The 115193-nt window shown below is 41.5% G+C and carries 86 protein-coding genes and 4 pseudogenes; 30 read left to right on the forward strand and 60 right to left on the reverse strand.

From position 1 onward, the window contains the following. Nucleotides 1-116 precede the first annotated feature (116 nt). The 9 genes from V7K56_RS12290 to V7K56_RS12330 form a co-directional block, all read right to left on the reverse strand. Nucleotides 117-335 carry a hypothetical protein gene (locus V7K56_RS12290; protein WP_334910766.1) on the reverse strand — a complete coding sequence of 73 codons (219 nt, stop codon included), beginning with the start codon at nucleotides 333-335 and terminating at the stop codon, nucleotides 117-119. 294 nt (nucleotides 336-629) lie between these two features. After that, nucleotides 630-1004 (reverse strand): aspartyl protease, encoded by a 375-nt coding sequence (locus V7K56_RS12295; RefSeq protein ID WP_442940019.1) that lies wholly within the window; start codon nucleotides 1002-1004, stop codon nucleotides 630-632. Continuing rightward, nucleotides 989-1306 (reverse strand): hypothetical protein, encoded by a 318-nt coding sequence (locus tag V7K56_RS12300; protein WP_334910768.1) that lies wholly within the window; start codon nucleotides 1304-1306, stop codon nucleotides 989-991. Before V7K56_RS12300 ends, V7K56_RS12295 begins: the two co-directional genes overlap by 16 nt. 26 nt (nucleotides 1307-1332) lie before the next feature. Continuing rightward, entirely contained in the window at nucleotides 1333-1773 is a 441-nt protein-coding gene (locus V7K56_RS12305) for a DUF29 domain-containing protein (RefSeq protein WP_334910770.1), read from the reverse strand. 34 nt (nucleotides 1774-1807) lie between these two features. Continuing rightward, a complete protein-coding gene (locus V7K56_RS12310) occupies nucleotides 1808-2065 on the reverse strand; it encodes a BrnA antitoxin family protein (protein WP_334910772.1) in 258 nt (85 codons plus the stop codon). 11 nt (nucleotides 2066-2076) lie between these two features. Beyond that, nucleotides 2077-2409 (reverse strand): DUF5615 family PIN-like protein, encoded by a 333-nt coding sequence (locus V7K56_RS12315; RefSeq protein ID WP_334910774.1) that lies wholly within the window; start codon nucleotides 2407-2409, stop codon nucleotides 2077-2079. Further along, nucleotides 2406-2630, reverse strand: coding sequence for a DUF433 domain-containing protein (locus V7K56_RS12320; protein ID WP_094347786.1), 225 nt, complete (start codon nucleotides 2628-2630; stop codon nucleotides 2406-2408). Before V7K56_RS12320 ends, V7K56_RS12315 begins: the two co-directional genes overlap by 4 nt. Before the next feature lie 13 nt (nucleotides 2631-2643). Further along, nucleotides 2644-2919: a LapA family protein gene (locus V7K56_RS12325; RefSeq protein WP_334910776.1), complete on the reverse strand. Its 276-nt coding sequence runs from the start codon at nucleotides 2917-2919 to the stop codon at nucleotides 2644-2646. A 124-nt stretch (nucleotides 2920-3043) separates the two neighbouring features. After that, nucleotides 3044-4468 (reverse strand): phosphoglucomutase/phosphomannomutase family protein, encoded by a 1425-nt coding sequence (locus tag V7K56_RS12330; protein WP_334910778.1) that lies wholly within the window; start codon nucleotides 4466-4468, stop codon nucleotides 3044-3046. Between the two features lie 145 nt (nucleotides 4469-4613). On the opposite strand from V7K56_RS12330, the gene V7K56_RS12335 reads away from it, so the two are divergent. Both V7K56_RS12335 and V7K56_RS12340 read left to right on the forward strand, forming a co-directional pair. Beyond that, the gene (locus V7K56_RS12335) at nucleotides 4614-5468 is read left to right on the forward strand and encodes a PD-(D/E)XK nuclease family protein (RefSeq protein WP_334910780.1); all 855 of its coding nucleotides are present in this window, start codon (nucleotides 4614-4616) and stop codon (nucleotides 5466-5468) included. A 175-nt stretch (nucleotides 5469-5643) separates the two neighbouring features. After that, nucleotides 5644-5879, forward strand: a pseudogene (locus V7K56_RS12340) (IS1634 family transposase); the annotation flags it as partial. Nucleotides 5880-5953: 74 nt separating this feature from the next. Here V7K56_RS12340 and V7K56_RS12345 read toward each other — a convergent pair. Then, complete coding sequence (locus V7K56_RS12345) at nucleotides 5954-6460, reverse strand: transposase family protein (RefSeq protein ID WP_334910784.1); 507 nt, start codon at nucleotides 6458-6460, stop codon at nucleotides 5954-5956. A gap of 489 nt (nucleotides 6461-6949) precedes the next feature. On the opposite strand from V7K56_RS12345, the gene V7K56_RS12350 reads away from it, so the two are divergent. Beyond that, nucleotides 6950-7270: a hypothetical protein gene (locus V7K56_RS12350; protein WP_334910786.1), complete on the forward strand. Its 321-nt coding sequence runs from the start codon at nucleotides 6950-6952 to the stop codon at nucleotides 7268-7270. On the opposite strand, the gene V7K56_RS12355 is transcribed toward V7K56_RS12350, so the two are convergent. Both V7K56_RS12355 and V7K56_RS12360 read right to left on the reverse strand, forming a co-directional pair. After that, nucleotides 7251-7595, reverse strand: coding sequence for a pentapeptide repeat-containing protein (locus V7K56_RS12355; RefSeq protein ID WP_334910788.1), 345 nt, complete (start codon nucleotides 7593-7595; stop codon nucleotides 7251-7253). The genes V7K56_RS12350 and V7K56_RS12355 overlap by 20 nt on opposite strands. 331 nt (nucleotides 7596-7926) lie before the next feature. After that, on the reverse strand, nucleotides 7927-9597 hold the full coding sequence (locus V7K56_RS12360) for a transglutaminase domain-containing protein (RefSeq protein ID WP_334910790.1): 1671 nt from the start codon (nucleotides 9595-9597) through the stop codon (nucleotides 7927-7929). Between the two features lie 440 nt (nucleotides 9598-10037). Here V7K56_RS12360 and V7K56_RS12365 point away from each other — a divergent pair, with 440 nt between their 5' ends. Both V7K56_RS12365 and recF read left to right on the forward strand, forming a co-directional pair. After that, nucleotides 10038-12896 carry a cation-translocating P-type ATPase gene (locus tag V7K56_RS12365; protein WP_334910792.1) on the forward strand — a complete coding sequence of 953 codons (2859 nt, stop codon included), beginning with the start codon at nucleotides 10038-10040 and terminating at the stop codon, nucleotides 12894-12896. 176 nt (nucleotides 12897-13072) lie between these two features. Further along, entirely contained in the window at nucleotides 13073-14197 is a 1125-nt protein-coding gene (gene recF, locus V7K56_RS12370) for a DNA replication/repair protein RecF (RefSeq protein ID WP_334910794.1), read from the forward strand. Between the two features lie 61 nt (nucleotides 14198-14258). Here the strand turns inward: recF and V7K56_RS12375 are convergent, their stop codons facing one another. Beyond that, nucleotides 14259-14717, reverse strand: a complete 459-nt coding sequence (locus tag V7K56_RS12375; RefSeq protein ID WP_334910796.1) for an MgtC/SapB family protein — start codon at nucleotides 14715-14717, stop codon at nucleotides 14259-14261. Between the two features lie 910 nt (nucleotides 14718-15627). Between V7K56_RS12375 and V7K56_RS12380 the strand changes: the two genes are divergently transcribed. The 5 genes from V7K56_RS12380 to V7K56_RS12400 all read left to right on the forward strand — a co-directional run bounded on the left by V7K56_RS12380 (nucleotide 15628) and on the right by V7K56_RS12400 (nucleotide 24360). Continuing rightward, nucleotides 15628-17976: a putative PEP-binding protein gene (locus tag V7K56_RS12380; protein ID WP_334910798.1), complete on the forward strand. Its 2349-nt coding sequence runs from the start codon at nucleotides 15628-15630 to the stop codon at nucleotides 17974-17976. 66 nt (nucleotides 17977-18042) lie between these two features. Then, nucleotides 18043-18213, forward strand: coding sequence for a hypothetical protein (locus V7K56_RS12385; protein WP_334910800.1), 171 nt, complete (start codon nucleotides 18043-18045; stop codon nucleotides 18211-18213). A gap of 520 nt (nucleotides 18214-18733) precedes the next feature. After that, nucleotides 18734-20065: an FG-GAP repeat domain-containing protein gene (locus V7K56_RS12390; RefSeq protein WP_334910802.1), complete on the forward strand. Its 1332-nt coding sequence runs from the start codon at nucleotides 18734-18736 to the stop codon at nucleotides 20063-20065. A gap of 81 nt (nucleotides 20066-20146) precedes the next feature. Then, the gene (locus V7K56_RS12395; protein WP_334910804.1) at nucleotides 20147-20851 is read left to right on the forward strand and encodes a hypothetical protein; all 705 of its coding nucleotides are present in this window, start codon (nucleotides 20147-20149) and stop codon (nucleotides 20849-20851) included. 161 nt (nucleotides 20852-21012) lie between these two features. Next, nucleotides 21013-24360 (forward strand): TIM-barrel domain-containing protein, encoded by a 3348-nt coding sequence (locus V7K56_RS12400; protein ID WP_334910806.1) that lies wholly within the window; start codon nucleotides 21013-21015, stop codon nucleotides 24358-24360. Between the two features lie 116 nt (nucleotides 24361-24476). Here the strand turns inward: V7K56_RS12400 and V7K56_RS12405 are convergent, their stop codons facing one another. Continuing rightward, complete coding sequence (locus tag V7K56_RS12405) at nucleotides 24477-25649, reverse strand: baeRF3 domain-containing protein (RefSeq protein WP_334910808.1); 1173 nt, start codon at nucleotides 25647-25649, stop codon at nucleotides 24477-24479. A 271-nt stretch (nucleotides 25650-25920) separates the two neighbouring features. On the opposite strand from V7K56_RS12405, the gene V7K56_RS12410 reads away from it, so the two are divergent. Beyond that, on the forward strand, nucleotides 25921-26397 hold the full coding sequence (locus V7K56_RS12410; protein WP_334910810.1) for a hypothetical protein: 477 nt from the start codon (nucleotides 25921-25923) through the stop codon (nucleotides 26395-26397). A gap of 221 nt (nucleotides 26398-26618) precedes the next feature. Here V7K56_RS12410 and V7K56_RS12415 read toward each other — a convergent pair whose 3' ends face one another. Beyond that, nucleotides 26619-27281: a DUF1361 domain-containing protein gene (locus tag V7K56_RS12415; protein ID WP_334910812.1), complete on the reverse strand. Its 663-nt coding sequence runs from the start codon at nucleotides 27279-27281 to the stop codon at nucleotides 26619-26621. Nucleotides 27282-27798: 517 nt separating this feature from the next. Between V7K56_RS12415 and V7K56_RS12420 the strand changes: the two genes are divergently transcribed. Next, a complete protein-coding gene (locus V7K56_RS12420) occupies nucleotides 27799-29418 on the forward strand; it encodes a TonB-dependent siderophore receptor (protein ID WP_334910814.1) in 1620 nt (539 codons plus the stop codon). 81 nt (nucleotides 29419-29499) lie between these two features. On the opposite strand, the gene V7K56_RS12425 is transcribed toward V7K56_RS12420, so the two are convergent. After that, complete coding sequence (locus V7K56_RS12425) at nucleotides 29500-29667, reverse strand: hypothetical protein (protein WP_334910816.1); 168 nt, start codon at nucleotides 29665-29667, stop codon at nucleotides 29500-29502. 63 nt (nucleotides 29668-29730) lie between these two features. Between V7K56_RS12425 and V7K56_RS12430 the strand changes: the two genes are divergently transcribed. After that, nucleotides 29731-30723, forward strand: coding sequence for a helix-turn-helix transcriptional regulator (locus V7K56_RS12430; RefSeq protein WP_334910818.1), 993 nt, complete (start codon nucleotides 29731-29733; stop codon nucleotides 30721-30723). A 129-nt stretch (nucleotides 30724-30852) separates the two neighbouring features. Beyond that, nucleotides 30853-33447 carry a TonB-dependent receptor gene (locus tag V7K56_RS12435; RefSeq protein WP_334910820.1) on the forward strand — a complete coding sequence of 865 codons (2595 nt, stop codon included), beginning with the start codon at nucleotides 30853-30855 and terminating at the stop codon, nucleotides 33445-33447. Nucleotides 33448-33522: 75 nt separating this feature from the next. On the opposite strand, the gene V7K56_RS12440 is transcribed toward V7K56_RS12435, so the two are convergent. Next, nucleotides 33523-33687 carry a hypothetical protein gene (locus V7K56_RS12440; RefSeq protein WP_334910822.1) on the reverse strand — a complete coding sequence of 55 codons (165 nt, stop codon included), beginning with the start codon at nucleotides 33685-33687 and terminating at the stop codon, nucleotides 33523-33525. A gap of 101 nt (nucleotides 33688-33788) precedes the next feature. Between V7K56_RS12440 and V7K56_RS12445 the strand changes: the two genes are divergently transcribed. Next, nucleotides 33789-36395 (forward strand): TonB-dependent siderophore receptor, encoded by a 2607-nt coding sequence (locus V7K56_RS12445; protein WP_334910824.1) that lies wholly within the window; start codon nucleotides 33789-33791, stop codon nucleotides 36393-36395. A 123-nt stretch (nucleotides 36396-36518) separates the two neighbouring features. Here V7K56_RS12445 and V7K56_RS12450 read toward each other — a convergent pair whose 3' ends face one another. The 4 genes from V7K56_RS12450 to V7K56_RS12465 all read right to left on the reverse strand — a co-directional run bounded on the left by V7K56_RS12450 (nucleotide 36519) and on the right by V7K56_RS12465 (nucleotide 39616). Then, nucleotides 36519-37145 carry a GDSL-type esterase/lipase family protein gene (locus tag V7K56_RS12450; RefSeq protein WP_334910826.1) on the reverse strand — a complete coding sequence of 209 codons (627 nt, stop codon included), beginning with the start codon at nucleotides 37143-37145 and terminating at the stop codon, nucleotides 36519-36521. Between the two features lie 165 nt (nucleotides 37146-37310). After that, a complete protein-coding gene (locus tag V7K56_RS12455; protein ID WP_334910828.1) occupies nucleotides 37311-37640 on the reverse strand; it encodes a ribulose bisphosphate carboxylase small subunit in 330 nt (109 codons plus the stop codon). A 46-nt stretch (nucleotides 37641-37686) separates the two neighbouring features. Further along, the gene (gene rcbX / locus V7K56_RS12460) at nucleotides 37687-38091 is read right to left on the reverse strand and encodes a RuBisCO chaperone RbcX (protein ID WP_334910830.1); all 405 of its coding nucleotides are present in this window, start codon (nucleotides 38089-38091) and stop codon (nucleotides 37687-37689) included. 94 nt (nucleotides 38092-38185) lie between these two features. Beyond that, nucleotides 38186-39616: a form I ribulose bisphosphate carboxylase large subunit gene (locus tag V7K56_RS12465; protein WP_334910832.1), complete on the reverse strand. Its 1431-nt coding sequence runs from the start codon at nucleotides 39614-39616 to the stop codon at nucleotides 38186-38188. A gap of 826 nt (nucleotides 39617-40442) precedes the next feature. Between V7K56_RS12465 and V7K56_RS12470 the strand changes: the two genes are divergently transcribed. From V7K56_RS12470 to V7K56_RS12485, 4 genes are all read left to right on the forward strand, one after another. Continuing rightward, nucleotides 40443-41549 (forward strand): ligand-binding sensor domain-containing protein, encoded by a 1107-nt coding sequence (locus tag V7K56_RS12470; RefSeq protein WP_334910834.1) that lies wholly within the window; start codon nucleotides 40443-40445, stop codon nucleotides 41547-41549. 137 nt (nucleotides 41550-41686) lie between these two features. Then, on the forward strand, nucleotides 41687-42457 hold the full coding sequence (gene panB / locus V7K56_RS12475) for a 3-methyl-2-oxobutanoate hydroxymethyltransferase (protein WP_334910836.1): 771 nt from the start codon (nucleotides 41687-41689) through the stop codon (nucleotides 42455-42457). Nucleotides 42458-43224: 767 nt separating this feature from the next. Further along, nucleotides 43225-44061, forward strand: coding sequence for a 4-hydroxy-tetrahydrodipicolinate reductase (gene dapB / locus V7K56_RS12480; RefSeq protein ID WP_334910837.1), 837 nt, complete (start codon nucleotides 43225-43227; stop codon nucleotides 44059-44061). A gap of 40 nt (nucleotides 44062-44101) precedes the next feature. After that, on the forward strand, nucleotides 44102-44788 hold the full coding sequence (locus tag V7K56_RS12485) for a phosphate ABC transporter permease (protein ID WP_334910839.1): 687 nt from the start codon (nucleotides 44102-44104) through the stop codon (nucleotides 44786-44788). A 176-nt stretch (nucleotides 44789-44964) separates the two neighbouring features. Here the strand turns inward: V7K56_RS12485 and V7K56_RS12490 are convergent, their stop codons facing one another. The 7 genes from V7K56_RS12490 to V7K56_RS12520 all read right to left on the reverse strand — a co-directional run bounded on the left by V7K56_RS12490 (nucleotide 44965) and on the right by V7K56_RS12520 (nucleotide 50031). Then, nucleotides 44965-46383: a right-handed parallel beta-helix repeat-containing protein gene (locus V7K56_RS12490; RefSeq protein ID WP_334910841.1), complete on the reverse strand. Its 1419-nt coding sequence runs from the start codon at nucleotides 46381-46383 to the stop codon at nucleotides 44965-44967. A 106-nt stretch (nucleotides 46384-46489) separates the two neighbouring features. Further along, nucleotides 46490-47119, reverse strand: coding sequence for a precorrin-8X methylmutase (locus V7K56_RS12495; RefSeq protein WP_334910843.1), 630 nt, complete (start codon nucleotides 47117-47119; stop codon nucleotides 46490-46492). 97 nt (nucleotides 47120-47216) lie between these two features. Next, the gene (locus tag V7K56_RS12500; RefSeq protein ID WP_334910845.1) at nucleotides 47217-48026 is read right to left on the reverse strand and encodes a TPM domain-containing protein; all 810 of its coding nucleotides are present in this window, start codon (nucleotides 48024-48026) and stop codon (nucleotides 47217-47219) included. A 101-nt stretch (nucleotides 48027-48127) separates the two neighbouring features. Then, a complete protein-coding gene (locus V7K56_RS12505) occupies nucleotides 48128-48397 on the reverse strand; it encodes a hypothetical protein (protein WP_334910846.1) in 270 nt (89 codons plus the stop codon). After that, nucleotides 48384-48923, reverse strand: coding sequence for a DUF948 domain-containing protein (locus tag V7K56_RS12510; protein ID WP_334910848.1), 540 nt, complete (start codon nucleotides 48921-48923; stop codon nucleotides 48384-48386). Before V7K56_RS12510 ends, V7K56_RS12505 begins: the two co-directional genes overlap by 14 nt. An 11-nt stretch (nucleotides 48924-48934) precedes the next feature. Next, on the reverse strand, nucleotides 48935-49285 hold the full coding sequence (locus tag V7K56_RS12515; protein ID WP_334910850.1) for a YtxH domain-containing protein: 351 nt from the start codon (nucleotides 49283-49285) through the stop codon (nucleotides 48935-48937). Between the two features lie 410 nt (nucleotides 49286-49695). Next, nucleotides 49696-50031, reverse strand: a complete 336-nt coding sequence (locus V7K56_RS12520; protein ID WP_334910851.1) for a hypothetical protein — start codon at nucleotides 50029-50031, stop codon at nucleotides 49696-49698. An 827-nt stretch (nucleotides 50032-50858) separates the two neighbouring features. Here V7K56_RS12520 and V7K56_RS12525 point away from each other — a divergent pair. Continuing rightward, nucleotides 50859-51851, forward strand: a complete 993-nt coding sequence (locus V7K56_RS12525) for a metal ABC transporter solute-binding protein, Zn/Mn family (RefSeq protein ID WP_334910853.1) — start codon at nucleotides 50859-50861, stop codon at nucleotides 51849-51851. A gap of 130 nt (nucleotides 51852-51981) precedes the next feature. Here the strand turns inward: V7K56_RS12525 and V7K56_RS12530 are convergent, their stop codons facing one another. The 11 genes and pseudogenes from V7K56_RS12530 to V7K56_RS12580 all read right to left on the reverse strand — a co-directional run. After that, nucleotides 51982-52509, reverse strand: coding sequence for a GrpB family protein (locus tag V7K56_RS12530; protein WP_334910855.1), 528 nt, complete (start codon nucleotides 52507-52509; stop codon nucleotides 51982-51984). A gap of 58 nt (nucleotides 52510-52567) precedes the next feature. Next, nucleotides 52568-53065 carry a DUF427 domain-containing protein gene (locus tag V7K56_RS12535; protein WP_334910917.1) on the reverse strand — a complete coding sequence of 166 codons (498 nt, stop codon included), beginning with the start codon at nucleotides 53063-53065 and terminating at the stop codon, nucleotides 52568-52570. A gap of 108 nt (nucleotides 53066-53173) precedes the next feature. After that, a complete protein-coding gene (locus tag V7K56_RS12540; RefSeq protein WP_334910857.1) occupies nucleotides 53174-54757 on the reverse strand; it encodes an HlyD family efflux transporter periplasmic adaptor subunit in 1584 nt (527 codons plus the stop codon). A gap of 87 nt (nucleotides 54758-54844) precedes the next feature. Beyond that, nucleotides 54845-57859, reverse strand: a complete 3015-nt coding sequence (locus tag V7K56_RS12545) for a peptidase domain-containing ABC transporter (protein ID WP_334910859.1) — start codon at nucleotides 57857-57859, stop codon at nucleotides 54845-54847. Nucleotides 57860-58673: 814 nt separating this feature from the next. Next, a complete protein-coding gene (locus tag V7K56_RS12550; RefSeq protein WP_334910861.1) occupies nucleotides 58674-60845 on the reverse strand; it encodes a DUF4347 domain-containing protein in 2172 nt (723 codons plus the stop codon). A 584-nt stretch (nucleotides 60846-61429) separates the two neighbouring features. After that, nucleotides 61430-65701: a non-ribosomal peptide synthetase gene (locus V7K56_RS12555; RefSeq protein ID WP_334910863.1), complete on the reverse strand. Its 4272-nt coding sequence runs from the start codon at nucleotides 65699-65701 to the stop codon at nucleotides 61430-61432. Further along, the gene (locus V7K56_RS12560) at nucleotides 65698-69108 is read right to left on the reverse strand and encodes a non-ribosomal peptide synthetase (RefSeq protein ID WP_334910865.1); all 3411 of its coding nucleotides are present in this window, start codon (nucleotides 69106-69108) and stop codon (nucleotides 65698-65700) included. The genes V7K56_RS12555 and V7K56_RS12560 overlap by 4 nt, the downstream gene beginning before the upstream one ends. 303 nt (nucleotides 69109-69411) lie before the next feature. Then, a complete protein-coding gene (locus tag V7K56_RS12565) occupies nucleotides 69412-72879 on the reverse strand; it encodes a beta-ketoacyl synthase N-terminal-like domain-containing protein (protein ID WP_442940020.1) in 3468 nt (1155 codons plus the stop codon). A 3-nt stretch (nucleotides 72880-72882) separates the two neighbouring features. Next, complete coding sequence (locus tag V7K56_RS12570) at nucleotides 72883-74922, reverse strand: non-ribosomal peptide synthetase (RefSeq protein WP_334910869.1); 2040 nt, start codon at nucleotides 74920-74922, stop codon at nucleotides 72883-72885. A gap of 991 nt (nucleotides 74923-75913) precedes the next feature. Beyond that, a complete protein-coding gene (locus V7K56_RS12575; protein WP_334910871.1) occupies nucleotides 75914-78589 on the reverse strand; it encodes an alkaline phosphatase family protein in 2676 nt (891 codons plus the stop codon). 377 nt (nucleotides 78590-78966) lie between these two features. Next, a pseudogene (locus V7K56_RS12580) lies at nucleotides 78967-82059 on the reverse strand (esterase-like activity of phytase family protein); the annotation flags it as partial. A 691-nt stretch (nucleotides 82060-82750) separates the two neighbouring features. Between V7K56_RS12580 and V7K56_RS12585 the strand changes: the two are divergent. Next, nucleotides 82751-83653: a CFI-box-CTERM domain-containing protein gene (locus tag V7K56_RS12585; RefSeq protein WP_334910873.1), complete on the forward strand. Its 903-nt coding sequence runs from the start codon at nucleotides 82751-82753 to the stop codon at nucleotides 83651-83653. Between the two features lie 69 nt (nucleotides 83654-83722). Here the strand turns inward: V7K56_RS12585 and V7K56_RS12590 are convergent, their stop codons facing one another. Both V7K56_RS12590 and V7K56_RS12595 read right to left on the reverse strand, forming a co-directional pair. Further along, on the reverse strand, nucleotides 83723-88459 hold the full coding sequence (locus V7K56_RS12590; RefSeq protein WP_334910875.1) for a phytase: 4737 nt from the start codon (nucleotides 88457-88459) through the stop codon (nucleotides 83723-83725). 206 nt (nucleotides 88460-88665) lie between these two features. Then, complete coding sequence (locus V7K56_RS12595) at nucleotides 88666-88830, reverse strand: hypothetical protein (RefSeq protein ID WP_334910877.1); 165 nt, start codon at nucleotides 88828-88830, stop codon at nucleotides 88666-88668. A gap of 336 nt (nucleotides 88831-89166) precedes the next feature. Between V7K56_RS12595 and V7K56_RS12600 the strand changes: the two genes are divergently transcribed. From V7K56_RS12600 to V7K56_RS12610, 3 genes are read left to right on the forward strand one after another with little or no spacing between them, the layout of a single operon-like run. Then, nucleotides 89167-90024, forward strand: coding sequence for an esterase/lipase family protein (locus tag V7K56_RS12600; RefSeq protein ID WP_334910879.1), 858 nt, complete (start codon nucleotides 89167-89169; stop codon nucleotides 90022-90024). A 47-nt stretch (nucleotides 90025-90071) separates the two neighbouring features. Next, nucleotides 90072-90644, forward strand: coding sequence for a hypothetical protein (locus V7K56_RS12605; protein ID WP_334910880.1), 573 nt, complete (start codon nucleotides 90072-90074; stop codon nucleotides 90642-90644). Continuing rightward, nucleotides 90641-93490: a pentapeptide repeat-containing protein gene (locus tag V7K56_RS12610; protein ID WP_334910882.1), complete on the forward strand. Its 2850-nt coding sequence runs from the start codon at nucleotides 90641-90643 to the stop codon at nucleotides 93488-93490. The genes V7K56_RS12605 and V7K56_RS12610 overlap by 4 nt, the downstream gene beginning before the upstream one ends. A gap of 101 nt (nucleotides 93491-93591) precedes the next feature. Here V7K56_RS12610 and V7K56_RS12615 read toward each other — a convergent pair whose 3' ends face one another. The 5 genes and pseudogenes from V7K56_RS12615 to psb34 form a co-directional block, all read right to left on the reverse strand. Beyond that, nucleotides 93592-94362: a COP23 domain-containing protein gene (locus V7K56_RS12615; protein ID WP_334910884.1), complete on the reverse strand. Its 771-nt coding sequence runs from the start codon at nucleotides 94360-94362 to the stop codon at nucleotides 93592-93594. Nucleotides 94363-94441: 79 nt separating this feature from the next. Beyond that, nucleotides 94442-95068: pseudogene (locus V7K56_RS12620) on the reverse strand (M48 family metallopeptidase); the annotation flags it as partial. A gap of 279 nt (nucleotides 95069-95347) precedes the next feature. Then, nucleotides 95348-96073, reverse strand: coding sequence for a Uma2 family endonuclease (locus tag V7K56_RS12625; RefSeq protein WP_334910886.1), 726 nt, complete (start codon nucleotides 96071-96073; stop codon nucleotides 95348-95350). 130 nt (nucleotides 96074-96203) lie between these two features. Continuing rightward, nucleotides 96204-96686 (reverse strand): pentapeptide repeat-containing protein, encoded by a 483-nt coding sequence (locus V7K56_RS12630; protein WP_334910888.1) that lies wholly within the window; start codon nucleotides 96684-96686, stop codon nucleotides 96204-96206. A gap of 243 nt (nucleotides 96687-96929) precedes the next feature. Next, the gene (gene psb34 / locus V7K56_RS12635) at nucleotides 96930-97100 is read right to left on the reverse strand and encodes a photosystem II assembly protein Psb34 (RefSeq protein WP_292736552.1); all 171 of its coding nucleotides are present in this window, start codon (nucleotides 97098-97100) and stop codon (nucleotides 96930-96932) included. Between the two features lie 274 nt (nucleotides 97101-97374). Between psb34 and V7K56_RS12640 the strand changes: the two genes are divergently transcribed. Continuing rightward, nucleotides 97375-98085, forward strand: a complete 711-nt coding sequence (locus V7K56_RS12640; RefSeq protein WP_334910890.1) for a pYEATS domain-containing protein — start codon at nucleotides 97375-97377, stop codon at nucleotides 98083-98085. A gap of 64 nt (nucleotides 98086-98149) precedes the next feature. On the opposite strand, the gene V7K56_RS12645 is transcribed toward V7K56_RS12640, so the two are convergent. From V7K56_RS12645 to V7K56_RS12680, 9 genes and pseudogenes are all read right to left on the reverse strand, one after another. Further along, nucleotides 98150-99784 carry a mucoidy inhibitor MuiA family protein gene (locus V7K56_RS12645; RefSeq protein ID WP_334910892.1) on the reverse strand — a complete coding sequence of 545 codons (1635 nt, stop codon included), beginning with the start codon at nucleotides 99782-99784 and terminating at the stop codon, nucleotides 98150-98152. A 235-nt stretch (nucleotides 99785-100019) separates the two neighbouring features. Further along, nucleotides 100020-100946 carry a LysR family transcriptional regulator gene (locus V7K56_RS12650; protein ID WP_334910894.1) on the reverse strand — a complete coding sequence of 309 codons (927 nt, stop codon included), beginning with the start codon at nucleotides 100944-100946 and terminating at the stop codon, nucleotides 100020-100022. A gap of 246 nt (nucleotides 100947-101192) precedes the next feature. Further along, the gene (locus V7K56_RS12655) at nucleotides 101193-101987 is read right to left on the reverse strand and encodes a BMC domain-containing protein (RefSeq protein ID WP_334910896.1); all 795 of its coding nucleotides are present in this window, start codon (nucleotides 101985-101987) and stop codon (nucleotides 101193-101195) included. Between the two features lie 57 nt (nucleotides 101988-102044). Then, nucleotides 102045-102821: a transferase gene (locus V7K56_RS12660; protein ID WP_334910898.1), complete on the reverse strand. Its 777-nt coding sequence runs from the start codon at nucleotides 102819-102821 to the stop codon at nucleotides 102045-102047. A gap of 151 nt (nucleotides 102822-102972) precedes the next feature. Then, nucleotides 102973-103230 carry a ribulose bisphosphate carboxylase small subunit gene (locus V7K56_RS37070; RefSeq protein WP_442940022.1) on the reverse strand — a complete coding sequence of 86 codons (258 nt, stop codon included), beginning with the start codon at nucleotides 103228-103230 and terminating at the stop codon, nucleotides 102973-102975. Between the two features lie 93 nt (nucleotides 103231-103323). Further along, a pseudogene (locus V7K56_RS12665) lies at nucleotides 103324-104994 on the reverse strand (ribulose bisphosphate carboxylase small subunit); the annotation flags it as partial. 114 nt (nucleotides 104995-105108) lie between these two features. Beyond that, nucleotides 105109-105411 (reverse strand): EutN/CcmL family microcompartment protein, encoded by a 303-nt coding sequence (locus tag V7K56_RS12670; RefSeq protein ID WP_322729866.1) that lies wholly within the window; start codon nucleotides 105409-105411, stop codon nucleotides 105109-105111. A gap of 6 nt (nucleotides 105412-105417) precedes the next feature. Beyond that, nucleotides 105418-105762 carry a carbon dioxide-concentrating mechanism protein CcmK gene (locus tag V7K56_RS12675; protein WP_010995041.1) on the reverse strand — a complete coding sequence of 115 codons (345 nt, stop codon included), beginning with the start codon at nucleotides 105760-105762 and terminating at the stop codon, nucleotides 105418-105420. A gap of 92 nt (nucleotides 105763-105854) precedes the next feature. Further along, entirely contained in the window at nucleotides 105855-106163 is a 309-nt protein-coding gene (locus tag V7K56_RS12680; RefSeq protein ID WP_012410633.1) for a carbon dioxide-concentrating mechanism protein CcmK, read from the reverse strand. Between the two features lie 655 nt (nucleotides 106164-106818). On the opposite strand from V7K56_RS12680, the gene V7K56_RS12685 reads away from it, so the two are divergent. The 5 genes from V7K56_RS12685 (at nucleotide 106819) to V7K56_RS12705 (ending at nucleotide 112376) form a co-directional block, all read left to right on the forward strand. Beyond that, nucleotides 106819-108675: an NAD(P)H-quinone oxidoreductase subunit F gene (locus V7K56_RS12685; protein WP_334910902.1), complete on the forward strand. Its 1857-nt coding sequence runs from the start codon at nucleotides 106819-106821 to the stop codon at nucleotides 108673-108675. A gap of 89 nt (nucleotides 108676-108764) precedes the next feature. Beyond that, nucleotides 108765-110270: an NADH-quinone oxidoreductase subunit M gene (locus tag V7K56_RS12690; RefSeq protein ID WP_334910904.1), complete on the forward strand. Its 1506-nt coding sequence runs from the start codon at nucleotides 108765-108767 to the stop codon at nucleotides 110268-110270. A gap of 152 nt (nucleotides 110271-110422) precedes the next feature. Continuing rightward, the gene (locus tag V7K56_RS12695) at nucleotides 110423-111553 is read left to right on the forward strand and encodes a CO2 hydration protein (RefSeq protein WP_334910920.1); all 1131 of its coding nucleotides are present in this window, start codon (nucleotides 110423-110425) and stop codon (nucleotides 111551-111553) included. Then, a complete protein-coding gene (locus V7K56_RS12700) occupies nucleotides 111550-111753 on the forward strand; it encodes a hypothetical protein (protein ID WP_334910905.1) in 204 nt (67 codons plus the stop codon). The genes V7K56_RS12695 and V7K56_RS12700 overlap by 4 nt, the downstream gene beginning before the upstream one ends. A gap of 11 nt (nucleotides 111754-111764) precedes the next feature. Beyond that, nucleotides 111765-112376 carry a class I SAM-dependent methyltransferase gene (locus tag V7K56_RS12705; RefSeq protein WP_334910922.1) on the forward strand — a complete coding sequence of 204 codons (612 nt, stop codon included), beginning with the start codon at nucleotides 111765-111767 and terminating at the stop codon, nucleotides 112374-112376. 19 nt (nucleotides 112377-112395) lie between these two features. Here the strand turns inward: V7K56_RS12705 and V7K56_RS12710 are convergent, their stop codons facing one another. The 5 genes from V7K56_RS12710 to V7K56_RS12730 form a co-directional block, all read right to left on the reverse strand. Beyond that, nucleotides 112396-112866, reverse strand: a complete 471-nt coding sequence (locus V7K56_RS12710; protein ID WP_334910907.1) for a GNAT family N-acetyltransferase — start codon at nucleotides 112864-112866, stop codon at nucleotides 112396-112398. A 108-nt stretch (nucleotides 112867-112974) separates the two neighbouring features. Further along, nucleotides 112975-113154 (reverse strand): winged helix-turn-helix transcriptional regulator, encoded by a 180-nt coding sequence (locus V7K56_RS12715; RefSeq protein ID WP_334910909.1) that lies wholly within the window; start codon nucleotides 113152-113154, stop codon nucleotides 112975-112977. A 92-nt stretch (nucleotides 113155-113246) separates the two neighbouring features. Next, entirely contained in the window at nucleotides 113247-113972 is a 726-nt protein-coding gene (locus V7K56_RS12720; RefSeq protein ID WP_334910911.1) for a Uma2 family endonuclease, read from the reverse strand. Between the two features lie 154 nt (nucleotides 113973-114126). Then, nucleotides 114127-114417 (reverse strand): hypothetical protein, encoded by a 291-nt coding sequence (locus V7K56_RS12725; protein WP_442940021.1) that lies wholly within the window; start codon nucleotides 114415-114417, stop codon nucleotides 114127-114129. Nucleotides 114418-114945: 528 nt separating this feature from the next. Beyond that, nucleotides 114946-115193: tetratricopeptide repeat protein (locus tag V7K56_RS12730; RefSeq protein ID WP_334910913.1), on the reverse strand; the 248-nt coding region annotated here is incomplete at its 5' end.

Genomic DNA, 115193 nt, shown 5'->3' on the forward strand with positions numbered 1-115193 from the left:
GTATCCGCAAACAACTTGACAAGTTTGATTGTCTACGAGATGCAATCGAGTTTGTCTTGAACCTAGTGTCCTAATTACCTTGGCGATTGCTATACTATGAACCGGAATGGAAAGTATCACATCAACACCTTTCTGTATGTAAATATGATGACTACAGTAATTCGTTTCAATTCCCAACCCTGCCGTTCCAAAATTTTATAAAGTGCTTTACCTGAAACCGCTTTCATAGCGATATTTAAACCAACTGGGTGTTGCTGAATCAGGTATGATTTGTCATTCTGAGTGCAACGAAGAATCCCGATAGATGCTTCATTTCGCTTTGCTCTATTCAGCATGATATACACATTTTTCATACCGCAATCAGCAACGCCGCTAAATCAAGCCCTTTCAAAGACCTTGCTAACTTAGCTTCTGTTCGTGCCGCTTTAGATGATCCAGACCACGAATGGACGTTTTAATTTTATAAAAGTGCGATCGCTCTCTCAAAACCTTTCAGAAAAGCTTGCCAACGCAGGCTTTTTTTATGTAGTGTGATGCTTACAGGCACTGTGAGAAAATAGTGATCGTCAAAAAGCGCGATCGCTTTTGATATTAATGAAGTTACAGTACAACGCCGGAAAGTGATGCAATTATCCTAGCGTTAACAGCCCTGATGACATATCCACCACCAACCGTCGATGTTTTAACCACTGGCGACCAAGTAAAACTTCTGGCACTCCTTCACCCACATGGACAGGAATATCAAAATTTTGTCCGTCGATTTGCACTTTCCCTAAATAAATATCAAACTCTGCATTTCCTTGAGCTGTAAGCATTGTTTGCTGTTCTACATAAATCCAATCAAGTGCTTCTAAATCTTGGTTATTAATTGCCAGCCACCAAGAAAATCCTGTATCAAAAAGTGCATCTACTGGTATCTCTAATTCATCCGCAGCTATCAAATCTATCTCAAAAAATAATTCATCTTCATCACCAAACTTGCCCGAAATCATATCGTGCCGCATACCCCAGTCTCATTAATGCGGAAAACGTACAGCTTGGCATTGGGATATTCTTCATGTGCTTTATCTGCAACTACTAAGGCATCCTGGTCGATGAAATATTTTCCACTTTCGGGTTCGACTGCCATGTACCAGTTATAGTGAGTTTTAATCAATTGCGGTTGTACCTGCTCAAAAATTGACTGGCAGCGCTCTTTAAATGCTTGGCGTTCAGCTTTCCATTGGGCTTTGTAGTCTTCTGTCCACTGAATTTCTGGAAAAATCCTACCCCGACGGACTGCACGAGTAGACTTAGCTTCAGTCATTGTTAATTATCTGTTGAGGACAATATCTATAATTTTCCACTATCCCTTGTTTCCGGTAGCCAGTCCTCATCCAACACTAATTCTAAAGAATATGGGCACTCTTCTGGAAACACAGATACAAGTATGCCCGTTTGCTTCGCTGCTTGGCGACGTGCCCTTTGATAACTTTCCTCAAGTTGCTCTGTAGGATAGCTCCTAAGACTAGGACTATCGAGTATAGCTAACTCAATTTGGGTGCGAGAATCGGTAATGGAATCAAGCCAACTATCTGAGCGACGCTGGGGTTGATATTGCCACTTGAGCAGATGCAATAGTAAGCGAGTTAGTTGACTGGCAATAAAGAGCCGTTCACTTTTGCCCAAGCCTTCAACCTCTTCAATCAGATGTTCTACATCAATTTCATGCCAGTGATGCGATCGCAATAGTTGGGCTGTCTGTTCAATCCACAAATTATAAGTTGCGCTCATAGCCTTTATCAATCTTAGGCAAGCCAAAATATCCTCATTTTCCGATGCGCTCAAGTTCCTCTCGCAATACTCGCCGTAATGTCTCTTCTAACGGTTCATGGCGCTGCTGAATGTACTCACACAAGGCATCGTTAATCAAAGTTTGGTAATTTCCCCCACCTGCTGCGTGAACTTGGTCACGAAACCATGCTAGTACTTCATCATCTAGGCGAATTGTAATTCTAGTTTTACCTGTTGGTGTTGATTCAATCGCTTTGCGCTTGCCCTGGCTAAAATCATACTCAGCTTCCATAATTTCCAAATCTAATACAGTGTCAAAACTCCCAAATCTGGATTTTGGTAAAAAGCTTGGATATCCTCTAGATGTGATCGCAAAATCTCTTCAATCTTTCTGGTTGAACAATTGCCATAACGAATCCAAATTACTTTCGGAGGAAATCCTTGCAAAATGCTCAACTCATTAAAATCAGCATCTCTCGTGACAACAGTAAATCCACTTTGTCGGGCATACTCCCAAACAATTAGATCATCTGCTTGATCTAAGCCTATAAGAAAAAGATGTTGAGAGTTTGGGTACATATCAGCCAGTCGATTAACTAACCGAGGTGATAAGTTATGGTCAAACAATAACTTCATGCTTGCATTGTCAGCATTTGCCGTTCTCGATCAGCCGCATAACTTAAGCAAGCCAAAATATCCTCTTGTGTCAAATAAGGAAAGTCATCAAGCACTTCCTCGTAGGTCATCCCAGAAGCAAGATAAGATAAAACATCGTATACAGTAATTCGCATTCCTCGAATACAAGGCTTACCGCCTCGTTTTCCTGGTTCGATTGTAATAATGTTTTGGTACTGCACAGCTATTCAAACCTTAAAAATCTTCATCATCAACAAAAAACTCGGCATCGTCTTCCAATCGAGAATTACCTTGCCTAATACCAGCAAGTCCCCACAGAGGTTGCAGCAGTGCCATACTAATTAACCCGACAACGGCACTAAAAGCTAGCACCAAACCCATTGGTATCTGAATCGATTGGAATGTTAAGAATTTTAACGATACGGGTGTGGCATTTTGGACTGAAATAATTGCGATCGCGATTACCCAAACCGCTACAACTAGAGATGTCAAAAAAGGAGCGATTTTCATACTTTAATTGAAGTGAGAAGTTAAAAGTTATATTTTGCTCAAAATTAGAAATCAGGAGTTAAGAATTGTAAATTTACAATTCTTAACTCCTAATTCACAACTCTTAATTCTTAACTTTGACAGATTAAACTGCTACTGCCTCTAGTTTAGCAATGGCACTCTGTAACTCTTGGGCGATTTGGGTGAGTTTTTCGGGAGTGTTAGTTTCTAGGTAGACGCGTACCAATGGTTCTGTACCAGAAGGACGTAGTAAAATCCAGCTACCTTCTTCTAAATACAGCTTAATACCGTCTTTACGCCCCACTTCCTTGACTTTAATTCCTGCTACCTCTGTAGGTGGATTTTTAGTAAAGGAGTCGATGACAGCGGTTTTGTGCGCCTCTGTGAGGTGCAAGTCTAAGCGGTTATTGTAAAGTGGGCCATCGGCTTCGGCGATCGCTTCTTTGACAAGTTGACTCAGCGGTTTGCCTTCATAAGCGATCGCTTCTGCCACCAGCATATCGGCTAATACTCCGTCTTTTTCAGGAATATGCCCAATAACACTTAAACCACCTGATTCTTCTCCACCGATTAATACGGCAGTTTCGCGCATTTTTTCGCCGATGTATTTAAAACCAACTGCTGTTTCGTAAATTTGCAGCCCATTTTTAGCAGCGAAATTATCCAGCAGGTGGGTGGTAGCGACAGTACGGACTATCGCGCCGGTTTTACCTTTGTTTTTGATTAAATGACGTGCCAGAAGTAGCAGCACAGTATTCGGAGTAAGGACGTTTCCTTGTTCATCAACGATACCAAAGCGATCGCTATCTCCATCCGTCGCCAAGCCCAAATCAGCTTGATCGCGAACTACTGCTTTCACTAACTCAACTAATTGTTCTCCTTTGGGTTCTGGCATTCCACCCCCAAATAAAACATCTCTCCAATCATGGAAACTTTCTAACTGAACGCCACTATGTTGCAAAACTTCATCTAAATAGCCACGAGAGGTAGAATACAAAGCATCGTACTTTACCTTTAAATTAGCGCTTTTGATTTTTTCTACATCAAGTAGAGTGTAGATAAATTGCAGGTAATCTGGTTTGGGATCGAAAATTGAAATTGAACCTGATGGGTTGCTCCCAGGCAACTCATCCGATGCAGTTTCTATATTTGCCACAATAGTATCAGTAATCTCTGGAGTGGCAGGCCCAGCATAATCGGGTATATATTTAATTCCACAGTAGGGTGCTGGATTATGGCTAGCAGTAAACATTAACGCCCCAGCGGAATTTAGGTGACGGGCGTTGTAGGCAATTACTGGTGTGGGACAATCTCGCTCAGTAATTTTCACAGTCCAACCCAAGTCTGCTAGTACTTGGGCCGCTGTTTGGGCAAACTGATCAGCTAAAAAGCGAGTATCGTAGGCAATAAGTACTGGTCTATCTTTTGTGTAGGCTGTTTCTAAGTAAGTGGCGATTGCCCTTGTTACTTTCCGCACATTCGGAAAAGTAAAGTCATCGGCAATAATCCCTCGCCATCCATCGGTACCAAATTTTATCTTGCTAGACATTTTTGCCACTTGCTCCGGTACATTATCAGTACTATAAAAGCTTCCCGCAAAGCGTGTGTAGCAGCAAGTATCCTCCGAAGTTCTTTTCTAAGAAAGCCTTAGGTTAAACTTCTCCCCACGTATTTTCTCTCACTGTTTCTGAGCAATGTCAACCCCCGATCGACCTTTTGCCAGTTATCACCTTTGGTCTCTAGTTGCCCCAGCGACTGGGCAAGAACGCTGGCATTGCCAGATGAGACGGGGGTTTATCAAAGCGCGGCAACACGAACCACAAGTCAAAGCGCTTTTAACACAAGCCACCGCGCCCCAGCGCATTGGCATACTTGCCCAAAAAGGCGTTTATGAGTTTCATCATCACAGGCATCTGTTGAAGCAGGCAGATGGTGTAGAAAGAGTTGCACAGCTACTTAAATTAGGCAACTCAAGCGTTCAAGTCCAGCAACGCGTGCTGCAAATTTTGCAAAAATATCACGATGCACCGTTGCTTTTGGATAAAGATATTATCCAATTAACTCCCGGTGATGAAGGCTTTCCTAAACCGATAGTAGTTGAACAAGAAGATTATTGCTTTCGTTTATATGCGGCTATGGACTGTGTTTTTATTGAATCTGATAGCACTTTACATATTTTGGATTTCAAAACTGGTAAGTCCGCTTTTGACAAACGACAAGCATTAGTTTACTTGTTAGCTGCTCGTTATCTTTACCCTGGACGAAAAGCTGTTGCATCATTTTATAATTTAGAAATATGTAAAAAATCAGATTTAATTAGTATTAACAATAGTGAATTAGAATCCTTAAAATTTGAGTTAGCGAATATTGCCCACAAGCACCAGCACGATTTGCAAAAATATCAGAAAGAAACTACCAATTTCAGTAAAATATTCCCTCCTAACCCTGGCTCTCACTGCCGCTTTTGCCCATTTAATTCTATCTGTGAGTTTGCCGACTTTAAGCAGCATCAATCATATCCATTGCCCAGTTTAAGAGTTAATAACTAATTGTTTTACCTACTTATCTCGCTTCAATTTTCAAAACAATCTACTAAATACTCGTATTTTTACTGACCTGATTCTCTTCTCCTATCAGATAACCTAGATGTCAGATACACATCATACTGTCATAGGACAATCGGGTAATAGGATAAACCACTAAATCAACATAGCCTAAAACCTTGATTCCGCACTATATACAGAAGCAAATCTAAAATTGATGTCAAATATTAAGTGGTTATGTCAAGTCCCGTTGACTTTAAAAGCAGCGAAAGAATTATTAACGACTTATCAAAAGCAGAATTTATTAAAAGTGAAATAGAGGGATATTCTTCTCTGGAAAAAATAATTACTTATGCGGAGATAGAGCAAAGATGGCTAGTAGTACAAAGCCAAGCCAGGAAAAAATTAGACCTTCGTTAAGCCTCACAAAAGATTGAAAAGTCTCTTACTAATAGTCAAAACAAAATCAATAGACCTCTTGCAAAAGTCAGTTAGGCAAATTCAGTTTTGGGAAGACGAAGCTCATAGTTGTACAAACCAGCGATGAGATTAAATCTTAAACTAAATCTTTTTCTCCGATTGCGATAACGGTCAGACAAAATTTTAAATATCTTCAGTTTCCGATTAATATGCTCACCAACAACTCGAACTTTGGCTAACTCTTGATTACTCTTTTTATCTTCGCGACTCAACTCACCTCCCCTTGGCTTCTTTTTTGGTATCCGACTTTTACTATGAATTTTATGAATTCTTTGATATCCTTTATCACCCAAGCATTCTATATCTTCTGTTAATCGAAGTTTACTGTTTTTAAATATGCGAAAAAATGTCATCAATAATTGGTTTTCCAGACTCAGTTTCCCAGGTCGTCCTGTTTTCAGTTTGATTTTTGAGCGCGATCGCACTACCTCTGTCATCTGGCTAAAAGTCTCCGGATGCACACCACACAGGCGTTTGAATTCTTCTGGTTTCAGGTTCTTTACCTTTTCGTAGCTCATAGATTTCAAGAAAGCTCTAAGCTACTTTTCCCACGGTCATGGGACTTTTGCAAGAGGTCTAATAAATTAGCACAAGAGAAGTTTGCTTGTTCAAGTGACGCAGAAAAAGCATTATTAAAGATTTCAAAACAATTTAAATATCATCAAGTAGAACATATGCAAGTTATTGAAAAACTCTCATATAAAAAAGATAAAAGTTAAAATAAATATTATCAAATATCAGCACCTATCTCGCAGAATGGAAGTGCAATTAGTAAAGAAATTAACAGTGCTGGGAGATTTATAATTGCTAGAAATAATTCCGAAACAGAAGGAAAAAGTCCGAATAACACAACAAGTTATAGCTCAAAACCTGTTAGTTGGCCACAACCTTATCCATTTAATAAGCTATTTGGTGGAAATCGCTTTATCTCGAATCCGTAAGAATGGAGAGACCCATCAACTTGGCAAATTAGCCTTAACCAACTTGAACAAATTCTTAATATAAATGTGAGTCTGTCTCAAGGTCAAGAATTTAATTTTCTATCAAGAATTCCCGAAGCGATTAGAAATGTACTTAAGCAACAAGGAGAATATAATTCCAATAATCCATCATCTGCTTTCCTCCAGGCAGAGGTGAATCCCACAACAAGTTTTCCAGAAGGTTTATCAGAAAACATGATCCCCTTTAGTTTTGCTTTCAGCAATATGTTCAGCAATATAAAGGTCGAAGGTAAAACCAGGGACAAAAACTCCGTCTTCTCGAATAACGTCCCAGAACTCACAAGGATCTTTCCCGGAACCATGAGTTTTAGTTACCTTGAAGGTTGACTCTAGTGAAAGCAGTACTCGTAAGCTCAACATAGCGCAAAGTAGCCCCTCTCAAATCACAGTCAAAAAACCGAGTTCTTTCCAAGTCACAATGCTCGATAAGAGCATTCCTGAAATTACAGTAGATGAATTCAGCTGTCAAACAGCAATGCCTCAAATTGATGCTGCTCAAATTGACATAACTAAATTGAGCGCCCCTCAGATCGATACATTGCAGTTCACCCTCACTCAGGTCAGCGTATTCTAAAAGAATGCGCTGGAAATCTCGTTCCCCAGCAGCATAACGTCTGAGCAAGTTTTCAGCAGTAATCCTCTCCTTTTCCATACCTCAACTTCCACATCAACCAACACATATAACCTACATTCCACACCCAAAAGTGTCACACATCAAGAAAATCAAGCTAAATAGTACAAAGAAACTAAAATCCAGGTAGTAGAGAAAAAGACTATTGAGAATAGATAGCAAGAATTTTCTAGGGACAGAGATAGGTAGGATGTCAAGTTCCAGAGTTAAACCGATTGTTTCGGGCTGTGGTAGCTCTCAAAGATAAAAACCTCAGCGATACGATCGCTGAGGCTCTAGAATACTGGCTCAATAAACCTGAAAACCAGGAGCTAATTAAAAAGCATAATTTAGGTAAATAAATGGAAGAAATTCAAAAAGGTGGTAGTTCCTTAAGAATTGTAAACCGGATATGATTAATCGCCAAATCACCGATGGGGATATCTTCTTTGGTTAGGCGCTCACCTCGACTTGTCACGGTTTCAAAGGTAATACCTTTGCCAATTTCGATGTGATACCAACACAAGCCCATAAAAAAGCGCGTCGGATAAGGGCCACCTTCACCTATATCATCAGGATTTGATTCCATTGGCAACCAGCCGAAATTTGGGACGTAAAACTCCAACCAAACATGATTAAAGTCGGGTTGTAGCGGTACTCCTACAAAGTCACTATGGGGAGGACATTTGTATCTACCTACGGTGCGGCAAGGGATGCCATTTAAACGGGATAAGGCAAGTAAAACGCCCACATATTCGCCACAGGAGCCAACGCCCCGTTCTAAAACCGTATCTGGCGTGTCAATATAAGGTTTAATACCGTAGGATAACTCATCATAAACGTAGTTGCGGATTCTGTGCATTTTCCGCAGCACATTGGTTTCAGAACCAATCGCTTCTCTGGCGGCTCGGCGAACAATGGTAGTATCCATTGCTAAATCGTCATCGTCCACTAGGTAGCGTGTTTGTAATTCTGGGGGTAATTTAGGTATATTTTCTACATCTCTAGGAGTAATGCGATACTTAATACCTCTAACTTCTAAAAGTGCTTTCCAGCCAAATATATGCCGTTCTCCTGGTGCAAGAGAATCAAATTTAAAGACTGCCACACGTTGCCCCTCTATCACTTCTTCGGTGAAGGGTATACCAATAGGTTCAACGTGTTTCACCTTTTGACGCTCAGTTTCCGATGGTAGGGCGATGCGCCATTCCACATCAGGTAAATAAACTTCGTCTAGAGGTGCAATTTCCTCAGCATAAGACATTTCAATGAGATAGCCGTTAGAGAGGGCGTAGCGTTTATCTGGCTGGTAATGATAATACAGAGGATGAATAAAAGTGCGATCGCGGAATGTTAGCTCATGACTTGGATCGGCATTGGGGTTATCCCGGATATAAGGCTCCTCTGTAGCATAAGCAACGTAGATACTTTCTTTGCCTGTTTCGTCATTTTTATGGATTGCTATGCCTGTAGGACATTCAAAGGGTGTCAAAACGCTGAATTGCAGCTCTCCCGTGGCTCTGTCCATCGCGTAAACTGATTGTTCGATGCGATCGCAAATCCATAGCATTTCTTGGTTGACTGCCAAATTCTCTATCCCAACTCCAGGAGCATAAAATCTAGTAATCTCTTTTCGCGTTTCGCGGTCAAAAACCAGAATGTAGCCCAGCCTTTGACAACTTACATAAACTGTTGTTTCCCAAACAGCAACGCCATCAGCTGCATAAGGCAATGTTACAAAATGTTCCAGATCCAAAGTGTTGAGCTTGCACAAATAAACACTATTTTCTCGGCTTACCCACAGGGTATCATCCCACACCGCTAGACCAGTGACATCGAGAAATTCTTCAACTTGATGAGGATTGAGAATTCTACTGTTGTCAGAGATAGGATCGATTTCCAGTAGATGTCCTTTAATACTGTCAATGGCAATCAGTCTATCTTTAATGAAAGTAATGCCACACAGGGCAGCAGCAGTAAGCGGTCGAATTGTTCTTTGCCCAAACATCTGGCTAACGGTCAAAGTGGGGAGTGCAAAACTCATAAAACCTTATGGTAAGTGTGAAAAACCCTCACCTTTAGGTAGGGGAGGAAACATGACTCAAACAGTTTTAGCGTGGTAACACCAATTGCTTGAGATGGAAAAATCCTAGTCGAGCAATGGCTCCCCCGATTGGGGTGGATGAAGAGTGCTGAGTTAAAAGACTACCCACAATGGGCGTTGCTTGAACCCAAGTACATCAATTAATAGTTTTTGATCGCTACGTTTACAGCGAGGTACTAATAATTATCGGTACAATGTGTTCTGAAAAACTCTTTCGTGAGAAATAATACTATGTCGAAAGAGGAGGAATTTACAAATATTAAGAATTACATATACACTCATATAACTGGGCGAGCAGCTTAATGTAACTTTAGAAGATGGAATTCCTGCCATCACTAAATTATGATCGAATTTTGTAACCATTTGCTGTGACCTACACAATGTCTGCTAATTCTCTGCCTGAAGGTGCCGCCGTTTGGCATAGTTTAGAAGTTGATAAAGCGCTAGACCTGCTTGATAGTAACGCAGACAGCGGCTTAACACCTCAAGAAACTCAACAGAGATTACAAAAATACGGCCCCAATGAACTTGAAGAAACTGCTGGCCGTAGTGCTTGGGAAATTCTACTCGATCAGTTCAAGAACATTATGTTGTTGATGCTGATTGGCGTAGCTCTCATTTCTGGGTTTTTAGACCTGATGGCTTTGCGGGAGGGCAGATTAAAGCCTGGTGAAGTGCCATTTAAAGATACGATCGCGATTTTAGCAATTGTTATCCTCAATGGCATACTCGGCTACGTGCAAGAAAGCCGTGCCGAAAAAGCCCTGGCTGCTTTGAAAAAAATGACTTCTCCTTTAGTGCGGGTGATCCGCGACACCAGACTGGTGGAGATAGCAGCTAAGGAATTAGTTCCAGGGGATCTAATGCTGCTGGAAGCTGGGATGCAGATAGCCGCAGATGGACGCTTGATCGAACAGTCGAATTTACAAGTGCGTGAGTCGGCATTGACTGGTGAAGCGGAAGCGGTAAATAAACAGGCATCATTAAAATTGCCGGAGGAAACATCATTAGGCGATCGTCTCAATGTCGTCTTTCAAGGAACTGAAGTAGTCCAAGGACGCGCCAAGGTTCTAGTAACTAACACTGGCATGACTACAGAATTGGGTAAAATTGCTGTAATGTTGCAGGCAGTGGAAAGTGAACCTACGCCTTTACAGCAGCGGATGACTCAACTGGGTAATGTCCTGGTTACGGGTTCTTTAATTCTTGTGGCGATCGTTGTCGCTGGCGGTGTGATCAGGGACGGAGGTTTTAAAAACATCCAAGAACTCTTGGAGGTTTCCTTGAGTATGGCGGTTGCTGTAGTGCCAGAAGGTTTACCTGCTGTAATTACTGTCACCTTGGCACTGGGAACCCAGCGAATGGTGCGCCAAAATGCCTTGATTCGCAAATTGCCAGCAGTGGAAACATTGGGTTCTGTAACTACCATCTGTTCTGATAAAACCGGCACCCTGACTCAAAATAAGATGGTGGTGCAATCAATTTCCACCAATAACAAAACTTTTCGCGTCACTGGCGAAGGTTATGCCCCCACAGGAGATTTTCAGTTAAATAGTGAAAAAATTTCCTTGGAAGAATTTCCAGAAATATCCGCATTATCAGTCGCTTGTGCCGTTTGTAATGACTCCGTATTGCAAAAAGAACAAGGTGAATGGGCAATTTTGGGAGATCCTACAGAAGGGGCATTAATCACCCTGGCGGGAAAAGCCGGAATTGAAAAAGACCAGTGGAACAGTAAATTACCTCGCGTTGGTGAGTTTCCCTTTTCCTCAGAACGGAAGCGGATGAGCGTGATTGCTCAGGTGGAGGGAGTCGCCACAGGTGAAGCATTTTCGAGAGGTGTTGACCCAGCAATCGCCAGTTTTCTGCAATCGGAACCTTATTTAATGTTTACCAAAGGTTCCCCAGAATTAATCTTGGCACGTTGCACTCAGATTCACTTGGGTAATCACACAGGCCCCTTGACCGAAGCACAACGCCAGAAAATTTTGACAGAAAATGACCTGATGGCGAGTAAAGGTTTACGGGTGCTAGGTTTTGCCTACAAACCTTTAGTAGAGATTCCCCCAGAAGGTTCAGATGAAGCATCTGAGCAAAATTTAGTCTGGTTGGGATTGGTGGGAATGCTAGATGCACCACGTCCAGAAGTTAGGGCCTCTGTGCAAGAGTGCCGAGAAGCAGGTATTCGCCCAGTGATGATTACTGGCGATCATCAATTAACAGCACGAGCGATCGCCACCGATTTAGGAATAGCCCAAGAAGGCGATCGCCTACTCACAGGTCAAGAATTGCAACGGATGACTGACCAGGAATTAGAGAAAAACGTTGACCTGGTAAGCATCTATGCCAGAGTTTCCCCAGAACACAAACTGCGAATTGTCCAAGCACTGCAACGCCGGGGTCGATTTGTAGCGATGACAGGTGATGGTGTCAACGATGCTCCAGCCCTCAAACAAGCCGACATCGGTATTGCAATGGGTATTACTGGCACTGATGTCAGTAAAGAAGCTAGTGACATGGTGTTACTTGATGACAACTTCGCTACCATTGTCAGCGCCACCAAGGAAGGTAGAGTTGTTTACACCAACATCCGCCGCTTTATTAAATATATCTTGGGCAGTAACATTGGTGAAGTTCTCACAATTGCAGCTGCACCCTTAATCGGCTTGGGAGGCGTTCCCCTGACTCCTTTACAAATTTTGTGGATGAACTTGGTGACAGATGGTTTACCAGCCTTGGCATTAGCTGTGGAACCTCCAGAACCGGATGTCATGCAACGTCCGCCTTTTAGTCCCCGCGAAAGCATTTTTGCTAGGGGATTGGGTTCTTATATGATTCGCATTGGCATCATCTTTGCCATTATCACCATTGCCTTAATGTGGTGGGCTTATCAACATAGTCATGCCCCAGGCTATCAAGGCGATCCTGAGAGTTGGAAAACAATGGTATTTACTAGCTTGTGTATTGCCCAAATGGGTCATGCGATCGCCATTCGCTCCAACAACCGACTGACCATCGAAATGAATCCCTTCTCCAATATATTTGTCCTAGCGGCTGTTGTCGTCACCACGATTTTGCAACTGATGCTAGTTTACGTCCCGCCTCTGCGAGATTTCTTTGGTACTCATTACTTGAATATGCAAGAGTTGGGGGTTTGTATTGGTTTTAGTGCTTTAATGTTTGTCTGGATTGAAGCAGAGAAGATATTTTTGCGGATTATGGGCAAGAAGGCTGTGTAAATTGGGCATGGGGCATTGGGCATAGGGCATAAAAGGCAGAGGTGGACAGGGGCAGAGGGGAAAACTTACTGCAATTTATTTCTCCCCTGCTCCTCTGCTCCCCTGCTCCCTTGCTTCTTCTTTGTCTCCCTGCTCTCCAATCCCCAATCCCCAATCCCCCATGCCCAATTATTACCATGTACCTGAAAACTCTTCACCTCCGACAATTTCGCAATTATCAAGACCAAAATGTTGAGTTTACTGCTGCCAAAACAATTTTGGTAGGTAATAATGCTCAAGGAAAGTCGAATTTGTTGGAGGCGGTGGAGTTACTGGCGACATTACGATCGCACCGCATCACCCGCGATCGCGATTTAGTTCAAGAAGGGGAAGCCATAGCCCAAATTAATGCCACCCTTGAGCGACAAACAGGTATTAGTGACTTGACCTTGACCTTGCGCCGCAATGGTCGCCGTAGCGTTGCTCTCAATGGTGAATCTATTCGCCGCCAAATAGATTTTCTTGGCATTCTCAATGCAGTCCAATTTTCCAGCTTGGATTTAGACTTAGTACGCGGCGGCCCCGAAGGTCGCCGCAACTGGTTAGATACACTTTTAATTCAACTGGAACCAGTTTATGCTCACATTTTGCAGCAGTATAACCATGTGTTACGCCAGCGCAATGCCTTTTTAAAACGCCATGTAGAGACGTTAGATGCAACGTCTTTACAATCAGAACTAGCGCTGTGGGATGCACAGTTAGCTACTACAGGAACTAGGGTAATTAGACGACGCGATCGCGCTATCCAAAGATTAGCTCCCATTGCTACCACCTGGCACGGCAGTATTAGTGGCAGTACAGAAATTCTGCAAATCAAGTATGTACCTAATATTCCTTTAGAGGATAACCAGCCAGAAGAAGTGCAGCAAGCTTTTTTAACAAAAATTCAGCAGCGAGCTGTTGCTGAAATGCACCAAGGTACTACCCTTGTTGGTCCCCATCGAGACGAAATAGAATTAACCATTAACCAGACACCCGCTCGTCAATACGGTTCTCAAGGACAACAACGAACGCTGGTTCTAGCCTTAAAATTAGCCGAATTACAATTAATTGAAGAAGTCGTCAAAGAGCCACCATTACTATTACTTGATGATGTTCTTGCTGAACTAGATTTATCCCGCCAAAATCAATTGCTTGATGCTATTCAAGACCGTTTTCAAACCTTGATTACTACTACTCATTTGGGTTCTTTTGATTCCCAATGGTTAAAATCTTCACAAATCCTTTTTGTGAAGGCAGGAGAAATAATGCAACATCAATAATTCTAAAAATCATACAGCAGTTTGCAACTAAATTTTATTAAAAATAATAGATAACTAATTACTAATCTCGTTTCTCTAACCTTTTAAAAACGTTGAGAACTAAAAAAGTCAGCATTGCACTGATTAATACTAACTGCCATAAACCACAGCCAGCAGCAATTCCCAATGCAGATGAAACCCAAATAGCCGCTGCTGAGGTGAGTCCGTGAATTTCAAATTGCTGTGATTCTTGAGAAGATTGGCGCATAATTTCTCCAGCACCAAGAAATCCTACACCAGCTGCAATCCCTTGAATCACGCGGCTAAGTGCATCAGGACTAGCTTGCAGTCCTCCTATTTGCAAAATTATCAAGGTAAATAAAGCTGAACCTAAACTCACCAGCATGTGAGTTCTTAAACCAGCTGGTTTGCGCCTAATTTGACGTTCTAAACCAATGATTGCTCCAATAAGCAATGCAGTACATAGCCGGAAGCTGATATTCAGCCAATCATCAGTTGCAAGGTAGTAAGTGTTTGCCAATGTTTAGTCTGATATAAAAAATTCTATATACTAGGTTAAATCGTAATATTTTTATAAAAATAGTACAAAACTATTCTAATGTTTTATTAATGGAGTTTAATCCAATGAGTATAGTGCAATAGCCTATCTCATATTTGGATTCTATCAATTCAGTAATGGTTTTGAAACTGAGAATTAATATTTTCCATTATTAAGATTATTTTTTAATAAGATATTATTCTGCCCAGTAAATGGAGATTTGCATTGTTAAATTGTAGCAATGATCGTAATTTGGACAAACTACATAAATTTTAAGTTTATTAAATAGTTTTTTGGCTATTTAAAATAACTTAGCTAGAGAATTATACCTTAAATTGTTAAATTTAACCCATACACTCAACAATTAAATATGATACAGCCATGTACAAATCGAGCAAATCAGCTATACCCCTCTTCTGTCACTTTCCAAGAGGGCGATCGCTAGAAGCCTCATGAGGCAATCAATACAAGCTATACTATTAGAAAAAAATTGGTCTTGGATTTGTTATTAGAAAAGAATCGCGTGATCGCTTGCTATATAAAAGCTCTAGAATTCAGAAATGGCAAATGTTTTCGGAGACTGACAGAAGAGGGATACAGCGTATTTAAGGTTGCTGAAGTACACAACAATTCGTCTCAAAGCCAGGTATAAAGCCTGTTTTACTTTTGACTTTTGTTAGCGCAGTGGGGCGCAGCCTATTCTGAATTCTGAATTATGCTGTCAGGAGTTTCTACCTCCTGTATCCTGCTTCAAAATCCGTAACTTTGTAATTCATCCAAAAGAAAACTGCTGTAAGTCCTAAGTACCTTTTTATTCAGAATTAAGTAGATTAACCTGATAACATACCAAAAATAAATCGCTGTGGATACAAATAGACAACTAACAAATTGAGTGAATAAACTCTACTGGCTAGATCAAATTAAACTACAAGACCGCGCCAAAGTAGGTGACAAAGCCTTTTACTTGAGCAAAATTATCCAGCGCGGCTATCCGGTGATGCCTGGTTTTGTAGTTTCGGCAGAAATTTTGCGACAATTTCTCGAAAATCTCAATAGTTCGGAATCATTAGTCGCTGACTTACCTTATTCTTCATTACACCTGGATGTCACTAATTGGCGTCAACTTCAGCAGGTAGCTAGTCGCTTGCGCCAAGAAATTCTGACTGCGACTGTAACCCAGGAGTGGGTAAGTACAATTTTCCAAGCAGCTAGAGAATGGCAAACTAGCTGTTTGATTCTTCGACCTTCTTTGGCAGTATCGACTGCTAACCCAAATATGAAAAATATATCGGGTTTGCTGGAGTCAGTATTTTGCCAGTGCGAACCCGAAGCGATCGCTTTGGCTCTAAAACGTACCTGGAGCCAAATATTTCGGGCCAGAAGTCTATTATATTGGCAGCACTCAGGAATAAATCTCCAACAAATTAATCTCGCAGTTTTGGTGCAACCTGTTGAGAATGCGATCGCCAGTGGCTCGCTCACAATCAATTCCTCTGGGTGGAAAATTGAAGCTACTTGGGGATTAGGAATTGCGATCGCTCTTGGTGAAGTACAACCAGATATTTACTACATTCAACCGGAAACTAAAGTTGTGCTTGAGCAACAACTGGGCAATAAAATGCTGGCTTATGGTGTTGATGATGCAGCATCTGGAGCTTTTTCGCAACCCGTACCCAATTTATTGCTAACACCAGATCGCACTTGTCTGATTACCTATCTACTTCCAGAAGCCCAACAAAAACAGTACTCTTTACAAGAAGAATATTTACAACAAATAATTGCTCTGGGAACTCAACTAGTAAGTGAACTAAGTAAAACCTTTACGATTAAATGGACTATCGCCGATCAAACTACATCTGGCAAGCTCTACATCACACAAGTTAGTCCTTCACAATCTATAATTCCCCACTCACACTTGATTCGGGGACTAGGAGCAGCCGGAGGACGGGTTGTAGCCACTGCCCTGGTAATTATTAATCCGCAACAGAAACCCGAACAACTACCCAAGGGAGTGATTTTAGTAGTACCAACAGTTACACCTGATTGGTTGCCATTATTGCAACAAGTTGGTGGTATTATCACAGAACAAGGGGGATTAACCAGTCACGCGGCAATTCTGGCTAGAGAATTAGGTATTGCAGCAGTAGTCAACGCAACATCTGCCACAACTTTAATCCAAACTGGCGAACGACTGCTGCTTGATGGCGACAGAGGAGAAGTTTTTCGCATCAAAGGAGACTTAAAGAAGGAGATGGACAAAGGCAGAGAAGAAAATCTTCTTTCCTCCTATCACCTTAACCCGAAAGCGCCCTATGCTTCTGTTACGTCTCATCTACCTATGATTGCTACCCAACTGCTGGTTAACTTGAGTCAGTCCACTTTAATAGAACAAGTGCAAAACCTGCCTGTGGATGGAGTGGGATTGTTGCGCTCAGAATTGATGGTACTAAATATATTAAACGGGCAACATCCCAATAGTTGGATTTTAAGCGGGCGTCAGGCAGAATTGTTAGAGCTATGGTCTGAGCAGATTATGCAGTTTGCCCGTGCCTTTGCACCAAGGCCAGTTTTTTATCGTTCTTTAGATTGGCGATCGCAGGATTTACCATCATTGAGTGATAGTTTACAATCTTCGCCCCAGTCGATGTTGGGCGAACGTGGTACTTTTAGCTATTTACAAAATCCCGCAGTCTTTGAGCTGGAACTGAAAGCATTGGTGAGCGTACAGCAGGCTGGCTACACCAATGTCAATCTACTGTTGCCCTTTGTGCGGACTGTAGAAGAATTTGTCTTTTGCCGTCGTAAAGTTGAGCAAGCTTTTTTAACCGAAGTGGTGGAGTTTCAATTGTGGATGATGGCAGAAGTGCCAAGTGTCTTGTTTTTATTACCAGAATATGTTGTGGCAGGTGTGGCGGGAATTTCTATTGGTACAAATGACCTGACCCAATTATTGCTAGGAGTGGATCGAGAACAAGGACAGCTAGCAAAAGTATTTAATGAACGTCATCCAGCAGTTATGGGTGCGATCGCTCAATTGATCCAGATGGCTAAAAGTGCCGATATACCTTGTTCAATCTGCGGTCAAGCACCAGCCCTCTACCCAGAAATTATTGATAAATTAGTGGAATGGGGTATTACTTCCATTTCTGTTGAACCAGAAGCAGTCGAGCGAACATATCAAGCGATCGCTCGTGCTGAACAACGTTTAATTTTAGCAGCAGCACGACGAAAACTTCATTAGTTAAGAGTAATTCAATTTTGGATTTTAGATTTTGCAGAAAGTCTGAGCAGTTGCATATATTCCGCTTTGGCTGTCCCAAATGCTGCTGATAAATGGTGGCATGAGGCGATCGCTGCAAGATGTACCGCTCGTCCTGTAAAGATGGAGAAACTTAAGATGGCAGAAATTTTGGGAAACAATCCTGGGTTTAAGCTTTTAAGAGAATATTGGAATGATGGCCCCGCTCTACAGATATAGATGAGGCGTTGACCAAGTAAAAAGCCAGCAATTGCTTTCCATTATTTCAGAAGTCATTACTGCTGAATTGTTAATGTAATAAGTATTTGCGACAAAAAAAAGACTGAAGTTCAGCCTTTGCAGATGAGAAAAACTTTTATGTTTTCTTGTATACCCTATAGCTTATACTTCAGTATTTATATCAACAGTATCTTAATTCAAATATATTAAGTTTATTTGTATTTTTATCACTTCTCAACAAAAAAGCACACTGAAATTTACAAAGGAAATGTATAATTACCTATTTTTCAGTAAAAATACTGAGCCAGTAAGCAAATTACTTGATTTAAAGTGGTTAGTTGAAAGCTAAGGGCGGTGACAACCCTGGTGAATTACTACTAATTGCCCCAAGTTAATATCTGAGTTCTCTAATCAAACATCGCATCTGAACAAAAGCAATTCAAGCATTGAATAGGCTACAAGTTAGGTGCAGCTTGGTTGATAGTCTATTGCACTCGCTTGCTTAGGTAGAACAAGAGACATGATAATTAAGAAACAGATGTACAAATTTTCTATCCCTAAATTTAGACGGCAGCTAGTTGAAGATCGTCGCCAAGACGGTTATTGGATTGAAGCGTTTAACGTAGATGGTGACTCCAAAGACATAGATAGTAGCTCTAAAGCAGATATCGTGGGATATGGGCTAGGTCAAGGTGAAGTAACTTGGTATCGAAACAATGATTGGAAAAAGACACTAATTGCCAAATATATTGGTCCTGTTGGTATGCACCATGTAGATGTCAATAGGGATGGACGGAATGATATCGTCATTTGTTACCAATACGGTCAGACAATGGTGAATTGCGATCCTGAAGGAGGCAAAATTGTTTGGCTGGAAAATCCAGGTAATTCTGAACCGTATTGGAAAAGCCATTACATTGGCCGCGCTACTTCCATGCACCGCCTCAAGGTAGGCTATTTTACGCAGGAAACAAAACTACAGGTTCTTGGCTTACCTATTGTGGGGAAGCCAAATGATGTTCACTCGATTACACCAATTGTGCTATTCACTGAACCTGACGACCTTTATGGAGCAAAAGAGTGGAAGGAGGAAGCTCTCAAAGTATACGACAAGAAATACTATGAGAAAAATAATAAAAAGCCAGATCCTGAAGATCAAAATGCCCGTTTAATTTATTTCCATGTCATTCACGGCGTATCAGTCAAGAAGTATAACATTGAGTCTGGCTCGAATCTTGATTCCGCACTGATTGCTTCTGAAGAAGGGATTACATGGATCTATTTCAGCCTTGAAGATGGTGTATGGTACGGGGAAGTGATCGGCACAGGTGAAATAGGTCAAGTAAATAAAACAGGTTTCAAAGGTAGTGGTGATGTAGACGCAGGTAAGGTAGGAGATGATGATTTTGCCTACATCGCTGCCGTCGAACCATTTCATGGCAATACAGTAGTTGTTTACTGCAAAAACAATGAGAGTAGTTCTTCTCTTATTAAGAGTGCTTGGAAAAGAGTTGTATTAGATGTTTATGACGATCCCAATGTAATTGGAGAAGGGCCAGGACATTTCGTAGTTTGTGCAGATTTTGATCAAGATGGCGACGATGAGTTTCTCGTTGCTTTGAGAGGGCCAATGCCTTGGCAAGGTGTCTTTTACTACAAGGCTATAGATGTTAAAAATGGCGTGTTTGCTAAATGGCGTATTTCTGAAGATTCTGCTGCACGGATCGCCGTTGCAGATTTTGATGGTGATGGCAGATTAGATTTTGCCACTATCGGCTATTCCGTAGGTGGATATTATTGTACAGAAAATCCATCCATTGTTGTTTACTATAACGACTTTGCCAAAACGTAGAGGAGCTTGAAACTGTGCGATCGCACCATCGATTCAGCTACAGTCCCATCAATTAGTCATTGAACTTAACCTCAAAAACTGATGGAAGCCAACAAAGTCAAACTACTTAACTTTTCTGGTGCTTACATCGATGCGAAGTACATTGAAAACGTCAAAAACTATTCCATCCAAAACCGTACTATCGTCATCAATCCCCAAGCCTCAGATGCTCACCTCAGCCAAGCTCCCGCCAGCGTTATTCCCGCTTTTTCATCCACCATTCTTAACGATACCATCATCCAAAAAGCAGAATCCTTACTTTTGTTTAAGGTGGTTGAAACTAACAACATCACCAAGCTCATCTTTGAGCCAAACTGGGGTTTATTAGGTGATCTTATTGATGGCTTTCCCAAAGATGTACCACTGTGGCGTTCTCCCCAGGATGAGGCAGGAATCGTAGAACTCGATCCTTATTCGATGACAAGACAATGGAGTACGCCCCAACAAAAAGAAAGGTTTTCCGTCAAGGTTAACTTATGGTTTGCTCCTTCAAATTCTGATTGTGTTATCCATAACCAGCACAACTTTATCGAGATTCATACCCAAATCTTTGGTCAGGGAAGAATGCAGAAATTTAAAGAAGAAGCATTGAACTCTCTCTACGAAGATATGTTAATGAGTCCAGGATTTACCACATCTGTCCCATTTTGCCAAGTTCAGGAAAATCAAAAATATGTCTATCCTTGGCATCAATACTATGCCGATACAGACAGTATTTGGTTAGCGATCGAATATCACCCTACTTAAAGCTAGCTAATTCAGTGCTAAGGAATCGAGGCGTTCGATTCTTTTCCTTATTTCCATCTCAAATTTTTAGAGATAGTCATTCTATCTCTTGATATTGAGTATGGGAATATCTACAGGTGTAGTTTTTTGAAATTTCTTAAAGCATAATCTAGGAGATTCTCATGTCTGATTCAATTTCCATTTCCAACTCCCATTCCTATAGATTTGTTACGGTTGAAGAATTCTTTGCAGATTACAAAAAATGGCACAAAATTGAGAAGGCTGTTTCTGTATCATTCAATGAAGAGAACAAGACATTGACTATCGGGTTCGACAATATTGATGGAGAAGTAGGGAAACGTTGCTTTATGCTCCTCGAATTCCTGCGAAAAGATATTTTCAGAGTTCGCTTCAACCCTTTTAAAACTTCAGATCGATTAGCTTCCGATAGATCAGACAGTTATACTTTTCAGAACACACGCTCCGTCGTTCAGGATACGTCTGAAGATTTAAGAAAAGTTTTAGATAAACAAGAGGAATTCTGGATAAAGTCAAATCAAACTGATTCTTATATCGAGCTAGTGACTCAGTATAAGAGTGAATTTAATTCTATCAAGAATATAATGCGGGTAGTTGTGAGTTACAATTTTTTCCAAATTCAAGTCTTCAACTACCCTAACTGGTATAATAATTCTGATGAGCAAGGCGAAGAATTTAAAGTTTGGGAAACCGAACAAAATGGGATTTACTACACGTTCAATGGTACAGAAAAAGAGGATTACGCAATTCTTCAGGTAATTCAAAAGCCAGCGACTGCTAAATATATTGGGTTTGGGGAACAAGGCGGAAAATCACTATGTAAAAATACCGCACAAGTCAATTATTTCAACTTTGACAATATGCGCTATCGCCAGGTCTACAATGTCGGGCCTTTGGATGGGCGTGAACCGCTTTACCACTCCGATCCTTTCTTTATGGAATTTAACGGCGTTCCCCATCAAAATAGTGTTTACGGGATTTATATTGACAATCCCTCTCAAATCTTGATCGATATCGGCTACGCCAACTCCAGTCGGTATATGTACGGGACTCGTTTTGGCGATCTTGACTATTACTTCTTCTTAGGCGAAAATGCCGCTAACATCATCGATGGTTTTACTTCAATCGTTGGACGCTCTCGCCTGAAACCTCGCTATGCTTTAGGATACCACCAAGGATGTTATGGATATGAAAATCGCAAAGCATTAGAGTGGGTTGTTCAAAAGTATCGGGATAACAACATACCACTCGACGGTCTTCACATCGATGTAGATGTACAAAACAAATATCAAACCTTTACAATTAACGAGCAAGAATTCCCCGACCCAAAAGGAATGTTTGCTTGGTTAAAAGAAAAGGGGATTAAATGTAGCACAAATATCACCCCTATCATTAGCAACAACGACCTGAACTACCAAACCTATAAAGAGGGATTGGAGAAAGAATATTTCGTCCTTGATGAACGTCATCAGGCAAAAGAAACTGAAACCTGGTATTATCAAGATTACGACGGCGGACACGAAAAACTCAACAAACCTAACTGCCCGAACTATGATGACGGGAAGCCTTTTACGGGTGAAGTGTACTATGGAAATGTACATACTCAAGAAGGTGAAAAAGAGCTTGGGACATCTGGTCATTACCCCGATTTAGGAATATTAGAGATACGTAAGTGGTGGGGCAAACAATATAAATATCTCTTTGAAATGGGCTTAGAGTTTGTCTGGCAGGATATGACGACACCAGCAATTCGTAACAATCGAGGCGATATGCGGAGTTTTCCCTTCCGACTACTAGTAACTAATGACTTTACCTCCGACAATAATCCCGAAAAGACACCATTTATTAAAATGTGGAATTTGTTTTCCTACAACCTCCACAAAGCCACATATCACGGTCTCAACGAACTGGGCGAAAATTTTCCAGACACACTAGGGGAGCGAAAAAACAAGCGTAACTTTATCGTTGGACGCGGCAGTTTCACTGGAATGCACCGCTTTGCAGCACTTTGGACGGGGGACAACAGTTCGACTTGGGACTTCTTAAAGATGAATATATCGCAAGTCATTTCTCTGGGAATGTGCGGTATGTCTATTTGCGGTCAGGACATCGGCGGGTTTGAGGCGGCGAATGACTCAGAAAAGTGGGCAGGGCCAGAACTGATCATGCGCTGGACGGCTGCGGGTGCTTTCCTCCCCTGGTTCCGTAACCACTATATGCGGAAAGGACGGAAAGAATTCCAAGAACCATTTCAATATATGGAATGGTTTAATGGCAATCCTCCCGAACCACAAGATCAATACCGGATGGTACTTCCAGTTTGCAAATACTACATTGAATTACGGTATCGCCTACTTCAGTTGTTCTATGATGCAATGTTCGAGAATTGCCTCAATGGGAAGCCGATTTGCCGCCCCATGTTCCTCAACGACCCAACAGATAAGTCACTCTACAATGATAAGATTTCCTTTTTAGATGATCAGTTTTTTGTTGGTCGAGATTTGCTGGTAGCCCCGATCCTTGATGAGGAGAATAAGTGTCGCGGCAAACGGGATATTTACCTTCCCGCAAGCAGTGATTGGTATTGCTTTAAAAATAACCGACAGCCACTGGATGGTGCCGTGGAAGGCGGTACTACCATCCGTGAGTTCGATGCCCATCTAAGTGCTGACCCCAACCATATTAACTTCATTGTGCCGATCTACGTGCGTGCAGGAGCGATTATTCCCACAGTTGAGCTTGAACAGTATGTTGGTGAACTCAACGCCAAAGGATTGCCTAATCCAATTACCATTAACATCTATCCTGGAGAAACCACAAATATTCCTGATGGTGACGAAAAATTGGCATTGCATAACTTTAGGAAGTACTACATGTACTTAGATGATGGAGTAAGTCGCTCTTCTGCCCCACCCCCACCGAAAAAAGAATCATCTGAAAGTGACGAGAAAGGTAAAGGGGAATATCGACAGACTCCCTCTTCTGCCGCATCAAAAGAAGAATCATCTGGAAGTGACGAGAGAGGTAAAGGGGAATATCGGCAGACTCCCTCTTCTCCCGCACTGATAAAAGAATTACCTGGAAGTGACAAGAAAGGTGAAGGGAAATATCGGCAGACACTCATCACACACAGTTATGGTTATCGCCTTGATCATAAAGAGCGGTTTATTTGGATTACGCGTATCCACGACGATTACAAGCCAAAGGAAGAATATTTCTTTGTTGCGATATTGCACGATCCATCTGAATTACCTGCAAGGGACGTAAAATCTAACATAAGAAATTCATCTCCCTTGCAGAGCGTCAGCATAGACGAGCTAGAAATCCTCCCAATTAAAGATGGGACTCTTGACGAACGAGTTAAAAAACTTAGCGATTCTGAAAAGAATGCTTGGTATTACAACGAGAACATCGATATCACTTTCATCAAGGTGTTCGATCACATTCCGTCCGCTATAGAGGCGATCACTATAAACATAAAATACGTTTAATGTAGATCGCTTTAGGAAAATAGAACCTTTAGAGGGAGAAAAATCGGATATTGAGCGGTAGCAGCGTCTATGGTTGTATTCACTAGCTATTAGTCTCTGCTACTAAAGCTTTGCGTTCAATATCGGTAAATCGCCGCAACGGCTGTGCTATATGGAATCTGTTCAAAGGGAATAGCGTAAACCGTGCCGCCGTTTAATAAAGTATGAGCAGCAACAAAATCCAACAAATCCTCATCACCCGCTTCTTTTTCTGGATGTAAATAAACTGTTTCTGAAGTTGGATCGAATAAACCCCACTGTTGCTGACCAACTGCAACTAGTAATGAATCCACGCGTTGGTAATAAGCCGCTGAGACAACTTCTTCGAGCTTGTTAGATGCTTTACCACTATCACCACCAAACAATTCGTGAAATTGCTCTAAAACATCCTGCTGTGACTTTTGAAAATCAGCCTCGACAATCGGCCAAGCTTGATTATGTAACTCTTGGGCGCTGAGGATTTCTGGATTACCAGTGATAGCTTCATCCATCAAATGCTGGTAAGTATTTGCCTGTCTATACAAAGGTAAGAGATACTCTACCCCAGCCAACACCAAAGGCGCTTTTTGCGATCGCAGTTTCTCGTGTAATGCGCCATCAACAATTTGAAAGAATTGGAGGATGTCTTCTTGATGTTTATCCCTCTCAGGGCTTCCCTGTCCGTGAAATGTGCCTGGTTGCGAAGAAGTATTGGCGGTTCCGCCTTTTGATGTGGCGATGCGAAACTGGCCTTCTTGAGCAGTCTCGTCTCTTTGCAAAGCTTCATCTAGACTTTTAGGGAGATTCTCTACTCCTACTTCATTGACGCTGTAGCGTGTTCCTTCGAAGAACCTAACATCTTGTTGGCTCAAAGCCAGTATATAGAAGCGACCATTACCATTTAAAATTGGCAGCAGTGGCTTGATGTGAAATCGGTCTGTAACCACGACCAACTCTTGAAAATCAATTGGCAGGGTATAATAGCGAAAAATATTTTCAGAAATAAAAATCGCCAGCCCGTGCTCTCCCATTTGCTCCCAAAACTCTTGGGTATCAAGTTCATGGGATTTTTCCAACAATGCGATCGCATCTTTTTGTTCCAAACCCGCATCAATTAAACGAGTCTCCGCTTCCTTGACCAAATTTTTAAAGCGAATTGGGTTTTGTCGCACTTCTGGCCCGGCTAGGTGCGTTGGCATATAAATGGAAACACAATTTCCTTTTGGCTGTTCTATTAATGTCTTGATTTCCTCTCTAGAGATTAATTGCATATTATACCCCTCCTATCAACGTGACCAGATACATCAGACCAGACCATCGATATTCAACGATCTGATAGGACGTTATTCTCAGGTGATGGCGGTTGAACTTCAACCGTTTGCTTCTGAGTTTATTTCACCTCAAGGAGAGTTTAGTCGAAGGAGAGTTTTGTTGCATCTTTCTTTTGATAAGAAATTAGCAATTGTATACACTATCCTTTAGATGGAGAAATAGGTCGCTTAAGAAGAATTATGAGGTCAATTGTTAGGAGGGTGGTTAAGTATGAGGTTTTGGGAGGAAGACTCAATAGAGTACGAGATATTTAAGCAATACGAATATGCATTATCTGCAATTGGTGTAGATTTTAGCAGAGAAGATGTGCAGGATATCTTAGAAGTATGTTGTTTTGGACTTGAAGATGCTTTAAAAGCTGTCATTGCGTATTGGATTTGGTTGCAGCAGCAAGAAAAATCAATGGAATATCCTAGTGTCGTATTAATCCGCGCACTTAACGAACAGTGGAAACCAAAAAATTGGCGTGATGAATGGCTGGGTCTACCCCAACTGCAATCTCAAGGGCAAAGATGGTACGAGAGTGCTGCCAAGATTTGGGGTTATAATCTGCGTAATCAAACTGTTGCAAATATTGTTTATGACCGAGGAAAAGAGTACATTGTATTCACTAACCGTAAAGAATTGCTGGTAGAGACTGCATGGCGTTGGGAATGGGAACGAATACTTAAATACGCAACCACTTGATCTTGATAAATAAATATTTTATGTTGCTAAACTACTATGAATATATATTCTCAGGATTGGCAGGAAGTCCGAAAACTTGCATTACAACGATCTGGACGTAAATTTCAAATTAAATTTGTGGAGCAGTAAATGATTTAGATGTTCATCATAATTCCTACGATAATCTTGGTACTGAACGGCAGCATTTAGAAGATTTAGTAGTGCTGTGTTCTAGCTTTCAATCATCCAGCATTTGGAGTATTAGGATCGGAGTGTTCTGTCTTAAGAGGATATACATTTTTTGGTTGCCTAACAAAACCCAAAGTTACTCGTTTCATAATCCAGTACAACCCGACAAGGATTACAAAACTGATAGCAATAATTACCAATGGCTGTTTACCGAGAATTTCTTCGACACCTTTAGTCAATACGGCATCGGGTTGAGTAATAAAATCCCAACTGTTGAAACGCAAAAATCGCCCCCAATACACACCAATAGCACACAGCAAATGCGTAATCAACTCAAAGCGCCAAATCCATTGACTTTTGCCGATGCGATGTAAGTAGTGACCCCAATTAATTAACGATATTACATAAGCTTCAAATCCACTTAAAATTACTAGCAAATATAGAGGAATGAGTACTAAAGTAATCATCCACACCGATTGAATTGTACGAATATCATCTATTAAGTGAATTACATCGGTCAACAAATATGGTGCATTTGGTAAGAAAGCATAGAAAACTAAGAATCCTAGCCACCAAAGCCAAGTGCCACCACGTCTCATGCGAAATAGCCAGACACTCAAAGCCAAAGGTATAAAAGCCAGAAATAAATTCCAAGTCATCCAACTCATATTAATTCGCAAGACCTGCACGACTCTGGATATCAATTCTTCTTTCATAGGTGCTTACTCGGAAGATGTTTGATTGATGTATATTCACTCTGTAGTGTTAGTGTTAACCTTAGCGATCGAGTTTTTGTAGGCTTCAAGAAAATTAATTTCCTCCAACATCAGACAAGATTTTTGTATCAGTTAAAAGTAAATGCAATCTGCTATATGTCCAAAATTTAGAGTTTTTGTGTATTTTATGCTGGAGGATGAAATTTATCAATCAACCAGCTTAAGCCACTAGTATAGCCAGAAAATCACCAGGGTAAAACATACCACCGAAAGGTAGTCTGAACAACAAAAACGCTGCGAATCACTGATGGTGGACTTTTTTTATTGCAATGTTGCCCCTGTGCTAACTATTATATTGATTTCATTTTGCCCTGCTAGAGTTCCAGAAGCACTCAAAATTTTTGTCAAGTTAGCCTTTGCTTAGGGGCGGACAAGACGCCATTGGTGTCAAGTTAAAGCCTCAGCTCAAATGTAAAGCGACCTTGAGGCATTGCGCCGATGTCGTTGAGGAATGGCTTTGACCAAGCTTATTAATCTCATTACAAAACAGCCCCTGCGGGAACCCTACTACTTCGTGGAAGGCTCTGCTGGGAGCTTCAATGCTTATCGAGGGGCGATCGATCTATCGGGTCCAGTGAATGCCGACAAAACAGTGCTGTATCGTTTAGGTGTTGCCGCCCGGACAACCGAAAGCTTTATTGATTTCTTTCAACAACAGCAATACGACGTTGCACCCTCCTTAACCTGGCAGATTAACGACAAAGCCAAGCTCACCTTGGCAGGCGAGTATTACGACTTTCAGGGAACCTATGATTCCGGTCTTCCGGCAGAGGGTACTGTCCTGCCAAACCCCTATGGTAAGATTCCGCGCAATCACGCTGTTGATGAACCTTCAGTTGAAGGTACCGATAATCAAACCTATCGAGTTGGTTATAACTTTGAGTACCGCTTTAGCGACAACTGGCAAGTGCGTAGTGCCTTGCACACTTCATTTCTGCGTTTAAATAGAAAAACTGTTTATAGCACCAGCCTTGCAGCAGATAAACGGAGCTTAGGTCGAGTTTACGGCGAACAGATATTCGACGACGATAACTACATTTTCGATACTTATGTTGTCGGCAAGTTCGCCACTGGTAGTATTAAACATCAACTGGTCACAGGATTAAATTTATCCAGAGAGGATACCTTTACCACCAATTTCAGTCGAGCGATCGCTTCAATAGATCTATTCAATCCCCAATACGGTAGTCAGCCAACTGGATCTGCCATCAGTCCATTAAACCTTCGTGTCAGGAATGACTCATTGGGTATTTATGTTCAAGATCAAATCACATTGGCAGACAACCTCAAGGTACTGTTAGGTGGACGTTTCGACATTGCCAGTAATGATTTTCAACAGTTAACCACAGCGTTTAGTAACTTCCAACAGAATGAAGCATTTAGTCCCAGAGTTGGCATTGTCTATCAACCGATTCCACCCATTTCCCTCTACGCCAGCTACAGCAAATCATTTCTACAAGAATCACTTTTCAGTCAGTCACAACCCGAGCCAGAACGTGGTACCCAATACGAAGTGGGGATCAAGGCGGATTTGAATAGCCGTTTGTCCGCGACTCTGGCATTCTATGACCTAACTCGCACCAACTTGCCCACCCAAGATCCCAATAACCCATTGCTCTCTATTCTGGTAGGCGAACAGCGCAGCCGGGGGATTGAGTTTGATGTCACAGGAGAAATCTTACCGGGATGGAACATGATTGCAGGCTATGCTTACACCGATGCCGAAATTACCAAAGACAATACATTTACGGTGGGCAATCAGTTGAACAATGTTCCGAAAAACGCTATCAATCTGTGGACAACCTACGAAATTCAACAGGGCAATTACAAGGGGTTGGGATTTGGTTTGGGATTCTACTTTGCAGGCGACAGGCAGGGAGATTTAGCCAACACGTTTCAACTGCCCAGCTATTTCCGTACTGATGCTGCTATCTTCTACAAACTCCAGGGGTTGCGGGTGGGACTCAATTTTAAGAATTTGTTTAATATCGATTATTTTGAATCTGCCGGGAGTCGAAATCGCGTTTTCTATGGCGATCCGTTCACAGTACAGGGTACGATTTCTTGGGAGTTTTGACGGGAGCTTCTAAAGCATTGTCGATATATCAAGGGTTACGGTTTCCAGAAAGTGCAACTTGTAGGCGCGATAGCTTGCAAGTCAGTGCATCGCTTCACTCAACTCTCGATTCCTTAGTTGGTTGAGCGACTTGCCCTGAGCGGAGCTGTTGGCGCAGCCTTTCGTAGAGAAGGGAGTCGAAACCAACGGCAGCGGTAGATTTATTAACGGAAATTGCCTAACTTCAGCGATCGCTCTTACCTGATTCATTATTGCCAACATTATCTGTATGCTTAATAAATATAATTCTCATTTAAATGCAGCATATAGGTAATGGTAGTAACAATTTCACACCAAGCTTACTGGGAACTCTTTGATGAAAATGCCGATAATATCAGTAAATTTGACCCTAATGATGACTTAGACATTATCTGCAAGTATCCTCAGCAATTAGGTCAAGGCTACTCACGATTCATTTGGCTACGGCAAGGAATCGAGTTAAATATTGGCAACTACCACAACTTGGATAGAATAATTATTCATCTTCCGGAACGGGAACATCCCCTAGAATACAATTTTCAACTCTGTGGAAGTTATACAATTCCATCTTTCTCTGTTAATACCAAAGAATATAGTTTTTACGGTAGTGGAATTGCACCGCAAGAATATTGTAAATCATCACCAGGACAGCAGATAGAAATTAATGTTCACATAGAACCAGAGGTTTTTCGTTCATTTATTGGCGATCAATCGGGAGATTTACCAACAGAATTACAGCATTTAATTGCAGCAGAAAATCGGATTTATTACCAAAATTCTGGAAAAATTACTCTTCAGATGCAAACCTGCTTACAGCAAATTTTACAATGTCCTTACTACGGCATTACTAAACGCATGTACTTGGAAGCAAGAGTTTTGGATCTAATGGCGTTATTAGTGGAACAAGAGATAGAAGCGCAAAAAGGTAAAAATTCGACTCCTTTTCTGAAATCAGATGATTTAGAACGCCTGTACCACGCTAGAAAAATTTTATTACAAAATCTTGACAATCCTCCTTCTTTGGTAGATTTGTCACGACAAGTAGGTTTGAATGAATGTACTTTTAAGCGGGGTTTCCGTCTCACCTTTGGTACAACTGCTTTTCACTACTTACATCACTACCGCCTCGAAAAAGCACGACAACTATTGCAAACAGGAGATATGAATGTTGTAGAAGTAGCGCGAATAGTGGGTTTTGCTAGTCGCAGTTATTTTGCATCTGCTTTTAGAAAAAAATTTGGAGTTAATCCTAAAGAATACCTAACTATCCGAAAGAATTCCCGTTAGCGTTCAAAAAATTCCCTCTAACGACCATAATTCACTTTCACACACTAAAGCATTCCTGTAAGCTTCTTGATAAGAATTATTCATTATCAATCAAGTCAGGTTCAGCAAGTTGATGTTTGAGGAGTTGTGATGAAGAGTTGGTGGTTATCTAAGGGTTTTCAGTTGTGGCTGGCACTGATATCAGGATGTTTGAATATTTCGGTTATTGTGCCTGTGTCAGCACAAGTGAAATCAAATACCCAACCATTACTAGTGCAATCGTCTATACCACAAATAACACCTGCATCAGAAATAGTACCAATCACAGGAGTTAAGGCAAATCCCACTAATAAAGGTGTGGAAATAATTTTAGAGACAACTGTCGGGACTAAACTGCAAGTTACAAATCGCAGTGCTGGTAATAATTTTATTGTCGATGTCTCTGGCGGGCAATTGCGTTTACCATCGGGCGATACTTATACATTTCGTTCCGAGAAACCGCTTGCGGGAATTACACAAATAACGGTAATAAACCTTGATGCAAATACTGTGCGGGTGACAGTGGTAGGTGAGAAAACTTTGCCCACGGTTGAGTTATTTGATGATGATGCTGGGCTGGTTTTTGCGGTAGCTTCCACTGCGACGGCGACTTCTCCACCACAGCCACCACAAACACCGCAAGCACAGCAACCGCAAAACCAGACACAGCCTAGTCTTCCTTCAACTAGTGGTGATGAGCCAATTGAGTTAGTCGTGACGGGTGAGCAAGATGGGTATCGCGCTACAGATGGCTCAACTGCGACTAAAACAGATACTCCATTGCGTGATATTCCCCAGTCGATTCAAGTAGTACCTCGACAAGTGCTACAAGACCAGCAGGCGAGAAACCTGGCAGAAGCCGTTAGAAATGTACCGGGTGTTACACAGGGAGGTGGTTCATCAAGCCGTGATGCTTTTGAAGGTGTTTTGATCCGAGGCTTTAATGTTTACACTGATATCCTCAGAAACGGGTTGAAAGACACGGGTTCTGCATGGCAGAGTTTTGATCCGGCGGGTATCGAACGAGTTGAAGTCCTCAAAGGACCTGCCTCAGTTCTCTACGGTTCGGGTTCATTGGGAGGGATAATTAATTATGTCACCAAACAACCCCTGAGCGAACCATACGCAGCAGTGGAAGCCTCTGCTGGCAGCTTTAACTTCTATCGCGGTGCAATAGACTTGAGTGGTCCACTCAATCCCAGCAAGACGGTGTTGTATCGTCTCAACCTCGCGGGTCAGACAACCGAAAGTTTCCTAGATTTCTACGATCAAAAAAGATACTTTGTAGCACCTGTTGTTTCCTGGCAAATCAGCGATCGCACCAAGGTTACTTTTTCCGGCGAATATCAGGTTCGACCCCAAAAGGTGGGTTTTTCTGGTCTTCCCATTGAGGGGACTCTTCTACCCAATCCAAATGGAAAAATCCCGCGCAATCGTAACGTATTGGAGCCATTTGCTACATATGATACAAGTGCTCTCCGCCTTGGTTACGATCTCGAACATCGTTTTAGCTCTAACTGGCAGCTACGCAATGCTTTTGGATATACGTCGTTTCAACGGTTCAAAAATTGGGTCTATGCCACTGCATTAGAGGACGATAAGCGTACTATAGATCGAGCCTTCCAAGGGGATGGAGGAGATGATATCAGATCCTATAATATTGACACTTATGTGGTAGGTAAATTTGCCACAGGCGGCATTGGGCATCAACTTGTCACAGGTGTTAATTTCATCAAGTCTACTAGTTTTACCAAGGATGATTTCCGCCCAATTGCTCCCATTGACCTGTTTAACCCAGTATACGGTAGTCAGCCAGGTCTGATTACTAGTAGCAGAAAGGGCCCCGAATCATCAGATACATGGGGCATTTATGTTCAAGATCAGGTCACACTGGCTGATAATCTGAAACTGCTATTGGGTTTGCGATATGATACCTTCAGCGACAAGAGCATAGATCAGCTGAATAATAATACCAAAGACACGTCTTCTGATGATGCATTTAGTCCCCGTGTTGGACTAGTCTATCAACCGATTCCCGCAATTTCGCTGTATGCTAACTACAGTCGTTCCTTTACCCCCAACGGTGGAAAGGCTTTTGATGGCAGTTTATTCCAACCGGAACGTGGCACTTCCTATGAAGTTGGCATTAAAGGAGATATCAACAATAAACTTTCTGCAACCTTTGCCTACTACGATTTAACACGTTCCAATGTCTTGACCAGCGATCCACAGCATCCTAACTTCTCCATCCAAACCGGAGAGCAAGGCAGTAACGGGGTTGAACTCAGTCTTGCTGGTGAAATCTTATCCGGATGGAACATCATTGCAGGTTATGCTTACACGAATGCAAGAATTACTGAAGATAATGATTATCCAGTTGGTAACTCACTGGATAATGTCCCTAAACACACGTTTAACTTATGGACCTCGTACGAAATCCAATCCGGTGGCTTCAAAGGTTTGGGCTTAGGCTTGGGGTTATTCTACGTTGGAGAACGTCAAGGAGACTTGGAGAATACGTACACTTTGCCTAGTTATTTCCTGACTGAGGCGGCTATCTTCTATAAGCAAGATAGATTCCGGGCAGCAGTTAATGTTAAGAATTTGTTTAACGTTGACTATTTAGAATCTTCTCAGGGCAATCGGCTGAATCTTTATTATGGCGATCCGTTGACGGTGCAGGGGACAATTTCTTGGGAGTTTTGACGGGAGCCTCAGCTTTTGGTTAATGCTTTGCTCGGTTGTTTGTTGGTCGCTGTTTATGCTAAGAGACACTATTTCTTAACAACAGTTGAGAGTATGACCATTCGTCTCAGGGAGAGGAAATAATATCAAGTTGGGGCGATCGCTCAAATTCCTATATTCTCCTAAAGATTCAATAATGCCAGAAGCATATTCTTTCATAAAGGTTACGTGGAATGCGTAGGCGTAACCCGTCACAGACATCGCAGGACTTGTGAAAAAGCGGGATTCTAGGTAAGATTTTTGAGAAAGATTCTTGATTGTCCAAATTTTTTCAAATTCTTCGACGTTAGGTGTGTGGAGTGATGATAAATAAATTGCAACAAGTGGTGTTGATGGTAAGCACCTTGTTCGTATTGGGCATTAGGCCTGGGTTGGCACAAACGCAACAGCAGAAATCTGCGATCGCTAATATCCCTGGTACCCGCCAGATCGAACTTCCGCTCACTAGCGCCGAAATTTTAGTGCAGTCGTCAATATCAGAAGTTGTGCAAGTTACTGGAGTTAAAGCAAATCCCATCGATAAAGGTGTGGAGGTGATTTTACAGACAATTAAAGGCGAACAATTACAACTAGTAAATCGCAGTTCTGGCAATAACTTTGTTGTAGATGTTCCCAATGCTCAACTAAGGCTGCTTAGTGGCGATGGATTTACATTTCGTTCCCAAAAACCAATAGCGGGTATTACGCAGATAACGGTAACAAATTTTGATGCCAATACTATCCGGGTGACAGTGACAGGTGAGACAAGTGTGCCAACTGTCGAATTGTTTGACAGTCCCAATGAGGGTCTGATTTTCAGCGTAGTCAGTACTGCACAAACAGCGCAACAGCCGACGCAACCGCAAACACAACAACCGCAAAATCAGACACAGCCAGAACCATCAGCTAGTGGTGATCAGCCGATTGAGCTTGTGGTGACGGGTGAACAAGATAGATATCGCGCACAGGATGCGTCAACTGCAACCAAGACAGACACTCCTTTACGTGATATTCCGGCTTCGATTCAAGTTATTCCCCGCCAGATAATTGAAGACCGTGCTGTTACCCAAGTTTATCAAGCATTGGAAAATGTGAGTGGTGTCAACGCTTCTGCCTATCAAGGCGTTACCGATCAAATTAATATTCGTGGTTTTGGTACTGATAGCTATTTTAAAAATGGTAGCGCAAACCCTTTTCAATATGACCTGGTTACGACAGATAATTTAGAGCGGATTGAGGTATTAAAAGGGCCTGCGGGTGTTTTATTTGGACAAGGTTCTCCTGGTGGAATTGTCAACCTAGTCACGAAAAAGCCACTGAACGAACCTTACTACAACTTATCATTCTCGGCGGGTAGTTTCGGTTTGTATCGACCTTCCTTAGATATTTCTGGGCCGTTGAACGCAGATAAAACCCTTTTATATCGCTTTGTCGGCTCTTACGAGCAAACCCTCAGTTTCCGTGATGGAGTCAACCGCGAGAGTTATTTCTTTACGCCAACTGTGCAGTGGAACATTTCACCCGCGACAAAATTAACAGTGGAGTTTGAGTTTATCGATGCTGATACTTCGGTCGATCAAGGTATTCCCTCCATTGGTCGTGGAATTGCAGCGATTCCAACTTCGCGCTATTTCAGTGAAACCGATGGGATAAACGAACCTTTTGGTAAAAATAGTGTTCGCAAGTATAACTTAACTACCACATTAGATCATCAGTTGAACCAGAATTGGTCAGTTCGCAATACTTTCTTTGCTAAGTGGTTTAATCTCGGTCGCCTCTATCCAATATTCGCAGGTTTGAATGAAACAACGGGAGAGTTGACGCGTCGTACCTATGCTGCGGAAGGTCTTTACCGCAGTTATTTCAATAATTTAGATATCCTGGGTAACTTCAAGACTGGTTCGATAGAGCATAAGTTGTTAGCTGGGTTTGAGTATGGCAAGGAAATTAACACAGACTTGAAGTTTGCAGTTGGTGCAGGTGGTTCGTATCCATCGATTAATATCTTTAATCCCATTCGTTCTCCTGACAGATATTCTCTGGACACACTTCCTATTACCAATAACCGTGATGAAAACTATACAACTTATGGTTTTTACCTCCAAGACCAGATTGCTTTTACTGATAATTTGAAGTTATTGCTAGGTGGACGATTCGACAGTTTTCAACGAAATCAATTTAACCGATTGAATTCAACACCCACCGAAGCCAATTTCACTGCTTTCAATCCCAGAGTCGGGATTGTCTACCAACCCTCACAACCTGTATCGTTGTATGCCTCCTTTACAAAAGGTTTTGAGCCGAGTTTTGCCACATTAGAAAGTGGGGATATTCCACCACCACAACGGTCAACACAATATGAAGTGGGAACCAAACTAGACTTTGGCAAATTTGGTGGAACCCTAGCTTTCTACGACATTAAAAAGACTAATATTCCTACAGCCGATCCGAATAACTCAGCCTTCGATATTTTGACTGGAGAAGTGAAAAGCCGAGGGATTGAACTAGATGTATCAGGTGAAATTTTAGCAGGATTAAATGTGATTGCTGCCTATGGCTACAATAATGCTTTTGTTAGTAGCGACAATAGTACTCCTGTAGGAAATCGGTTTGATAATGCGCCCCGTCATACTGCCAGTTTATGGACAACTTATCAGCTTCAGAGAGGAGATTTAAAAGGCTTGGGATTTGGTTTAGGTGTTTATTATGTAGGCGATCGCGCTGGCGACCTTGCCAACTCCTACGAGATTCCTAGCTATCTTCGCTTCGATAGTTCAATTTTCTACCGACGGGAGAACTGGCGAGCGCAACTGAACTTCCGTAATTTGTTCGACACAGAATATTATCTTGGCTCACCAAATAGCGATCGCTTAGGTGTAATTCCTGGCGCACCTTTTAGTGTTGTGGGAACGATTTCGGTGCAGTTTTGATGAGCATCGTCACCAAGATCAGTCGATATGTGTGTATAGTATAACTAAACCGATGCTGACAGGAGATTTGAGGCGATCGCTCAAAAAATAAATATTTATACTTTCCTAACTTTGAATGTTCGATTAAGTCAGAGGAAACCAATTTAACCAAGCGTCCCAATTTTCTACAATTTGGGCAAATTCTGTATAACCTCCTGCTCTTGGATGAGCGCCATCATTAGCTCTTGCTTCATCTATCCAGATATTTGATTTTTCTAATATAGTAAAAACATCTAAATAAGGTACATCTATTTTTTTGCAAATTAAAGCTAAATGTTGAGCTAAATCGATGTTCCTCTGCCTTCTTTGACTATCTTTTTGTTCTGCATAGGGTGCAGGCCCAACCATCAAAACAGGATATAATTTTTGAGCAATACTTAAAATTTCACGGGCATTTTTGATAGAATCTGCCAAATCCACACGAGTTTTACCATTTTCTAATGTTGTATCATTCAATCCAAAAGAAAATACAACTCTGCCATCATATTCTTTGGGTAATCGCAGTGATACTTCCTGTAACCAACGCTTTGCTATATCAGTACTCGTATCACGTCTAATTCCTAAATTATAGTAAGTAATGTCAAAACCTTTTTTATTAGCATTTGTACATACTCTCCCTGTCCAACCAAGACATTCTTGATCGCCAGTACCATTAATAAAAGAGTCACCAACAAAGCAAATTCTTACTTCCGGCAGATGCTGTAATTCCATTTTTTATATTTTAAAAAAGCAGAGGTTTACACAAAGGAGCGTTGAGTTATTCTCTGCGTTTTCCTTTGCGTCCCTCTGCGTTTCAAAAAAAGCTAGGAAATAGGAGAGGCAGATAACTCCACCTCTCCTATTTGTAATCAACAAATTACTTAAAGCTTGCCAACTTTAGTATCTGTTGGGTTTGTGGACTATAAAGCTGAGAATTTGACACTGTTTGATGTTGTCAAAACCCACAACACGAATATAGTTGTTGGAATATTGAGAACGGCAAGATTGAACTTCGCTTAGTACTTCTTGAGTAGATTTAGCACCGAACAAAGGCAGCTTCCACATTGTCCAAAACAATTCTGTCGGTTCAGAGGTCTCGTTGAACTCAACCGCTGGAATATAACCTTGACTCAAGATGTACTGAATCTGCTTGGCAATTTGAGCATCAGAAAGAGGAGGAAGATAAGAAAGGGTTTCGTAACGACGCTCTTTTGAGAAAGTTTGCATAGCTGTTGATGATGGGTTGCGATTTTTTACTAGTAGATTTGACCGACTAACTTGATGAGTTATCCTTCGGCTCTGAGATTGCTTGCTGTTCTGATTCAGGGCCAGGGTTTGCTAAATTGAGTTGCGTGATCCGTTCTAAATGCTGGCGACGTTGTTCCATATTGGCTTGCTGAATGCCAGTGCGAACCATTTCCGGTAGGAATTCTGTAACTTCTTCGGCAATGTGTTCTCTAACAGTCATGATTCGCAACGCCAAATCTGGCTTCTGTTGGAGCAGTTGCTCAATGTATGCTTCTCCATCATGAATTTTATCGGCGGAAAAGTTATGCAGCCAAAGTTCCAAGGGAGGATTAGTTTCGCTCAGCTGTGCCAGTACTGTCTTCAGCGCCTGATATGTTAGGTAGCGTTGGAGAGTCTTGGCTGTGTCCTTCGCAATTTGCTTAAGATTCATGCTTGACCCCAGCCCATAGTGAAGTAAAAAGTCAAAAGTAAAAGAAGGAATGACTATTTTCTTTTACCTTTTACTTTTACCTTTTAACTTGACATCAAACAGTATCAACTGCCTTGAATTCAAACTTGATTTCCTTCCAAAGTTCGCAAGCAGCAGCCAGTTCAGGAGACCACTTAGCGGCTTCGCGGATAACGTCGTTACCTTCGCGAGCTAGATCGCGACCTTCGTTACGAGCTTGAACACAAGCTTCTAAGGCAACGCGGTTAGCGGCTGCACCAGGAGCGTTACCCCAGGGGTGACCGAGAGTACCACCACCAAATTGCAGCACGGAGTCATCACCAAAGATTTCTAATAGTGCGGGCATGTGCCATACGTGGATACCACCGGAAGCAACTGCCATTACACCAGGCATAGAAGCCCAGTCTTGGGTGAAGTAGATACCGCGAGACTTGTCTTGCTCAACATAGTTTTCGCGCAACAGGTCAACGAAGCCCATTGTGATACCACGTTCACCTTCTAATTTACCAACCACTGTACCGGTGTGGATGTGGTCGCCACCAGACATCCGTAGGGTTTTAGCCAAAACGCGGAAGTGGATACCGTGGTTCTTTTGACGGTCGATAACGGCGTGCATCGCACGGTGGATGTGCAGCAATATACCGTTGTCCCGACACCAACGAGCCAGTGTAGTGTTGGCGGTGAAACCTGCGGTGAGGTAGTCATGCATGATGATGGGCATCTTCAGTTCTTTAGCGTACTCAGCCCGTTGCAACATTTGTTCGCAGGTGGGGGCGGTAACGTTCAAGTAGTGACCTTTGATTTCACCAGTTTCTGCTTGAGATTTGTGGATAGCTTCAGCAACGAACAAGAAGCGATCGCGCCATCTTTGGAATGGTGCAGAGTTAATGTTTTCGTCGTCTTTGGTGAAGTCCAAACCACCGCGCAAGCACTCGTATACAGCGCGTCCGTAGTTCTTAGCAGACAGACCGAGCTTGGGTTTAATAGTACAACCCAACAAGGGACGACCGTATTTGTTTAATTTGTCGCGCTCAACTTGGATACCGTGGGGAGGGCCTTGAAAGGTTTTGAGGTAAGCTACAGGAATCCGTAAGTCTTCTAGACGCAGTGCCCGCAAGGCTTTAAAACCAAACACGTTACCTACAATCGAGGTCAACATGTTGGTTACGGAACCTTCTTCAAACAGATCCAGAGGATAGGCAATATAAGCAATAAATTGGTTTTCTTCGCCGCGAACTGGTTCGATATCGTAGCAACGACCTTTGTATCGATCTAAGTCGGTGAGTAAGTCTGTCCATACGGTTGTCCAAGTACCAGTAGAAGACTCAGCCGCTACCGCCGCCGCTGCTTCTTCATAGGGAACTCCAGGTTGGGGTGTAACCCGGAATGCCGCCAAAATATCTGTATCTTTTGGTGTGTAATCGGGTGTGTAATAAGTTAGTCTGTAATCTTGAACCCCGGCTTTATACCCAGATTTCGACTGAGTCCTCGTTTGAGCGTAAGACATATTTTATCCTTCCCTGAAATCACTCTTGTTAATTATCAAATCACGTTTTGTGCAACTTCCCCTCACCCCATTTTTTTCCTCTTCATCGGGTAAAAGAACGGGAAAAATTTTTGTTAAGGGTTGTTTTTGGCAAAGGGTAGTAGCTTTTTTTGCGGCGGACACTTTGGTAGCGGTGGTAGCCCTCCTCACCAGTGTTATACCCTTCTAGGGGTACACGACCTAGCACTTCTACTATTCCCTCTTCCTACAAATCAAAATTCTTTTTTACCTCTTCTTCGCACCTAACTAAACCTTCTCAATTTCACCAAAACTTCCGCTTTTTGCGGCTTGATTTAGATAATTTCCCTAAAAATCGGTGTATTCAGGGGATTGGGCTGGCACTCATTCCCGCCTCTACACTCCGTATATCTTCTCCGTTGATAGATAAAGATACCAGAAAATAATTTATTTGACACAGATTTAGCAGAGTCGTGAACGTAAAGATAAAAAATTGCACACCACGTAATTTGTAACTTATTCCACAATATATCAAGAATTCGATAAGTTATTCTTTGAAAGTTTTTAACTTATCTATTTAATTTTGTTATTACATAAAGATTTAAACTTTTTGTTAAAAAAGCTTTACAAAATGTCATCAATGGTACGTGGGTATGGTGCATAGGGCATAGGGCATGGGGGAGATAAGGAGCTGAAGGGAGAATTCCTAACTCAGCACTCCTAATGCCCAATGCCCAATACCCAATACCCAATGCCCAATACCCAATGTTTAAAAAATCCCAGCTAAGGGAACACTGAAATTAACCCAAAGCCAGTTTAGGTAAATGCTATGGGTACTGTCTTCAAAGGAAATGTCACCGTGGTATTGTTTTACAAGCGTACTAGTTTATTAATTACTTCTATCTTGCTGGGGTTGATAGCTTTGCCAAATATAGGATGGGCACAAAAAACCCCAGACATTAATTCATCCGATGTAACCCCCGCTTACCCACTTTCCCCACCGCCACCGCGAGTAGAACCTTTGCCTGATGAGCGGGGAGTTGAAGAAAATTCGCCAAAAACTGATTATCGTGTTGGTAACTTACTAGGAGATGTTACGGGTAATCTTTGGGTAGGTTCTTGGCGAGGATTATCGCGGATTGATCCTAAAACCGGCAAGATTATTTCTCGTGTGAGCTTACCAAATGTTGCCATTGGTGCTTTAGCCCAAGACAAAGTAGGACGTTTGTGGGTAGGAAGTTATGAGGGACTGGTTCGAGTTGACCCCCGCACTAACGAAATCACTGCACAAAATTTATTTTTACCTTCTAAACGCGTATTGTCACTGTTAGTTGACAAACGGGGTTATTTATGGACTGGAACCGATAGCGGTTTAGCTCTGATTAGTCCCGACCAAGGCTTGATTATGACAACATTAAAAAATCTGCCTGGTGTCAGCGCCAACGCCCTGACTTTAGATGCTGAAGGTCAACTGTGGGTTGGTACTCTTGATGGATTGGTGCGGGTAAATACTGCTAGTGCTGCGATTATGAAGCGAATAGCCGATTTACCAGGGACGACTGTACAAGCTTTAGCTATTAGTCCAGAAGGGTTAATTTGGGCGGGAATGCCAAATAATTTGCTAGTTATTAACCCAAAGACTGGTGCAGTGTTGCGGTCTGTAACTCGTCTGCGTGGGCGTGACGTGACAGCGGTACGTTTTGCAAAAGATGGTAGTGTCTGGGTCGGGACTAATAATGGTTTGTTACGATTAAATCCAAATACAGGAGCTGTATTAGACCCAGAAGTTGCTGGACTTCCTTCTAGTCGGGTTATTACCCTTGCACCTGACATCGGCAATAAATTATGGATTGGTACTAGTGAAGGTCTAGCTTGGTTAATGCCCAAAACGGACAGTGCAAAACCCCATATTGCTTTCAGCCGCGCCGTTAAATGATTAGTTAAGAGTTAGGAGTTATAAGTTAAAAATTTTTTAAATTCAAAACTCCTCACTCCTAACTCTTGGACAGACGCGATTAATCGCGTCTCTACTCTTAACTCAGCACTCACTACTTAGCACTCAGCACTCAAAAAATGGCAATCACTACCCAGCAATTAATTCAATGGAAACAACAGGGACGTTCAATTGTCGCGTTGACCGCCTGGGATTATGCGATCGCTCAACTCCTCGACGCAGCTGGTGTAGACTTAATCCTCGTAGGTGACTCTATGGCAGTAGTTCTTGGGTATGAAACAACACTGCCAATCACTTTGGATGAAATTATATATCACGCAAAATCTGTGCGCCGTGGGGTTAAACGGGCATTAGTAGTTGTAGATTTACCATTTCTGACGTATCAAGAAAGTCTTCAACAAGCGATGCACTCAGCTGGACGGGTACTAAAGGAAACGGGCGCTCAAGCGGTAAAATTAGAAGGTGGCTATCCAGCGATCGCCCAAACTATAGCTCGTTTAGTAGAAGCCGGAATCCCGGTCATGGGTCATGTGGGTTTGACACCGCAATCAATACATCAACTGGGTTTGCGACAACAAGGAAAGACTCAAGAAGCCAGTGAGAGGATTTTACAAGAAGCGATCGCTCTCGAACAAGCGGGTGTATTTTCTTTAGTGTTAGAGCATATCCCCGCAGATTTGGCAATGCAGATTTCACAAAAATTGACTATTCCCACAATTGGTATCGGTGCGGGAATTCACTGCGATGGACAAGTTTTAGTTACCTCAGATGTCCTTGGACTTGCCGAGAAGCATCCACCATTCGCTAAAGTTTACACAAATTTGCGCCAGACGATTACCAAAGCCGTGCAAGATTATGCAGGGGAAGTGCGAGAGCGAAAGTTTCCTTAGAAAAGTTAAACAAACAGGACTTACGCAATAACTCTCTAAAACTCTTATTTTTCTGCGTCCTTTGCATCCTTGGCGGTACCCTGCAAGGAAGCCACTGGCGCGTCTACGTTTTTTCATTATTTTGCGTAAGTCCTAAGAAATAAGGTGCTAATCCAATACAGTTCAGTTAAACATTTCTTTCTTCTCTTCCTTTGCGTTCTTTGCGCCTTTGCGGTAGCCTGCGGCAAGCCGCTCCGCAAAATAATTACTTTGATAAAGAATTAAGCCTTAACTGAACCGTATTGGGTGCTAATCGAGAACAAAAAAACCCCGACTTGATAGCCGAGGTAGATGGGAGAAGTCCAAATGTCGATGGAATATTGCAAAACCGAAGTCTGTTTTTCTTAGTTAACACCTAATGCAACCAAAACTATATAGGTAATAGACAAGGTGCAATTTTAGCTATGCAGCTTACTTTTGGGCTTTACTAAGCTATGTAAATAAATATAACAATAATATTACAAATGGTCAACTAGACTTGACAAACAAAAGCTGATATACATTATAAGAACTACCTATCAAAGCAGTACGAATCGGCAAATAAAAGGGGTTACTGGCTAAGATAGTCCAATGAAAACAAGAACCGATATTTTAGGGAGTAGAAAAACTAAGCGATTAGCTGTCTAATTTTGGATAAGTGGAATTAAGCCAAAGATTTGAGAAGCTAGCTACTAGATCGCCAAAGTCTTTACAATTCCTTTGTTGACTCAAAAAGTATTTCTCGACCTATGACAAATCAAGCTCCTATCCCGGTTATTGTCAACGGTGCTGCTGGCAAAATGGGCCGTGAAGTGATTAAGGCGGTGGCGCAAGCGCCTGACTTAAACCTCGTGGGTGCAATTGACTACAGTTTGGAACATCAAGATAAAGACGCTGGGGAGTTGGCAGGTTTAAGCGAACCTTTGGAAGTGCCGATTACCAATCAATTAGAACCGATGTTGGGGTATGTGGCTGGCGACAGACAGTCTCCTCCAGGGGTGATTGTAGACTTTACCCATCCCGATTCAGTTTATGACAATATTCGCAGTGCGATCGCTTACGGTATTCGTCCTGTAGTCGGCACCACTGGGTTAAGTCCAGAACAAATTCAAGACTTGGCAGATTTTGCCGACAAAGCTAGCACTGGTTGTCTAATTATTCCTAATTTTTCCATTGGGATGATACTGTTGCAGCAAGCCGCGATTGCAGCTTCTAAATATTTTGACCATGTGGAAATTATTGAACTGCATCACAACCAAAAAGCTGATGCTCCCAGCGGTACTGCCATTCAAACAGCGCAGTTATTAGGAGAGTTGGGTAAAACTTTTAACCCTGCTCTTGTAGAAGAAACGGAGAAATTACCAGGAGCGAGGGGCAGTATCGCAGATGAAGGGATTAGAATTCATAGCGTCCGCTTGCCGGGATTGATTGCCCATCAGGAAGTGATTTTTGGCGCAGCAGGGCAGATTTATACTTTACGACATGATACGAGCGATCGCGCTTGTTATATGCCAGGAGTGCTACTAGCGATTCGCAAAGTCTTAACGCTAAAGTCGTTAGTATATGGATTAGAAAAGATACTTTAAAAATTTAAATACACTATTGGGCATTCATTACTTAGGACTCATGTTAGTACCACTGACTCGCCAGAAATTTGAACAAGTTGTCCCCCTAATTGCCACTGGTTTGCAGTACAAGTACTACTGGGGGAAGTTCTCAAATTTTTTGCAACGGCTATTAATTTCTGTAGTTGCGGTAGTTGTTATTTTGCTTGTAACAATTATTTTCAAGCTTGAGTTTGCTTCAATAGTATTTGTGTTCGGGGTAATTGGCGCTTTTTTTTGGTTGTGGTATCCAGTGTTTCAAGCAAGTATGCGGAATTTACAATGCCGCCGTTACAAGTACGGCGGCTTTTTCCGTGGTCGAGTCCTAGATTGGTGGATTACAGACCAATTGATGGGTAAAACCGAAACAGTCAACAACAAAGGCGAATTGGTGATTGTAGAAAATCGAGAAAAACAGATAAATTTAGAGATAGGTGATAATACAGGATTTAGCATTGAGTTTGTAGCACCATTGCGTCCTGCCCACAAAGTTATTACTCGCGGTCAAATTGCAGAAATGGTAGTGATGTCAAATCGCCCAGATTTGAGCAGCATTGAAGAATTTAGCGATATATACTTTCCTAATCGTGACCTGTGGGTTAGCGATTATCCTTATCTGCGGCGGGATTTCTTTAACGAAGTCGGTCGCCGCTTGCGTGAAGACCAACAACAAAAGCCGCGTCGGCAGCGTCGTAGAGTAGAAGATTGAAGAGGTAATTAGTAGACGACCTACACCTTGCATCTACGCAGGGTGGAAGTCATTTAATAATTACGAGCCGAATATCGCAAATATCTCGGCAGTTTGCTCTCAACTGCAAAACTTCTCAATGGTCGTCCAAGAGGTTCGAGCATTTAGATTTGGGATAAATCTCTCCTGCCTTGTTACTAACGAGAGCATCCCACTTTAATGAGTTTTCCTTGCAAACGATAAGTCACTGCCCCACAGGCAATACCTGCCGACTCAGATTCTACATAAGACCGTGTAGGCGGATTTTGTTTATCTAAGCGTGATTTCCAATCGCCAGATACTTTTTTGAGAGTAGGATACTTGTTTAAAAATTGTGAGTCTGCAACAATATCGTGAGGCCCCTTAACATTTATTTTAGAACTATTGATGTAGATATTATAATCATAAATAACATTTTTATTTTTAGTCTTATTATTAATATTTTTCCCAGGAAAAGCGTAGAGAATGTTCCTGAGAATTTTGACGTCAGATGACGTATGAGCAAATATTTGTCCGCCATTAAGTTCTGGAGTCTGATTGTTTAAAACAGCTGTGTTATTTACAATATCTACATGTTCGCTTAAAAATGCATGAATACCCGATCCACCATTATTAAATGCAAGATTGTTTTTAACTAAAGTATATCCTTTATATGCATCTAATTTTGAGTTATTGCGATCATTTCTAGAACTATCAATAATAATGCCATTACCGTCTGTAATCCTTCCAACTGCAATCCAAGGGATATACATCCGATTGTTGTAGGTTTTGTTGTTAGTAACAAGCATCTTGTATCCCCGTTTGTTGTCAGAATTCCAATTGTTCAACATCGAAATGCCACTGCAACCATAAACGCTGTACCAGGCATTATCGAACACTTCGTTATTATCTATTGTCACGTAGTCTGATTCAATCGCAGAAATGCCTGCTCCTCCACACCCGTGTACCTTGTTATTGACAATATTTATATGATGACTACGACCATCTTTTCGACCATCTACATTAATACAGTTTCCATTCGTTAGCGGGTTTTGTTTATTAGTTTTCTGACTCATCGCATAATCAAGGGTTATGTTGGCATTGTTTCCTATCACCTCCAACCCATTTATCTCAATATATGATGCTCCCTTGTTAATCAAAATTCCATGCCATCCATTATGTTGAATTTTCGGCCGATGTCCAGGATATGCTTTATACTTAATCCATGCATTTGCTGTTCCAGAGCGAGTAATAGATACTACATCCCCACCTGGTTTTGCATTCCTGTACACTCCGTTCATAATCAATACTGTATCGCCAGGGTTAGTCAGATTTGCTGCCCTTTGAATTGTTTTAAAGGCGGATGAACTAGAGAGTCCGCTATTTTTGTCATTTCCAGTACCACTAACATAGTATGTTTTCGGAGTTGCCCTACTGCTGATTAGCTGATGGCTAGATAGGGTAATTTGTTTGTTAGTGAATATCTGAGGAATGTTTTCAACTAAATATCCTTTTATTCTTTCTCGCTCAACCAAAAGACCTACTAATACCACGGGAATTGCAAGATATGCGCTTAACCTGAAACCTCGAATTACCACAACAAAAGGCTCCTTTATAGGCACTACTTAACAAAAATATAATATCAGGATATGTCAGTCCTTTTAAATACTATTTGGCATCAAGGGTATGATAGAGCCGACTTTTCTAGTTCCCCCGATTTCTATCTTGTCCATAGGCTTGCCAAGCTAAGTCTACCAATCCATCAACGATCGCAGCTGCTACAACTGCATTACCTTTGCGACTCTCAATAGTAATGTGAGGCACTAGAAAGTCTTGTAAACGCTTCTTAGCTTCATCAATATTTACAAATCTCACTGGAGTTGCGATTATTAAAGCAGGTCTAATTTCCTCAGCTTCAATTAAATCCACGAGTGCAGTCAGTGCAGTTTGCGCTTGACCCACTACAAAAATGCCCTCTGGATAACGTTTTGCTAAAGTTTCTATTCCCCATGCTGCGCGAGTTTTTTCTTTTTGAGGGCGTGTTAGAGCTTCCATACTGCAATACACCGGATTCGCAAAGGTGTTTTGAATGTCGTAGGCAATACCCACTTGTACCATCGGCACATCTACCACAATCGTGGTACGTGCGGCTAGTGCTGCTGCTCCAGCTTGCAAGGCACGCTCAGAAAAGCGAATCAAAGACTTATACTCAAAGTCAGCCGTGGCGTAGATTACCCGACGCACAATCTCATACTCTGCGGGTGAAAAGACATGATCACCAATTTCACTATCAATGATTGCTAAACTTTGAGCATCAGTTACGTGCCATTCCATTTTTGTCGAGCTTCTCAAATATTAGCTTTCAGCTTATCAGCTTCAGAGAGTTAGGAGTTAAGAGTTAATTAAAAACTACTGACTCCTAACTACTCACTCATAACTCATTACTCGAAGAAGTTCGACTGAAAATAGGAGATAGGTAGGCAACCAAGACGCCAATGATAAACCCAGAGATATTGCGAACTAAAGGCAACCAGTCGCTTGTGCGTGTCACAACTGGCCCAATGCCGAAGGCAATAAACAAGATTCCCCACAAAGGTGAGAAAATTAAAGCCCATTGCCAAGCAAAAACTTGTCCTTTCTGGCGGGGTTGAGCTGCAAATCCACAAATAACCCCACCAATAACTGAGGTGATCAAGGTGAGAATCCACTGCTCTCGTGGTAGTCCGGGGACAACATTGCAACCCCCTTTAAGCAAACAGCCTTTAACCGATTCTAAGGCTTGCAGAATGGCTTGGTCTTCACCTTCTTCTCGGACAAAGTACAAATTACCGAAACGGGTTTGTAGTTCTATCCAGAAAGTCCGGGGTAAAAGTTTATAAACAGCATCACCGACGCTAAAACTGAGGATGTTACCGCCACGAGAATCAGCAACGAGCAGAATGCTTTTGTCATCCAAACCCCAATATTTTATAACCGCGCGACCTGGGGTGCGGTCATACTGGGTTAAGACTCGCAATTTCCAGCCTGTGTCAGCTTCAAACTGCTCTAAATCTTTGACAAGCTTTTCTTCTTGCAGCACAGGCAGAGATTTAGCTAGATCTACAACTGGAGTAAAGGTGTCAGGAAGTAACTCAGGATTGTCATAAGCCAGTGCTGGGGGAGAATGCATCACCCAAATTGACCCAGCCAGGAAAAATATTGCAATAGATACTAGAATTCGTCGCCAAAAACAAAATTGCATGAACGTTTTTATACAATATATCAACGGTAAAAGCGAACAAGTTGTTTTAAAAGAGTACTAGAAAAATCATAGTCCTTTACACTTGTTTACTTTATTTTAATCTAGGGGATCAAAGCAAAGCGTTTTTGAGTATTGGGCATGGGGCATTGGGGCATTGGGCAGGAAACGTAGATTGGGTTAAGCGTTAGCGTAGCCTCCCGTAGGGAAGCGCAACCCAACAAAACAAAGTAAATGTTGGGTTGAGGAACAAAACCCAACCTAAAATTAAGTCTAATTTGGGGTTTGAAAACACGCTCTAGGGAATAGGAAAGAGTTTTCAAATACCAATGCCCAATGCCCAATGCCCAATGCCCTAATTCAATCTTCGTCATCAAAATTGTTTTCCCAGCTAGCAGCATCGTTGTAACCGTCATTAGCGTGGTATACTTCTGCTTTGATTCGGCGATTTTCTTGCCTGAGCACTTCTCGTTCTCGCAACGTTAGTGGTGGTTTTTCATTACTTGGCAAGCGATCGCTGGTTCGCCTTACGGGTTTTTGGCGCGTGAAGTTTTTCCAAGCAGCTTTCGCGCCAATAATGATGCTGCGTGTACCTACTTGCAGATTTTGAGCCTGAATTCTTGCAGTATCAAGACTTTGATCGACTTGTTTCACAACCTGACTAGCACTTTTTACGCCTTCGCTGACATCATCAGTTAAGTCAGTGATTTCTAAGCCAGTCACGCGGATAGCTTCTAGAGTGGGTGGTAACTCCCGTGAGAGAGTATCAAATAATTTTTCTGCACTGCGAGCCGCGCGTGCTAACTCCTGCAAAGCCGGTATTGCCGCCACTAAAACCGCAGTCAAGCTTGTGGCAACTAAAAGTAAGGAAAGTCCCAACCAAAACAGGGGTTCAATCACGGTTGTGTCATTTATGAGCGTTCTAATTGTTGGGAAAGTGAATCTGAGTTTTCAACAGATGTTTGTCGCTTCAAGACTTGACTTTCTCGCTGACTGGCATCTACACCTGCTGCGATCGCTTCCCGTAATCTATCTAAAGTGTCATCCCAATTTCGTAATGCGCTAGCAGAGAGACGATCTGCCTGAATTTGCACACTCATTGATAAATCTTCTGCCAATTCTGGGATAGCATTGGCAGATTTTTTCAAAATTTTACGCGTTTCGCGCCCTGTGCGTGGAGCCACGAGTAAACCGGTTAAAGCACCGATGGTAGCTCCTAGCATCAAACCGCCAAAAAATACTCCAGAACGGTTATTAGACATCTTATTGTTTCTCTCCTTACACCCATTTTAAGTGGGTTTTCTCTCCTTGCAAGACTCAACTGATTTTATTGAGTTAATCTATGGTGACAAAATATCACCCAGAAATGTTGCTTTTATTAATTAATATCAAAACTATTAATTACTTGTAATTCAAAGCTACCTGTATCTCTCAAAGTTTTGATACCTCCGTAAGTCTTCTGGCGGACGTTTCTTTGTGTTATGTCTTGCTCCCGTTCCGTATCTGGTATGGCTACTTTGTTTAAGATTAGGTTATGGAAAGGGGAAGGGATGCCTGCGGCGGGCTATGCCTACGCCACAAGCCAATGCAACCTGTGGGATCTTACTACAGACTTCTCTCTATGCACCCCCGTCAGCCCTAATCATAAATATTCATTTGAACCTGAGATAACTCATTTTGCAGCTGTTCTTTTCACAGATATTAACTCTAGCTTCAGAAAATAACGCTGCCAGATTTGCCGCCCTAGCAAAAGTAGACTGATAATTTGCCGCACTTGTTGAATTTGTATTTGTAGCGCTTGATTTTTCTGCCGTAAGTTATAAATATTCTGTTGGTTGAGATAAATATTTTCGGGTGCTTTATTCAGGGCTGCATTAGTACAACTTTCATAGGCGGTTAACCTATCTGCTATGTATGCTAGCTGCTGCTTAAGTTGCCACACCCGCCAAGCCACATAGATTAGTATCAGTGAAATCAGGGTGTTAATTATGACAACTAAAATTACCATTGTTTATCTTGACCAATATTAGCTTTGAGGAATTGTTCTATATACTTGATTTGGCTCTTATTTAATAATGAAAAAACTAGAGGATAAAATTTATGGCACAAAGTACATCTGGATTCTGGCAATAAAAAGTAGTTAGATGATGCTCTAAGCGCTATTGAAAGGCTTTACTAGGTGAAAATTAGTAGTAACAAAGGCTGATGGCTAAAAAATCGCCAATTTGCCAATTTTGCAACAACGATATATCCACACCTCGCAAAACCACAGCTACAATTGCCTTAGATTCACAACTCGGTTTGCGAAATCAACCCGTATGCTCGATAAGCCCGATCATTACTACCTGCCACTCCTTAACCCGATCATTCTAGTCAATTTGCGACTTTGTGGGATATAAGCACAATGGTATAGACCCTTCAACAGATGGTAAGAGAACTACACTACTTTTGGAGACTCCCCAGCATTGCCTTTATATATTGTGCTCTTAGCTCTACTAGTTTTCCAGCCTGTCGTGTGCAGTTAATAAATATTTTGCCTGTAAAAACCTCACTAGTGCAGTACGGCGTAAATAAACCACCCCTTCGGGTTCGGCAGTTCCTCATGGGGGGAACCCCCAAGACCGGACTGCCTCACCATTCAAAACCAATGAAATGCTTACGCTGTATTAATTTTGAATTTTGAATTTTGAATTGGTATAACCTTTACTCTTTTCTTTGCCAAAGGCTTCTCCGTCAGCCCTTAACCTCTTCCCTAATGAAAACTTTCCCCTAGTATTTTACTAATACTTTACCAATAATGATTATCTTTTTTTATACATCCAGTAGGAGTTGAGGATGTCAAAAAAATCACCATTGAATAATTTCTTCCCAGCTATTTTTGTTGCCTTGACGATTGGATTTGTTGGGTGTGGAAATCAAGCTGTAAGAACTACATTCACTCAGACTAGCACCCAGGTAAATGAGAATCTTCCCCATGTTGTAGCGACTACAAGTGTACTGTGTGACTTAACCAGGCAGGTTGCCGGAAATACAGTTAACCTCACCTGCTTGATTTCCCCTACTGCCGACCCCCAATTTTATAAACCAAAATCGGAAGATCGTAAAGCCATTGAGCAAGCTAATCTTATTCTTTATAATGGTTACAATTTTGAACCAAATCTGATCAAGTTAATTAAAGCAACTAAAAACCGTGCACCGAAAATAGGTGTTGCTCAACTGGCAGTGCCTAAGCCACAAAAATTTCAGGTAGATGGTAAGAATGTAAGCGATCCTCATGTTTGGCACAATACCAAAAATGCTATCAGAATGGTGGAGGTAATTAATAGTAATTTGAGAAAATTACAGTTTAGTGATGCAGATGCTTATACCAATAATACTAAAAAAATTACAAATGAACTTACTCAACTAGATAGCTGGATTAAGTCAAGAATTGCCAGTATTCCTACCAAAGAACGTAAGTTAGTTACAACTTCTGATGCACTAAGTTATTATACTAAAGCATACCGTGTTTCATTGGCAGGAGGATTGCAAAGTATTAGTACTAACGAAAAACTGACAGATGAACAAGTGAAAAATTTGGCTACAAACATTAAACGGGCTAAAGTGTCAACAATTTTTGCAGAAGTGGAAATTAATTCTAATCTAATTCAATCTGTAGCCAGAGAAGCTCAAGTGAATATTTTTGATAGAAAGTTATACGCTGAGGGACTTGGTGAACCAGGAAGTGAGGCGGATACTTATCAGAAAATGATGATTACCAATACACGCACAATTGTGGAAGGATTAGGAGGCACGTATTTGATGTTTGAAGCGAAAGCTACTAGGTAGCCATAACATCAATTCAAGAATCCTAAAAACCAGGTTTTTTAAGATTGCAGAAAACTTGGTTTATTAGTCTATTTTTAGAAGACAGAATTGGTGTTTTAAATATTAAGGGAGATGGGTAAAAGAAATTGTGTTATTTAGATTTATCAAGTGTCCACCATACTAATGCTTTTTTTTGCATCTCTTTGATGAATCCATCTTTCCCATCCATATATCCGATGATATCGTTAGAATATTGTTTCGCTAACTTACGTTTTAATTCACTATATTTTTGTGCATCTTCGGGATGTGCAATCATATAATCCCGAAATGCTAAGTGTCGTTCTACTTCCGGTGATATGGCTGTGAAGGTGTGGATATGATGCGTTCTTGCACCTGTTTCATTCTCTTTACGAAAGAAACGACGACCTGGTATGCCAAACTCGCCCATTACTTCATAACCTAACGCTTCCATACCCAAACTACAATCATCTACTTTAGCGATATTTTCAACTTCAACCAACAAATCAATAATGGGTTTTGCATAGATATGTGGAATTGCTGTGCTGCCAATATGGTGAATAGCAACTATATTTTCACCTAGTGTAAGCGCAACATGCTTTGATTCATCGTCGAATTTACCGCGCCATGTTGGATTATGTGGTACTACTTCTACTTTCATCAGAATTTAGAAACAACATTCTTGAATTTGAATTCAAAATTTAAAATTCAAAATTGATTCACCATCCCCAAGTACCAGGAGTGCCTTTAAATGGCCCAACAATATCACTGGTTATCCAACCACCGTAGAAATTACCTGGTTGTGGTTGCACCTCTTCGCCATTGACATAGCATTTATCCATTAAATGAGCATAAAAAGCTACATAGTCCTTCATAGATTCAAAGGCTGGTGTGGGTTTGGGATAGAACCAGGCAGCATTGTGGACTTCTTTATCACCAACTCGGATTGTGTAGTAACCAGCACTTCCCTTCCACTCACAAAAGCTAGATTGCGGAGTCATGTGTAGATATTCCATTTTGATATCCGCTGGGGGAATGTAGTAAGAAGGAGGATGACTAGTTTCTAAAACACGTTTGGCGCTGTGAGTATCTACAATTACTACTTTGTTAAAGATTATTTGGATATGTTTGGTTGTGTCCTCCAAAAGAGGAGGACGGGGATAATCCCAAACTGATTCTTGTCCAAGAGCGGGTTCGATGCGTTGAAAATTAACCATCATCAAGAGTGTGAGTGCTGAGAGAGGAAAAAGTACTCAGTACTGATGTACTTAGTGAAGCAGCAACTCTCCTTGTGGAGTCACTGCCATCTTTTAACTCAACCTTCTTCATCGTACCTGTTTAAGAGCATCAACTTGCTTGGTAAACAACTCAGTGAATAAACTAAGCACAGTCCGTTCTTCGCGCACTTTTATATTGGCACTGATGGACATACCTGATTGCAAGTTAACTTTTTTACCCTTAATGAATAGGGATTGCTTATCTAATGCGACTTTTGCCGGAAATCTGTAAAACTGATGGGTTTGGTCTGGTGGTAATGCGTCTGATCCTATTTCAAGAACTTCCCCCTTAATATCGCCAAACTCGCTGTAAGGAAAGGAGTCAATTCTGACATCTGCCTTCATACCTTTTCGCACAAATCCAATATCTTTGTTAGTGATGAAAACTTCAGCAATATAGTTTTCCTTGGGGACGATTTGCAACATTTTTGTCGTTGGAGTTGCAACAAATCCAGGATTTTTTGCTTGCAAATCGAAAACTGTTCCAGCTACAGGTGCGCGGAGTTCTTGATATTTAACGTTTAACTGTGATTGAGATATTTTACTATTGACATCTGCCAAACGCTGCTCATTATCCAGCACATCTTTCATAAATTGGCTATCGATTGTAGCAATCTGCTGTTTGTTCTGAGCTATCTTATCCAAAATGTTTTTATTAGAAACAGCGACTGTATTGCTTAAATCCTGTTGTCCTTTTTCTATATCAAACTGGAGGCGTTTCAGTTCTTCACCTAGTTGTGCTACTTCCGCCGCGCGGTTTTGTACTTCTTGTTGCTGATTGAGATACTGAAGTTGAGAAATACCACCTTCTTCTGCTAATATCTTCAGCTTATCTAATACCCGCTGTTGAATAGCTAAACTTGATTTACTATCTGCCAGTTTAATTTGATTTTGAGTAAATTGTTTTTTGGTTTTTTCTACTTCTAATCGCGCTGCTGAGGAGCGAGAGTCTAATTCTTGTTTAGCCACTCGTAGAAGTTGTTGTTCATCAATTCCTACTCCAGAATCTTGACCAGAGTTTTTTAATTGAGTGCGGAATAATTCATTTTCTGCTACTAATGCTGCTCGACTTTTTAGCAAAAAAGCAGTTTCTTGGGGCAAATTACCCTGTAAATATAACAATTCTGAGCCAGTGGCAGTACTTGCATTCATCAATCGGCGATAAATCTGGTTTTCTTTAAGTAATGCAAGGCGAATTTTATTCAAATTATTTAATTCGGCAACAGAGGCTATGGAATCAAAAGTTACCAATAATTGACCTGGTTTTACTTCTTGTCCATCTTTAACATTAACTGTTTTCACCACTCCACTAACAGGAGCCTGAACTTCTTTGACTGTTCCTTGCGGTTTTAATTGCCCTGTTGCTGGCACTACTTGCTCAATTTTTGCAAAATAAGTCCAACCAATTGCAAAACAAGCTAGCCCCATGAGTGTAACCATGATTGTACGCGACCAAATTGGAGATTGGCGCAAGACAATGGATTGCTCAAACTCCTTAGTGTTTGAGTTAGTGAAAGACTCTTGAATAGCTTTCTGTTGTTTTGTCAGTACCCGTGAATCTTGCTTCACTCCATTTTTATGATTTCCGTTTTTATGATTGCCGTTGAGATGATTCCCATTAAGTTGAGTCATAGCGATTTTGGATTTTGGATTTTGACTTTTTTGTAAGGTGGGCAATGTTTCCCGATGCCAAAAACCTTTGCCCTCAAGAATGACTAATTACAAGTTTACATCTTGTTGCTGATACAGGTAATAATAATGACCCTTAGTAGCCATTAATTCTTGATGGCTACCTTGTTCTATAACCCTGCTATTATCCATTACAACAATCATGTCTGCATTACTTACAGTGTTTAGTCGGTGGGTAATAAAAAATACTGTATCACCCTTGAATGCTTTGGCTAAGTTGAGACATATTTGCCGTTCTGTGGGATAATCTAATGCGCTAGTTGCTTCATCTAAAACTAATAATTTTGGTCGTTGTAAAACAGAACGAGCGATCGCAACTCTTTGTCGTTGTCCACCTGAAAGTGCAGAACCCCGTTCTCCCACTCGCGTGTTATAACCGTTTGGTAAGTTCATGATAAACTCGTGGGCGCACGCAACCTGAGCCGCTTCGATAATTTCTTCGGTTGTGGCATCGGGATTGGTTAGGGCAATATTTTCCTGAACGCTGCCGTCAAACAATAATGTTTCTTGGGGAACTACACCAATTTGTCGTCGCAACGAATAAAGTTCCACTTTGGCAATATCATAACCATCAATCAAAATTCTGCCAGACTCAGTTTCATAAAGTCTCAGCAGTAATTTCATCATCGTACTTTTACCAGATCCACTTTGTCCGACAATGCCGATAAATTGACCTGGTGCAAATTCGAGGTTGACATTAGAAAGTTGTAGAGGGCCACTTGTACCAAACCGGAAGGAAACATTTTCATATTTCACTGCTCCCTTAATAGTAGGTAAAGGTATATTGTAGCGGTCTGTTTCTCCTTCTTCTGGTGTATCGACAATATCGCTTAAACGCTCTAGGGACAAGGCAGTTTCTTGGAAGCTTTGCCAGAGTTGAGCTAAACGTAATATTGGGCTGGTGACATAACCCGATATAATCCTAAAGGCAATTAATTCGCCTAAAGTTAATTGTTGTTGCAGTACTAAATAAGCTCCTACCCACAAAACTAGTAAGCTGCTGAGTTTGTTGAGAAAGTTACTAGTAGAGTTAGCGAGGGTAGAAGTCACAACTGTTTTAAAACCAGCAGCGACAAATCGGGCGTAACGCTCTTGCCAGGAAAAGCGCGATCGCAATTCGATATTTTGCGCTTTTACTGTTTGAATTCCTGACATCACCTCGACTAAATAAGATTGAGTTTCGGCGTTGCGTTCGGCTTTGGCACGTAACTGTCTGCTAATAGTGGGAGAAGCGACTAAGGTAATCAATACAAACACGGGGATTGTGCTTAAGCCGACTAAGGTGAGTTGCCAACTGTAAATTAGCATTACACCGATATAAACCAACGAGAATAGAGCATCTAACCCCACTGTTAAAGCAGTACCTGTGAGGAATTGCCGGATATTTTCTAATTCGTTGATGCGAGTCGAAAGTTCACCCACAGGTCGGCGTTCAAAATAGCGCAGCGGTAGACGTAGTAAGTGGTCAATGATTTGCGACCCTAAACCCATATCGATCCGATTAGTGGTATCGACAAATAAGTAGGTTCGTAAGGTAGTCAACACTGCTTCAAATAGTCCGACTACTAATAGCAAAATCCCCAAAATATGTAGTGTGCCAATACTATTTTGAGTAATAACTTTGTCGATAATTAACTGAACGACTAGGGGATTTGCCAACGCTGCCAACTGCACGAAAAAGGAAGCGATAAAGACCTCTATTAAGACTCGACGATACTTTGACAAATAGGGCAGAAACCACCGCAAGCTAAAACGTTCTTGCGGCGTTTGATTGGTAGTAGTCAGCAGTAATACCCTAACTTTGGGCGGAAAGTCAGTTGGATCGACATCTAATTGTTCGACCAATTGAGCAGGTTTGCAACGCACAATTCCTTTAGATGGCACACCCACAACCGCAGTATTTGCATCCACTGCATATAAAACGGCAAAATTATCACCATAGCGAATCAATGCCGGTGTCGGAATGCGCGTCACTGAGGCGGTCGGTAGTTCTATCAACTGCGCTTTCAGTCCAATTAACTCTGCTAGGTAAGCAGTAACTTGAAACGATATAGTGCCCTGACGTTTGATTTGCTCAGTTAAGATGCGGCGAACCACCTCTCGACGAAACGGCATTTCTAGGTGCTTCGCGATCATTTGAAAGCAGGCGAAGGTTGAATTTAGTTCTCCTTTACCGCCAAAAAATGGGTATTTTTGTTTTGAAGAATTCTTAGAATTTTGGGGGGCTGTCTGTGGAACTACTTCGTCTGATGCGTAGGGAATAATTTCTAGGTCGTCAGCGCTATCTCTATCTACTCTGGTTTCACTTACCGCAAGTTCTATCTGATGACGACTATCTTCTAAGAGCAAATCTGACGGATGTATACCAAGCAAGCGTGCGGGGTTTTGACCGATGACCTGGATCTTGTCTCTATCATCGTCTGATTCAAGGCGATCGCCAGGTGAGAAATTCGTGACTGTACCACCGCCACTCACAAACCAAACGCTTTTGCTATCCAGTTGGTTGAAGGGAGTTTTTCCTAAAGGGAGATAATGTATTTTCGCCTGGGGTAAGGCTTTTTCTGCCAGTTCTCTGAGATTTAAGGTAGCAATTGCTTGCTTTTGCCAATAGGAACTGAGAATATCGAAAACTTCTACCAAATAACTGCGGTTCTTGCGAGCTTCGGCAAAAGCTGGGTATGAAGCCAGAAAGCTAAAATATGCTGATGCACTCAAGGTTAAACATACTACTTCGGTGGAAGCGATCGCTGTTTCACAGGCGACATCGCGTAATAAACTGATTTCGCCGATAATTTCCCCCGGTTGCAGTAATTTTAGGGTGATTGGCAATTGCGTCTGGGGGTCATATCCCAACAGGCGCACTTGTCCTTCATAAATGATGGTGATGCGTTCCGGGAGGCTTTCTTTACCGATGATTTTCTGACCTATGCGGTAGCGCCAAGCTTGCAGTTGTTCTGATAAATTAGCGATCGCCCCATCTGGCAACTGTTCAAACCCCTCTAGGGCGGTGAGAAATTCGGGAAAAGTGTTCTTAATATAAGTCATATAAAACAAGTTAAAGTGAGGAATTAAGTCGAAAATATTAGGGGGTATCTATTTTACTAACAGTGGCAGTGTTTGGTTTTATGCCAGCAGTAACAAGACTTCTATGGAATTCAGGTGTTTAAATGTGTAAAAGTACAGAGAGCAAGTTCGTTTAATTGCAGACCTGTATTTATATCACATGGTTACGATTGTTATACGTTTTTCAAAATCAAGCATACTGTAAATAGGTCGAGGACAAGTTATCACTTGGTTAACACTACATAATTTATACAAAATTAAAATTAATATCTTAGTATTGCAACTATGCAAGATAAATACTCATCATCAAACCAAAACACATAAAAGTGGTTGTTAAATTTAGCAGTGCATATTTTACTTTATGATAGTCAACATAAAATATCACAGATGCTTTCCTAAGTAAATACCCTACTTAACAAGTATGTAATAAAAAAACTTTAAATTTCTGAATTATTTTTTACAAATTCTCGAATCTAGGGGTTGAAAATATCACTAGTGGCGAAAGACAGAAGCTTTCCTCGTTAAAAACTACCTATACCTAATTATGAAATAATTCTCCATCACTTTTTTGCTAGCTTAATTTAATAAAAATTAACTGGAAAAGTAAAGAGGAAGACTCTTTGTCACTCTAGAGGAATCAACTATTAAATTTATGAAGGAAAGACAATAAGTGCCTTCAGTAAATTTACTAGTTTAATTAATAGCGAGTCCATCTAATCGTTATGCACAAAACAACCTCATCCCGCAACCGGGATGAGGTTGTTCTATTTTGCTAAGTAATTACTCGTATCTGATACTAGGCAAGATTAGCACTCAAATTGACGCGTACAATCACATCGTTGTAATCTTTATCACCACCATTTGGTAAATCCTCAAAACCAAAGGTGTTATTTCCCAATAGCCGAATGTGATCTACTTTATCTGAATTAGCACCTAAAAATGTGAAGTAAACATTTTTATTGCTGGCATTACCACTGAGAATCGCTTCGGGTCTGCCATTCGCAATAATAAATGGTGCAAACAAAGAATTTGGATCGAAAGTGCTAGTGTAATTTGCAGTGCCTTGGTCACTCACCGTCAAGTCAATGCCTGCAACACGCCTACGCACAGCGGCTTCGGCATAACCTGCTTGTCCAACCAAAATATCTGCTTTACCATCGCCATTAGTGTCAATTCCACCATTTTCATCAGCCACCTGATAGAAGCCGACAAAGTTATCATAAGATGCCTCTCTGTTGACTTGAAACTCAGCTGTTACCGATTGTGTCATACTTCTTAAATCGATCAGTTCGCCTTGATATTCGCCTTGTAGACCAGTACCTAAAGATACCTGTTGATCGGTTGGCTGAATATCCACTGCCAAATTCGGAAAATTAAGAGAAAACCCTTGATTGTCTATGTTGTTATTTGTACTTGAGGAAAAAAGCACGTTTGAGAAGGGGGTTTTTCCAGACAGTACAGCTTGAGTAGTACTGTTAGATACCAGATAAAATCTGAGTTTAGTATCGGAGTCGAATTCTAATATGTTTTTCAGGTCGGCAGGATTAAAACCATTAGGTAAATTGGCAAGAGTAGAGAAAACCACCTTTGAACGCAAAAGAGCCGCTTGTGTATAGCCTTCTGCACCAGGGGCTATGCCGTTAATCCTACCTTCTTCGTCATCAACAGTAAATACATTTAGTTCATTCACTTCTGAAGAAGTGTTGTTTTTAATCTTGACTGAGAGTTTTGCTTTATCACCTTTATTGTTCAGCTTAGTCTGGACACTAATGATATCCCCTGTAATTTTTGTCACTACAGCATTATCGTCAGCAACCGTGATTTTAAACACATCACTGGCTGTTTCTCCAGCAACATCCTGAGCTGTGACTTTGATGTTTCGACTACCTACCTCCTGATTATCGGGAGTACCACTGAAAGTCTTGGTAGCGGCATTGAACTTCAACCCTTTCGGCAAAGGTGTATCGTCGGCCAGAGTTGCACTGTAGGTGAGGGTATCTCCGATATCTGGATCAGTGAAAGTGTCATCCGGTACAGTGAAGCTGAAGAGACTACCTACAGTGGCTTGTTGGTCTGCGATCGCCTTGGACAAAACTGGAGGATCATTGACATTATTAACCGTGAGTTTAAACACATCACTAACTGTTTCTCCACCAAGATCCTGAGCGGTAACTTTGATGTTTCGACTACCTACCTCCTGATTATCGGGAGTACCACTGAAAGTCTTGGTAGCGGTATTGAACTTCAACCCTTTCGGCAAAGGTGTATCGTCGGCCAGAGTTGCAGTGTAGGTGAGGGTATCTCCGATATCTAGATCAGTGAAAGTGTCATCTGGTACAGTGAAGCTGAAGAGAATATCTTCAGTGGCTTGTTGGTCTGCGATCGCCTTGGACAAGAATGGAGCAGCTAGCACTGAAGCGTAAACTGCCATTACTTCTGGCTGAAACGCTAGAGTAGGAACAATTGCCCCCGTAGAAACTTCCAGTTTCCAGTTACCACCTAATGCAGTACTCCCCGTTAAATCATCAGACGCCGCTACTACTGCACCTGTCAATTCACTCAGGCGCTGTACAAATGCTTTACCTTGCTCTGTTTGCCCGACTTCGCAACCATACAACAGCAGTTGTGCATCTGCACTCAAAACATTTGCCCAGTCCATGAGTTGCCAAGCATAATGGTTGAGGGTTTGGTAGCTGAGTTGACTGTTCCCCAGATAAACTTGCCCTGGTGCGCCGTGAGAAACAATGTGTAAGGTATTGATTTCCCGATGAGTTGCCAGCACTTGGCTAATTTGTTCAATGCCATTCTGGTGAGGATCTAAGACTACAACAGAGGTGTTCGGCAAAACACCTGCTACCAGACTTTGGTAGTTCTCAACCTGTGGGTCGATGAAAACTAGGTGAGTAGCAGGTATTTGCTCATACAAGTCTTGAGTTGACTGGGTAGCGATCGGGATGGTGTCTGACATAATTACTCTTATTAATTAATAGTTTTTTCGTTGCAGCCGTTGCGTGCCATATCCTGGAAATCACGTAGAAGCAGGATTTTTTTTTGGCATCGTGAAGGAGTCAATTATTAAACTTATATAAAAGGCAAATAGTTAACTCCAGTAAATTTACTGCTTAAACCTGCGGATCAATATTACCATTGCCATCGCAAATAACATCACGTCAGCCATCAATAATAATAAATGGCGCAAACAGGGAATCAGCTTTGAAAGTCGCGGTATAATTTACTGTCTTTCTTCAGTGTCAAAAAATGCCTGTAACACGCCTACGCACAGGCTTAGAACTGATGCAAAGGCTTTATTGCCGAGCATTTACACATCTATACAAGCCGTCAGTTGAAGTATTACCCGCGCATAAAATAACCCCATCCCGTAAGCGAGATGAGGTTAGAAAGCTATCACTAAAACAGAATTCAGAAATAACTTTGATCGTCTACTTAAATTCGGAGATTCACAAGCAAAACAGGCTTTATATGTGGCTTAGAGACTAAAGCTTTGTACCTCACTGAGTGAAATATTCTTAATTCTTATAAGTCTAGAAAGATTTAGGTTTCTGCAATAATTTCATCTATGCAAGCCTTCATTTTTTCGGATACAGTTCGTACATGAGGTTCTTTAAAAATGGAATTATGAATCCCAGAAACATCATAAATATCCACTCCTCCTAATGCCAATTTACCCCAACCCATTTTCGGATCAGCCTCCTGTTGTCCAACTACAAGATTATCTTCTGTTCGGAATACGGTTGCTCGACCTGAGTAAACTTGTAGAACATATTTGCTGAGCGCTTGTCTGGTGGCCTCTTCCACCATGAATTTCCGGTTGGAGTAAGGTAAGGGGCGTCCGAGAATCAGGTGAAAGTGAAAAACACTCCGCCAAAGTATCTCTTTGATCTGATACTTAAGCAGCTCTATATTTCCTTTTATCCGCTTAATAACATAGTTAGATGCGGTTGCTAAAAGACTTTTCCAATTACGAGAGGTTGGTTTTTGCAATGGCACAGATTCAATATTTCTGGAACCGTAGGTATCAAATAAAACTAGCAAAGCTACTTTCTTACCTTGCATGACCAATTGCCGAGCCATCTCGTAAACAATTATACCCCCAGAAGAGTATCCGCCGATCAAATAAGGCTCATGGGGCTGAATAGTCTGGATTTGTTGAATATAGTGCGCTGCCATGTCTTCAATCCGGGTATATGGAAGCTGTTTTCCATCTAACCCTTGTGGTTGTAGTCCATAAAATGGTTGATCTGATCCTAAATGCACTGCCAATTCACGGAAACGTAAAACTTCTCCACCAAAACCATGTACACAGAAGAAAGGAGGCTTAGAACCGTTGGGTTGAATAGGTACTAAAGATGACCAAGGAATTGATGTTTCAGACTTGACATCAGCTATTGGTGTTGCTGCAATCCCAGGTTTTGAGCATATTTCTCGCTCAATAACATTAGCTAACTGCTCAATAGTTGGTGCTTGCAAGAGGATAGATAGAGCGAGATTTTTGCCTACGATCTTTTCAATTTGAGAAAACAGACGTACTGCTAGCAGTGAATGTCCACCTAAATCAAAAAAGTTGTCTGTTATTCCAATCGGATGAACTCCTAAAACATTTTCCCAGATTTCTGTTAATTGAAGTTGTAGTGGATTTTCTGCTGTAGCAAATGTTTTTTCTATTTTAGAATTAGTCAAATTGGGCACAGGTAAAGCTTTGCGATCAACTTTGCCATTAGTATTAAGTGGCAGAGAGTCTAGTATGACAAAGGCCGCAGGCAACATATAATTGGGCAGTTTTTGCTTGAGAAAGTTGTGCATTTCATCGCTAACAATAGTTTCACCTACCTGAGGAACAAGATAAGCAACTATCAATTTATTACCAGGAACATCTTCTCTGACAACAGCGACATTTTTCTGTACTCCTGGGTGTTGACCCAGCATCGCCTCAATTTCTCCCAACTCAATGCGGAAGCCGCGAATCTTTACTTGATGGTCTAAACGTCCGATAAACTCAATATTGCCATCTGGTAAGTAACGAGCTAAATCGCCAGTTTTATATAGATGATCCGATTCAAATTGTGAATTTTTAAAGGGATTGTAAATAAACTTTTCGGTGGTCAATTCTGGCCGTTTGAGATAATCCCTAGCCAAACCATCACCGCCAATATATAACTCACCTGGTATACCAATTGGGACAGGCTGCAAATTGCTATCCAGTATGTAAGTTTGTGTATTGGAAATAGGTCGGCCAATGGGAATAGAACCATTAATTTTAATATTGCTGTCTAAAGAATAGCAACAAGTAAAAGTTGTATTTTCCGTTGGCCCGTAGCCATTAATCAGCCGACAATCTCCGCCTGCTTGCAAAAGTTTTTGGATGTGAGGGACAGATAAAACATCTCCACCAGCTAAAAGTTGTCGAACTTGTTTTAAGTCTTCAACATACTCATCTACCATTAAGTTGAAAAGACCAGCAGTTAACCACAGTATCGTTACACGATAATATTTTAGAGCTTCAGCTAGTTCTGATAGCGATAGTGCGTGAGGTGGCATGAGCACTAACTTTGCGCCGTTGAGCAAACATCCCCAAATTTCAAAAGTGGAAGCATCAAAGGATATGGGCGCTAACTGTAAAAACACATTTTCTGCACCTATACTAATGTAATTGGTGTCTTTAACTAAGCGCACGACACCCCGATGTGTGACGGTAACACCTTTGGGGATGCCTGTAGAACCAGATGTGTAGATTACATAAGCCAAGTTTTCCGGGGTAGTTTGGCTAACTGCATTCTCTTGACTATGTTGAGCGTAGGCGTAGCCCGTCGTAGACATCGCTTCAGCATCACTATCCAAATAAACCACCTTTGCTCCACACACAGGTAATTTTTCGAGCAGATGTTGTTGAGTGAGCAAGATTTCCACTTGAGCATCTTTTAACATCAAGCTAAGGCGCTCTTGAGGGTACATGGGATCTAAAGGAACATAAGCTCCACCTGCCTTGAGAATACCCAGTAACCCGATTATCATTTGGAGCGATCGCTCTGCACACAATCCCACCATTACTTCTGGCCCTACACCCAGGCTTTGCAAGTAGTGTGCTAGCTGATTGGCTTGTTTATTCAACTGTTGGTATGTTAGTTCTTGTCCTGCAAATACGAGGGCTACAGCATTGGGTGCACTTTCGACTTGTGACTCAAACAGTTGATGAATGCAAACCTGGCGGGGATAGTCAGTTTGAGTATTGTTCCACTCTACAAGTAACTGCTGCCGTTCGACTGGCGTTAATAGCGGTAACTCTGAGATGCGTTGCTCTGGGTTAGCAAGAATACCTTCTAGTAAAGTTTGGAAATGTCCAAGCATCCGAGCGATCGTCGCTTCATCGAATAAGTCTGTATTGTATTCAAAAGAGGCGCTTAATCCTTTGCCTGTATCACACATCATCAAAGTTAAATCAAATTTTGCCGTGCTGGTGTGGGTGTATTCAAAGGTGGAGGCAATTTTTAAACCTGCTACTTCTCGTGCCCCCTTTGTCCAAGGAGGATTCATCGTGAACATTACTTGAAACAGTGGTGAATGACTGCCATTGCGTTCTGGATTAAGTTCTTCCACCAGTTTTTCAAAAGGTAAATCTTGGTGAGCGTAAGCACCTAAAGCTACCTGACGCACTTGATCGAGTATTTCCCGAAAACTGGGATTGCCGGAAAGGTCAGTCCGCATGACCAAGGTATTGACAAATAAACCCATCAATCCTTCGGTTTCTATCTGGTTGCGACCGGCAATTGGGGAGCCAACAAGAATATCCTCTTGTGTTGTATAGCGATGGAGCAATACCTTGAAGGCTGCTAATAAAGTCATGAACAGTGTTACTCCTGACTGCTGACTCAAAGCGTTGAGGGCATCAGTTAACGCCTGCGGTAGCATCTGGCTACAGATATCGCCGGAATAAGTTTGGACGGGTGGGCGTGGGCGATCGCTAGGTAGCTCTAATATGGGTAAGTTGCCACTTAGTTGCTGCTTCCAATAATCAAGCTGAGATTTTAGGACTGCATCTTGTAACCACTGACGCTGCCAGTGAACGTAGTCAGTATACTGGATAGGTAATTCCAGTAATGGAGAGGGTTTGCCAGCAGCAAAGGCTTCATAAAGTGTTGTGAGTTCCTGAAAGAAAACCTTTGAAGACCAACCATCTGCTATTATATGATGCAGGTTCAGGAGCAGCATGTTCTCCTGTTCAGTTAGGCGTAGCAGTTTAAAGCGAAACAATGGCCCTTGCAAAAGATCGAAAGGTTGTTGAGCTTCCTGAGCAGCCAGTCTTTTTTCTTCAATTTCCCGCTGTTCTAGAGGCAACTGACTCAAATCGACAAGCGGCAGATTCAAGGTTATATCTGGAGATATGACTTGGCTGGGTTGCCCATCTATAGATGTAAAGGTAACTCGTAGGATTTCGTGACGGCGGATAATTTCGACTAGACATTGCTCCAGTAGTGCCAGATTCAGTGAACCTGTGAGGCGATAGGCTAAAGGTATATTGTAGACAGAGTTACCAGGATCAAATTGCTCTAAAATCCATAAGCGTTGTTGAGCAAAAGAAAGAGGGAGTTTGCCATCTCTGATGTTAGGTAATATATGAGGAAGATTGTTACTACCAACATTAGCCTGGAGGAGAAATTCTAAGATTTCGGCTTTCCGTTCTCGCATCTGCTTTAGTAAATCTGGTGTCAACTTCTCCTTAGCAGCGCGATAGCGCAGGCTACCGTCTTCGATCCATAATTTCACATCTAGATGACGTAGTTCTGATAAAAACTCATGAATGGTTTTCATAGTTGTCCCTCTTCGTAGTCGTTGATCATTTCAGTCACAGAAGCTTGATAATTTTGCGCTGCCCATTGCAGTGTTTCAACTCGTTCAGCTAAGTCAGCTACAGTTGATACTTCAAATAAGTTGAGTAGAGGTATTTCTACTTGCAAGATTTGACGCAACCGTGAAGTGACTTGAATTGCCAGTACTGAATGTCCCCCTAGCTCAAAGAAGTTGTCATGAATGCCGATATTTTTTAAGTTGAGGACTTGTGCCCAAATGCCAGCAATCTGCTGTTCAACTAAGGTGCGAGGTGCAACATAACCTTCCGTCAGTTCTGGACGAACAAAATCGGGTGTTGGTAAAGCCTTCCGATCTACTTTGCCATTAGGAGTAAGGGGCATCGCATCCAGCGTCACAAAGTTAGTGGGCACCATATAATTTGGTAGCTTTTCCTTCAAGAACTGGCGTAATTGTGGGATTAGCTGATTATTTACTGTCTGCTTCTGTATGGGGCTATTGGCATAAGCATCACTTAAAGTCTGGTCTTGTAAAGATTCTGATTCAGACAGTAAGTCCGACCTTTGATTCCAGGCTTGAATATGTTGTGTACTGCTAGTAGACTCCGCTGAAGACTCAACTTCCGATGGTGTTTTTGGAACTAGATAACTGACTAAAGTTTTCTCATTTGGGATATCTTCTCGCACAACAACGACAGCTTCTTTCACAGCAGGATGTTGAGCTATCACCGTTTCAATCTCACCCAATTCAATCCGAAAACCGCGAATTTTAAATTGATTGTCAATTCGTTGCAGATACTCAAGATTGCCATCAGTGCGATAACGAACTAAATCACCTGTTCTATAGAGTCGAGCATGAGGTTCTTGGCTGAATCGGTTAGAGATAAACCTTTGTGTAGTTAGTTCAGGTCTATTCAAATAACCCAACGCTACACCTGCACCGCCGATATAAAGTTCACCAGGAACTCCTACAGGTACGGGCTGCTGATAAGCATCTAATAGATAAATTTCAGTATTGGCAATGGGCTGACCAATCAGAGGCATTCCGTCTGCTTTTATTTGATAGCAGGTAGACCAGATTGTTGTTTCAGTTGGCCCGTACATATTCCAAACACTGTGGGCACGATTCACCAGTTCCTTAGCTAAAGTAGGTGATAATGCTTCTCCACCGCACAGAATCTTGAGTTGTTTGGAACCTTGCCAGCCAGCTGCTAGCAGCAATCGCCAGGTTGCAGGAGTGGCCTGCATGACTGTTGTTCCTGAATGGTTGAGAGTTTCGAGCAGTTTCTCACCATCTGTAGCCACCTCACGGCTGACTATTAGAGTAGTTGCCCCCACGATTAACGGCAAGAAGATTTCCAGAACGGCAATATCAAAGGAGAGAGTGGTGACAGATAGCAGAATATCTTGCTGCGTCAAACCTGGTTGCTCACGCATACTTCCCAGGAGGTTGACAACATTTTGGTGAGAAACTTTTACTCCCTTGGGTGTTCCTGTGGAGCCAGAAGTGTAAATGACGTAGGCTAGATTCTCAGCAGTTACTAGGTAAGCAGGTTTGTGAGTTGGATAATGGCTAATTTTTTCTTTATCTGTGTCCAAACAAACTACTTCTACCTGATTTGGTAACAAATTAAGTAGGTTAGCTTGGGTAAGTAACACGGATACTTGAGCATCATCAAGCATGAAGGTCAAGCGTTCTTTGGGATAGGTGGGGTCTAAGGGGACATAAGCACCACCTGCCTTGAGTACAGCTAGCAGAGCGATCGCTATTTCTATTGACCGTTCCAAAGAGATGCCAACTAGCACTCCAGGCTTGACTCCCAAGGTTTGGAGATAATGAGCAAGCTGATTAGCACGCTCCTCAAGTTCCAAATAAGTCAGTTGTTGATTTTGAAACACAACAGCGATCGCATCTGGTGTTCGCTCCACTTGAGTTTCAAACAGCTGGTGAATAAATTTATCTTGAGGATAAGCTGTTTGAGTATTGTTCCATGCTGCCAATAACTGTTGCTCAGTTGTTGGCAAGATTGGCAATTTGGCAATAATTTGATTGGGGTTAGCAACTATACCTGCTAAGAGAGCCTCAAACTCTGCCATTCGGCGACGGATAGTATCAGCATCAAATAAATTGGTGTTGTACTGACATTCCAGGATCAGCTGACCACGTAATTCTGTAGCATTGATAAATAGTTCAAAATTCTCAAATTCACGAGGATTGAAGAAACACTCCACCTCCAACCCTGCAAATCCCAGACTGTTTCCGTCCAAGCCCTGCTCGATATTAAAGGTGATTGGTACTAAGGGAATACGACTAGAATCCCTTGGAAACATTAATTTTTTGATTAGACTGCCAAAGGTAAATTGTTGGTGGTCATAAGCATCTAATACAGCCGAACGCCGCGTTTGCAAGTAGTCAATAAAGGATTTTTCTCCATTGATGCGGCTACGTAGCGGTAATAAATTAACACAGTGTCCTACGAGATTATATTGACCTAAAGCAGCTTGTCCGGCGGCGAAAACACCTACAACCAAGTCGTTCTGTCCTGTCAGGCGGTGGAGCCATACCTCTAATCCTGACAAGATGGTAGTCATAAAACTACAACCAAGTTTTGTTCCTAGTTGTTTGAGGTTGACAACTAGTTCGGGATTTAAATGCCAATCTTCACGGGCAGCATTAAAGGTTCTAAATAATGGACGTGGGCGATCACTGGGGAAATCTAGTACAGGCAGAGAATCAGAGAATTGATCTAACCAATATTTTTCTATAGCGATCGCTTCTGAACTTTGAATTTCTTCTTCTTGCAACGTCGCATATTCACTGAAGCGATCAGGTTCTTCCAATTCAGGAACAATACCCTGTTGCAAGCCAGAATAGAGTTTACCCACATCTGGCAATAATACCGTCCATGACCAACCATCGCAAATAATGTGATGGGCAGTCAAAATTGCTAGATGTTCTTGCAGATGTAATTTGACAATTTTTACCCGAAATAGAGGACCGTGTTCTAAATCAAAGGGTTGTTTTACCTCTTGTTGCAAGATACTAGCTATTTTTGTTTCTTGCTCCTGTGACTCCAGTCCAGAAAGATCGATGATCGGAATTTCTATTCTCAGGGAAGCAACAATGCAGAGTGTATTGCCATCTGTGCTAAAGGTTGTCCGTAACGCTTCATGACGTTGGACTAACTCTTGCATAGCAGACTGGAGAGCTTTTACATCCAGATTTCCTTTTAGTCGCAGAGATTGGGATTGATTATAAGCACAATTGGCACCGTCTCCCATTTGTACAGAAGCCCAAATTTCTTTTTGAGATTCGGTTGCAGGAGCAGTTAATAATAATTCTCCACCTGAAAATGGATCGAAATCAACAGATGTTAATACAGATTGTGAATTCAAGGGTAATAAACTCATAAAAAAACTTGATGTTATAGCTTTTTTTAATTGTTCAAAATCGGAGGTATTTAAACTGAATGCGACTATTGATGAAACAAATTACTTAGTTTGATTGCTGATTTCTCTAAATATTTAGCTTTTTTACTCCTGAACATAATAATTCAATTTTTTACTAACACTGAGATAAAATTCTCAGTGTTAATGTTTTGGCGTAATCTTTGATTGCAAATTAATCAGATGGGTCGGTTCAAAACCTAACTTTCGGAGGTAATTTAAATATCAGATTTTATACTAAATATTTACCATCCCACTATCCCCGTTTCAGGAAAAACTGGCAACTTGTAGATATTTGCCAGGTCGCTCAGTATCAGGAATATACCAAGCAGGGTTCCCTTGGGGATCTCGTCCTAATTTGGCATCAGGTTGTGGAGGACGATTGTGTAGGCTGTTATTGGTAACTTCTGCTGATTCTTTGCTGGTTTGGGTTGGAGGAATAGATACAGTATTTTGTGGCTTGATACTATTATTTTGAGATGTCACCGCAGGTACAACTGGAATTGTTGATTGGCTGTTATTAGCTAATAGTGCTAATTGCTGGCTCATAATTTGTAGCTGCTGATTAATTATATTTTCTAGGAAACTAGATGCAGCTGGTTGGGGAGAAATCTGAGGTGCAGATCCATTTGTATGAACTTCATTCACTACCAAAGTGGGTGATGTGGTTACAGTTGCTGCTGATGGTACTTCTGGAGTGGGGTCTGCAACGGTTTCTGTTAATCCTAGTGTGGATAAAGCTTCGGGAGACAAGGCTTGATTGATAAAGTTAGCTAGCATTTCTAAATTCGGGCAAATTTCTAGTAACTGCCTAAGTGTTACCTTGACTTGAAATTTTTTCTTCAAAGCTAACCCGACTCGCATTAGAGATAAAGAATCTAATCCCATTTCTAAAAACGTTGTCGAGTCGTCAACACTAGCGATTTCCAATCCGGAAGTTTCTTCGATAGTTTCTTTGAGCAGGTGAATGAGTTTTTGCTGAGAAGATGTTGTCAGAGTTTTGGCCTTTTCTAATAATTGGGGATTTGAAAGTTTGGGAGTTGCTGCACGATTGGGATGAGGTAGAGGATCAATCCAGAAGCGTTGGCGTTCAAAGGGATAAGTAGGCAGAGGAATTCGTTGTCGCGTTTCCCTTTGATAGAAGTTGCTCCAATCAATAGATACTCCTGCTAGCCACAGTTGTCCTACTGCCTTGAGTAATGCCGTCCATTCGGCTTCCTTCTCAGCGTTATCACTTAGAGAAGAAATCGCCATCTGTTGTTTAATATCTTTTGCTTGTTGCCGGGCTAAGGTTGTGGTTGTGATTCGCGGCCCCACCTCTAACAAGACTCGTTTTGGCTGCTGCCATAGGGTTTGTACGCCCTCAGCAAATCGTACAGTCTGGCGTAGATGCATAGCCCAATACATCGGATCGGTTGCTTGCTGGGCTGTAATCCAGTCAGCGGTAACTGTGGATACAAAAGGAATTTGGGGTGGTGATAATTTAACCTTTCCAACTACCTCAGCAAAGGGGGCTATGATGCTATCCATCATCGGAGAGTGGAAAGCGTGGGAAGTGTGTAAATGACGACAGACAACTTCTTCACTTTCTAATTGTTTTTGCAGAACTGCGATCGCCTCTGTGGGGCCAGAAACTACACACAAGGAAGGGCCATTAATTGCGGCGATCGCTAGTTCTGCACTCAATCGCAGCTCTAACTCTTTGGCTGGCAGGCGCACTAAGAGCATAGCTCCTGCGGGTAACTCCCACATTAAACGACCGCGAATTGCAACCAACATCAACGCATCTTCTAAGGTAAATACACCCGCTAAACAGGCGGCGACAAATTCACCAATACTGTGACCAATCATGGCTTGGGGTTTGACTCCCCAACTTTGCCACAGTTGCGCTAACGCATATTCAATGACAAATAATGCTGGTTGGGTAAAGCAGGTTTGCCGCAAGGAGATAGCCGCAGTTTCGCGATCGCTTGGTGCGGGATAGATGATTTCTCGTAAATCCATGCCCAGTAAAGGTTTAAGGATTTCAGCACATTCATCCACTACCTCCTGAAACACAGTTTCGTGATTGTAGAGATTCAGTCCCATGTTCACATATTGCGATCCTTGTCCGGGGAACATGAAGACAACGGCTGGATTGCGGACTTCTATATGACGGGTATTTACTTGATTGGAATCTAAAGATTGCAGGGCTGCGATCGCATCTGTGATATCGTGACAAACTACACTGCGTCTGTAGTTGAAGGCTTTGCGCCCTCGCTGTAGGGTATAAGCTACATCAGCTAAGTTAATTTCGGCATTGTACTGTAAATATTGCCGTAAATTCGCTGTTGCAGTCTCTAAGGCTTTACTAGTTTTTGCCGAGAGCAACAATAGCTGTTGTGGACGCGAAGATCCTGAACTTTGGATTTGTGGTGCTTCTTCTAGCACTATATGAGCATTAGTACCGCCGACACCAAAAGAACTCACACCAGCTCGCCTCGGAGTTTTACCCTCCGACCATTCAGCTAGTTTGGTATTGACATAGAAGGGGCTGTTGGTAAAGTCAATTTTAGGGTTAGGAGCCTCAAAATTTAAACTAGGTGGAATCTTTTTATAATGGAGAGCGAGAGCGGTTTTAATTAACCCTGCTACCCCAGCCGCAGCAACTAAATGTCCGACATTGCTTTTAAGAGAGCCGATGGCGCAGAATTGTTTAGCATCTGTATGTATACGAAATGCTTGCGTCAGCGCTTCAATTTCAATTGGGTCGCCTAAAGGTGTAGCTGTACCATGAGCTTCAATATAAGAGATGGTTTCTGGGTGAAAGTTGGCATAAGCTTGCGCCATCGCAATGGCCTCTGCTTGTCCGTCTACACTGGGAGCTGTAAAACTTACCTTATCAGCACCGTCATTATTGATACCACAACCCCGAATTACTGCATAGATGCGATCGCGATCGTTGAGTGCATCTTCTAAACGTTTGAGGACAACCACTCCTGCGCCATTGTTGAACATTGTACCCTGAGCGCTGGCATCAAAGGGACGACAATGCCCATCTCCAGACAACATACTGTCTTCTTGAGCCAGATAACCACTGTTTTGAGGTGTAGTCATAGATACACCACCCGCCATAGCCAGATCGCACTGATAGCTGGTTAAAGCTTGGCAAGCCTGAATGACTGCTACCAAAGAAGTGGAACAAGCTGTATTGACGCTGACGGCTGGGCCTTTGAGGTTGAGCTTGTAAGCAGCACGGGTGGTTAAAAAGTCTTTTTCATTGGCTAACATAGTTTGGAACTCACCGATGCGATCAACAATTTCCATACGTCCAGAAATATGGTTAGCAAAATAAGTATTTTGACCGCAACCAGCGTATAAGCCAATCAAACCCTCAAAAGACTCTGATTCATAACCAGCATTTTCTAGGGCTTCATAAACCAACTCTAGAAAAACTCTCGCCTGTGGATCCATAACTACAGCTTCCAGGGGATTAATGCCAAAGAATGCAGCATCAAAGGTTTCTCCCCCAGAAATAATTCCTTTAGCTTTTACGTAGCTAGGATCTTTGCAAAGGTTCGGATCAATACTGGGATCTAGTTCCTCATCTTCAAAAAAAGTCGTTGACTCTAATCCCTCGCACAGATTGCGCCACAACTCATCGACATTTCCAGCGCCAGGAAATCTTCCTACTATGCCAATAATGGCAATACCATCAATATGATCTTGGTTCTCGGATGCTTGCATATTTACCATTGCTTAAACACCTTGTTGATGATTACGGCGACGAGTACGAGCGGCTTGTTGGCGTTGGGCGCGATTTTGCAGCTTGTTAGAAGACGGCTGGCTATTCTGATTTGAATACAAATAATTTGCTAAAGAGCTAATCGTTGAATACTGAAATAGCTTTACAGTAGGTAACTCAATACCAAGTTCCTGTTGTACTCGCACAGCAACTTGCACAATTGAGATTGAAGTTCCTCCCAAATCAAAGAAATTATCATCAATTCCAACGCGATCTATTTTGAGCAGTTCGGATAAAATACCTGCAAGCAGTCGCTCTAAATCGCTTTGGGGAGCAATGTACGCTTGTTCAAGTTGCGGACGTTCTCTACTTGGTGCTGGCAATTTCTGTCTATCTACTTTGCCATTTACAGTCAAAGGCATTGATTCTAATAACATAAAAGCTGATGGCACCATGTAATCAGGTAGTCGCTGCCCTAAGAAGCTACGCAATTGATTGGATATGTAACTACTATTCTGATGAAGAACAAAATAAGCAACTAACTGCTTTTCGCCTGTTTCTTCTTGCCGAGCTAGAACGACAACTTCGCGAACGTCAGGATGTTGAGCAATTTCTCTTTCAATTTCTCCTAGTTCAATTCGGAAGCCACGAATCTTCACCTGATGGTCAATGCGACCGAGATATTCTAAGTCTCCATTAGGTAGATATCTCGCTAAATCACCAGTTTTATAAAGTCGCGCCTTGGGATCGTTACTCAAGGGGTTAGCAATAAAAGCTTTCGCAGTCAAATCGGGCCGATTAAGATAACCACGAGCTAAACCTGCACCTCCCACATAGATTTCACCAGGGACGCCAACGGGAACTAACTGTCTATGCTCATCCAACACATACAATTGCAAGTCAGGAATTGCACAACCAATCACACTACCTGCTCCTGGTCTCAAATCATCTTCTGTGATTGGACGATAGGTAACATGAACGGTAGTTTCTGTAATACCGTACATATTCACCAACCTTGGAGACTCATATCCGTAACGAGTAAACCAAGGCTTTAAACTTTGAATTTCTAATGCTTCACCACCAAAGATTACCCAACGCAGAGCTAAGTTTCCAGAATCAGCAATTGTCTGCTCTGTGTAAATTAATTGTTGGAAAGCTGAAGGAGTTTGATTGAGAACTGTAACTTTTTCTTTGCAAAGTAATTTATAAAAGGCTTCGGGAGAACGGCTAACTAAATATGGCACTATAACTAACCGTCCGCCGTAAATTAATGCACCCCAAATTTCCCATACAGAAAAGTCAAAGGCAAAGGAGTGAAACAGCGTCCATACATCATTTTGGTTAAAATGATACCAATGTTCGGTAGCTTTAAATAAGCGTATAACATTGAAGTGATTAATTAATACACCTTTGGGCTTACCTGTAGAACCAGAAGTATAAATTATGTAAGCCAGATTTTCAGATGTTACTGAACTCGTGGGGTTTTCTGAACTGTATTGAGATAGAATTTCTTTGTCAGAATCAAGGCATAAAACTTGAGTATAGTTTTGAGGAAGATTATTTAATAAGTGCTTTTGCGTTAACAATACTGAAACTTGAGCATCTTCTAAAATAAAAGCTAGGCGCTCAACTGGATAATTTGGGTCAAGTGGCGCATAAGCTCCACCCGCCTTGAGAATACCCAACAATCCCACTATCATTTCTAAGGAGCGTTCTACACAGATGCCAACGAGGACATCAGGTCCTACACCTAAATTTTGTAAGTATTGTGCTAGTTGATTGGCTTTGATATTCAACTCACGGTAGGTTAATTGTTGGTCTTCAAACACAACTGCTACAGTCTCAGGTGTAAGCTCTACTTGCGCTTCAAACAACTGATGAATAGATGCTTGCTGAGTATAATTATACTCGATTAGTAGGTCTTTTTCAGATTCTTTCAAGATAGGTAATGTTAAAGTATCAGATTCTAAGTTATTTTTTGATAATGAATTTTGGCACTCATCTGCCAATAATTTATTTTTATTTTGAGCCAATGAATTAGTTATTGATTTCATATTTAAGTAGGTAAATACGATAAAAAAATATATATTTAGTTTTTTCAAGACGGTAAAATGACGAATTTGTAAAGTAGGTGTTGAATTTACATTTTGCAATATAATTGATAGTTTTCTCGCCCACTTACTTAATTTCCGCTAAAAATATATTATTTTACATAATGTGTAGTTTTGATATGCTGCTGCATTTCTCATTCAAGCAATTTATGAGTTAAGGATGCAGTTAATGTAACTACTAAAATATATAAAATCAGAATGATTACTGACTGAGAAATATTAAAGCTTATTCAAAAATTCACACGAAAGACATTTTTGTATATTAACGATATAGATTTTTCGATAAACCAGTGAACTATATAAATTGAGTACGATATTGTTCTGAGATAAATGAGTAACGAATAATTGGGTAGTTATACTCTTAGCTAAATTAGGTATGAGATAACCAACATAATGATGTATGAAAATTAATATAGCTGTAACACTACGCAAGGATACTCAAGTCTTTATATGCTTAAGCGTTAGTATTCTTACTTACAAAGTATAGTTCTGTCGTTAACTTTGAAATTATATTAAAAGAGAAATTTTACAACAAATTATGCCGTAATTTTACAATGTTTGTACGAAAGGGCACTGGCTCTAATATTTAGTTCTCATATTTTGACCTATTTCCTCAAAATTATAGTTAGTTTCAATACATCTTCATTGAAAATTAAAACTTTAGAGATGTTTGCAATGGGAATATTAACTGTACGTAGACTTATTTTCAGATAAGAAGAATAATTAATACCTTAATGAACAAAAAATACAGCGATTTTAGCAACCAATAAGTAATGTAACCCCTTTGAGGTAGGTTGGACTCTAACGAAACGACAATAGGGTGGACATTACAATGCCCACCCCACAATAACAAACTATTTGCTGTAGTCTACGTAATTGAAAACCGCTGTTTCAATTGATAGTTATTTTTGCCAAGCTGCAATAGGCGAACAGACTAAGCCACAACACTAGCAGAGAAAACGAAGTCATTTGCACTCAGGCTAGTTGAGGTAATTTGTAGTAATGAAGCCAACTCTGTATTTCCGGTTTTTATGATAGTGTCAGCACCCTGTTGCAATAGGGTTAGGGCACTAAACTGAGTGACGCCAATCCCGCCCAGCCCGATTTTATCAATACCGATCGCAAAATCACTCACAATGTTCTTGCTAGTTGGCAAACTAGCGTTAGCAATCCAGAACTGGTCAGTACCAGCACCACCATTCAGCCTATTATTACCCTGTTGACCAGCAAATAGCACGTCATCACCATCGCCACCAAAGAGCGAATCATTCACACTAGAGAAGAGTTTGTCATCTCCAGAGCCACCGTAGAGACGGTTATTGCTACCGTTACTAGTAAGGGTGTCGTTACCTGAACCACCGAATGATAATTGACGCGAACCTTCAATTACTGTCAAATTATCAGCACCCGCGCCTCCAAATAAATTATTACTACCATTGGCTTCAACTACAGTAACTTCGTCATCACCATTACCACCATCGGCACTAGTGTTGCTAGCAGGGCTGTTTGCACCAATCAAGATTTGATCGTTACCCTCTTTTGTGGACACCGAGGAGTCACTACCGACTACCACCGTGTCATCACCGCTTCCAGTCTGGATTGTGTTACCTTTACTACCGTTTACAAAGTCTGCTCCGTCACCTGTAAATAAGGTTTGATTTGGCTTAAGGGTGACATCATCACTATTGGTAGAGCCAAATTGAAGGTCTAGTGTTGTTAGTCCAATAGTGCGACCATCAAACCCTGCGGCAGTAAAGTAATGAGTATTACCTACACTCTGAGAATCGAGAATTGTTGCTTGACCATTAGTAGTTTCTTTTGAAGTTAAGACTTCTTTCGTCGAGGAAACTACATCCGGGCCTCTTACCAGTGCTTCTGTAATGGCACGACCTTTCAAATCGCCATTACTGGGAATTTCTAACCCTAAAATACGAGCAAGTGTAGGTGTTACATCAGCATTACTGACGGGTGCATAGTCTACATAACCTTGTTTAAAATCAGGGCCAATAGCCTCCATATTATTAAAGGTATCACCTCGGCCAAAGCTGCCATGCATCCCCTGCCCTTGCTGCAAAGTTGTATCAGCAATTTCTACTTGAGCTTGAGGGTTGTTTGGGTTATTTGGGTCGGTACTAAAGGTTTTGAAGTTGATCACTATAGATGGAACTGGTGTTTGAGCATCACCTTTTAGCCCGATCACACTCAATGGTAAAGCACCTGGGATGTCTCCATAAGCATCGTCTACGAAAATACCACTGATGTAGTCTTTTTGCGAAAGCAAATTCACTACCTGTTTAGCAAAATCAGCATTGCCATTAGGCAGATAAATCAGGTCAGACCCACCATTGGCAGCTACAACTATTTTTGTACCTGGGTCAAGTTGACTATTAATTACCTGACCTGTACCTCCAATTACACCATTTCCAGAAATAGGACGTTGACCTTGTGTAGCATCAACAGTGGCATACTGGATGTGGTTCAGGTCTGGGGGAAGAGTCGTAGGGTTAGGATCGTATAGAGGTAGATTTAGATCGTGAGCCAAATCAATGGCAACAAAGCCTGCGGGGAGAAATCCCGGATTTACACCTGCATAAGTTTGGGTGGCAGCATAACTTGTAGTTTTTGTGCCTTGGCTATCAATAGCTTGTTTGCTGATGGTAGAAAAACCGTGGTCGGAAGTAATAAAGACATCAGTAGTCTTGTCCAAGCCTGTACTTTTAAGATAGTCAAGAAGTTGCTTTAAATTATCATCAGCATTTTTGACCCCAGCTTTGGAAGTAGGGCCATTAATACCTGGTGTCAAGGTGTTTAAGCTATCACCCTGATTGTGTTGAGTACCATCAGGATCTCTTGACCAGTAAACCAATGCGAATGGTTTAGCATCTTCCTGAAACTTGGGTAAAACTACTTTGGTTGTGGCATCTGCAAAGTATTGTTGTTGAGCCACATTAGCATTCAGGGTTCCTGGAGTTGTGTTGTTACCAGCTGGCTGGACTCGCGGTGTCGGTTTGACATCTAGACCAGCCGCTTGTAAGCGATTGACAATATCTGGATCGAGTGGAACAGCAGACGGTGAACTGGCGGCTGTAGTCGGCGGTGTTGCACCATTGGTAGTGTCATCAATAATGATTGTATTGGGAGTAGGAATAGTACCTGTAATACCACCTTCTCGGTTAACTTGGGTGACATCTTGGATAGCAACAGGCCCTAATTTACCAACGGCTGCGGTGTTGAAACCTTGCGATCGCGCGTAAGCTAAAAGTGACTCTTCATCTAAAAAGTTGTTACCGGGAAACTTTTCATCGATATCTCCCAAAACCGCATCATTTTCGATGAATGGTGTGACGCTACCATTGGCATTAGGACTAGGAAAACCAGTGTAGATAGTATTACTAAAGTCACCTGTATCACCAAGATAATGCCCCGTGGCGATCGCAGCAGCATTCGGGGTGGTAAATGTCGGAAACAGCGAATGACTATTAGCAAAATTAACTCCTTGCTGACGGATGCTATATAAAGTTGGGGTATCAATGGGGTTTACAGAACCGTTACGCAATCCATCTGCAACAAAAATAATTACATTTCTACCGTTGCCGTTTGTATCAGCCATACCGAGATTACTCCTTAAATATTGTCAGCTACGCCTACGCAGCAATTGTGTGTTTGTATGAGCGATTAATTACACTTAACCCAAGCCAAAATTTAGCTACAAAAACCTAACTAGTATTTGGCGATAAAATGCTTAGTATCCACACAAATTAGTGCAGACAATTAAATGAATGTAATTCTGGTTACAGACTCAAAAGATAGTTGTTCAATGTTTAAGGAAAGTTATAAACAAGTTAAGATTTCGGACAAAAAGTAGAATAATTTTTAAAGACAAAATTACTAATAGATATAAAAAGCGAGCGAATATTACTCCCTCGCATGATAAAACGCTACAGCTTAACTAATGGATGTTGAATCTAAGTTGTAATCATCTATTGGCTAAACGACACTAGGAGAAAAAACGAAATCATTTGCTGTGAGGTTAGTTGATGTAATTCCCAGCAATGAAGCCAACTCTGTATTTCCAGTTTTCACGATAGTGTCACTACCCTGTTGCAATAGTGTTAAAGCACCAAACTGATTAACACCAATACCGCCCAGCCCGATTTTATCAATGCCGATCGCAAAATCAGTCACAATATTCTTGCTAGTTGGTAGACTGGCGTTAGCAATCCAGAACTGGTCAGCACCACCACCACCAGTTAGGCGATTACTGCCATCTTGACCAGCAAATAGAACATCATCACCATCGCCACCAAACAAAGAGTCATTGACACTAGAGAAGAGTTTGTCATCTCCAGAACCACCATACAAACGGTTGTTGCTACCTTCACTCTTAAGGGTATCTTTACCTGAGCCACCGAAGGACAGTTGACCAGTACCTTCAACTACTGTCAAAGTATCATTACCTGCTGCCCCAAATAGATTATTACTACCATTGGCTTCCACTACGGTAACTTGGTCATCACCAGCACCACCATTAGCACTAGTGTTGTTAGCAGGGCTATTTGCGCCAATTAAGACTTGATCGTTACCGTCTCCTGTGGACACTGAGGAGTCACCGCCGACCACTACTGTGTCATCACCTTTGCCAGTCACAATTGTGTTACCTTTAGTACCCTGTACAAAGTCTGCTCCGTCACCTGTAAGTAAAGTTTGATTTGGCTGAACGGTAATATCATCACTGCTATTGGAGCCAAATTTAATTTCTTCAGCTTGAGGTTGACCTAAACCAGGAGCAAGATTAAGGGGCTTATCTAACTTCAGTTCTAGAATCTCATCATTGTCTATGGCTGGATGTTGAGGATCGTTCCCAGGACGACCGATTGAGAAAGGATAGTTGTTGTCATTGGCTACTAAAATGGTGTTTTTGTCAATAACCAAAACATTTTCAATTGTTTGAAAGGGAAAGTCAAACTTAGTTTTGCCATCGCCATTGAGGTCTTTGGGGTCTTGGATATTTAACAAGTCTGCAACTTCTTCTTTCGCTACATAGCCATGAGAATCTGTTTTAGATAAGTCTACTTTGTAGATTCTCTTAAATTTAGCTGCATCCCCTTGATTGTTATCTCGTTCAATGACTAAGTATTCATTATCATTGATAACTGCTAAATCCCCGATGGAATTTGAGGGATTGTCCAGTTTGTAGTAAAGTTTTCTATCACTATACTTGTGACTGGCTAAATCAAATTCGTTAATTCGCAAAGCACCAGGAGTATCGCCTTGGACTGTGCCTTCTAGTAGCATATAGAGCTTGGTTTTGCTGGCGTTGATTGCTCCACCTTCAAAACCTTTGGAGCTGGCTAAATTAGCAAAGGCATCACCTGAAAGAACATCGGGGTTTTGTGGCGATCGCACTACATTATACTGAGGATCGTCTCTAAGTTTATCCCGTACTTCATCCGCAATATCTGGGAAATCTGAGAAGAGTGCATCTACCCCTAATTGATAAAACTGCTGAATTTCAGACTCTAGCTTACCTTTGTAATCTGCTGCTAAGAATTGATCTTCTGCACGGAAGGTATAAGGATGAACCTGCAAGCCTGCATTGTGAGCATCTTGAACTAAGGTACTTGGAGGTAATGTTGTCTTGTCAGCATCATTAACTGTACCGTCCCCATTAACATCATCGGCTTTGCCATCGCCATTGGCATCAGTACCTTTGACACCAACAATCATCCGCTTCCAAGGGCCAATGCCATCAGCATAAGTGGCAACTTCAGCCAAGCCTTCTGGAGTTCGCAAGTCACCATAAGTGCGAGTGTCACCACTGACTTTCAAATCATAAGGCTGACTTTCAATAATTTTACCGTTGATGTCAATATCACTGGCATCTAGAAGTTGGACAAGTGGAATATCTACGCCTGCCGCAGGCATAATGCGATCGTGCAGTTCTTTAAGGTTACTCACTTCAAAGGACTGGATGAAAATCCGACTAGGGTCAGTAAAGTTATTTGCTTTGAGCGTATCAATGAGTAACTGACTGGTGTTTCTGTGTATTTTGTCCGTAGTGCCTACATAGGTAGCTTCATCAGCAAAATAGGTCGGATGCTTAGTTTCTGGGTAAATGCCAATCTTTTTACCTGTCTTGGCTTCCACATCCTTAACCAAATTGATGATTTCCGTGAGGGTAGGAATCTCAAATTTATCGTCAAAGGAATGATCCCGGAAAGGTAAACGTTCTTCTGCGCGTAGAGTCTTGATTTCAGCTAAGGTGAAATCTTCAGCAAACCAACCTGTAATTTTATTGCCATCTAAGCTTACTGTTTTAAGACGAGAGGCAAACTCTGGATGCTTGTAAACATCTGTGGTTGTATTGTTGAAATTAACAGTGCCATCAGCGTTCAAAACTGCTAAAGCAGGCTCATGACGAGCAATTAATACACCATCTTTTGTAACTACCAAATCAGGCTCAATGAAGTCAGCGCCTCGCGCAATTGCTTGCTTATAAGACTCTAAGGTGTGTTCTGGACGATAGCCAGCTGCACCTCTATGACCAATGACTAATGGTGCTTCTCCATCTAAAGTTTTGAAGCGGTCAGGTGTAGCAATGGGAGCTTCTAACAAATTACCAGTAGCATCAAAATGCAGTAAGTACGGGCCAAACTCGTCTCCCACCCAGATTGTCCCATCTTTATCAAAAACAAATGACTCCACATCAAAGTCAGCACCAGTTAGTAATCTTCCAGTAGTTCCTTCATTAACAATTTGGAAAGGAACTTTGTGGTTAGGGTCAGACAGTTGAATGTAGTCTAAAACTTTAACAGTGCCATCGCCGTTTTCTGTTCCCTTAAAATTCGGGTCAAGACGATTGATTCGCAATAGAAAGTCTGCACTATTATCTTTGCTACCGTAGCCATTGTCTGACAGGAAGTAGAAAGAATTGCTGTTAGCAAATTGGACACCACTAAAGCCTTGTACTGGCTGTCCTGGGAAAGGCCCTGTTCTACCATTGGTTGAAACATCTTTACCAGAAGGTGGCCCATCACTAAAAGTATCAGCAGGTAAAGAGGCAAAACCGACTAATTCAATTGCCATAATTAGAATGTTTGTTGGATGTTTTATTTGAGAGGGATCGCCAGCTATACAAGTTCTCTAATTGCACTAACTCTGCTGAGAAAAATCAATCATTTTCTCATGCTCTAAACTGAGATTATGGGTAAATGTCAGAGTTAGAAGAATATAGGTTGGTAAGTCCGTTAAGTCCGATTTCGTCGATAATTATGAAAATACATTTAGAAAAAACATATTTCCTCACAGTTATCGAAAACTTGAGTAATGATAGTAGAATGTCAACTATTAATCTGTGTTAGTGAGTGAAAGCGTCAAACACTCAGATTGCAAATTTAAAGCTGTCGATAATAGTTATGAGACAACTTAGCTAGCATTAAAGATGTTTTCATTAAAAGATTAAGAAAACAATAAATTAAACGCCATAAATGATTAAAATATGTTTATCTTCAAGATATATTTTTTTAAATTTTATAAAAATAAATCAAAAAATGCTGTATATTAAATATTTATGCTTGAGTTTGCAAACTATTTTTAATTCTTCTAAAAAGATAAAAATTTAATTTTTGCGGTTTGAATTGGCTAGCGATCGCATTACATTAAAACCCTTGGCTATCAACCTGTTAGAGAGATTTTTTTAGAGTCTTTTAATTCACAGCATTTTATAGCGATAGCCCAAACTTTTTTAGCTGAAGAAAATTACTTAGAAGCTTTGACTTGGGCTGAGAAGGCTGTAGGTGCGGATGGTAAGGTTGATTTCCAAGACTTTGATGCGCTCTTTTTAATTTGTATTATTCATTTACGCAGCAATCAACTAGAACAAGTTACGTCCACAGCAGAACGGATTATTTCTTGTTTACCAGCAGATGAAGATGTACGCAATTATGTTACATCTAAATTCGCTATAATTGGCACTGAATTGATTCTAGTTGGTGCAAAATACATTAACCCTCAGACATTAAAAGCTGCACTAACTTTCATGGAAGCAGCAAAACGTTTTAGTCCTGGTAATGCTGAAATTGCGAAAATACATAAGGATATTTCAGAAGTTGTTAGTGCTTTCAATCAATATGATGTTCTCAAAGATGATTATCAAATTATCCACGGCTTCAAAAGATTAGCAGCATTTAGCATTATTAATGCACTGGGAGCAGAAGATTCTGCCTATGAGCAAGATAGAAATTTTAAGAGTATCATTGAAGAAATTAGCAACTCGACAGACAGTGAAGTTATTGCATCTGTACAACGTATAAAGTCTAAATATTATGCCAATGATTTGTTGAATAATGAATTTTTTGCTCACCTAGAAAAGGCAGCTATGGAGATTTCTAGGAAACAGCAGTATCAACCCCAGTATCAAACTACTAACAATTCTTCGGACAGTTGCTTTGTTGTCACAGCCACCTACGGTACACCTTATGCATCAGAAGTAATTAAATATCATTACTTCAGAGATGAATATTTGATCAAGAACATCTTAGGAAGGAAATTTATTAGTCATTATTATCGTGTTGGGCCCATAGCTGCAAGCTATATTAAAAAGCACCCGAATCTAAAAAAACTAATGGCGTTTATACTGAGTAATGTAGCTAAATACTTACCAAACCCAAAGTAGCCATATATAAGTCTAAAATGCAGTTTAGGCTCAAACTTCTTTTATATCTTGAAGTTATTCAAGCTTTTTCTAATAGAATTGTCCTGGTTTAAGATTGACAGTATCGCTGTTGCTAGAACCAAAACCGTTCAGGAAAGTAGGCTCTACAGTTGTCAGATTATTGGGTAGTTCGAGAATGCCAAGTTTCTCAGCAGCCGTATTACCTGTAATGTTGAAGTCGTTGTCGTTAATTAAGGCTAGAGTATTGGGTGCTACCAATGCCAAACCTTCTAATTTTTCTATCCCGATATAACCCAACTGAGCAGCATTAGCAATTAAACTCTTGCTAACAGGGTTAATATTGGCAGTAGCTAACTCCGCAGAGGTCAGTTGTTCAATAGTTTTACCAACTGGCAAGGTAAAGTTAGCGGAGTTGTTGATGTTGGTCGCTCCGGCTAAATTAATTTGGTAAATTAGTTTATTGCCAGCAGATGTAGTATTATCATCTCTTTCAACTACTGCAAATTTGCCGTTACCTAAAGAAACTGCATCACCAATCTTATCGGTTCCCGGTAAACCTTCTAGGCGATATAAATACTCTTCTGTTACCTGCTTGCTGGCAATATCAAATTCCAGAATTCGCAGGTTGAGAGAAGCTTTAGAACTTGCGTCATTGGGGACATCTGGATTATCGATCGCACTCTGAATAAAGGCATATAATTTATTACCTTGGAGTGCTACAGCTTCAAATCCTCGGTTATTGCGGCGTTGGGCATAAACTGCTGGCAATACCTCAGTACCAAAAGTTCCGGCGGGTTGGTCTGGGTTGGGTGCAGTGGCAGTTTCTTGAGGAATAAAGCGGTCAATTAGTTTACCATTACTATCAAAGTGATAAATTGCTGGACGGTACTCATCCACCATCCAGTAGTCACCATTTTGTGCAACTGCAATTCCCTCTAAGTCTGCGCCCAAAGGATCGTTAGGAAGAACATTATTGTTTAAGTCAACAGCAATTTCATCTGTGTAGGCTGTGCCATTTGCCCCAGCTTGCAAGTTTGGTAGTCCCGTTAATGGCGTTGTGCCATCTTGGCGAAATAATCCTGTTCTGTTGGTGATGGTGATTTCACCTGTGGTGCGATTGAGTTCAAAGCTGACTATTTCTGGCTGGAAGTTGGGTAATAAAAATGGTCTTTTGACACCATCAGCATCTCCATTGGGGCCCCGGTCTGTATTAGTGACAAATTTCAGGTTGCCATTTGCCGCAATTCCTTGGAAATACAACCCAGAAAAACCACCCAAGAAAATATCTTGACCTTTGGAGGTAGTGCCTAATTTGGGTAGGTTGTCAAAGTCATAGATAGTCAACTTGGGTTGGACAACGGGATTGCGAGGATCGTAACTAGTGGTATCGATATTTAAAGAATTGGGTAAGGTATTAGCTATATTTTCCCAAGGCACTAGCTTAAAGTTCGAGTTGACATTTTCGCCATCAATGGTTTTGGCAGGTTCATTAGACCCATCTTGAGTAACAAATAAACCAAATGGAAAGTTAGGCCCTAGTGGCACATTAGTGACATCGGCACCATCTGACTCTTGGACGCTATCAATTGACCCATTGTTACCAATGGCAAAGTTACCCACGTATTCGTTATTACCTTCACGAGTGTAGGCAACAAAGGTACTATCGCCTTGGCTGGATGCTAGCAGGTAGCCTGTACCGTTTTTGCCGTAGTAAATGGTCAACCCTTCTGCGTCATCGGTGAGGTGAGAACCACCTTCAAAACGCACGCGATCAATTAATTTACTTGTTGTGCCACCATCTGGTTCTGCGTTGAATTTCCAGATGCCCACATCTTCTTGGGCTATGTAGAGAAAGCCGGTTTCTTGGTCAACTACCATACCCTCTGTTTGAGGAGAACGTCCTGCTGCGGTGGGTGAGGGAATGGTGAACTCGCGCACCAGTTCTGCTCCAATTTTGCCATTACCTTTGTCAATTAGCTTGAACTGAGCTATATCTCCAGTTTGGCGACGAGTGGTAAAGACATAGTAATCATTAGTTTCGGGGCTACGGTATAGGGCAAGTCCGTAAGAACTGCGAGTGGATGCAGAATAAGGAGGTTCAAAAGGCAATCCTTGGAAAATAGTACCAATATTGCTATCGGTGATATCTTCCAAATACTGACCGGAAGTGGTGGGATTGGGGTTAATTTTGAAGATTGCTAGTTTATCATTTTGGCGATCGCTAGCTACGGCAATATCAACAGATTGATTGCCTAATTTAAAACCGTATTGCAGGTCAATGTTATTGTAGCGAATGCCACCAGGATTAACTGTTTGCAACAAATTACCAGACAAGTCATAAACCCGCAGTCCAGCATTTTTGACTGAGGTTAATACTAGGCTATCGGCAGAGTTTGTCGCATTAACATAGATAGCTGGATCATCAGCATCAGCATTTTGATCTACGACTGGTAGTGCTGGATCTTCATCGTCAAATAAATCGGGGCGAGTTTCTAGTGTGGGTGCGGCAGTGGGAACTAAGTCTGCACCCAAAGTGAGGATTTGGGTATATTGGGTGCTGCTAAAGTTGTTGTCACTCACCAGTACAATGGACTGACGACCATCTGCTAGTTTAGGGCCGAAGGCAAGACCTTCTATATTATCTACTCCTGTAATCGGGTGATTTGCATCGGTGGGCAGATTCAAATCGGTTAAATTCAACAGCAGATGCTTTTGGGCAGGTTTAATAGCTGCTAGTTGTTCAGCACTCAAATTATTGAGAGAATCGTCGAAACTAATATCAGTTGCACCTTGCAAAGAAACTTCGTAGATTTTGATGGTATTGCCTACACCTTGGGCAAAGGAGCGTTCTAACGCCAGGAAAGTACCACGATTATCTATTGCTAATAAATCCGCCAAACCATTGTCAGCAGAACCTGTGCTGGGGTTTGGTGCTTCGGGAATGGCATCGGTGATGTATAGGTATTCTTTTTCTGGCTGTCCAGTAACCAGATTGTATTGCAGAATCCGAGAAGGGCTGCCATTAGTAAGTGAAGCTTTTAATCCATCTTGGGATAATGCGTTTTCGGTGGCGGTGAATAGGGTTTTCTGGTCAGGTGTGATGGTGAGGCTTTCAAAGGCTAAGTTATTGTATACGCCTGATGTCTGCGTATCTCCCGCATCTACAATACCATCGCCGTTGGTGTCTTTGACTACTGGTAAAAATTTGCTGGGGACAGGAAGCGATCGCACTTCTTGCCCTGTAGTCAGCGAAAACTCTTTAATAAAAGGATTGGTAACGCGACCAGCAGTAGGATTAACTTCGCCTTCTGAAGAAATGAAGACTGTGCCACTGTTCGTTAAAGCAATACCTTCTGTGTCGAGACTGTTGGTTGCAAAAAAGTTGCCTTTGGTATCTTTTAGGGGAGTAACATTAGTAAAAGTCACTCCAGAATCGGCAGTGAAGGTATAAAAACGGGCAGGGGCAACTTGAGAGCGATCGTCTGAGATTGCATAGTAGCGGTTGTTAACTGCATCGTAGGTGACACCAGATAGTCCCCCTAGTGGAGTCGGTGTTCCATTCACAGTTCCCGCCGCACCAGCAGGAATAAAGCCTGTGGTGAAAGTACTCTGCCTTACAAATCCAATATTAGGAATGGTTTTACCTGGTTCAGTTGCCCCGGTTTGCACATCTGCAAATACTAGACGATGGTCAGAACTAGGGAACGGAAAAGTACCTACTGGGGAAAATGTTGGATCGGTATTTAGAGGCCAAAATACTCCTGAGTCGGCAATTGTCAGGTCAGTTGAGGGTAGCACATAGTCAGTCCGCAGGTTTCCGGGAGTATTATCAGCAAAGTCTGCGGTGTCAAAGCTAGGATTACCCTTTTGGCTAGTGTTTGCACCACCCTGCAAATCTGCTTGTTGGCGTGCACCCAGACTGGTAGGGATGACATTAGTATTGATATTGGAATTTTGCAAGAGTTGGCGAATAGCGTTGTCAAAACTATCACCATCCAAAGGGTCTGCATTTTGGTCGCCGACAATCACAAAGCTTGACCCAGCATTAATACCGCCTATTTTACCCTTGTCATCATAAATGTAATTAGCATTACCAGGGGTTATGTAGTCTGCCCAAAAGCGGATCTCGTCGTGATTACGCTTCCCGTTGCGGTCTTCCGCGCCATCAAAGGTTGGGGGCGTGGGGTGGCTGGTGAGGATGTGAATTGTCTCGCCGTTTACCTGGATGGGTATATCCCAGTGACTTTTAGAAGAAAGGCGTAGAACTGCTAATTCCTTCTTAGAATACCAATCATTTGGCTGTGGTGTTGTCGGATCGTCAGGAAGCAAAGCATTGGGCATATCCTTCCAAAGGAAGTTTTGGAAGGTGCGGATATTGGCAGTGTCGATGGGATATTTGGATAGCAGCAATATCCCGTATTGACCAGGGAAATTCCCAAATCCGAAAGCATCATCACCGTATCCAGCTGTACTTGGGGTTGTAACCGCAGTACCATCGTTGTTTAAGTCCAACCCAGAGGCAATACCTGTATTGGAAGGCGCGATGTAGAAGTAAGGGTAGTCAATGGGTGTTGTACCATTCTGGCTGACGGCTAGGTAATTTTGCCGGAATAGTTGAACTGCCTCCGGCGAATAGTCAAACTCGTTAATTAGCAACACATCCGGGTTATTACGCTGGATGATTTCTGCAACTGCCTTTGCTTGAGCATTGTTAGGCGTAGACAGGTCGGTTACTAACTGACCTTTTGCGTTGCGATTCAAAGAAGCATTGAACTGAGAAAAGCGAATTGTGCTTGTAGTTACCATAAGTTAGTTCTGAGGTAGATTCCACTTTTTCTTTGCGCTTACCCTGCGGTTAGGCGTTACACATCTATGCGGCAAAAACTTTTACGCTATCGCTCTGAAGTTTTCCTAAAAGTCCATCACTTGAATCTGCGTTAAACAAATACAAAGCCAATATCGGTTGCCAAATTCGTCTTTAGCTTTAACCCTTAAAAAATTAAATATGGTTTTCAAACATTTACTGAATCTTCATTTTCTACAATCTTTGCTGGGGCGATCGCTTTGCGCCATCGCATTTTTACTAACGGCACAAAACCTTGACTGCAAAGACGCACTTCACAGTTTGGGCAATGGCTACGCCAACATCTTTGGTGAACCCAAGACAAGATCAGCATGAAAACTTGAACATATAGCACAAAACAGCTACATACTTTACTAGTATTAATTCCTATTCACCAACCTCAACCTATCCCAATAAGATTAAGAAACAGCTAGCAAAAGGTTAAAAAAATAAATATTTGGCATTGAATTGCATTCATGTGAAACCTGAAAATGCAACTTGATTGTGAGAATACAATGCTGATTTGACTAATCTTAGTTTGATTTTTTCAGTAAATTGCCCGTAAAACAGTTATAAAATCGGTATTTTGGTAGAATTTAATAATTTAGTAGTGGTAGTAAAACTACTTAAGCTATTGCTTAACAATCTGGTTCATTTCAAGTAAAATATAATGTTGGGATTAATTTCTGTTTCAGGGTGCGAAAATCCTCATCGCAACGGTGACGTGATTTTTATTCATGGTTTAGCGGGTCATGCATGGGGAACTTGGCATCCCCAAGACCGACGTGATCGCAGCGATTGTGATTTCTGGCTTACTTGGTTGCAAGAGGACTTAACAAACGAAGGAATTGATGTTGGAGTCTGGACTTTTGGCTACGACGCAGCACGTTCTCAATTTAGCGGTTCAGCAATGCCAAGATTTGATCAAGCCAGCAACTTATTAGAATCTTTACAAGTACGAAAAATTGGTGAACGCCCAGTAATTTTTGTTACTCATAGTATGGGTGGGCTATTGGTGAAAGAAGTGCTTCAGGCAGCCCAAAATTTCCGAAGGCAAGCTATTATCGAGCAGACTAAGGGTATTGTTTTTTTATCCACACCACACAGAGGTTCTCATTTAGCAAACTTAATTGAGCATATCAGCATCTTGGCGCAAACCACAGTTAACGTTAAGGAACTTAGGGAACACGCACCAGAGTTACGCAGCCTCAACGAGTGGTATCAGCAAAATGTTGATAATTTGGAAATTGATACAAAGGTATTTTATGAAACCCAGCCTACAGCCGGAATTTTGGTTGTAAACGAGGATAGTGCAAACCCAGGCATTTTACATGTTAAGCCAGTAGCGATCGCCAAAGACCATAATCAGATTGCCAAACCCAGTTCAAAAGAAGATTTAGTCTATCTAAGTGTCAAGCAGTTTGTGGAAAAACATATAAAGCCGCGACCACAACTGCCTTCTAACGACACAATTGTTTTACAAAGACCCAATTTTGTGATAACTGAAAACCCTCATTATCCCCTCTGAATACCGTTGTTAATGATTCGGAGGGGATAAACACTAATATTGATTTTGTGTTTATTAAAATTCACATAGAACCTATTGACAGACAACAGGTTAGGCTTTATGTGATTGCAAATTTTAGTGAACAGAGATTCTCTATAGATGGTGTTACAATTCAGTTTGGGTTAAAACGGGGAAGACTGAGGCTGCGTTTGCGAAATGGAAACATTCCCATTGAGTCTATAGATACGTCTCAATTCATTAATTTCCAGGTTGAATTAACAGTAGAATCAGAGAATAATATAAGTTGGGATTTTAAACAATCTAATGTTTTAAGAGGTTTACTCAATAGAACTCAACTAGGAACTGTCTCTAAAGGTATACAGCAATTAAACGCTCAGGATGTCAATATGGATAATAACGGAATCTGTTCCGTAGAAGCGACTTTTGAAATTGTTTCCATCACAGATATTTGTATAACTGAGATTGAGTATGAGCAACCTAATTTACCAAGAGAGATTTTTACAGGATTTTTAAATAAAAACAAAAAAATTAAAGCAGCATTCGATAGAAAAATTCTTAAGAAAGATTTAATAAAAAAACTATTGAAGCCTTGCATACTTCAGGCGGGGTTTGAGGTATGAAAAACGAAAAATCTTTACCAAATTTATTACAAGAGTTAGTCAAAGCTCAAACAAATAAATTTTCTGAAATAGTGCAAATAGCTGGTCTGAACTTAACTGAAGATTTTGTTGGTGTTGACCTTAGTGGTGAAGACTTAAGCAATGATAATTTGAGCGCGGCAAATCTCAGTTCTGCTGACTTAAGCAATACAAACTTATTATTTACTAACTTAAGTGGGGCTAACTTAAGTGGGGCTGACTTAAGTGGTGCGAACTTAAGAAATGCTAACCTTAGCGATGCTAACTTGAGTGATGCAAATCTAACTGATGCTAACCTGAGTGGTGTTAATTTAAAAGGTGCTATCCTCAGTAACGCTAACCTCAATGGTGCCAACCTTAGAAACGCTGACTTGGCTGATGCTAACTTAAAAAATGCAAATCTGACTGATGCTAACCTAAGTGGTACTAGTTTACAAAATCCAGTTAATGGTATTAACGAAGTTACCACAAAGTCTATAGATACTCAAGAATCAATAAAGATAGGTGTTGAGAGCAAAGCGCCAAAAGAAAAGGCAGTTGAACCACTTTTGGAAACGGATAGAAAAATCGCCCAAGCAATTTCAGACTTAGTTGGTCTAGAAACTATCTTAGATGATGTTTGTAGAGAAATCCAAGACTTACTAGGCTTTGACTTTGTTAATATATCATTGGTGATGCCAGAACATGACACTATTGAAACAGTATATGGTACTGGGATTGGAAGCGGATGGGTTGCTCAAGCAAGGCATTACGTGAATGCAGACCCAGATTTAAGAGATATCCAAGCACATATCATTAAAATATTTGATACTGAAATCATTTCTGGGTGGGACAGGCGATTTGATCGCTGGGTTTATGAAAGGTTTAAGCATGGACGACTTAATCGTATTTTTACACCCATTTTCTTAGTTCATGACGACCAAACAAAAGTAGTAGAAGATTGGTTTGAACATTATAAATGGGATGAGAATTTTATAGTAGCTAAACAAGAAGGGAACAATATGGTTATCCATATGAAGACACTACCTACTGCTTCCCTACCTGAAGTTATTGGAACAGTAGAGGCGGGCTATGAAAATTCTGGAAAACCAATTACATATGAACAAGCAACCTTACTCGCTAAACTAATTGCTCGGCGAGCGCTAGATATTCGTCGTGGAAGGTTAAGTTATGTTTTGGAAACTATTGCTGAGAATGCTAAACATATTTTTCAGGCTGACTTAACTACGTTGCATTTTTTATGGGAACCACATCAAGAACGCTACATATACGAAGTTTTTGCAGGAGATCTAGGTAATATACCATTAGATAAATTTTCACCTCGTAAGCAAGGCTTAGGATGGCAAAGTATTTCTGAAGGAAAACCTCAGTACAAGACATATACATCTCCAATCAACGAAAATTCTGAAGTAGAGTTAAATCAGGGAGTATTAGCAAGAGGATCTAAAACATATGCAGCCTTTCCATTACTAATTAACGATCAATATAAAGTTATCCCACGGATGATTGCTACTCCTACTAAACAAGGCAATAACATGGAACGAGAACAAAATTTGGTTCTTGTAGGAGTATTATATGTCCACTTTAGGTATGAACATGAATTCATTGAAGAGCTAGAACGCCAAGGAGAGTACTTTGCTAATCAGGCTGTTGATGCTATTTGGCGCGTTATGACATGTCAAAAAATACGTGATGAAGCACGCCAGAGATATACCCTTCAATGTATTACACAATCTCTTAATCAAATAGATACTAATTCATTAAGTCATTTTGCTTGGCATACACTGAATGTTCTAGCAGCAGACGTTGTTACTATTTATGAATATATTCAAACAGAAAAGCAATTTTTAACTCCACCCAAGACTGCGGGAATGTTGGTGCAAGAAGAGGTAATGAAATTCAAGATTAATGAAAATAATGTACCATTTGTATTAATTAGTCGTGAAACCAATGTCTATGTTACAAATATTGATAATGAACCGATATTTAAAAATTCATTGTTCACGCAAAGAGAGAGAATTAAATCTGTAGCAGGTATCTTGTTGAAAGTAGATAAAGATATCGTCGGAGTTATGTTTATTAACTATCGACGTTATCATAGTTTTTCAAATGAAGAACAAGAAATTATTAATTCTATCGCGTCTTCAGCAGCAAGTGCCATCAAAAATCAACGGTGGCCGACATTAGACAGTAAGTTTTTCCACCGATTAGATAACAAAGTTAATACAGTTAAAAAATTTTTAGAAGAGATTTTCAGTAACCCAGATCACAACAACATTGAGATTAGTAAAGAAAAAGGAGATACGGCTCTGCTTCTGATTGATGAAGTCAGCCAAAGTTTAACAGGTATGAAGATTGGGCATAAGGAAGAAGCTCAACCTCTATGCATTCACTCAATAGTCAACAATGCTTTGAATCAGGTTACTGTACCTGATATTATTCAGACCAATATCAATGTGGCAGAAAACTTACCTAAAGTGTTGGGTGGAGAACAGCAATTAATTGGGATGTTCTATCACCTCATACAGAATGCTGTAGATGCAATGCCAAATGGTGGCACATTGTCCATCAATGCTAGAACTGTAGAAGGAGATGAGAAACTTGGGGTCGAAGTTCAAGTTTGTGACACTGGATTAGGTATTACACCAGAAAAATTCGACGATATTTTCCAGCTTGGGTTTACTACTAAAAGCGATCAAGGAAATACAGGTTTGGGGCTGTGGCTGACCAAACGCCAAGTTGAGAGTTTGGGCGGAGTATTAAAACACGATAGTTCACTTGGTCAGGGTTCACAGTTTACAGTCACATTGATAGCGTATATTTCTTAAGTTTTACAGACGCTGCAAAATCGCCTCTAGTTGATAGACACAATTTAGTTTGAGTCCGATTTGGTATTAACAGCGTCTTAGCCTTAAAAAATAACCATCATTTAACGGAACTTATCAGGGTTTAAACGAGCAGGTTGAGATTGACCCCGAACTGCCACTCCACGCCGTAATTTGTCTCCGGTGCCACCATCTTGGCGATCAAGGAAAGGTTTCAAATTAATCGCACTTCTAGATGAACTAACCCGATTATTGCCACTGCCTAGAAGTGTACGTCCTAAATTATATAATTCGTTGCCTCCACTATTGCGATCGCCATAAGTATTAACGGCTATAGTCTGCTGTCCACTGTCAGCAGTAGTCAAGTTCTGAAAAATACTATTGCGGATAACATAGGGGTCTTTCCCAGGCGGTACTGTCAGCACAATTCTACAGGTTGGGTTAGTTTCTGTTGTAACGCAGACAATATTTTCGTTATTTTCTGTTGCTGTCTGGAGTTCTTGTAAGCCATCTGGGCGATAAAGTTCTAAGCGACTGGCAATTGCTGTACAACGCCTTTGTGCATCCCAACCACCACCCAAAGCCGCAGGCGCAGCCCAAGCAAAGTATTGTCCTGGTTGACTTTGGGGCTGATACATGACAGTATACTGTCCATTGTAAGTCTGACAGGTAAACCGAGTTGTACCGTCAGCTGAGGGTGGTACACCTGTCGATGTGTCTATTGGAACTGGTGTTGATGTGCCGCCTGATGGTACTGTTGGTACGACAACGCCATCGTTGGTAGAGTCATATTGCGCCATTGCTACGGAATTGCCCAGACACAAAGATAAGCCAAGACTGCCCAAAGATATCAATCGAAGCAGTTGTGATGACATAATCATCCTCCAGTAGAAATAGGTGGGGAATTGATAGTTTAAGCGACGAATAATTCTATGTTTTGATTCATTAAAAACGCTATTTTTTTTCGTCTCTTGCTTTCTTCTCTTCGAGTAGCTTTTTCATCCGTGCTTTAATTTCTAGATGACGTTCCACTCCTTCATAGGCGTAACGGTTGTAGTTACTACGGGTAATGAGGTTTTCTAAATAACTAACTCGCTCCTTACCGCCTGGGTGCGAAGATAACCAACTAGGAGGAGCATTTTTGTCTTGTTTTACTAGCGTCACCATCAAGTTACGCAAACCGTCAGCAGCGTAACCAGTAGCAACAATTAGACGTGTGCCGAGATTATCTGCCTGACGTTCCATGTCACGGCTGTAACTGAGTGCAAAAAGTTGACCAATGGTGCCACCCAGAGGGAGATATTGAGTAACGTTAGAGATCAGGTTGCCTTCGCTGACTAATTGAAAACCGTGGGATAAAAGTACATGGGATAATTCATGACCCATTAAGCCAGCTAATTCTGCTTCGGAATTAGTTTTAGCGATCGCACCCGCATTAATAAAAACTTTACCCCCAGGTAATGCAAAGGCGTTAAGGCTTTCCTCTGGAATCACAAAGAATTCGTATTTAAACTCGTCCCGTCCTCTTACCTTCGCCAACTTCTGTCCAATTTCATTGACGTATGCCAAAATATCTTCGTCTATTTTATAAGTAATTAGCAAAATACCCATATAGTGATGTCTTTTCTTTGACGCTATGAGAACTGCAAACGACAAGCTGTGGCGCTCGTAAAACTCGTTTGGGCTTGGTGTCTCCTTTTGAGACAGGACTTGCTTTAAGCGTACTACTACGGAGAGGCAAGCTTTGTGCAGCGTCTCTAATAGTTGCTATGCCGTAGGAGTACGCTATCGTTGACGCACCCCAGCACTTTTATACTTAAACTGAGTCACGAAAATAGTTGAAAATTTTGCCTGAATATGCTAATGCAAATTATTTGGATCAATACCTTGAGATTGTAAATAGGCAATTAGCCGTTCTTTTTGCTGGCGTTCCTGTTCAATTTGTTCCACTGCCCAAAGTAACAAATTACCTGCCTCATCCCACCAGCGCAACCAATAACCAGTTCTGGCTTCTTTTGTTCCTTGCCAAGTTCCCAGAAATAAACTCATTGAATCAATCCAATGACGACCATTTTCATCAGGTTGCTTTAACTCGTAGCGCCTGTTTTCGAGTTGGTAAAATTCTAACAAACCGCCATAAGGGTCAAAAACTACATAAATTGGGACTTGAAGAATCTGCTCGTAAAAAAACCATTTTCCTGGTGGATAGGTTCGTTTAAAAGAGTATTCTCCACCTTCAGTGTCAGATAGAAATTCCATCACAATTGCTGGAATATCTCCATCTAAATTGGGTGTATAGCTTTTGCGTTCTCCTAAAACTTGATTTACTGATGGTACATAAACCCAGTCGGGTGCTTTAACAACAAATTGCCCGTTTATCGTCGCACAAAGTCCAAAATTTGAGGCTATTAACATCTGTGGTTGGATGAAACCACTTATCTCAAGGCTTTCGCGCAAAGCACCAGCCAATAGTGGCTGACCTGTATTTTCCACTGGTTCATCCTCTAGCTGAAAATCTGCGGGCAATGCTTCCCAAGATATTATCAATTCTGTTGAAGATTTAGCTTCACCGAGTTGGGTTGCCATAAACACCCCCTTTTATTGATTTGTCTTTATTTTATGGCTTTTATGGCTGACCAGTGGTTTGTTGCTGACGGGGCGATAAAAAAAGCTAGGATGTAGATAAAATCTCACTAATTCTCAATCAACAACAGTCTTACCAGTCGCCATCGGAATCGATTGCAGTTCCATCCTTCAATACAAGACCTTTGACGCGAGTACCAGTCCAGTCAATATTACTCACATACTTGGCACCACTCATATTAGTGTTACCCAGTTGAGTTTGGGTAATAGAAGCGGATCGCAAATTAGCACCACTCATATTAGTATCCCTGAACTTAACAGCATCCAGACAAGCTTTAGTCAAATTGGCTCCACTAAAATTAGCACGAATCAATTTGCACTGACCCAAGTCAGCACCAGTCAGGTTGGCGTTACTCAAATTGGCATCAGTAAGATTAGCACCAGCCAGGATGGCATTAGTCAAGTTGGCACCACTAAAATTGATTCCACTCAAGTCAATATCGATAAAAATATCTTCCATTGGTTCCGAACCGCTAATATTAACACCCCTGAGATTAACAGCACTAAAATCTCTCTCTTTGGTAGCGTATCTTCTTCTCAATTCTTCTCCATTCATAATTTACCTCCCATATTAATCAACACGTTTATGCTATTGATTTGAGCGATACCAACGACGAACTGTGACGCTTGTTCACCCTTGTCTTTTCTTGGGGGAAGACTCGCTAACGCACTTGTTTGACAATATAATACACTCGTCGTTTGGGATGAATAAAACACAAAAAACCCCGGCTAAATTAGCCGAGGTAAAGTCGAGAAGTGAGATTAACGATGAGATACAGCGATACCGAAATCAAAAATCTTAACTAACGCTAAAACCAACCAAAACTAAAGCGGTGACGATTAAAGTTGCAAAAAGACTCTGTAAAACGTATTTACGTTGTTCCCAAATTGCTGGGTACTCAGCGTAGTACATCTTGGGTTCTGCTGCGTAGTTGTTGAGAATGCCGTCTTCGTTAGTGGTGGTATACATGGTTTTTTCTCTTCTTTATTTATTTATGTAACTAAATATAACAATTTCGTTACAAAGCGTCAATAAGACTTGACAAAAAAAGACTGATGGTAGGTATAAAGCTAACTTATCTGCGATCGCAGATTCTGGTGAAGCGGTTCTAAGCAATGAAAGCAGCTTGTATATAACCCTCTTTTACCACTCTAGACAGAGGAAAAATAGCGATCGCATTGTAATGACGGGTAATACAATAAAGTGTTGTCAAGGCTTTCGGTATATTAGGTTTAGCAACATAATGAAAATCACTAATTTTCAGACTATTTATATCGCACAAACCTCTGAACCGTCGCCATCCCCAATTCTAAAACGGGAACAGGAAGGAGTAAACCTACTAGGTGCGAGTTGGGTTCCTTTCTGGCAAACCATAGTCTGGTTAGTATTTTGGGTTTTTATAATCAAATATATTAATAATAATTTTCGCGAACAAATTAGTATTTTATTCAATGCTTTTATCACAAGAATCGAAGATGGTTCTCCAGTTAAATTCGGAAACTTTATGGAGCTAAATGCTCCACTAGCTATCAAAAATGCACAGGTAAGGACTGCAACTTCGGAAGGCGTGAGTGGTATAACTGTCCCTGAAGATATTAATGAAAAAGTTCTGAATTATCAGAAATACTCTACAGGACTTGATGAGAGTGTCTATCTAATTCATATATCTGAGGTGATTGTACCCAAAACTTTAGAAAAACGTGGACTTTACCGGGTTAAGATTTGGCTAGAGGCTTATTCAGAAGTTGATTTTAATAATTGCATTCGCGTTACCTATCGCTTACATGACTCTTTTAAAAAGCAAATTATTGCTACTGAGTCACATAATAATCAGTTTGAACTGTGGCTGAATATGTGGGGAGAGTTCACGGTAATTGCCTATGTTGAACGAAAAAATCAAGAAGCATTATGGCTAACTCGCTATCTCGATCTACCAGGACGCCCACCAGAATAGTTTTTTGATATAGAAAGAAGTAACACACTCTACTAATATTGGAAAATTTATTTTTCCGCAAGCCCTAAATATCTAACCCAACTACCATTAAATCAGGTGGATGTTCAACATTAAACTGGTAATATATCTCTCTTCGCTCTTGGGATGGAAGAGTTAGCTGCCATTCTAAAATCCCCATTTCACCGAGTTGAATTTGTGGATTGCTGCGACTGAGGCGTACTTTAATTTGCTCGTTGCGGCTAACTGGCAATTGTTCAGTTAGTTTCAGATTTACTTCTTTGTCGAGTAAGTTAGTAATTATTAACCGATAACTATAAGTAATCCGCCGCTGGTTGCTAATTAATTTTTTATCTACTAGACGCTCAACTAAGTCGCGCTCAATTTTTAAACCTTCGTCAATTCCTAAGTTCAGTTTAAACTCTTGCCCCGGTGCAATATTTTCTAACTGAGTTGTCCCAATAAAAACGTTGTCGCGGAAAATATTTGCTTTACCTAGTAACAAAGTCGCACCGTTGGGACTATTTTTCACATTCGCTTCTAGATAAGCAAAACTTACCAAGCGCGGCATTGCCACATAATCGAAGCTACAAGGATAATCATCGTTGAAAATCGTAGTTTTATGAGGTGCGCCATCACTGGGAATGTTACCACCACTATTCAGTTTAAAGGTAACTACACTCCCTTCTTTAGATACTTCTGCTGTAACGGTTTCTGCTGCAATAAGACTATCCTCTGCAACTTCATCTTCTTCTTGCCAATCTGCTCTGGCAGCAGCAGCAGGCGGCTCTGGTATGCTAGGCAGTAGTGGTGGCTGGGCAGCTAGTTGAGATCGTCGTCGCATTCTTTGGCGACGTGGGGTATCAATATACCAGGGTTCAAGTTTGGGTGGGAGTGTACCTAATCCTGGTTTAGCAGTAGAAAGGGTGAGATTTGCACCAATCCAATCTTCGCCAGTGCTTTGAGTAATTTCTGCTAGGTAACTTAGATGTACAATATCGTTGGTAGTGCTAAAGCGCAAGTCATAAAGCGGATTCCAGCTAGCGCGATTTACTATGTAAGACACCTCTAATTCAAATTCACCTTCACCCGCGACTTCAACTGCTACAACTAAGCTAAGACTTTCTTTAGGATGGGGTGTTTGGATTATTTGCAATGAGGTGTGGAGTGCTTGCAGTTGTTTGTCTAATTCCTGCTGTTGAGTTTTGCATTCTCCAGATGCGATCACATATTCACTATACTGGCTTCCGAGAAAGTTGAGGAAATCCAAAGTCTCGCTGAGGCTGAGATTTTTCCGAGACAAACTTTGTGCAAAGGGTTCTTCTGTTTTTTCACGTAAGCCAGCGATAAAACTAGACTGCAATGCTAAAGCATCTACTTGGGCTTGTAGGTGGCGTTTTTCTGCTTCTAATTGCTGAATTTGCCTTGTCAAATGTGCTACTCGCTCTGTTACAGGTTCATTAGTGTAAATGCGATCGCTACTAACTCCCACCAAGCGCACCCCTACCCTACCTGTACCGCTAACCCGAACAGACTCAGTTTCTAAAATCATTGGCACTGGGGTAATTACTAATTCCTGTTCAATTCCTGTTAAATCAACTACACCCCGCCGTGTAACCAATGCTCTGTCAGAATACACGGTAACAGCTACAATCTCGCTTTGTACTGTTTTGCGCCAAGACGGTATTTCCGGGTTAACCACTGCTAGTTTTCCCCCATTTTTAATGATTCTGCTGGTTAATTGTCAATGTTTACCGGTCTAACAGTCAACCCCTTTAGAGTAAAACTTACGCAAAAAACTTCTCTAACTCTTATCCTCTGTGTTCTCTGCGTTCTCTGTGTTTAATTTTCTGTAACCTGTGGGTAAGTCCCATAGAGAATTCGTAATTCATAAATTACGAATTACGAATTACGAATCCTTTTATCCGTGAATTGGTTTATAAGGTACTATAAGCAGTATCAGCTTTTTGTTTAACAATATTTTTTGCCGCTGCTAGTAGATACTCATAATAGGCACGAGCGACGATAGATAGCTGCTTGCCAGATGGGTAAACCATGTACCAATCCCGCTGAATGGGGAAGTGTTGCACATCTAAAATGCTGAACTCTGAAGCGTCTGATAGTAAGGTATGACGTGATAAAACAGAAATTCCTAAACCACCTGCGATCGCTTGTTTAATTGCTTCATTACTTCCCAATTCTAGCTTGACTTTTACCGTTATTCCTTCTTCTTCAAATAGCTTTTGGACGGCGCGACGAGTTCCTGAACCTGGTTCCCGCATAATAAAAGGTTGGTTAGACAGGCGTTGTATAGGAATATTTTTTTCTTTGGATAAAGGATGATTAGTTGGTGCAAAGACTATTAAAGGATTTTCTAGAAATGGTTCACAAGTCACATCTATATTGTCTGGAATTTGACTCATAATATATAAGTCATCCAGATTCTGACTCATCCGTTCCAAAATTTGTTCGTGATTTGTAACTTGTAGCGAAATATCAATCCCTGGATAAAGTTCGCAAAATGGTCCTAACAAACGTGGGATAAAATATTTTGCTGTTGTAATCACTGCCAAACGTAATTGTCCTTGTTTTAGCCCTTTTAAATCTGCCACCTTCATTTCATACTGGGCTATATTGTGAAAAATTTGCCGACAAGTAGCAAATAATTCCCGTCCTGCCTCCGTCAGATACAATCGCTTCCCCACTTGCTCAAATAATGGCAAACCTACCGATTTTGTGAGTTGCTTGATCTGCATAGACACGGTAGGTTGGGTGAGAAACAATTCCTCAGCAGCACGAGTAAAGCTACTGTGCCGTGCCGCCGCCTCAAACACCTTTAACTGGTGCAGCGTCGCTTGGTTCAAGGGTGATTCTCCTGTATATAGCGATTAATAGATATAAAACTAGTATTGCTGAACACTGGCAAATGATATAGTGATGCTCACAGAAAGTTACGAGTTTCATCATAGATAAAACTCTATTACTTCTATTAAAATAAAGGTATTTTATTTATAGCTTGAAAAAGCTATTATTTAGAATAGCTCAAGCGTAAGATGCCTTCCATCTAAACGATGAATGCTGGATGATGATTTTTCAAAATTCATCTATCATCATTCATCATTCCATAATTCTTCTTGAACTTTTGTAGGTAGTTTGGTTAAGTCTGGTAATCTTAGTACCTCGATTTCCGCAACTTGTTCTTTTTCTTTAATATTCACTGGCAAGTTTAACGGTTCGCGTTCTTCTATCCAGCAGCTTGCCAATGGCAAGGTTTGCTCCATTTCATCCAGCGGTCGAGGAATTACCATCACTGCATTCAATTCCCCAATGCGTTCTGCTTCAAACATTCCCGCTTCCACTGCTACTGCCACATTTGCTACAGAACCACGAATAATAGCCGTACACAAACCCGCACCAATTTTTTCATAAGCTGCTAAATGAACATCAGCAGCTTTAAGCATGGCATCACACGCTCCCACCATCGCTGGAAATCCTCGCGTTTCTACCAAACCAATTGCTTGATTACTCAGACGGCTGTAATTGCCCTCTTGCATTAATTTAGTGAAACGGGTTGTGATCGGAAGTACTCTATCTAGGTTGGGATAAGGTCGGGGAATCACTAAGCTAGAAACCAATTGACCAAACTGTTCAGCCGTTTGCACGCCTGATTCTACCGCCAAACGCACGTCAGCAATTCCACCCCGAACGATCGCAGTACAATGACCGCTACCAATTTTTTCATATCCTACCAGATGAACTCCTGCTGATTTCAGCATCATATCTGCCGTCCCAACGATCGCCGGAAAGCTCTGGCAAGAAACTAAACCCAAAGCAGTATCCTGATAGGTTTCTTGACTACTCGCTCCCTGGATAGTGCGAATAGACCGTTGATTATATGTTTCCATGATCAATTCTCCAAAATACGGAAAAAGCCGACAACTTACAATTAACACTTACTCGGACTAATCGTCAGAGTTTGGGTCGCTCAAGGATTGTCTATGAGGAAACAGTGTAGTCAACAGTCTGTTTATACTCCCTTGTCCATAAATTTGAGTCCCAAAACCGTTAGGAGATTCTGCGGCTGGCTGACTGGGGTCTGAGTTCTGTTCTGTAGACGGTTGGGCGGCTTTTGCCAAAGTTGAGTCAGCATAATTTGTTGGTTCCTCTACAGGAGGAGGCTGACTTTCTGGAGTCACGGGAGATTTAAAATAAGAAATCGACTTGTTTTGTTTGAAATCTATAAAAGCCGAAGCTGAGAAATTAGTTGAGGAAATTTCCTTTTCTTTAACTCCACCCAAGCCATTTTCCTCTACCTTCGGTGATGGTGCATTTGTAGTAGAAGTTGGGTTATTTGTAGATGGTTCTAGCTGCTTTGTCGGGGCAATCTGCCGACTGGTGTCTCCTAAAATGGAACCAGGCGGTACTACTTGTCCAGGTTCAACCGAATAGTTAAAAACTGTAGTAGCTGAACCAATACAAGCATTTGCGCCAATTTTGCCCTTGCCAATCATCAAAAAACCTGCTCCCAGGTTTGCACCTGCTTCTACTTCTAGGGTGCCTTCATGGACTTGGAGAATTGCTCCCATACCAATACAGACCCCTGGCCCAATGACGATCTTGCTGTTTACAGCCGCTTGGAGGATCACGCCAGGTGCAAGTACCGCGCTTGGATGAATAGTCACCTCACCACTAATGTAAGTATCAAAGTTATTGCTGAGGCGCAGTGGCGGCACAGACATGGAAATTTTAACCTCGGAAGCCGGATGTAGTTCTGAGTGGTGAATTCTGAGTGCTGAGTAATTAGTATGTTTTAAAATCTGAGTTTACAGTTGGTATGACTGGTGTCTTTAAAGTGTTAACTCAGCACTCAGCACTTTTAACTCAGCACTGCTATGGTCTTTGAATAATCGTTTCTAATACGCGACGCTTGGCTTTGGGGTCAACACCAATTAAGCGCACATATTCCCCTGGATATTCGTGGAGATGCCCTTCTACAGCGGCGATCGCTTCTCTTTCTGAGGATGCTTGAATGTGACCGATACTAGTCCAGGAACCCATACGGAAGCGGCGCTGATCCACGTGTTCAAGGCTAATTTTTGAGCCGCTAGCCAATAATTGCCGGAGTTGGTCTACGACTTCACTACTCAAGCGGGTACTGGTAGCTGTTGCTGTAGGAGCAGTAGAGTATGATGCACTGCTAGTAAATGATTTCTGACTGCTAGAAGAGGCTACTTGACCATTTGGACGTTGGATAATAGTCTCTAATACCCGCCGTTTAGCTTTGGGGTCAATACCAATTAAGCGTACATATTCCCCTTCGTATTCACCGAGGTGTGCTTCTATAGCTGCGATCGCTTCTCTTTCTGAGGAGGCTTGAATTTGACCGATACTAGTCCAGGAACCCATACGGAAGCGGCGCTCATCCACATGTTCAAGGCTAATTTTAGACCCACCAGCCAATAATTGCCGGAGTTGGTCTACTACTTCAGAACTCAAGCGCTTACTGCTAGTTGTTCCCGTATCATAGTGTGCTGCACTAGTAGTAAATGATTTATGACTACCAGAAGAAGCTACTTGACCATTTGGACGTTGGATAATGGTCTCTAATACCCGCCGTTTGGCTTTGGTGTCAATGCCGATTAAACGTACGTACTCGCCTTGATGACTTGCGATACATTCTTCTAAAGCGGAGATGACTTGATTTGTAGAAGTTGCTTCAATTGGTTTGCAACTAGTCCAGGAACCAGTGCGGAAACGCCGCTCATCTACGTGTTCCATACCAATTTTGTAACCACCTGCCAAGAGTTGGCGAATTTGCTCTAGAGTTTCGCCATTGACTTTGCCACTGCTAGAACCGTTACCATTACCATTACCATTATCATAGCTGTAGCTTTGCTGGCTGTAACTGCTATTACCACGACTAGCCGGAGCTTTAAAGCTGGTAGCTGGTTTTGCATCATCATCGGGACGTTGGATGATCGCTTCTAGCACGCGCCGTCTACCTTTGTCAATCCCAAACAGTCGAACATACTCGCCGCTATGGTTTTGTAGACAGCTTTCTAATGCTGCGATCGCTTCATCGAGCGATCTAGTTTCGATTGGTTGGCAACTAGTCCAAGAACCCGTGCGGAAACGTCTTTGGTCTACATGTTCCGTACCAATTTTATACCCTTGCCCCAATAGATACCGCAACTGATCTATTGTTTCTGTACCCAAGCTATTGCTCGACACTTCATTACTCCTTTCCAACTCTAAAACAGTAATACCATTACCTGTATAAGATTTAGCATTCTCATCCCGAATGGGTGCTATACATTTAGTATCCGCAGCACAGAGATAACCAGCTCGTAATGCCTGATTAATTCCAACCACATGATGAGCAAATTCCTTATCCTGATCTTGCACATCTGGCAAACGGTCAGCTTGCTGCTGGCTGGTAATTATTGCTCCCGAAGGTACGTACTTCCCAGCGGGAATCTCTACGTCTTGAATCAAGGCGTGCATCATCACAATGCAACCTGCACCCACCCTGGCATTAAACACCGTAGAGCGAAAGCCAATGAAGGAATTATCACCTACATAAGCTGGCCCGTGAATTAGAGCCATGTGGGTAATGCAAGCGTTTTTACCAATCCATACTGAGTATTTATTTTGGTCATCGCCAATTACTCGGCCTTGCTCCAACCCATGAATGACAACACCATCTTGAATATTGGTGTTTTCACCCAGATTAAAAGGTGTGCCTTCATCCGCTCTAATCGTAGTCCCCGGAGCAACGATTACATTTGCACCTATTCGTACATCCCCAATTAGATTGGAGAATGAATGTACAAAGGCAGTTTCATGGATTTTTGGTTCAGCTAAATTCCTTGACCACGGGGTTGGGGGTGCCGCCGTGCTGCGGACTGCCATCGCGAGATTCCTCCTGTATTGTCATTTGTCAGTTGTCATTTGTCATTTGTCTTTTGTCATTTGTCGAGAGCTAATGACTAATGACTAATTGACTAAATGACTAATGACCAATGACTACCGATATTGATCTTTTTTACTGTAAATAAGGCGATCTTCAACGTGAATGGTATCGATGATCGCCACTACTACTGCATCTAATGGACGTTGTTCATTTCCAAGCACTTGACGAGCAACACTGCCACGACTGACAAGTACCCACTCATCTACTCCTGCTCCTACACTATCTGCTGCTACTTCATATTGTGGCAGGATGTTTCCGTCTTCATCCACTAATTGTAACAACAGTAGTTTTACGCCTCTAAGACTTGGATCTTTTTGAGTGCTAACTACTGTGCCGCGAACTTTGGCAACTTGCATTACAAATTACGGTCTTCTACCAAAAGGACGAATTGCATTCACATTTTCCCGGAATTGCTCTACGTCTTCGGTATAACGAATTGGGAGAACGTATTCCAAGTTTTCGTGAGGACGAGCAATGATATGAGTGGACAACACTTGTCCGCCATTGACTCGCTTTACAGATTCAACTCCTGCGGCTACAGAAGCTTGTACTTCCGAAACGTCACCCCGAACAATTACCGTCACCCGACCACTACCGATTTTTTCATAACCTACTAAAGTGACGCGGGCAGCTTTTACCATTGCATCAGCAGCTTCTACTACTGCTGGAAAGCCTAGCGTTTCAACCATTCCCACTGCAATTGACATTAGTTTTAATCCCTATTTCAAAGTTTTTAGTTTTGGACAAAAGTGATGCTCTTTTCAGGCAAAGAGCGTTAATTACTTTGTTTAAACAGCTTTTAAGTACGGAATTGTTCCACCGCTTCTGTGTAACGTATCGGCAAGACGTATTCCAGGTTTTCGTGAGGACGAGCAATGATGTGAGTGGATAACACTTCACCACCAAAGACTCTTTTTGCCGCTTCGACCCCAGCAGCTACAGAAGCTTGCACTTCCGATACATCTCCCCGAACTATCACGGTGACGCGAGCGCTACCAATTTTTTCATACCCTACTAAGGTGACACGGGCGGCTTTCACCATCGCATCAGCAGCTTCCACCACTGCTGGAAAGCCCTTCGTTTCAATCATTCCAACTGCAATTGGCATCGCAGAACTCCTACAAAATTAATGCAATCTGTACTGTCGTTTGAATTTTTTGACGGGGAGAGCCTGATCTTATAGCTAAGAAAACACTTCCAAATTAAGCATAGGAAAACTTGGCGTTCCTGGCAATATAAATTACTATAATAGTTTATGATAATAAAGTTTTAAAAAACTTAACAAAAAGTTATCTAGGCTTCTGAGCAATTAAAGTTTACAGATTCCTTGAGCAGCCACTTATGCTTTATAATTTCTTTATCACATTTACAAAACGACATTCATAACCAAGGCTAATCCTATCTGACGAAGGGTAAGCAGCGGCTGTATGTATTACTGTATCTATCTTTCCTCAAATATTGCTAAGTGTACAAGGACTAGGTGAAATATATATAAGTTTTTCAAATATTTCGTATAAAGTACTCTGGTCAAAGTAGAAATACAAATGTAAAAAGGTCGGTGATGTTAAGGCAAGTAAATGCTTTTGCTTATGTAAAGTTATATTTTACTTATATTTAATAGGGTAAGGTTAAGTAAAAGTACTTCTGGAAGTTGAGTTAAAATAATAGTAAAAAAACATCGGCATTTTGTGAAATTAATTTTATTAAATAAAATTGGTTGGAATTTTTTTTAAAATCAAGCCTGAGTCATTAAGGAAATTTAAATGGATCAATTTCTATTTTCAACAAGTTGGTTTGTGCCTTTGTATAGCTTATCGGGCGCAATTTTGACATTGCCGTGGGGAATAGGAATCATTCGGCGAACAGGGCCAAGACCTGCGGCATACTTCAACTTGTTGACGACCGTTTTAGCTTTTTTCCATAGCCTGCTTGTATTTAAAAATATCTGGGATAGAGAACCAGAAAACTTACTAATCCATTGGTTCAAAGCAGCAGATTTAGACTTATCTTTTTCCTTGGAACTATCCTCAGTCAGCATTGGGGCAACAGTTTTAATTACAGGGTTAAGCTTACTGGCACAAGTTTACGCTCTGGGTTACATGGAAAAGGACTGGTCGTTGGCGCGTTTTTTTGGGCTACTGGGATTTTTTGAAGCAGCGCTATGTGGTCTAGCAATCAGTGATTCTTTGTTTCTCAGCTATGCGCTTTTGGAAGTCTTGACACTTTCGACTTACTTGCTGGTTGGGTTCTGGTATGCTCAACCACTAGTAGTGACGGCGGCGCGGGATGCGTTTTGGACTAAACGGGTAGGAGACTTGTTGCTGCTGATGGCTGTAGTGACACTTTCTACCTTAGCTGGGAGTTTGAACATTTCGGATTTATATGAGTGGGCACAAACAGCTAATTTAAGTCCAATGACATCGACGTTGCTAGGGTTGGCGTTAATTGCTGGGCCTGCTGGTAAATGTGCCCAATTTCCATTGCACTTGTGGTTAGATGAGGCAATGGAAGGGCCTAATCCCGCCTCGGTAATGCGGAACTCTCTAGTCGTAGCTGGTGGTGCTTATTTACTGTATAAACTTCAACCCTTGTTAGCCCTGTCACCAGTTGCCTTGAATGCGTTGGTAGTCATGGGTACGGTGACAGCGATTGGGGCGACATTAGTATCCATAGCTCAAATTGATATTAAGCGATCGCTATCTCATTCTACTAGTGCATACATGGGGTTAGCGTTTTTGGCAGTGGGGTTACAGCAAGGGGGTGTAGCCTTGATGTTACTGTTAGCTCATGCGATCGCCAAAGCATTATTATTCATGAGTTCCGGTTCAGTCATCTTGACTACCCAAAGCCAAGACTTAACAGAAATGGGCGGTTTATGGTCACGGATGCCAGCCACCACCACTGCCTTTGTGGTCGGTTCAGCCGGGATGGTGACACTCCTCCCCTTGGGAAGTTTCTGGGCAATGCTAGCGTGGGCTGACGGTTTCGTGAGTATTAGCCCTTGGGTAATTGGGGTTTTAATATTAGTCAATGGTTTGACAGCATTGAATTTGACGAGAGTATTTAGATTAGTCTTCTGGGGAAAACCGCAACAAAAGACCCGTCGTACTCCAGAAGTTGGTTGGCAGATGGCCTTGCCAATGGTGATTCTCACAGTACTGACTCTGCTTCTACCTCTAATGTTACAGCAATGGTACTTACTACCCGATTGGAAAAGTATTAATTGGTATGTGGCCTTAGCATTGTTTGGGTCTACCGTGGTGGGCGTAGGTTTAGGATGTACAGTTTATCTACACAAAGCTTGGTCAAGATCCAGAATCTTGGCGTGGAGATTTCTGCAAGACCTGTTAGGTTATGATTTTTATATTGACCGAGTTTATCTTGTAACCGTGGTAAGTGTAGTAGCACTGCTATCTAAAATTTCTGCTTGGAGCGATCGCTACTTAGTTGACGGTTTAGTAAACTTGGTTGGGTTTGCGACCATTTTCGGTGGACAAACTTTAAAGTACAGCATTTCTGGGCAATCTCAGGGTTATATGTTGACCATCCTAGCAGTTGTCAGCGTCCTGGGTTTTTTCATCAGTTGGTCATTGGGTTTACTAGATAAATTGCCTTTTTAGAGAGACGCGATAAATCGCGTCTGTACAAAACGTAGAGACGCGATTTATCGCGGCTGTTATTCTGCCTCATCCCCTTTTACCCGAAGTCTATGCTTAGTGTTTTAATTCTAGTGCCGTTAATCGGCGCAGCTTTAATTGGTTTCTCGCCCTCTGGCATCAGTGGGAAATTTGCCCGTAGGGTGGCTTTGGTCTTTGCCAGTATCGCTTTCTTGTGGACAATCCTATTAGTAACTCAGTTCCATCCCGGAGAAATTACTCAACAGTTTGCTGAGTCTCTCCCCTGGGTAGATGCTTTAGGGTTGAACTATAATCTTGGGATAGATGGTTTATCTTTGCCGTTGCTGGTTTTAAATGGATTGTTAACTTGTATTGCCATTTACAGCAGCGATGAATCCTTACAGCGTCCTAAATTTTATTACTCTTTGATACTATTATTAAGCGCTGCGGTGACAGGAGCCTTTCTGGCACAGGATTTACTGTTATTTTTCCTGTTTTACGAATTGGAACTGATTCCGCTGTATTTGTTGATAGCCATTTGGGGTGGCGCGAGGCGGGGTTATGCTGCGACTAAATTTCTCATTTATACAGCCGTTTCGGGAATTCTGATTTTAGCAAGTTTCCTCGGTATGGTTTGGCTGAGTGGTTCCTCTAACTTTGCACTAGCAACCTTAAACGCGACAACTTTACCTCTAGCAACACAGCTATTACTGCTAGCGGGAATTTTGGTAGGTTTTGGGATTAAAATTCCCTTGGTTCCCTTTCATACTTGGTTGCCAGATGCCCACGTTGAAGCTTCCACGCCGATTTCCGTGCTATTAGCTGGGGTGCTGTTGAAGTTGGGAACTTACGGCTTACTGCGCTTTGGCATGAACTTGTTACCAGAAGCTTGGAGTTATCTAGCTCCTTGGTTGGCAATTTGGGCAGTATTAAGTGTACTGTATGGTTCATCCTGCGCGATCGCCCAAAGCGATATGAAAAAAATGGTAGCATACAGCTCCATTGGACACATGGGTTACGTGCTTTTAGCGGCGGCAGCGGCCACACCTTTGAGTGTATTGGGTGCTGTGATGCAAATGATTAGCCACGGCTTGATTTCTGCAATGCTGTTTTTGTTGGTAGGGGTTGTATATAAAAAAGCCGGAAGTCGCGACTTAGCAATCATCCGAGGATTACTGAACCCAGAACGAGGTATGCCAGTAATCGGTAGCTTGATGATTGTCGGAGTTATGGCCAGCGCTGGTATACCAGGAATGCTAGGGTTTATTTCCGAATTCGTAGTTTATCGGGGAAGTTTTCCAGTTTTCCCAGTGCAAACCCTGTTATGTATGCTTGGTACTGGTTTAACAGCAGTTTATTTCCTAATACTCGTCAACCGCGCCTTTTTTGGACGCCTATCTGCACCAGTTACCAACTTACCACGTGTGTATTGGAGCGATCGCATCCCATCTGCAATTTTAGCTGTGCTGATTGTGATTTTCGGCATTCAACCTGGTTGGTTAGTGCGCTGGACTGAACCAACAATTACAGCAATGGTGAATACCCAAAATGTAGTAGCAACAGTGTCCTTAGATAAAGTAATGAGGAATGGGAAGTAGGGAGTGGGGAATAGGGAATGGGGAAAGTTTTTCCAATGCCCAATGCCCAATGCCCAATGCCCAATGACACCAGTTGCTTCAAGTCGGGCATTGCCCGCCCAACGCACTGGCTCCCCAATACCCCAATCCCGAAATTTTTTGGAGAGATGGCAATGGTAACTATTAAAAAAAAATTTACTCACAATCCTTTAGCTGAGTATATTGAACGTCTACAAAATGGAGATGCACTACTCACCGATAGTCCAGAGAATGTGCTGGAAGTTGTTGGTATTCTGAAAAGCTATGGGGTAGTTTTAGATGCTTATTCAAAAAATCTTAACTATATTGCCGAGCATCAATTTTTAGTCTTTTTTCCATTTTTTAAATACTTTAATGGACAGGTTTCTTTGCAGAAATTACTCCGTCACTGGTGGCATGATCGAATTAATTTTGAATATGCCGAGTATTGCATGAAAGGCATGATGTGGCACGGTGGCGGTGGACTAGATACGTATTTAGATACACAAGAGTTTCAAGAAAGAGCGCAAGCTGTTATCGCCACCAAATTTCAAAACAATCCCTTTATTCTGGCTATTAACCAACTGTTTCCAGATTTTTTAACAGAACAGTTGCGTGTCTCTGCTTACTACACCGGTTTAGGTCAATTCTGGCGAGTCATGGCTGATATGTTCCTAAATTTATCAGATCGCTATGACCGAGGCGAAATCAAATCGATTCCCCAAGTTGTAGACCACATTAAAGCAGGGTTAGTGGCAAATGCATCAAACCCAATTACCTACGCTGTCAAAATTCGAGGTAAGGTCTATGAAATAATTCCTAAAAGCGTTGGTTTGACCTTCTTAGCAGATACAGCAATACCTTATGTAGAAGCAGTATTCTTCCGGGGAACTCCTTTTCAGGGTACTGTTTCATACAACGCCCAAGGATATCAAATTCCCCCAGATCAAAGTCGATTTCAATATGGTGCATTGTATGCCGATCCTTTACCCATCGGTGGCGCGGGTATTCCTCCTACCTTGTTGATGCAAGATATGCGTCATTATCTTCCAGAATATTTGCACGAAATTTATCGTCGCAGTCTTCGGGGTGAAGATGATTTGCGAGTCCAAATTTGCATGAGTTTCCAAAAATCAATGTTTTGCGTGACGACAGCAACGATTTTGGGACTGATGCCTTATCCTTTAGATACTAAAGATCCAAATGAGCAAAAAGGTAATCAAGTTTATCTAGAAAAGTGGATGAGTCGGTTACAAACTTCGCGGTTACTGGATGTAAATAAATGACAGATGATTCCACTATTACTCACGAGGCATTCAAGCAATTCGAGCGCGATAAATTTTCTCTTGTAGCTCAAGAATACGATCGCGCGATCGCTGTTGTAACTTCTCAGGTAGATGAGGCCATATTGGATGCCGTGGGAGCTAAGTCTGGTACTCGATTGCTAGACGTTGCGGCACTGGGTGGCTTAGTGCCGCAGCACTAAAGCGGCAGGCTATAGTCACAGGATTAGACTTTGCAGAGAAGATGGTGGCCATTGCCAGAGGGCGATGTCCTCAAGGGTCATTTCATCAAGGGGACGCTGAAAACTTAACTTTCGAATCGGGCCAGTTTGAGGCGGTGGTTTGTAACTTGGGTATCCTCCATTTCCCAAACCCAGAAAAAGCGATCGCTGAATCCTTTCGCGTACTCAAATCGGGAGGGCGCTATGCTTTCACCTGCTGGACACCGCCAACACGCAATCCATTTATGGCTCTGATACTGGGTTCAGTGCAGACTTATGGCAGCATGGATGTGGATATACCTTCTGGGCCACCCCTGTTTCGCTTTAGCGACCCCATTGAATGCGAAATGGTTTTAAGCGCCGAGGGATTCACTCAGGTGTCTGTCACCGAAGTGCCCATCAAGTGGACTTTCTCTACACCTGAAGATGTGATGCCAAAGATTACTGTAAGTTCGGTGCGTCTGGGGTCGATATTGGCAATGCAAAGCGATGAGCAACGGCATAATATTGAAAACGCAATTATCGAGGGAGCCTCAAAGTATGCCACAGAAAATAGTGTGGAAATTCCCGCTTCTGTGATGCTGACTCTCGCTTACAAACCATAAGCTAGAACAACCTTTAAATTTAGTAATTTTTTAAGTATTTTTCCATGACAAAATTTATCAGCTTTTGCCCTATACGCTCTACTTCTTGCTTTTTGATAACAATAAATCCCTGACTCTCAAAAAAAGGTTTAGCAGTAATACTGGCTTCTGTAAATAACTTGTCCACACCTAAAGAGTTTGCTTTTAATTCAATCTGTTCTAAGATTTTCTTACCAACACCTTTCCTTTGAAAATCTTTATGACAATAGAAACGATTGATATGACCATTAGCCTCTAATTCTCCAAAACCAATAATTTTGTCTTGTTCTTCTGCTACATAAGTAAACTTACTTCCTAAACTCTTAATCCAAACTTCAATATCCATGTTTGCTGGTGCCCAAGCAGCTACTTGTTCTTGTGTGTAATCGTGAATATTCACTTCATGAATAGTGTCGTAGAACAATTTCATAATTTCTTCGGTATCAGCTATTTCGTATATTCTTAATTTCATAAAGAAAGTAATTAATCACAAATAATCCCTCTTTTGTCACTCTCGGAAAACAATAATCTCAGCAAGATTCTGAAACTTTTATTTAGTCGAGCTTTGAGCCAATATTATCTAACAGTAACTAAAGTTTGTAGCCAAATCTCCCAACGCTGTCAAGAAATACTCTACAGTGGGAGGATTAGTAGGATAAACTTTACGCTTCACAAGACCATCTGTCTTTAAATCACGCAGAGTACGGGTTAGCATTCGTTGTGAGACGTTTTCAATTTCTCTATGCAACTCACCGAGCAAAAAGGTGATCGAGTTTATTTAGAGAAGTGGATGAGTAGGTTACAAACTTCGCGGTTGATGGATGTAAATAAGTAGTTGATTTTTGATCAATATTATGCTTCTGGTTCAATGCCGAGCGATCGCAATTGAGCAGTCAAGCGATCGGCTCTTTCTGAGCCAGTCAACAATAAATTACCTTGCAAATCCCACCAGCGTAGCCAAGGTAATTCCATATTCTGATATTGTCCTTGCCATAGACCTAACTCAACACCCAAGGGTGTAATAGAATAATGTCCACGTTCATTTGCTACTAATAACTGATATTGTCCACCAACTAATTCATAAACTTCCACACTGGCTTTACTTACTTCATAAATGCCGTAAAAAGCTGGATGAATTACTTGCTCATAAATCCAAAATTTGCCCTTCCAAGGAGTTTTGTCTCGTTCTTCGCTACCATCTCCAGAAACAAATTCCAAAGCAATCAACGGTGCGATAAATTCTCGCCACAGTACATAAGACCTTCGTGAAAGTCCATCCAACGAAGGCGGTACATTCGGTACAAAAAACCAGTCAGGTGCTTCTGCGCCTTTTTCTAGAGGTTCGGTCAAGCGCCAGTAAATACCTAAATCCTGGCCGATACAATACTGACCATTGGGATATAACTGCTTCAGCACGGGTGTAATTGAGTCAGTCAGTAAAATGCTTTGAGGATGCTCTTGCCAGTTTTTGCCTCCGGCACGCTCCGCGAACACGAAAGTACCATCAGACTCTGGTAGCTGCGTATGGTCAGGGAAAGGAGTGAGTTCGTCGGTGGTTGGGTTGGTTGCAGAGGTCATAAGATTACCTTTGCACTGGATAAGGGTTGTTTATTAGTTTAGCTTGCCGAGAGAGAAAGGCGATCGCTGTTAATATCTGACACTAGATGCTAAAGAATATACAACTAAAAAACCTCCAGCCATATTTTAGATAGCTGGAGGTTTTTGACTTTGGTTATGGCGTTAAAATCTGACGGATTAAAATACTCATCACCTCATCAGGGTTTTCGGTTGGTATTAGTTGACTCCAATCTCCGACATTTGCATAACCAATCACCTGCAAAAAGTGAATTGTACTAGTGACGGCTTTTGGAGAGCCAATCAATAAATGTTTAATTGGTTCTCTTTTTGGCAATCGCTTTTGAGGAGATTGCTTGAGGGTGGGTGCATCGAAGTCTTCACTAGGTAAATACTGTTCTGCTTGAGGGAACTCTTGATTATCGTCGAACTTTTCTGGTTGTGCCATGATGATAGTTGACTCCTACTGTGGGGTTGAAAGAAAGGCGATCGCGGACTCTGGCCGGAGGGCGATCGCCTTTCTCATACTTAAATAATATAGTATAATTTTATACTTGTCAACTATTAATTGAAAAAAGGCTTCGCTTGGGAAAGTAAAAGTTGATTTTGCTTGCAGAAAACACCAAAATGAGAAAGCAAACTGGGGTTTGAATAAGTAAAAGCTGCTTTTGCTTGCGGAAAACACCAAAATGAGAAAGCAAACTGGGGTTTGAGAAAGTAAAAGCTGATTTTGCTTGCGGAAAACACTAAAATGAGAAAGCAAACTGGGATTTGAGAAAGTAAAAGCTGATTTTGCTTGCGGAAAACACCAAAATGAGAAAGCAAACTGGGATTTGAGAAAGTAAAAGCTCCTTTTGAGAAAGTAAAAGCTCATTTTGAGTAAGTCGAATGGCATTTTTACTTAGTTCAATATGAATTTTAGTCTAGGCGATCGCGTGTCTAAGCTTTATCACGGTACGCTTTGCACAAAACTAGCTTATTCTGGATTTGGGGGGAGGCGATCGCGCAAATATGCTAAATTTTCACGCACAGTCATAGTATTAGGATGATTTGCACCTAACCGTCGCTCAAAAATATCTAACGCCTGGATGTAAAGGGGTTCGGCTTCGCTGTATCTGCCTTGGGAGTTGTAGAGTCCCGCTAGGTTGTTGAGACTAACTGCGACATCTGGATGTTCTTCACCCAGCAGCTTGCGCCTGAGTGCCAAAGCTTGGATGTAAAGGG

Origin of the sequence: Nostoc sp. (genome assembly GCF_036917535.1) — a bacterium.
Lineage (GTDB): Bacteria > Cyanobacteriota > Cyanobacteriia > Cyanobacteriales > Nostocaceae > Nostoc.

Coding starts and splice junctions, on each gene's coding strand:
- V7K56_RS12290 (WP_334910766.1), bottom strand. CDS start 335: ATGCTGAATAGAGCAAAGCGAAATGAAGCATCTATCGGGATTCTTCGT.
- V7K56_RS12295 (WP_442940019.1), bottom strand. CDS start 1,004: ATGCGGCACGATATGATTTCGGGCAAGTTTGGTGATGAAGATGAATTA.
- V7K56_RS12300 (WP_334910768.1), bottom strand. CDS start 1,306: ATGACTGAAGCTAAGTCTACTCGTGCAGTCCGTCGGGGTAGGATTTTT.
- V7K56_RS12305 (WP_334910770.1), bottom strand. CDS start 1,773: ATGAGCGCAACTTATAATTTGTGGATTGAACAGACAGCCCAACTATTG.
- V7K56_RS12310 (WP_334910772.1), bottom strand. CDS start 2,065: ATGGAAGCTGAGTATGATTTTAGCCAGGGCAAGCGCAAAGCGATTGAA.
- V7K56_RS12315 (WP_334910774.1), bottom strand. CDS start 2,409: ATGAAGTTATTGTTTGACCATAACTTATCACCTCGGTTAGTTAATCGA.
- V7K56_RS12325 (WP_334910776.1), bottom strand. CDS start 2,919: ATGAAAATCGCTCCTTTTTTGACATCTCTAGTTGTAGCGGTTTGGGTA.
- V7K56_RS12330 (WP_334910778.1), bottom strand. CDS start 4,468: ATGTCTAGCAAGATAAAATTTGGTACCGATGGATGGCGAGGGATTATT.
- V7K56_RS12335 (WP_334910780.1), top strand. CDS start 4,614: ATGTCAACCCCCGATCGACCTTTTGCCAGTTATCACCTTTGGTCTCTA.
- V7K56_RS12345 (WP_334910784.1), bottom strand. CDS start 6,460: ATGAGCTACGAAAAGGTAAAGAACCTGAAACCAGAAGAATTCAAACGC.
- V7K56_RS12355 (WP_334910788.1), bottom strand. CDS start 7,595: ATGGAAAAGGAGAGGATTACTGCTGAAAACTTGCTCAGACGTTATGCT.
- V7K56_RS12360 (WP_334910790.1), bottom strand. CDS start 9,597: ATGAGTTTTGCACTCCCCACTTTGACCGTTAGCCAGATGTTTGGGCAA.
- V7K56_RS12365 (WP_334910792.1), top strand. CDS start 10,038: ATGTCTGCTAATTCTCTGCCTGAAGGTGCCGCCGTTTGGCATAGTTTA.
- recF (WP_334910794.1), top strand. CDS start 13,073: ATGTACCTGAAAACTCTTCACCTCCGACAATTTCGCAATTATCAAGAC.
- V7K56_RS12390 (WP_334910802.1), top strand. CDS start 18,734: ATGATAATTAAGAAACAGATGTACAAATTTTCTATCCCTAAATTTAGA.
- V7K56_RS12395 (WP_334910804.1), top strand. CDS start 20,147: ATGGAAGCCAACAAAGTCAAACTACTTAACTTTTCTGGTGCTTACATC.
- V7K56_RS12400 (WP_334910806.1), top strand. CDS start 21,013: ATGTCTGATTCAATTTCCATTTCCAACTCCCATTCCTATAGATTTGTT.
- V7K56_RS12405 (WP_334910808.1), bottom strand. CDS start 25,649: ATGCAATTAATCTCTAGAGAGGAAATCAAGACATTAATAGAACAGCCA.
- V7K56_RS12410 (WP_334910810.1), top strand. CDS start 25,921: ATGAGGTTTTGGGAGGAAGACTCAATAGAGTACGAGATATTTAAGCAA.
- V7K56_RS12415 (WP_334910812.1), bottom strand. CDS start 27,281: ATGAAAGAAGAATTGATATCCAGAGTCGTGCAGGTCTTGCGAATTAAT.
- V7K56_RS12425 (WP_334910816.1), bottom strand. CDS start 29,667: ATGAATCAGGTAAGAGCGATCGCTGAAGTTAGGCAATTTCCGTTAATA.
- V7K56_RS12430 (WP_334910818.1), top strand. CDS start 29,731: ATGGTAGTAACAATTTCACACCAAGCTTACTGGGAACTCTTTGATGAA.
- V7K56_RS12435 (WP_334910820.1), top strand. CDS start 30,853: ATGAAGAGTTGGTGGTTATCTAAGGGTTTTCAGTTGTGGCTGGCACTG.
- V7K56_RS12440 (WP_334910822.1), bottom strand. CDS start 33,687: ATGTCTGTGACGGGTTACGCCTACGCATTCCACGTAACCTTTATGAAA.
- V7K56_RS12445 (WP_334910824.1), top strand. CDS start 33,789: ATGATAAATAAATTGCAACAAGTGGTGTTGATGGTAAGCACCTTGTTC.
- V7K56_RS12450 (WP_334910826.1), bottom strand. CDS start 37,145: ATGGAATTACAGCATCTGCCGGAAGTAAGAATTTGCTTTGTTGGTGAC.
- V7K56_RS12455 (WP_334910828.1), bottom strand. CDS start 37,640: ATGCAAACTTTCTCAAAAGAGCGTCGTTACGAAACCCTTTCTTATCTT.
- rcbX (WP_334910830.1), bottom strand. CDS start 38,091: ATGAATCTTAAGCAAATTGCGAAGGACACAGCCAAGACTCTCCAACGC.
- V7K56_RS12465 (WP_334910832.1), bottom strand. CDS start 39,616: ATGTCTTACGCTCAAACGAGGACTCAGTCGAAATCTGGGTATAAAGCC.
- V7K56_RS12470 (WP_334910834.1), top strand. CDS start 40,443: ATGGGTACTGTCTTCAAAGGAAATGTCACCGTGGTATTGTTTTACAAG.
- panB (WP_334910836.1), top strand. CDS start 41,687: ATGGCAATCACTACCCAGCAATTAATTCAATGGAAACAACAGGGACGT.
- dapB (WP_334910837.1), top strand. CDS start 43,225: ATGACAAATCAAGCTCCTATCCCGGTTATTGTCAACGGTGCTGCTGGC.
- V7K56_RS12485 (WP_334910839.1), top strand. CDS start 44,102: ATGTTAGTACCACTGACTCGCCAGAAATTTGAACAAGTTGTCCCCCTA.
- V7K56_RS12495 (WP_334910843.1), bottom strand. CDS start 47,119: ATGGAATGGCACGTAACTGATGCTCAAAGTTTAGCAATCATTGATAGT.
- V7K56_RS12500 (WP_334910845.1), bottom strand. CDS start 48,026: ATGCAATTTTGTTTTTGGCGACGAATTCTAGTATCTATTGCAATATTT.
- V7K56_RS12505 (WP_334910846.1), bottom strand. CDS start 48,397: ATGACGAAGATTGAATTAGGGCATTGGGCATTGGGCATTGGGCATTGG.
- V7K56_RS12515 (WP_334910850.1), bottom strand. CDS start 49,285: ATGTCTAATAACCGTTCTGGAGTATTTTTTGGCGGTTTGATGCTAGGA.
- V7K56_RS12520 (WP_334910851.1), bottom strand. CDS start 50,031: ATGGTAATTTTAGTTGTCATAATTAACACCCTGATTTCACTGATACTA.
- V7K56_RS12525 (WP_334910853.1), top strand. CDS start 50,859: ATGTCAAAAAAATCACCATTGAATAATTTCTTCCCAGCTATTTTTGTT.
- V7K56_RS12530 (WP_334910855.1), bottom strand. CDS start 52,509: ATGAAAGTAGAAGTAGTACCACATAATCCAACATGGCGCGGTAAATTC.
- V7K56_RS12535 (WP_334910917.1), bottom strand. CDS start 53,065: ATGGTTAATTTTCAACGCATCGAACCCGCTCTTGGACAAGAATCAGTT.
- V7K56_RS12540 (WP_334910857.1), bottom strand. CDS start 54,757: ATGACTCAACTTAATGGGAATCATCTCAACGGCAATCATAAAAACGGA.
- V7K56_RS12545 (WP_334910859.1), bottom strand. CDS start 57,859: ATGACTTATATTAAGAACACTTTTCCCGAATTTCTCACCGCCCTAGAG.
- V7K56_RS12550 (WP_334910861.1), bottom strand. CDS start 60,845: ATGTCAGACACCATCCCGATCGCTACCCAGTCAACTCAAGACTTGTAT.
- V7K56_RS12555 (WP_334910863.1), bottom strand. CDS start 65,701: ATGAAAACCATTCATGAGTTTTTATCAGAACTACGTCATCTAGATGTG.
- V7K56_RS12560 (WP_334910865.1), bottom strand. CDS start 69,108: ATGAGTTTATTACCCTTGAATTCACAATCTGTATTAACATCTGTTGAT.
- V7K56_RS12565 (WP_442940020.1), bottom strand. CDS start 72,879: ATGGTAAATATGCAAGCATCCGAGAACCAAGATCATATTGATGGTATT.
- V7K56_RS12570 (WP_334910869.1), bottom strand. CDS start 74,922: ATGAAATCAATAACTAATTCATTGGCTCAAAATAAAAATAAATTATTG.
- V7K56_RS12575 (WP_334910871.1), bottom strand. CDS start 78,589: ATGGCTGATACAAACGGCAACGGTAGAAATGTAATTATTTTTGTTGCA.
- V7K56_RS12590 (WP_334910875.1), bottom strand. CDS start 88,459: ATGGTAACTACAAGCACAATTCGCTTTTCTCAGTTCAATGCTTCTTTG.
- V7K56_RS12595 (WP_334910877.1), bottom strand. CDS start 88,830: ATGCTGATCTTGTCTTGGGTTCACCAAAGATGTTGGCGTAGCCATTGC.
- V7K56_RS12600 (WP_334910879.1), top strand. CDS start 89,167: ATGTTGGGATTAATTTCTGTTTCAGGGTGCGAAAATCCTCATCGCAAC.
- V7K56_RS12610 (WP_334910882.1), top strand. CDS start 90,641: ATGAAAAACGAAAAATCTTTACCAAATTTATTACAAGAGTTAGTCAAA.
- V7K56_RS12615 (WP_334910884.1), bottom strand. CDS start 94,362: ATGTCATCACAACTGCTTCGATTGATATCTTTGGGCAGTCTTGGCTTA.
- V7K56_RS12625 (WP_334910886.1), bottom strand. CDS start 96,073: ATGGCAACCCAACTCGGTGAAGCTAAATCTTCAACAGAATTGATAATA.
- V7K56_RS12630 (WP_334910888.1), bottom strand. CDS start 96,686: ATGAATGGAGAAGAATTGAGAAGAAGATACGCTACCAAAGAGAGAGAT.
- psb34 (WP_292736552.1), bottom strand. CDS start 97,100: ATGTATACCACCACTAACGAAGACGGCATTCTCAACAACTACGCAGCA.
- V7K56_RS12640 (WP_334910890.1), top strand. CDS start 97,375: ATGAAAATCACTAATTTTCAGACTATTTATATCGCACAAACCTCTGAA.
- V7K56_RS12655 (WP_334910896.1), bottom strand. CDS start 101,987: ATGGAAACATATAATCAACGGTCTATTCGCACTATCCAGGGAGCGAGT.
- V7K56_RS12660 (WP_334910898.1), bottom strand. CDS start 102,821: ATGTCTGTGCCGCCACTGCGCCTCAGCAATAACTTTGATACTTACATT.
- V7K56_RS12670 (WP_322729866.1), bottom strand. CDS start 105,411: ATGCAAGTTGCCAAAGTTCGCGGCACAGTAGTTAGCACTCAAAAAGAT.
- V7K56_RS12675 (WP_010995041.1), bottom strand. CDS start 105,762: ATGTCAATTGCAGTGGGAATGGTTGAAACGCTAGGCTTTCCAGCAGTA.
- V7K56_RS12680 (WP_012410633.1), bottom strand. CDS start 106,163: ATGCCAATTGCAGTTGGAATGATTGAAACGAAGGGCTTTCCAGCAGTG.
- V7K56_RS12685 (WP_334910902.1), top strand. CDS start 106,819: ATGGATCAATTTCTATTTTCAACAAGTTGGTTTGTGCCTTTGTATAGC.
- V7K56_RS12690 (WP_334910904.1), top strand. CDS start 108,765: ATGCTTAGTGTTTTAATTCTAGTGCCGTTAATCGGCGCAGCTTTAATT.
- V7K56_RS12695 (WP_334910920.1), top strand. CDS start 110,423: ATGGTAACTATTAAAAAAAAATTTACTCACAATCCTTTAGCTGAGTAT.
- V7K56_RS12700 (WP_334910905.1), top strand. CDS start 111,550: ATGACAGATGATTCCACTATTACTCACGAGGCATTCAAGCAATTCGAG.
- V7K56_RS12710 (WP_334910907.1), bottom strand. CDS start 112,866: ATGAAATTAAGAATATACGAAATAGCTGATACCGAAGAAATTATGAAA.
- V7K56_RS12720 (WP_334910911.1), bottom strand. CDS start 113,972: ATGACCTCTGCAACCAACCCAACCACCGACGAACTCACTCCTTTCCCT.
- V7K56_RS12725 (WP_442940021.1), bottom strand. CDS start 114,417: ATGGCACAACCAGAAAAGTTCGACGATAATCAAGAGTTCCCTCAAGCA.